This window comes from Alcaligenes faecalis (genome assembly GCF_041521385.1).
GTDB lineage: Bacteria > Pseudomonadota > Gammaproteobacteria > Burkholderiales > Burkholderiaceae_B > Alcaligenes > Alcaligenes faecalis_E.
In genome coordinates this window covers 3,703,011-3,818,353 of the sequence record NZ_CP168006.1, presented here as the reverse complement: position 1 = coordinate 3,818,353, position 115,343 = coordinate 3,703,011, and the positions used below count along the sequence as shown (strand labels likewise).

At 56.0% G+C, this 115,343-nt stretch carries 103 protein-coding genes, 1 pseudogene and 2 riboswitches (1 of these 106 only partly in view); of the genes and pseudogenes, 39 read left to right on the top strand and 65 right to left on the bottom strand.

Annotation, left to right across the window (positions count from 1 at the left end; genetic code table 11):
- The 5 genes from ACDI13_RS16550 to ACDI13_RS16530 form a co-directional block, all read left to right on the top strand.
- Positions 1 to 396 carry the 3' portion of a YkgJ family cysteine cluster protein gene (locus tag ACDI13_RS16550; protein WP_316991078.1) on the top strand. It extends 21 nt beyond the left edge of the window, so 396 of the gene's 417 nt are visible here — the last part of the coding sequence; its start codon lies beyond the left edge, outside the window; the stop codon is at positions 394 to 396.
- A 168-nt stretch (positions 397 to 564) separates the two neighbouring features.
- Positions 565 to 1,611 carry an NADP(H)-dependent aldo-keto reductase gene (locus tag ACDI13_RS16545; protein ID WP_316991055.1) on the top strand — a complete coding sequence of 349 codons (1,047 nt, stop codon included), beginning with the start codon at positions 565 to 567 and terminating at the stop codon, positions 1,609 to 1,611.
- 210 nt (positions 1,612 to 1,821) lie between these two features.
- Positions 1,822 to 2,955 (top strand): quinolinate synthase NadA, encoded by a 1,134-nt coding sequence (nadA, locus tag ACDI13_RS16540; RefSeq protein WP_316991054.1) that lies wholly within the window; start codon positions 1,822 to 1,824, stop codon positions 2,953 to 2,955.
- Positions 2,955 to 4,532 carry an L-aspartate oxidase gene (nadB, locus tag ACDI13_RS16535; RefSeq protein ID WP_316991053.1) on the top strand — a complete coding sequence of 526 codons (1,578 nt, stop codon included), beginning with the start codon at positions 2,955 to 2,957 and terminating at the stop codon, positions 4,530 to 4,532. The genes nadA and nadB overlap by 1 nt, the downstream gene beginning before the upstream one ends.
- Positions 4,533 to 4,573: 41 nt before the next feature.
- Positions 4,574 to 4,661, top strand: a riboswitch (glycine riboswitch).
- Positions 4,662 to 4,794: 133 nt separating this feature from the next.
- A complete protein-coding gene (locus ACDI13_RS16530) occupies positions 4,795 to 6,156 on the top strand; it encodes a D-amino acid dehydrogenase (RefSeq protein WP_316991052.1) in 1,362 nt (453 codons plus the stop codon).
- Here the strand turns inward: ACDI13_RS16530 and ACDI13_RS16525 are convergent.
- The 3 genes and pseudogenes from ACDI13_RS16525 to ACDI13_RS16515 form a co-directional block, all read right to left on the bottom strand.
- A pseudogene (locus ACDI13_RS16525) lies at positions 6,101 to 7,477 on the bottom strand (ATP-dependent DNA helicase); the annotation flags it as partial. The gene ACDI13_RS16530 and the pseudogene ACDI13_RS16525 sit on opposite strands and share 56 nt — an antisense overlap.
- A gap of 797 nt (positions 7,478 to 8,274) precedes the next feature.
- Positions 8,275 to 9,942 (bottom strand): VRR-NUC domain-containing protein, encoded by a 1,668-nt coding sequence (locus ACDI13_RS16520; protein ID WP_316991051.1) that lies wholly within the window; start codon positions 9,940 to 9,942, stop codon positions 8,275 to 8,277.
- Between the two features lie 39 nt (positions 9,943 to 9,981).
- Positions 9,982 to 10,491: a MarR family transcriptional regulator gene (locus ACDI13_RS16515; RefSeq protein WP_316991050.1), complete on the bottom strand. Its 510-nt coding sequence runs from the start codon at positions 10,489 to 10,491 to the stop codon at positions 9,982 to 9,984.
- Between the two features lie 85 nt (positions 10,492 to 10,576).
- Between ACDI13_RS16515 and ACDI13_RS16510 the strand changes: the two genes are divergently transcribed.
- Positions 10,577 to 11,446: a DMT family transporter gene (locus tag ACDI13_RS16510; RefSeq protein WP_316991049.1), complete on the top strand. Its 870-nt coding sequence runs from the start codon at positions 10,577 to 10,579 to the stop codon at positions 11,444 to 11,446.
- Positions 11,447 to 11,547: 101 nt separating this feature from the next.
- On the opposite strand, the gene ACDI13_RS16505 is transcribed toward ACDI13_RS16510, so the two are convergent.
- Positions 11,548 to 12,855, bottom strand: a complete 1,308-nt coding sequence (locus ACDI13_RS16505) for an aminotransferase class I/II-fold pyridoxal phosphate-dependent enzyme (RefSeq protein WP_316991048.1) — start codon at positions 12,853 to 12,855, stop codon at positions 11,548 to 11,550.
- A gap of 77 nt (positions 12,856 to 12,932) precedes the next feature.
- On the opposite strand from ACDI13_RS16505, the gene ACDI13_RS16500 reads away from it, so the two are divergent.
- A complete protein-coding gene (locus ACDI13_RS16500) occupies positions 12,933 to 13,736 on the top strand; it encodes a YggS family pyridoxal phosphate-dependent enzyme (protein WP_316991140.1) in 804 nt (267 codons plus the stop codon).
- Positions 13,733 to 14,002: a hypothetical protein gene (locus tag ACDI13_RS16495; protein ID WP_316991141.1), complete on the top strand. Its 270-nt coding sequence runs from the start codon at positions 13,733 to 13,735 to the stop codon at positions 14,000 to 14,002. The genes ACDI13_RS16500 and ACDI13_RS16495 overlap by 4 nt, the downstream gene beginning before the upstream one ends.
- 138 nt (positions 14,003 to 14,140) lie before the next feature.
- Here the strand turns inward: ACDI13_RS16495 and ACDI13_RS16490 are convergent, their stop codons facing one another.
- On the bottom strand, positions 14,141 to 15,457 hold the full coding sequence (locus ACDI13_RS16490) for an MFS transporter (protein ID WP_316991142.1): 1,317 nt from the start codon (positions 15,455 to 15,457) through the stop codon (positions 14,141 to 14,143).
- A gap of 272 nt (positions 15,458 to 15,729) precedes the next feature.
- A complete protein-coding gene (locus ACDI13_RS16485) occupies positions 15,730 to 16,869 on the bottom strand; it encodes an FAD-dependent monooxygenase (protein WP_009454531.1) in 1,140 nt (379 codons plus the stop codon).
- Between the two features lie 412 nt (positions 16,870 to 17,281).
- On the opposite strand from ACDI13_RS16485, the gene ACDI13_RS16480 reads away from it, so the two are divergent.
- From ACDI13_RS16480 to ACDI13_RS16450, 7 genes are all read left to right on the top strand, one after another.
- Positions 17,282 to 17,761: a MarR family transcriptional regulator gene (locus ACDI13_RS16480; RefSeq protein WP_316991143.1), complete on the top strand. Its 480-nt coding sequence runs from the start codon at positions 17,282 to 17,284 to the stop codon at positions 17,759 to 17,761.
- Between the two features lie 79 nt (positions 17,762 to 17,840).
- Complete coding sequence (locus ACDI13_RS16475; RefSeq protein ID WP_316991144.1) at positions 17,841 to 19,004, top strand: NnrS family protein; 1,164 nt, start codon at positions 17,841 to 17,843, stop codon at positions 19,002 to 19,004.
- A 196-nt stretch (positions 19,005 to 19,200) separates the two neighbouring features.
- Entirely contained in the window at positions 19,201 to 21,093 is a 1,893-nt protein-coding gene (locus ACDI13_RS16470) for a PIG-L family deacetylase (RefSeq protein WP_372372523.1), read from the top strand.
- 242 nt (positions 21,094 to 21,335) lie between these two features.
- Positions 21,336 to 22,766: a hypothetical protein gene (locus tag ACDI13_RS16465; RefSeq protein WP_316991146.1), complete on the top strand. Its 1,431-nt coding sequence runs from the start codon at positions 21,336 to 21,338 to the stop codon at positions 22,764 to 22,766.
- A gap of 302 nt (positions 22,767 to 23,068) precedes the next feature.
- The gene (locus tag ACDI13_RS16460; protein WP_316991147.1) at positions 23,069 to 23,548 is read left to right on the top strand and encodes a hypothetical protein; all 480 of its coding nucleotides are present in this window, start codon (positions 23,069 to 23,071) and stop codon (positions 23,546 to 23,548) included.
- A 54-nt stretch (positions 23,549 to 23,602) separates the two neighbouring features.
- Positions 23,603 to 24,214: a superoxide dismutase gene (locus ACDI13_RS16455; RefSeq protein WP_316991148.1), complete on the top strand. Its 612-nt coding sequence runs from the start codon at positions 23,603 to 23,605 to the stop codon at positions 24,212 to 24,214.
- A gap of 249 nt (positions 24,215 to 24,463) precedes the next feature.
- Positions 24,464 to 25,399: a LuxR C-terminal-related transcriptional regulator gene (locus ACDI13_RS16450; protein WP_316991149.1), complete on the top strand. Its 936-nt coding sequence runs from the start codon at positions 24,464 to 24,466 to the stop codon at positions 25,397 to 25,399.
- A gap of 42 nt (positions 25,400 to 25,441) precedes the next feature.
- Here the strand turns inward: ACDI13_RS16450 and ACDI13_RS16445 are convergent, their stop codons facing one another.
- From ACDI13_RS16445 to ACDI13_RS16390, 12 genes are all read right to left on the bottom strand, one after another.
- Positions 25,442 to 26,551 (bottom strand): class II histone deacetylase, encoded by a 1,110-nt coding sequence (locus ACDI13_RS16445; protein ID WP_316991150.1) that lies wholly within the window; start codon positions 26,549 to 26,551, stop codon positions 25,442 to 25,444.
- Between the two features lie 199 nt (positions 26,552 to 26,750).
- The gene (locus ACDI13_RS16440) at positions 26,751 to 27,365 is read right to left on the bottom strand and encodes an ATP-binding cassette domain-containing protein (RefSeq protein WP_316991151.1); all 615 of its coding nucleotides are present in this window, start codon (positions 27,363 to 27,365) and stop codon (positions 26,751 to 26,753) included.
- A gap of 119 nt (positions 27,366 to 27,484) precedes the next feature.
- Positions 27,485 to 28,327 (bottom strand): ZIP family metal transporter, encoded by an 843-nt coding sequence (locus ACDI13_RS16435; protein WP_316991159.1) that lies wholly within the window; start codon positions 28,325 to 28,327, stop codon positions 27,485 to 27,487.
- A 366-nt stretch (positions 28,328 to 28,693) separates the two neighbouring features.
- A complete protein-coding gene (locus tag ACDI13_RS16430) occupies positions 28,694 to 30,235 on the bottom strand; it encodes a GTPase (RefSeq protein ID WP_316991152.1) in 1,542 nt (513 codons plus the stop codon).
- Positions 30,235 to 31,497, bottom strand: coding sequence for a GTPase (locus tag ACDI13_RS16425; RefSeq protein WP_316991153.1), 1,263 nt, complete (start codon positions 31,495 to 31,497; stop codon positions 30,235 to 30,237). Before ACDI13_RS16425 ends, ACDI13_RS16430 begins: the two co-directional genes overlap by 1 nt.
- Positions 31,498 to 31,510: 13 nt before the next feature.
- Complete coding sequence (locus ACDI13_RS16420) at positions 31,511 to 32,674, bottom strand: benzoate/H(+) symporter BenE family transporter (protein WP_316991154.1); 1,164 nt, start codon at positions 32,672 to 32,674, stop codon at positions 31,511 to 31,513.
- Between the two features lie 97 nt (positions 32,675 to 32,771).
- Positions 32,772 to 33,047: a muconolactone Delta-isomerase gene (catC, locus tag ACDI13_RS16415; RefSeq protein WP_009454559.1), complete on the bottom strand. Its 276-nt coding sequence runs from the start codon at positions 33,045 to 33,047 to the stop codon at positions 32,772 to 32,774.
- 33 nt (positions 33,048 to 33,080) lie between these two features.
- Complete coding sequence (pcaD, locus tag ACDI13_RS16410; RefSeq protein WP_316991155.1) at positions 33,081 to 33,884, bottom strand: 3-oxoadipate enol-lactonase; 804 nt, start codon at positions 33,882 to 33,884, stop codon at positions 33,081 to 33,083.
- The gene (locus tag ACDI13_RS16405; RefSeq protein ID WP_316991156.1) at positions 33,881 to 34,549 is read right to left on the bottom strand and encodes a 3-oxoacid CoA-transferase subunit B; all 669 of its coding nucleotides are present in this window, start codon (positions 34,547 to 34,549) and stop codon (positions 33,881 to 33,883) included. Before ACDI13_RS16405 ends, pcaD begins: the two co-directional genes overlap by 4 nt.
- 26 nt (positions 34,550 to 34,575) lie before the next feature.
- A complete protein-coding gene (locus tag ACDI13_RS16400; RefSeq protein ID WP_009454565.1) occupies positions 34,576 to 35,271 on the bottom strand; it encodes a 3-oxoacid CoA-transferase subunit A in 696 nt (231 codons plus the stop codon).
- 125 nt (positions 35,272 to 35,396) lie between these two features.
- Positions 35,397 to 36,332: a catechol 1,2-dioxygenase gene (gene catA / locus ACDI13_RS16395; RefSeq protein ID WP_316991157.1), complete on the bottom strand. Its 936-nt coding sequence runs from the start codon at positions 36,330 to 36,332 to the stop codon at positions 35,397 to 35,399.
- Between the two features lie 68 nt (positions 36,333 to 36,400).
- The gene (locus tag ACDI13_RS16390; RefSeq protein WP_372372522.1) at positions 36,401 to 37,576 is read right to left on the bottom strand and encodes a muconate/chloromuconate family cycloisomerase; all 1,176 of its coding nucleotides are present in this window, start codon (positions 37,574 to 37,576) and stop codon (positions 36,401 to 36,403) included.
- 143 nt (positions 37,577 to 37,719) lie between these two features.
- Between ACDI13_RS16390 and ACDI13_RS16385 the strand changes: the two genes are divergently transcribed.
- The 3 genes from ACDI13_RS16385 to ACDI13_RS16375 all read left to right on the top strand — a co-directional run bounded on the left by ACDI13_RS16385 (position 37,720) and on the right by ACDI13_RS16375 (position 40,075).
- Complete coding sequence (locus tag ACDI13_RS16385; RefSeq protein WP_316989990.1) at positions 37,720 to 38,592, top strand: LysR family transcriptional regulator; 873 nt, start codon at positions 37,720 to 37,722, stop codon at positions 38,590 to 38,592.
- Positions 38,593 to 38,696: 104 nt separating this feature from the next.
- Positions 38,697 to 39,578 carry an alpha/beta fold hydrolase gene (locus ACDI13_RS16380; RefSeq protein WP_316989991.1) on the top strand — a complete coding sequence of 294 codons (882 nt, stop codon included), beginning with the start codon at positions 38,697 to 38,699 and terminating at the stop codon, positions 39,576 to 39,578.
- An 83-nt stretch (positions 39,579 to 39,661) separates the two neighbouring features.
- Positions 39,662 to 40,075 carry a MarR family winged helix-turn-helix transcriptional regulator gene (locus ACDI13_RS16375; protein ID WP_372372521.1) on the top strand — a complete coding sequence of 138 codons (414 nt, stop codon included), beginning with the start codon at positions 39,662 to 39,664 and terminating at the stop codon, positions 40,073 to 40,075.
- Positions 40,076 to 40,269: 194 nt separating this feature from the next.
- Here the strand turns inward: ACDI13_RS16375 and ACDI13_RS16370 are convergent, their stop codons facing one another.
- Positions 40,270 to 41,940, bottom strand: coding sequence for a 2-isopropylmalate synthase (locus tag ACDI13_RS16370; RefSeq protein WP_316989994.1), 1,671 nt, complete (start codon positions 41,938 to 41,940; stop codon positions 40,270 to 40,272).
- Between the two features lie 285 nt (positions 41,941 to 42,225).
- Between ACDI13_RS16370 and ACDI13_RS16365 the strand changes: the two genes are divergently transcribed.
- Positions 42,226 to 43,062 carry a helix-turn-helix transcriptional regulator gene (locus ACDI13_RS16365; RefSeq protein WP_316989993.1) on the top strand — a complete coding sequence of 279 codons (837 nt, stop codon included), beginning with the start codon at positions 42,226 to 42,228 and terminating at the stop codon, positions 43,060 to 43,062.
- 221 nt (positions 43,063 to 43,283) lie between these two features.
- Here the strand turns inward: ACDI13_RS16365 and ACDI13_RS16360 are convergent, their stop codons facing one another.
- The 4 genes from ACDI13_RS16360 to ACDI13_RS16345 form a co-directional block, all read right to left on the bottom strand.
- Positions 43,284 to 43,472, bottom strand: coding sequence for a hypothetical protein (locus ACDI13_RS16360; protein WP_009454580.1), 189 nt, complete (start codon positions 43,470 to 43,472; stop codon positions 43,284 to 43,286).
- Positions 43,465 to 44,013, bottom strand: a complete 549-nt coding sequence (locus tag ACDI13_RS16355) for a zeta toxin family protein (protein ID WP_009454582.1) — start codon at positions 44,011 to 44,013, stop codon at positions 43,465 to 43,467. The genes ACDI13_RS16360 and ACDI13_RS16355 overlap by 8 nt, the downstream gene beginning before the upstream one ends.
- A gap of 197 nt (positions 44,014 to 44,210) precedes the next feature.
- A complete protein-coding gene (locus tag ACDI13_RS16350) occupies positions 44,211 to 44,408 on the bottom strand; it encodes a DUF2892 domain-containing protein (RefSeq protein ID WP_316988112.1) in 198 nt (65 codons plus the stop codon).
- A gap of 99 nt (positions 44,409 to 44,507) precedes the next feature.
- On the bottom strand, positions 44,508 to 44,819 hold the full coding sequence (locus ACDI13_RS16345) for a metalloregulator ArsR/SmtB family transcription factor (RefSeq protein WP_316988113.1): 312 nt from the start codon (positions 44,817 to 44,819) through the stop codon (positions 44,508 to 44,510).
- A gap of 119 nt (positions 44,820 to 44,938) precedes the next feature.
- On the opposite strand from ACDI13_RS16345, the gene ACDI13_RS16340 reads away from it, so the two are divergent.
- Complete coding sequence (locus tag ACDI13_RS16340; RefSeq protein ID WP_316988114.1) at positions 44,939 to 45,283, top strand: carboxymuconolactone decarboxylase family protein; 345 nt, start codon at positions 44,939 to 44,941, stop codon at positions 45,281 to 45,283.
- 22 nt (positions 45,284 to 45,305) lie between these two features.
- Positions 45,306 to 45,680 (top strand): DsrE family protein, encoded by a 375-nt coding sequence (locus ACDI13_RS16335; protein ID WP_316988115.1) that lies wholly within the window; start codon positions 45,306 to 45,308, stop codon positions 45,678 to 45,680.
- A gap of 178 nt (positions 45,681 to 45,858) precedes the next feature.
- On the opposite strand, the gene ACDI13_RS16330 is transcribed toward ACDI13_RS16335, so the two are convergent.
- From ACDI13_RS16330 to ACDI13_RS16285, 10 genes are all read right to left on the bottom strand, one after another.
- A complete protein-coding gene (locus ACDI13_RS16330; RefSeq protein ID WP_316988116.1) occupies positions 45,859 to 46,899 on the bottom strand; it encodes a hypothetical protein in 1,041 nt (346 codons plus the stop codon).
- 4 nt (positions 46,900 to 46,903) lie between these two features.
- Positions 46,904 to 48,094, bottom strand: a complete 1,191-nt coding sequence (locus ACDI13_RS16325; protein WP_316988117.1) for an MFS transporter — start codon at positions 48,092 to 48,094, stop codon at positions 46,904 to 46,906.
- Complete coding sequence (locus ACDI13_RS16320) at positions 48,091 to 49,284, bottom strand: acyl-CoA dehydrogenase family protein (protein ID WP_316988118.1); 1,194 nt, start codon at positions 49,282 to 49,284, stop codon at positions 48,091 to 48,093. Before ACDI13_RS16320 ends, ACDI13_RS16325 begins: the two co-directional genes overlap by 4 nt.
- Positions 49,281 to 50,942 (bottom strand): class I adenylate-forming enzyme family protein, encoded by a 1,662-nt coding sequence (locus ACDI13_RS16315; protein ID WP_316988119.1) that lies wholly within the window; start codon positions 50,940 to 50,942, stop codon positions 49,281 to 49,283. Before ACDI13_RS16315 ends, ACDI13_RS16320 begins: the two co-directional genes overlap by 4 nt.
- Complete coding sequence (locus ACDI13_RS16310; RefSeq protein ID WP_316988120.1) at positions 50,939 to 52,750, bottom strand: CoA transferase; 1,812 nt, start codon at positions 52,748 to 52,750, stop codon at positions 50,939 to 50,941. The genes ACDI13_RS16315 and ACDI13_RS16310 overlap by 4 nt, the downstream gene beginning before the upstream one ends.
- An 83-nt stretch (positions 52,751 to 52,833) precedes the next feature.
- Positions 52,834 to 53,106: a MoaD/ThiS family protein gene (locus ACDI13_RS16305; protein WP_003801260.1), complete on the bottom strand. Its 273-nt coding sequence runs from the start codon at positions 53,104 to 53,106 to the stop codon at positions 52,834 to 52,836.
- 69 nt (positions 53,107 to 53,175) lie between these two features.
- Positions 53,176 to 53,583 (bottom strand): M67 family metallopeptidase, encoded by a 408-nt coding sequence (locus ACDI13_RS16300; RefSeq protein ID WP_316988121.1) that lies wholly within the window; start codon positions 53,581 to 53,583, stop codon positions 53,176 to 53,178.
- A gap of 19 nt (positions 53,584 to 53,602) precedes the next feature.
- Entirely contained in the window at positions 53,603 to 54,775 is a 1,173-nt protein-coding gene (gene moeB / locus ACDI13_RS16295; RefSeq protein WP_372373139.1) for a molybdopterin-synthase adenylyltransferase MoeB, read from the bottom strand.
- 160 nt (positions 54,776 to 54,935) lie between these two features.
- Positions 54,936 to 56,171, bottom strand: coding sequence for an MFS transporter (locus tag ACDI13_RS16290; RefSeq protein ID WP_316988123.1), 1,236 nt, complete (start codon positions 56,169 to 56,171; stop codon positions 54,936 to 54,938).
- A 5-nt stretch (positions 56,172 to 56,176) separates the two neighbouring features.
- Positions 56,177 to 57,241 carry a methyltransferase domain-containing protein gene (locus ACDI13_RS16285; protein ID WP_316988124.1) on the bottom strand — a complete coding sequence of 355 codons (1,065 nt, stop codon included), beginning with the start codon at positions 57,239 to 57,241 and terminating at the stop codon, positions 56,177 to 56,179.
- Between the two features lie 145 nt (positions 57,242 to 57,386).
- Here ACDI13_RS16285 and ACDI13_RS16280 point away from each other — a divergent pair, with 145 nt between their 5' ends.
- The 6 genes from ACDI13_RS16280 (at position 57,387) to ACDI13_RS16255 (ending at position 66,125) form a co-directional block, all read left to right on the top strand.
- Positions 57,387 to 58,364, top strand: coding sequence for an AraC family transcriptional regulator (locus ACDI13_RS16280; RefSeq protein WP_316988125.1), 978 nt, complete (start codon positions 57,387 to 57,389; stop codon positions 58,362 to 58,364).
- Positions 58,365 to 58,680: 316 nt separating this feature from the next.
- Positions 58,681 to 61,863: a TonB-dependent receptor domain-containing protein gene (locus tag ACDI13_RS16275; protein WP_316988126.1), complete on the top strand. Its 3,183-nt coding sequence runs from the start codon at positions 58,681 to 58,683 to the stop codon at positions 61,861 to 61,863.
- Between the two features lie 63 nt (positions 61,864 to 61,926).
- Positions 61,927 to 62,808, top strand: coding sequence for a Slam-dependent surface lipoprotein (locus tag ACDI13_RS16270; RefSeq protein ID WP_316988127.1), 882 nt, complete (start codon positions 61,927 to 61,929; stop codon positions 62,806 to 62,808).
- Positions 62,809 to 62,924: 116 nt separating this feature from the next.
- Complete coding sequence (locus ACDI13_RS16265; RefSeq protein ID WP_316988128.1) at positions 62,925 to 64,412, top strand: surface lipoprotein assembly modifier; 1,488 nt, start codon at positions 62,925 to 62,927, stop codon at positions 64,410 to 64,412.
- Between the two features lie 468 nt (positions 64,413 to 64,880).
- Positions 64,881 to 65,483, top strand: a complete 603-nt coding sequence (locus ACDI13_RS16260; protein ID WP_009454612.1) for an ATP-dependent Clp protease proteolytic subunit — start codon at positions 64,881 to 64,883, stop codon at positions 65,481 to 65,483.
- A 21-nt stretch (positions 65,484 to 65,504) separates the two neighbouring features.
- A complete protein-coding gene (locus ACDI13_RS16255; protein ID WP_316988599.1) occupies positions 65,505 to 66,125 on the top strand; it encodes a glutathione S-transferase in 621 nt (206 codons plus the stop codon).
- A 219-nt stretch (positions 66,126 to 66,344) separates the two neighbouring features.
- On the opposite strand, the gene ACDI13_RS16250 is transcribed toward ACDI13_RS16255, so the two are convergent.
- Genes ACDI13_RS16250 through ACDI13_RS16240 form a run of 3 tightly spaced genes read right to left on the bottom strand, consistent with a single transcriptional unit; the run spans position 66,345 to position 67,157 of the window.
- Complete coding sequence (locus ACDI13_RS16250; protein ID WP_316988600.1) at positions 66,345 to 66,746, bottom strand: hypothetical protein; 402 nt, start codon at positions 66,744 to 66,746, stop codon at positions 66,345 to 66,347.
- 16 nt (positions 66,747 to 66,762) lie between these two features.
- Entirely contained in the window at positions 66,763 to 66,906 is a 144-nt protein-coding gene (locus ACDI13_RS16245; protein ID WP_316988601.1) for a hypothetical protein, read from the bottom strand.
- A complete protein-coding gene (locus ACDI13_RS16240; RefSeq protein WP_316988602.1) occupies positions 66,903 to 67,157 on the bottom strand; it encodes a hypothetical protein in 255 nt (84 codons plus the stop codon). Before ACDI13_RS16240 ends, ACDI13_RS16245 begins: the two co-directional genes overlap by 4 nt.
- A gap of 93 nt (positions 67,158 to 67,250) precedes the next feature.
- Between ACDI13_RS16240 and ACDI13_RS16235 the strand changes: the two genes are divergently transcribed.
- Both ACDI13_RS16235 and ACDI13_RS16230 read left to right on the top strand, forming a co-directional pair.
- Positions 67,251 to 68,039, top strand: a complete 789-nt coding sequence (locus ACDI13_RS16235; protein WP_316988603.1) for a helix-turn-helix transcriptional regulator — start codon at positions 67,251 to 67,253, stop codon at positions 68,037 to 68,039.
- A gap of 45 nt (positions 68,040 to 68,084) precedes the next feature.
- Complete coding sequence (locus ACDI13_RS16230; protein WP_372372520.1) at positions 68,085 to 69,098, top strand: LysR substrate-binding domain-containing protein; 1,014 nt, start codon at positions 68,085 to 68,087, stop codon at positions 69,096 to 69,098.
- 4 nt (positions 69,099 to 69,102) lie between these two features.
- On the opposite strand, the gene ACDI13_RS16225 is transcribed toward ACDI13_RS16230, so the two are convergent.
- Entirely contained in the window at positions 69,103 to 70,035 is a 933-nt protein-coding gene (locus ACDI13_RS16225) for a nitronate monooxygenase family protein (protein ID WP_226348867.1), read from the bottom strand.
- A gap of 3 nt (positions 70,036 to 70,038) precedes the next feature.
- On the bottom strand, positions 70,039 to 70,584 hold the full coding sequence (locus ACDI13_RS16220) for a cytochrome b (protein ID WP_226348868.1): 546 nt from the start codon (positions 70,582 to 70,584) through the stop codon (positions 70,039 to 70,041).
- 590 nt (positions 70,585 to 71,174) lie between these two features.
- Between ACDI13_RS16220 and ACDI13_RS16215 the strand changes: the two genes are divergently transcribed.
- From ACDI13_RS16215 to ACDI13_RS16195, 5 genes are all read left to right on the top strand, one after another.
- Positions 71,175 to 71,552, top strand: coding sequence for a hypothetical protein (locus tag ACDI13_RS16215; protein WP_316990228.1), 378 nt, complete (start codon positions 71,175 to 71,177; stop codon positions 71,550 to 71,552).
- Between the two features lie 6 nt (positions 71,553 to 71,558).
- Positions 71,559 to 71,948: a tautomerase family protein gene (locus tag ACDI13_RS16210; protein WP_316990229.1), complete on the top strand. Its 390-nt coding sequence runs from the start codon at positions 71,559 to 71,561 to the stop codon at positions 71,946 to 71,948.
- A gap of 45 nt (positions 71,949 to 71,993) precedes the next feature.
- Positions 71,994 to 72,112: riboswitch (TPP riboswitch) on the top strand.
- Positions 72,113 to 72,156: 44 nt separating this feature from the next.
- Positions 72,157 to 72,630, top strand: a complete 474-nt coding sequence (locus ACDI13_RS16205) for an NUDIX hydrolase (RefSeq protein ID WP_316990230.1) — start codon at positions 72,157 to 72,159, stop codon at positions 72,628 to 72,630.
- On the top strand, positions 72,627 to 73,445 hold the full coding sequence (gene thiD / locus ACDI13_RS16200; protein ID WP_316990231.1) for a bifunctional hydroxymethylpyrimidine kinase/phosphomethylpyrimidine kinase: 819 nt from the start codon (positions 72,627 to 72,629) through the stop codon (positions 73,443 to 73,445). Before ACDI13_RS16205 ends, thiD begins: the two co-directional genes overlap by 4 nt.
- Before the next feature lie 282 nt (positions 73,446 to 73,727).
- Positions 73,728 to 74,960: an MFS transporter gene (locus ACDI13_RS16195; RefSeq protein WP_316990232.1), complete on the top strand. Its 1,233-nt coding sequence runs from the start codon at positions 73,728 to 73,730 to the stop codon at positions 74,958 to 74,960.
- On the opposite strand, the gene hisI is transcribed toward ACDI13_RS16195, so the two are convergent.
- The 10 genes from hisI to metE all read right to left on the bottom strand — a co-directional run bounded on the left by hisI (position 74,957) and on the right by metE (position 85,453).
- Positions 74,957 to 75,421, bottom strand: a complete 465-nt coding sequence (gene hisI / locus ACDI13_RS16190; RefSeq protein ID WP_316990233.1) for a phosphoribosyl-AMP cyclohydrolase — start codon at positions 75,419 to 75,421, stop codon at positions 74,957 to 74,959. The genes ACDI13_RS16195 and hisI overlap by 4 nt on opposite strands.
- Positions 75,422 to 75,461: 40 nt before the next feature.
- Positions 75,462 to 75,920 (bottom strand): ferric iron uptake transcriptional regulator, encoded by a 459-nt coding sequence (fur, locus tag ACDI13_RS16185; protein WP_316990234.1) that lies wholly within the window; start codon positions 75,918 to 75,920, stop codon positions 75,462 to 75,464.
- Between the two features lie 25 nt (positions 75,921 to 75,945).
- Positions 75,946 to 77,340 carry a dihydroorotase gene (locus ACDI13_RS16180; protein WP_316990235.1) on the bottom strand — a complete coding sequence of 465 codons (1,395 nt, stop codon included), beginning with the start codon at positions 77,338 to 77,340 and terminating at the stop codon, positions 75,946 to 75,948.
- Positions 77,337 to 77,798, bottom strand: coding sequence for a SufE family protein (locus ACDI13_RS16175; protein ID WP_316990236.1), 462 nt, complete (start codon positions 77,796 to 77,798; stop codon positions 77,337 to 77,339). The genes ACDI13_RS16180 and ACDI13_RS16175 overlap by 4 nt, the downstream gene beginning before the upstream one ends.
- Positions 77,791 to 78,066 (bottom strand): membrane protein insertion efficiency factor YidD, encoded by a 276-nt coding sequence (gene yidD / locus ACDI13_RS16170; RefSeq protein ID WP_316990237.1) that lies wholly within the window; start codon positions 78,064 to 78,066, stop codon positions 77,791 to 77,793. The genes ACDI13_RS16175 and yidD overlap by 8 nt, the downstream gene beginning before the upstream one ends.
- A gap of 121 nt (positions 78,067 to 78,187) precedes the next feature.
- Entirely contained in the window at positions 78,188 to 79,138 is a 951-nt protein-coding gene (folE2, locus tag ACDI13_RS16165; protein ID WP_316990238.1) for a GTP cyclohydrolase FolE2, read from the bottom strand.
- A 63-nt stretch (positions 79,139 to 79,201) separates the two neighbouring features.
- Complete coding sequence (gene zigA, locus ACDI13_RS16160) at positions 79,202 to 80,425, bottom strand: zinc metallochaperone GTPase ZigA (protein WP_316990239.1); 1,224 nt, start codon at positions 80,423 to 80,425, stop codon at positions 79,202 to 79,204.
- Positions 80,426 to 80,887: 462 nt separating this feature from the next.
- Entirely contained in the window at positions 80,888 to 81,916 is a 1,029-nt protein-coding gene (locus ACDI13_RS16155; protein WP_094198328.1) for a methionine synthase, read from the bottom strand.
- A 28-nt stretch (positions 81,917 to 81,944) separates the two neighbouring features.
- Complete coding sequence (locus ACDI13_RS16150; RefSeq protein WP_316990240.1) at positions 81,945 to 82,922, bottom strand: DUF1852 domain-containing protein; 978 nt, start codon at positions 82,920 to 82,922, stop codon at positions 81,945 to 81,947.
- A 239-nt stretch (positions 82,923 to 83,161) separates the two neighbouring features.
- Positions 83,162 to 85,453, bottom strand: a complete 2,292-nt coding sequence (gene metE / locus ACDI13_RS16145) for a 5-methyltetrahydropteroyltriglutamate--homocysteine S-methyltransferase (protein ID WP_316990241.1) — start codon at positions 85,451 to 85,453, stop codon at positions 83,162 to 83,164.
- 111 nt (positions 85,454 to 85,564) lie between these two features.
- Here metE and ACDI13_RS16140 point away from each other — a divergent pair, with 111 nt between their 5' ends.
- Positions 85,565 to 86,506: a LysR family transcriptional regulator gene (locus tag ACDI13_RS16140; RefSeq protein ID WP_316990242.1), complete on the top strand. Its 942-nt coding sequence runs from the start codon at positions 85,565 to 85,567 to the stop codon at positions 86,504 to 86,506.
- Positions 86,507 to 86,731: 225 nt separating this feature from the next.
- On the opposite strand, the gene ACDI13_RS16135 is transcribed toward ACDI13_RS16140, so the two are convergent.
- The 5 genes from ACDI13_RS16135 to guaA all read right to left on the bottom strand — a co-directional run bounded on the left by ACDI13_RS16135 (position 86,732) and on the right by guaA (position 93,229).
- Complete coding sequence (locus ACDI13_RS16135) at positions 86,732 to 87,694, bottom strand: dienelactone hydrolase (RefSeq protein ID WP_316990243.1); 963 nt, start codon at positions 87,692 to 87,694, stop codon at positions 86,732 to 86,734.
- A gap of 262 nt (positions 87,695 to 87,956) precedes the next feature.
- Entirely contained in the window at positions 87,957 to 88,922 is a 966-nt protein-coding gene (locus tag ACDI13_RS16130) for a hypothetical protein (protein ID WP_316990244.1), read from the bottom strand.
- A complete protein-coding gene (locus tag ACDI13_RS16125) occupies positions 88,922 to 91,081 on the bottom strand; it encodes a DNA methyltransferase (RefSeq protein WP_316990245.1) in 2,160 nt (719 codons plus the stop codon). The genes ACDI13_RS16130 and ACDI13_RS16125 overlap by 1 nt, the downstream gene beginning before the upstream one ends.
- The gene (locus ACDI13_RS16120) at positions 91,078 to 91,293 is read right to left on the bottom strand and encodes a helix-turn-helix domain-containing protein (protein ID WP_316990246.1); all 216 of its coding nucleotides are present in this window, start codon (positions 91,291 to 91,293) and stop codon (positions 91,078 to 91,080) included. The genes ACDI13_RS16125 and ACDI13_RS16120 overlap by 4 nt, the downstream gene beginning before the upstream one ends.
- A 349-nt stretch (positions 91,294 to 91,642) precedes the next feature.
- Positions 91,643 to 93,229 (bottom strand): glutamine-hydrolyzing GMP synthase, encoded by a 1,587-nt coding sequence (gene guaA / locus ACDI13_RS16115; protein ID WP_316990247.1) that lies wholly within the window; start codon positions 93,227 to 93,229, stop codon positions 91,643 to 91,645.
- A 161-nt stretch (positions 93,230 to 93,390) separates the two neighbouring features.
- On the opposite strand from guaA, the gene ACDI13_RS16110 reads away from it, so the two are divergent.
- Positions 93,391 to 94,281: an alpha/beta fold hydrolase gene (locus tag ACDI13_RS16110; RefSeq protein ID WP_316990248.1), complete on the top strand. Its 891-nt coding sequence runs from the start codon at positions 93,391 to 93,393 to the stop codon at positions 94,279 to 94,281.
- On the opposite strand, the gene ACDI13_RS16105 is transcribed toward ACDI13_RS16110, so the two are convergent.
- The 10 genes from ACDI13_RS16105 to ACDI13_RS16060 form a co-directional block, all read right to left on the bottom strand.
- Positions 94,278 to 94,424 (bottom strand): helix-turn-helix domain-containing protein, encoded by a 147-nt coding sequence (locus ACDI13_RS16105; protein ID WP_372372518.1) that lies wholly within the window; start codon positions 94,422 to 94,424, stop codon positions 94,278 to 94,280. The genes ACDI13_RS16110 and ACDI13_RS16105 overlap by 4 nt on opposite strands.
- A 398-nt stretch (positions 94,425 to 94,822) precedes the next feature.
- Positions 94,823 to 96,283 (bottom strand): IMP dehydrogenase, encoded by a 1,461-nt coding sequence (gene guaB / locus ACDI13_RS16100; protein WP_316990249.1) that lies wholly within the window; start codon positions 96,281 to 96,283, stop codon positions 94,823 to 94,825.
- Between the two features lie 43 nt (positions 96,284 to 96,326).
- Positions 96,327 to 100,388 (bottom strand): phosphoribosylformylglycinamidine synthase, encoded by a 4,062-nt coding sequence (purL, locus tag ACDI13_RS16095; protein WP_316990250.1) that lies wholly within the window; start codon positions 100,386 to 100,388, stop codon positions 96,327 to 96,329.
- Positions 100,389 to 100,620: 232 nt separating this feature from the next.
- Complete coding sequence (gene greB, locus ACDI13_RS16090; protein ID WP_316990251.1) at positions 100,621 to 101,214, bottom strand: transcription elongation factor GreB; 594 nt, start codon at positions 101,212 to 101,214, stop codon at positions 100,621 to 100,623.
- Between the two features lie 17 nt (positions 101,215 to 101,231).
- Positions 101,232 to 102,062 (bottom strand): 3',5'-nucleoside bisphosphate phosphatase, encoded by an 831-nt coding sequence (locus ACDI13_RS16085; RefSeq protein ID WP_372373138.1) that lies wholly within the window; start codon positions 102,060 to 102,062, stop codon positions 101,232 to 101,234.
- Positions 102,063 to 102,086: 24 nt separating this feature from the next.
- On the bottom strand, positions 102,087 to 102,983 hold the full coding sequence (locus tag ACDI13_RS16080) for an alpha/beta hydrolase (RefSeq protein ID WP_316990278.1): 897 nt from the start codon (positions 102,981 to 102,983) through the stop codon (positions 102,087 to 102,089).
- A 121-nt stretch (positions 102,984 to 103,104) separates the two neighbouring features.
- Positions 103,105 to 105,573 (bottom strand): DNA internalization-related competence protein ComEC/Rec2, encoded by a 2,469-nt coding sequence (locus tag ACDI13_RS16075; RefSeq protein WP_316990253.1) that lies wholly within the window; start codon positions 105,571 to 105,573, stop codon positions 103,105 to 103,107.
- Between the two features lie 373 nt (positions 105,574 to 105,946).
- Entirely contained in the window at positions 105,947 to 106,780 is an 834-nt protein-coding gene (locus ACDI13_RS16070) for a TatD family hydrolase (RefSeq protein WP_316990254.1), read from the bottom strand.
- Between the two features lie 73 nt (positions 106,781 to 106,853).
- A complete protein-coding gene (locus ACDI13_RS16065) occupies positions 106,854 to 107,567 on the bottom strand; it encodes an ATP-binding cassette domain-containing protein (RefSeq protein WP_316990255.1) in 714 nt (237 codons plus the stop codon).
- Positions 107,560 to 108,834 carry a lipoprotein-releasing ABC transporter permease subunit gene (locus ACDI13_RS16060; RefSeq protein ID WP_316990256.1) on the bottom strand — a complete coding sequence of 425 codons (1,275 nt, stop codon included), beginning with the start codon at positions 108,832 to 108,834 and terminating at the stop codon, positions 107,560 to 107,562. The genes ACDI13_RS16065 and ACDI13_RS16060 overlap by 8 nt, the downstream gene beginning before the upstream one ends.
- 42 nt (positions 108,835 to 108,876) lie before the next feature.
- Between ACDI13_RS16060 and ACDI13_RS16055 the strand changes: the two genes are divergently transcribed.
- Both ACDI13_RS16055 and recJ read left to right on the top strand, forming a co-directional pair.
- Positions 108,877 to 109,824, top strand: coding sequence for a hypothetical protein (locus ACDI13_RS16055; RefSeq protein WP_316990257.1), 948 nt, complete (start codon positions 108,877 to 108,879; stop codon positions 109,822 to 109,824).
- Positions 109,806 to 111,515, top strand: coding sequence for a single-stranded-DNA-specific exonuclease RecJ (recJ, locus tag ACDI13_RS16050; RefSeq protein ID WP_316990258.1), 1,710 nt, complete (start codon positions 109,806 to 109,808; stop codon positions 111,513 to 111,515). The genes ACDI13_RS16055 and recJ overlap by 19 nt, the downstream gene beginning before the upstream one ends.
- A 59-nt stretch (positions 111,516 to 111,574) precedes the next feature.
- On the opposite strand, the gene ACDI13_RS16045 is transcribed toward recJ, so the two are convergent.
- Positions 111,575 to 112,489 (bottom strand): DMT family transporter, encoded by a 915-nt coding sequence (locus tag ACDI13_RS16045; protein ID WP_316990259.1) that lies wholly within the window; start codon positions 112,487 to 112,489, stop codon positions 111,575 to 111,577.
- Between the two features lie 347 nt (positions 112,490 to 112,836).
- Here ACDI13_RS16045 and ACDI13_RS16040 point away from each other — a divergent pair, with 347 nt between their 5' ends.
- Positions 112,837 to 113,772: a bile acid:sodium symporter family protein gene (locus ACDI13_RS16040; protein ID WP_316990260.1), complete on the top strand. Its 936-nt coding sequence runs from the start codon at positions 112,837 to 112,839 to the stop codon at positions 113,770 to 113,772.
- Positions 113,773 to 113,885: 113 nt separating this feature from the next.
- On the opposite strand, the gene ACDI13_RS16035 is transcribed toward ACDI13_RS16040, so the two are convergent.
- Positions 113,886 to 114,797, bottom strand: a complete 912-nt coding sequence (locus ACDI13_RS16035; RefSeq protein ID WP_316990261.1) for a DMT family transporter — start codon at positions 114,795 to 114,797, stop codon at positions 113,886 to 113,888.
- Between the last annotated feature and the right edge of the window lie 546 nt (positions 114,798 to 115,343).

The window sequence follows — 115,343 nt, the reverse complement described above, 5'->3', positions numbered from 1 at the left end:
GACGAGATTTTTGATGAAAACCCCTGTTTAAGCTGCGGCGTGTGCTGTTCCCATTTTCGGGTCTCTTTTTACAGCGGTGAGCTAAGCGGCGAAACAGGCGGTACGGTGCCTGTCGAGTTGACCACTCAGGTTGGCCCATTACGCGCTTGTATGAAGGGGACAGAGCAAGGTGAAGGTCGCTGTATTGCTTTACGTGGCACCTTAGGCCAGCCTGGGATTCATTGTGCGATTTATCCAGATCGCCCCACCCCTTGTCGCGACTACCAAATCTGGGAACTGGATGGCAGCCCCAATGTGGATTGCCAGCGTTTGCGCAGCAAGCACGGTTTGCCTTTGCTGCCGAATCGTCCACTACCTGCACCCCCTGCCTTGCCGGAGCATGATGAGGCGGCCTGAAACAGCTCGGCACTACAGTCGTGCCTCAACGCAAAGCCATCGCAAATAACTTGCGATGTTTTTTTTATGAAGAATCTGTTCAATCGGCACAGCGGCAGGCTGGCTAAATACGCTACCATGCACGGTTTGTAGGGCCGCCCGGCCCTGCGTTTTCGGGAGTCGAAGTAAATGAAATACCGCAAGCTGGGCAATACAGACCTGGACGTCAGCCTGATTGGTTTGGGCACCATGACGTACGGGGAGCAAAACAGCGAGGCCGATGCGCACGCTCAGTTGGACCTTGCCCTGGAACTGGGTGTGAATCTGGTGGATACCGCCGAGATGTACCCTGTTCCCCCCATGGCGGCCACACAAGGTTTGACCGAGCACTATATCGGCACCTGGCTGGCTAAAACCGGCCGCCGCAAGGACATTGTTCTGGCCAGCAAAATCGCCGGTCCCCAACGTGACCCCAAGCGCCCTGGCCATATCCGCAATGGCGGCACCAGCCTGGATCGCAAGAATCTGGAACAAGCCCTGCATGACAGCCTGCGTCGGCTGCAAACAGACTATCTGGACCTGTATCAGTTGCACTGGCCAGATCGCAGTACAGTGACGTTCGGGCAACGTAGCTACCCCTGGAAAGAAGAAGACACCATCCCCATCGAAGAGACCCTCTCGGTACTGGACGAGTTTGTGCGTCAAGGCAAGGTGCGTCACATCGGTGTGTCCAATGAAACACCCTGGGGTGTCTCGCGCTTTCTGGAGTTGTCGCGCTCCCGCTCTCTGCCTTTGATTGCCACGATCCAGAACCCCTACAACCTGCTGAACCGCGTGTTTGAAGAGGGGCTATCCGAATTCTGCCGTTATGAGGGCCTGGGTCTGCTGGCGTATTCGCCGTTGGCGATGGGCGTGTTGACGGGTAAGTATGACCACGGTGCGCGTCCCGAAAAAGGACGTTTGACCTTGTACAAGCGCTTCACCCGCTACGATGCCCCTCGTGCCCGTGAGGCCGCGCTGGCCTACAACGAGCTGGCTTGCGAATACGGTTTGACGCCCACCCAACTGGCCTTGGCCTGGGTGAACCAACAAGCCTTTACCAGCAGCAATCTGATCGGTGCGACCACGCTGGAGCAACTACGTGAAAACATCGCCAGTGTGGATGTTCAATTAAGTGATGAGCTGATCACCAAGATCAACGCGATTCATCATCACACCCCGAACCCTGCGCCTTAAAGGGTTTTCTCCCCGCTTTGAGCCCAAGAGTCCAAAGCGGGGCACCCCTCTTTTTTCTTCCCCTCTCCCGTTCTTGTGCTTGCAGAACACCGATTTTTTATTTATGCTCAAAAAAAGCATAACAATAGAGACACTCTTCTTTTCGCTCAAAAAGTCATATTTCCCATTTTTTTAATCCACTTATGCTCAAAGTGAGCATCAAGGACGAACATGATTCAGCATTTCCCCATTGATGTCTGTCAGCCCGGCGCTAAAGACGCGTTGAGCCGTCAGATTGCCTGGCATGAGGTCCCTTCCAAACTCAACCTGCAAAGCGATAAGGCCACCTTGAAACAAACCTTGGCCAAGCAGTTAAAGGAACAAGACGCCGTACTGGTCGCCCACTACTACACAGATCCTGATATTCAAGATCTGGCCTTGGAAACCGGGGGCTGCGTGGGTGACTCTTTGGAAATGGCACGCTTTGGGCAGGAGCATGCGGCCAGCACGGTGTTGGTGGCCGGTGTGGGCTTTATGGCTGAATCTGCCAAAATCCTGAGCCCTGAAAAGCGCGTACTGGCTGTACATGACGAGGCAACGTGCTCGCTGGATCTCGGTTGCGCGCCCGAGGATTTCAAGCAATTCTGTGCTGCGCACCCAGACCGGGAAGTGGTGGTGTATGCCAATACCAGCGCAGCCGTCAAGGCTCAGGCGGACTGGGTGGTAACGTCCTCTATCGCCCTGGACATCGTGCGGCATTTACACGCACAAGGCAAAAAGATTCTGTGGGCACCAGATCGTCATTTGGGCTCTTATATTCAGAAGCAAACCGGCGCAGACATGCTGCTCTGGCAAGGTTCCTGCCTGGTCCATGACGAGTTCAAGGCCGATGGATTGAAGGCCTTGATGAGCGAGCACCCCGATGCCCAAGTACTGGTGCATCCCGAATCGCCCGCCTCTGTCGTGGCGCTGGCAAATGTGGTTGGCTCAACAACGCAACTGCTGCGCGCTGCCATCAACCATCCTGCCAGCATCTTTATCGTCGCCACTGATCAAGGGATTTTGCATGCCATGCGCCAGCAGGCGCCGGGTAAAACCTTTCTGGCTGCTCCCACAGCGGGCGAAAGCGCCACCTGCAAAAGCTGCGCCTTTTGCCCCTGGATGGCTTTGAACAGTCTGGAGGCGTTGCATCAACGCTTGAGTCAAGCAGGTCCTGGTATTCAAGTGGACCCTGACCTGCGTGAAGGCGCACGACGTTCCTTGCAACGCATGATGGATTTTGCTGCTGCACTGCAAAACAATCTGCGCGTAAGCACGGACTTGGCCGAACACAGCCAGCAATTCCAGCATGTAGGAGCCGCTTGATGCAAGCAGGCTCAACACAGACGGAGGTGCTAATCATCGGCGCGGGACTGGCGGGTACCAGTCTGGCCCTGTCCTTGCCCTCCTCGATGCAGGTAACGTTGCTCAGCAGTACCCCCACGCCTTGCGGGGCCAGCCCCATGGCCTTGGGCGGTCTGGCCGCCGCACTCAATGCCGAAGACAGTCTGGAACAACACATTGAAGACACACTGGAAGCCGGTGCGCAGCACTCGGATCAGGAAGCGGTACGCGGAATTCTGCAAGCCGCACCCGCTGCAGTGCATTGGTTACTGGAAAGGCAGGTTCCTCTGGACAGAACGGAAGATGGCCAATTGCATCTGACTCGCGAAGGTGGGCACAGTCAGCGACGCATCGTACACGCAGCCGATGCCAGCGGTTACGCCATCATGCACGCTCTGTTTCCCCAATTGGCTCAAGCCCCTCATGTCCAGCAGCGTACGGACTGCCTGGCGCTAGCCCTACGCCGCAACGAACAAGGCGCGGTGGCGGGCGTGGATATCTACGACAAACACAGCCGCCGCTACGAAACCATTGTGGCTGACCACGTGGTGTTGGCAACAGGTGGGTTGGGCAGTCTGTATGCGCACAGCACCAATCCTGACAGCGCCTTGGGCGAAGGGATTGCCTTGGCCTGGCGCGTGGGTGCTGCGATACGCGATCTGGAATTTGTGCAGTTTCATCCGACCTGCCTGCATGCTCAGGGCCCGACCTTTCTACTGACCGAAGCCTTGCGTGGTGAAGGAGGACATCTGCTGGACAAGCAAGGCCGCCGCTTCATGCCGGACTACGACGCTCGGGCCGAGCTGGCGCCGCGCGATATTGTGTCGCGTGCTATCGCAGCGCAGATGCGGCAAGAAGGAAGTAGCCATGTCTGGCTGGATGTACGCCATCTTGGTGCGGACACTTTGCAGCAGCATTTCCCGAAAGCCCTGGAAGAAGGCCTACGCCGGGGTTTGGATTTACGCCAGGACTGGGTGCCAGTTGCACCTGCTGCGCACTATAGCTGCGGAGGGATTCAAACGGATTTGTCTGGCCGCACGACCGTGCCCGGTTTGTATGCCGTGGGTGAAGTCGCTTGCACAGGTTTGCATGGGGCCAATCGCTTGGCCAGCAATTCCTTGCTGGAGTGTGTTGTCATGGGGCGGGCAGTTGCGCAAACCATTGCGGCAAGCAATAAGCTTCCGAGTTCGGCCTTGATCCCTGAGACAGCGACGGTAGCAGCGACTACAGCATCAACAGAGGCAAACATAAGCTCATCCTTAAGCAAGACTCCTTCTCTGCCCGCCTTGCGTAGCTTGATGCAAGAGCATGTCGGCTTGCTACGTAGTCACCAAGGCCTAGGCTATGCCCTACACACTCTTGGCGACTGGCGCGAGCAAATCAATGCGCTCCCCCGCAGCCTGGAGCAACACACCCTGAGCCTCCAACTGGATACGGCCTGGCTACTGACCCAGGCAGCCTTGGATCGGCCATACAGTCTGGGTGCGCATTACCGTTTGGACCAAGTCCGCAAAAAAGCAATCGCCAAGCAGTCGTACACAGCTCCCGGTTTACCCTGATTGCATACTTTGGCAAGCACAGCTACTGTAGTTGCGTCACTACAGGCGGTATGAAAGAGACCTGTTCAGTCAGGCGCCGACGGAGCAACCACCCCGGAATCTCTCAGGCAAAAGGATCGTACCAGCCCGACACTCTGGAGAGCGGCGTTTGACGCCCACCGAAGGAGCCCAACCAAACATGCAGGTTGGATAAACTCTCAGGTCACAGGACAGATGGGGTATTGCCACTATTCGGTGGTAATTCACCTGTCAGGAGCCTGTTATGTCGCATATTGCCGTCATTGGTGCCGGTATTTCCGGAATCACCACCGCCTACGCCCTCAGCCTGAAAGGCTATCAAGTTACCGTTATCGACCGCCTGCGCTACCCCGCGATGGAAACTTCCTTCGCCAACGGCGGGCAGTTGTCCGCGTGCAATGCCGAAGTCTGGAACAGCCGCAGCACCATACTCAAGGGCTTGAAGTGGATGATGCGCAAAGACGCCCCGCTGCTGTTCAACCCCAAGCCAAGCTGGCACAAATACAGTTGGATGGCGCAGTTTGTGGGCGCGATTTCCGGCTACGAGCGCAACACCGTGGACACCGTCAAGCTGGCTATTGCCGCCCGCGAGAATCTGTACCAATGGGCCAAGGACGAAAACATTGATTTCGACCTGGAACAGCGCGGCATTCTGCATATCTACCACACCCCTGGTGGCTTTGAGTCTGGCAAGAAAGTCAGCCAGTTGCTGCACAAAGGGGGCCTGGAGCGCCGCACGGTCACCAATGAAGAAATTCACCAGATTGAACCTGCCTTGCAAGGCACCTACTACGGCGGTTTCTTTACGCCTTCGGACGCCACGGGCGATATTCACAAATACACACGTGGTCTGGCCGATGCCTGCGCCAAACGCGGCGTGAAGTTCCTGCAAGATACAGAAGTCCTGGGTATTGATTGCGGCCCACCGCACCGCATCCAGTTGCGTACGGGTGAAGGCGCGCAAGCCCACACCCATACCCTGTCCGTCGATTCCTTGGTAGTTTGCGCTGGCGTAGGCAGCCGTCATCTGGCTCATATGCTGGGCGACTACATCAATATCTACCCCGTCAAAGGCTATTCAATCTCGGTGTACCTGGATACACCCGAAGCCCAACATGCCGCCCCGTGGGTCAGCCTGCTGGACGAAGAAGCCAAGATTGTGACCAGCCGCCTGGGCAAGGACCGCCTGCGTGTGGCCGGCACGGCGGAATACAACGGCGCCAACAAGGACATTCGCGCCGACCGTATCGCCCCGCTGACGAACTGGACCCGCCGCAACTTCCACGATGCCGCTACCGATCGTGTCGTACCGTGGGCAGGGCTGCGCCCCATGATGCCGGACATGATGCCGCGCGTAAAAGCAGGCAGCCGCCCTGGCGTGTACTACAACACCGGCCACGGTCACCTGGGCTGGACGCTGTCAGCCGCCACCGCGCAAATCATTACCGAGGTCATTGCCCAAAACGAGCGTCAGTCCGCACCTGCTCAATTTGCCACCAGTCCGGCAACAACTGCTGCACCCGCCGCTGCCCATAACGCTCATCCAGCAGATAGACAAAACCTTGATCCTGCTCATCACGAATCACACGACCCGCGGCCTGTGTAATCTTGCGTAGCCCCGGATACAGATAGGTATAGTCATAGGCCCGCCGCTCCCCAAAGAGCCGGGCCATGACATGCCGCACAGACTCGTTGGCCGGGTTCCATTGCGGCAAACCCAAGGTGGCAATAAAAGCACCGATCAAGCGTTTACCAGGTAAATCCACCCCTTCTGAAAACGCCCCACCCAGCACGGCCAAACCCACTCCCCTCCCGTCCAGCGTAAAGCGGTCCAGAAACTGCGTTCTTTGCAGATCATTCATACCCGGCTGCTGATGCCAAAGCGGCATATCCGGCCAGCGTTCCTGCAAGGCCTGGCTGACCTGCTCCAGATAATCAAAGCTGCTCAAGAACAAGAGATAGTTGCCCGGCTGCTCCTGATAGGCCTGCCCGACAATATCGCAGACCCTGCTCAGACTCTGAGCCCGGTCGGCATAGCGCGTAGACAGACCCTCATATTGGCGGACTCGCAACTGCTCGGCCCGATAAGGGGATGCCACGTTCACCTCTGCCGTGCTGGGCGGTAAACCCAAGACATCACGATAAAACGGTGAGGGGTTCATGGTCCCAGAAAACAACACGACGCCGTGCGCATCGCCATAACGTTCGGCCAGAAACGGGGCAGGCACGATATTGCGCAGGTTCAGAAGTACACCCTCGCGCTGCGCCAAAATATCAAACAAGGAATGCGAGCCGAACTGTCCGGCCAGGTCCACAAAGTACAGCAGCTCGAAATAAAACTGCAGCAAGGGACTGTCTTGCGGCATGGGGGTTTCAGCCACATAAGCCCCTAGGCGGGCGGCCAGATATTCACACTGCTCAAGCAAATCCTCCGGGATTTTTTCCAGCCCCCATTGGTCACCGCCCTCCTCGGGGATCAGACCCTCCATCAAACGAGTCAACGGCGCAAAATGACGCTTCAAGGCCGAAGGCGCGGCTTTACGCGCCATACGTAACTGCATTTGCGAGAAAGATACGGAGTACATGGAACGGGCTCGTTCGACCAAATTGTGAGCCTCGTCTACCAGCACAGCACTGCGCCACTGCTGAACCAAGGTCTGGCTATGCAACACTGCATACGTGTCGAAAAAATAGTTATAGTCGCCCACAATAGCGTCTGCCCACCGCAGCATTTCCTGACTCAAGTAATAGGGGCAGACCTGATGTTCACTGGCCACTTGCTGCAGGCGCGAGCTATTCAAGATGGGTTGCTCCAGAGCTTGCCGACGAGCCGCGGGAAGGCGGTCGTAAAAACCTTCGGCCAAGGGACAGGACTGGCCATGGCAGGCTTTATCCGGGTTGGGACACTGCTTGTCGCGGGCCACCATCTCCAGCACCCGCCATGCACCCTCGCCTTCCGGACTTAAACGCTGCAAGGCGTCCAGCGCCATTTGCCGACCCGAGTTTTTAGCCGTCAGATAAAACAGCTTGTCCAGCCCCGCCTCGGGCATGGCTTTCAGGCCGGGAAATATGACTGCCAAAGTTTTGCCGATACCCGTGGGGGCTTGCGCTAACAGGCACTGTGCATCGCGCTGCGCCCGAAATGCAGCCACCGCCAGTTGCCGCTGACCTGCACGAAACTGTTCAAAGGGGAATTGCAAAGCAGTACAAGCCTGATCGCGCGCGATCCTGTGCTGTTGCTCCTGCCGCCCCCACGCTACATACGCGCGACAGTGCTGCTCAAAGAAGGCCCACAGATCCGCGCGTTCCAGATACTCGGAAAGGCTGGTCTCTTTGTGCTTGTCCACGTGGTAATACACCACGCTGACTGTCATCCCCGGTAAGTCGCGCTCCTGGCACAACATGGCAGCATAGACCTTGGCTTGGGCCTGATGCAGGCGTCTATGGTGCTCGGGAATGGCATCAAAAGCACCACGATAGGTTTTCAGCTCTTCCAGGCAATTGCTGACAGGATCAAACCCATCGGCCCGGCCACGCACCAACAGCCCTTCCATCTCATATGACAGGGGAACTTCGGCTTCATAGTGTGCGGGACGACGCAGCTTTAACTGCTGGTGGCCCACGATACCTTCTTGCGCGGTAGCCGCAGGCGTGAAACGCAGGTCCAGATCGCCGCTGCGGGCGGTAAACTCACATAAGGCGCGTACACCAACCGTCCAGGCTTTCATGACGACTCAGGCCGGGTCACATAACAAACACGCGCAGCGATGGCATGCTGCTCGAAATAACTTAACCAACGTCGCTGGTTATCCTGCAAACGGTCTCCGGGGCCTTTTACTTCAATCAATTCATAGCGTTGCTGGGCAGGCATGAAACGCACCAAATCCGGCAAGCCGGAACGGTTGTCCCGCCAATCCTGCAAGATGCGCTTGAACACCAGCTGTAAATGCTGGGCGGGGATGCAATGCAAGGCCTGCTCGATCAAGGATTCATCCAAGGCGGGCCAGATCAGCAAGGGACACTGTATACCGCGCTTTTCCTGCCAGCGTCGCCAGATCACGGTTTTATAGTCTGCACCGTCCAACACACTTAAAGATTGATCAAACAAGTTTTGCCTGCGCAACACAAAATCCGGGTTACCCCAATCGGCCGGACAGGCTTGATAAGGGTGGAAAAATGCGCCGGGCAAGGGAGCGAAAATGGCATCCCAGCTCAACAAGCCCAATAAGGCCGGAAACAAGGCATTTTCTACGTAAAACACCGGAGCCGAAGGGCTGTCCCAATGGGCCAGCACCTGGGATTCGACCCGACTGCCGTCATCGAACAAAACCAGATCACTCCGTTGCGTGCGGCTTATGGGCTTAGTGAATGGCAAGCTGGGCGGCGCTTCTACTGCCAGTTTGCGACGCAGACGGGGCAGCATACGCAGTAGCTTCTGGGCTTCACTCTCATTTTCGGGCTGCGCCCACGCCTGACAAAACAAGGGCCAGGCTACTTGATGCTTGTCCTGACGCTCCAGCACCCGCAATTGGCGATAACGGGCTCCTGGCCAATGGGTCTGCAAATAGGCTTGCTCGGCCAAGGGCCACCAATGCTGGCGCTCGGCTTGCTGGCCTAGTTGAAACAGCGTTTTTGCTTTGCGTCGTTCAAGCCAATCACTGTCAGTCTCAATGGCCTGGACGGCGGCAAAGCGTTGGGCCCAGAGCTTTGGATCGGCCTCATCCTGTGCCTCACGCAACTCGGACAAGGTTTCATACAGACGCACGTCCTCAGTATGGCGAAACGCTCGACTGGCCTGATCCAGAACTACGGTTTCGTAGCGGTACAAGCCCAGATCACTGAGCACGAACTCCGACCAATCCTGGTAATGATTGCCAAAAAACAGCAGTTGCAAACGCTGTGCCCAATGCATGACCTGCGGTGAGAGGCGCAGCATGGGAGCCTGTAACGTAGGATCTGTACACCACTCCCGAAAGGGCCGTGCCTGTTCGCCGTGCAAATGAGCAATCCACTCCAGATAATCCGACTTGCGCCCGGTGGCTGGCAGATCACTGAACAAACGGCGCAGCTCAGGCACCGTATGGACAGCAAACAAGGTTTCCAGATCCAGTTCGGGACTGATTTCTATCAGTTCACTATCCGCCAGCTCTTGTACTGCTGCATCCAGATCGTCGATTTCGGCATAACGCAGCTTGTCGATACGAAACACCGGGCCTTTACGCATCAACAAGCGCACCAATAAAGCTTGCGCAGGCTGGGAGGCATACACAAATCGATGGCCGCATTGAACGTGCTCAGGCTCCAGCAGGTCGGCACTGGCGTGCTGAACCCATTGCAAAACCTGATGGAAATTATGCAGATAGTAAAAAGGAGGAAGCTCGGGCAGAGTCATAAGCAGGCTGTGTATATATCCAGCTACTTTAGCATTCCTTCAAGCCGGGCGCGACTCCAACAAACGCATCCAGTCGCGCAACAAGCTATCCAGGCTTTGCCGCTGCGTAGTATCCAACCCTTGCAGCAAACTTTCCTCGGCGGCCAAATGCTCCACCACGACGGCATCCACACAGGCCAAACCCGCAGGACTCAAGCGCACCAGCATACGGCGGGCATCTTCCGGGTCCGCAATGCGCTCGATCAAACCCTGCTTTTCCAGACCCTGCAAACGATGCGTCATGGTGCCGGAGCTGACCATCAAGGAAGAAAACAAGGCCGTGGGTGCCAAGGTATACGGCGGGCCGGAGCGGCGCAGGCTGGCCAGCACATCAAACTCGCCCAACTGCAGGCCATGTCGCCTGAAGTTGTCGCTCATCTGTTTTTGGACCAGTTGAAAGCAGCGCGTCATGCGGCCCAGCAAGGCCATGGCGTCCAGATTCTGCAAGTCTGGCCGTTGTTCGCGCCACTGATTGATGATCAGGTCTACCGCGTCGTGTTCTTCGCTCATGATTTCTCGATTTCAATATTTATCTTGATATTAAGATAAATCGCCCCTACACTGACATTTATCTCGACATCAAGATACTTTTACCATGAACCGACTGTCTCTTTGGCTGGTGACGACCTTGACCGCCCTGGGCCCCGCCATCTGGGGTTCCACTTACATTGTGACCACAGAAATTCTGCCGCCCGACCGCCCTTTTATCGCGGCCTTTTTACGTTGCTTTCCCGCTGGCGTGATGCTGCTCTTGTGGAGCCGACGCATGCCTGCCCGAGGTGACTGGGGCAAGACTCTGATTCTGGCAGCCTTGAATATTGGCGCATTTCAGGCACTGCTATTCGTAGCCGCCTACCGCCTGCCGGGTGGCCTGGCCGCTGTTGTGGGGGCCGCTCAGCCCTTGGTCGTGATTGCACTGGCCTGGGCTTTGGAAGGCAAGCGCCCGGTCACCCTGGCCTTGCTCGCTTGCGTGGTCGGCATTATCGGCATGGGCATTTTGCTGCTATCGCCAGAGAGCCAATGGGATACCTGGGGCATGATCGCGGCCATTGTCGGGGCTTTGTGCATGGCCATGGGCACGTACCTGTCGCATCGCTGGCGTAGTGGCATGCCGATTCTGGCCTTCACGGCCTGGCAATTGATGCTCGGTGGTTTGATGCTTGCCCCGCTAGCCTTGTGGCTGGATCCACCACTGGACAGCTCCTTGAGCAGCGTACAAATCGGCGGTTATCTCTACCTGTGTCTGATCGGTGCGCTACTGGCCTATACCCTGTGGTTCCGTGGTATTGCCGTTTTACCCTCTGTGGCCGTGTCCTCGTTGGGTCTGCTTAGCCCTTTGACTGCTGTCATTCTGGGTTGGCTGATTTTGGGTCAGGCCATGACAGGCTCCAGCCTGCTGGGCATTATTTTAGTCATGGGCAGTGTGCTGGCGGTGCAATGGATCAGCAATCGCCCGGCCAAATAACAGTCTTGCACCCATAAAAATAGCGCCCCTTTTAACGATCTGAATGGGCGCGTAAGAGAGGTCACTATCTTGCTACCTCATTAGAAGCAGCAAGGTAGTGACTAATAGCGTTCTTGCAGAACTTGAGCCAAGTCGGTTGCAAAACGTTGGGCGTCTTTGGTGTCCAGATTTGCAAAACTGACACGCAAGCCCTGAGCGGGATTGCTCACGCCAAAGACTTGTCCGGATCGAACCAACCAGCCACGTGCGGCCAATCCTGCCAATACCGGCTCGGCTTCCCGATCCAGCGGAATCCACAGATTGAAGCCTTCTTCGCTATCCCAAAAAGGAATGCTGTGCTTTTTCAAGGCATGTATCAAATCGGCGCGAGCCTGTACATAGGCGGCTTGCGCAATACGGGTCTGCGCCTTGATCTGGGCATCTGTCAAACCGTGCACGACCATTTGCTGCAAAAGGTGGCTGACCCATTGGGCACCGGAGGCCAAACGTTGCGACAAACGCTCGCTGGTTTGCAGATCCGACGCGACCAAAGCCACACGCAAATCCGGACCCAAACCTTTGGATACGGAACGGATCAGGGCCCAACGCAAGTGATCGGCAGGAATCACGTTGCGGTATGGACTGCTGGCCAGCATCCAGAAGTGGTCATCAATCATCAACAACAATTCGGGATACTGCTTCAGGATCTGTTCGATCTGCTTGGCGCGAGCACGGCTCAAGGAGCATCCTGTGGGATTGTGCGCACGCGGGGTCAAAATCAAGGCACGCAGGCCGTCCTCCAGCGCGGCTTCCAGCGAAGCCGGCACAATCCCTTCGCTATCAACGGCAATACCGACGGGCTTATAGCCCAGCGTATGCACAGAGTTGATGCTGTTCAAATAACCGGGGTCTTCAATCCCGACTTTATCGCCCGCCAGCAAAAAGGCTTGCAGCAAACGCTCGATCGCATCGACCGCACCATAGCTGACGTGATAATCAGATTCCGATGGCGTGTCCTTATGGAACACCTGTTGGCACACAGCACGCAACTCAGGCACCAGGGGATCGGCACCGTACAAAGCCTGGGCTTGACCCCGCACCCCGGCCGTTAACTGGGTGGGCGCAGGCAAATAACCCAACGCCGGATTGCCGCTGGCCAGATCCTGCAAGGCCGAACTGGCGCCATGTCCTTCGCGTGCCAGCTCCCGGATTGCCTCACGAATCCGTGTCCCTCGACGGCCTTGTGCATCGGCCACCCCGGCAGAGACCAGGCGTTTGTATGCCAGGGCAACCGTGTTCCGGTTCAATCCCAGTGTTTGAGCCAGTTCGCGTACCGGCGGCAGAATCTGGCCCGGAGCAATTCGCCCCAGTGCCACTTGCTGTCGGATATCATCGAAAAGTTCCTTCGCATTGCTTCCCTGGATATTCATTTTGACCTATGACATAATAGTTTATGCGCGACCCGCAGGGTCGAGTTTATCTTTTTTTTCTTCCTTACTGGTGCGCCATGTCCGAATCCGCCCCTGATCTACTTCACACCGAGCATTATCCCACCTCCACCAGTGTAGAGGCATTTCGGGAACGCATTGCCCTGGTACAACAAAGAATCGATGCCGCCTGCCTGCGCTACGGACGTGCTGCTGGCGACGTACGTTTACTGACTGTCAGCAAAACCTTCGGGATTGACCGCATCCGTCTGGCCTACCAAGCCGGCTGCCGCTTGCTGGGCGAGAACAAGGTGCAGGAAGCCGAAGGCAAGTACGAAGCCCTGCGCGAAGAGCTGCCAGATTTAGAATGGGCTGTTATTGGACACTTGCAAAGCAATAAAGCCAAGTCCGTTGCGCGCTTTGCCTCTGAATTTCATGCCTTGGACAAGCTCAAGACTGCGGAGGCACTAGATCGCCGCCTGCAAATTGAAGGCCGCAGCCTGGACGTCTTCGTGCAGGTAAACACCTCCAGCGAGGACAGCAAATTCGGTTTACCCCCCGAAGAAGTACACGCGTTCGTGCGCGAGCTTCCCCAGTTTTCTGCCTTGAAAGTCAAAGGCCTGATGACCTTGGCCTTGATGGATGCCGACCCGGAGCGGGTACGGCCTTGTTTTGCCCTGCTGCGCAATTTGCGCGATCAGTTACGCAACGATATTGCCCACGCCGAAAACATCCGTGAACTGTCCATGGGTATGTCGGGCGACTATGAAGTCGCTATTGCCGAAGGTTCTACCATTGTGCGTGTTGGACAAGCCATTTTTGGTGCACGCGCCACACCCAACAACTTTTACTGGCCCGTCTCCGATACGGCAACAACATCATGAATCCATTACGCCTGATCATTCGCCAAAACGGGAAAGAAGTCGGACACTTTGAGTCCAGCCCCTGCTGCCCGCCTGAACAACTGATTGCCGTAGCCCGCCACCTGATGACACTGCCTGACAGCGAACTGGAATTGCAACAAGCCAAAGGTGAGCACCGCATCCTGGACAGTGGTCCGCACGGCTTGCGCGTGCTGAGCGCACAGGTTCTATACGAAACGGCTGACTTGCAAGCCTGGTTGCAGCAAGATAGCCAAGTTTCTGCCTGAATCGGATCGGAGTCTGGCCACAAGCCCGCCGACCTGGTTCAGCAAGGCGGCGTACCCAACACGCCGTAACCAAAAAACATACCCGGCCATCAGCCGGGTATGTTTTTTGTGTTTCAGACAACAGGAACAAACAACAACTTAGCGGTTCACCTGTTTAGCTGGCAAGGCGTACGCCAACAAGCAGCTCACCATCAAGCTACCGGCAAACAGCCACAAGGCGGCGCTGCCCGAGCCTGTCAGGTCGGTTACCCAACCAATCAGGGAGTTACTGACCAAGCCAGCAATATTGGCCAAGGAACATGCCAGAGCAAAACCGGTTGCCGCAGCGGTACCTTTCAGGAACGTCGCTGGCAAGCTGAAGAACACAGGCACAGCCCCCATGATCACGGCCGAGGCAACCGTAAAGGCCAGCACAGTCAACCAGGCGTGATGGGCCACAAAGGTACTGACAACCAAGGCAATCGCACCGATGGTCAGCGGCACGATCAAGTGCCAACGACGCTCACGGCAACGGTCCGAACTGGCACCAATCATCAACATGCCCACGACACCGGCCAGCGATGGAATGGCCGTCATCAAACCAATCTGGAAAGGATCCTGCACACCCGCCGCACGGATAAAGGACGGCATCCAGAAACTGATGGAGTATGTGCCCAACAGAATAGAGAAGTCGATCCCACCCAGCATCCACACTTTCAGGTTGAAGAAACCATCTTTAAAGCTGTGCTTGACGCCCTTGCCTTCGGCATCATCAGCAGCCAGATCCGCAGCCAGACGAGACTTCTCTTCCTGACTAAGCCACTGCGCAGACTGATAACTGTTCGGCAAGGCCCAGAAAGTCAGAATACCGAGCAGCACGCTGGGAATCGCTTCCAAAAGAAACAGCCACTGCCAACCACGCCAGCCATTCATATGATCAAAGTGACCAATAATCCAGCCGGACAAAGGACCACCAATCACACTGGACAAAGGCAGACCGATCATGAACAAGGCAATGATCTTGCCGCGCCGGTAAGTGGGAAACCACAAGGTCAGGTAATACAACACACCTGGCAAGAAACCCGCTTCTGCCGCACCCAGCACAAAACGCAGAATGTAGAACTGCGTGGGTGTGGTGACAAACATGGTCAGGCCAGACAAGATGCCCCAGGTAATCATGATGCGGGCAATCCACAGCTTGGCGCCCACACGCTCCAGAATCAGGTTGCTGGGTACCTCGAACAGGATGTAGCCCAAAAAGAACAAGCCCGCACCCAGACCGTAGGCCGTTTCACTCCACTGCAGATGGTCGAGCATTTGCAGCTTGGCAAAGCCGACATTGATACGATCCAGATAAGCAGCCAAATAACAAAAACACAAAAATGGGATCAGACGCCAGATGATCTTCTTATAGAGATCTCCGTTTCCGTCCCGACCAGCAGGCACAGCCGTAGGACTTTGGATGGATGAATGCACCTTGTATATCTCCAGATAATTATTGGTATGCCTGGTGAACCAGAAAACTGCCTAAAAACAGCACCTGACAGAACACAGCAGGGCCCTGAACGCGTCCGCACTCCCCCCATTGGGCTGCTGACCGTTTACAGATAAAGAGTGATGTATCAACGGTGACTCCCGACTGAACCTGGCCGTCTCTCTCCATAGAGACAGGCCATGCACAGCGAGACCCGATCAGATTGATGCTGCACTGAGCCCAGATCGCTCCCAGAATCAGCGCAGCGCACGGCTTAGCTGGACTTCAGGTCCTGGCCATACAGGTCGTAGCCGTAAACCCAAGCCGGATCTTCTTGCGTGCGCAAGAACGTATTGGCGTTGGACACGGACTGAACACGAGTCGCGCGCTCTTTGCGGTTGAGCTCGTACAGATCAAAGGCCGTGCGGAAATCCGACAGGCCGGTCTCTTGCAGGCAGCGAGTCAACATGGCGGCATCTTCAATCGCCATGCAAGCACCTTGAGCCATATGTGGCTTCATGGGGTGACATGCATCGCCCAACATAACCAGCCGACCACGGCTCCACAAAGGCAGCGGATTGCGGTTGCGCAATGGCCACTTGGTAATGCTTTCCGTCGATTTGATCAGATTCTGAACCGTGGAATGATAGCCTTCAAATGCGGCCAGCATCTCTTCTTGCGAGCTATCGACGTACGCACCCTGGAAATCCCAGGCAGGATGTGGCACGCCAGTCACAAAGTAGTACTCATCACGCTTGCCGGTAGTGTAGTAAACCATCATGTGGCGGTCGTCTGTCCACCATTTCACACAGTCTTCAAATTCGTCCGCAAAACGGGCCAGGTTTTCACCACGAATCAGGGCACGGTGCGCCACCCAGCCACTGTAAATTGGGTCTTCTACACCCAGCAGGGTTTCACGGATCTTGGAGTGGATGCCATCGGCACCAATCACAATATCAGCCGTCACGCTGGTGCCGTCGGCAAATTCCAGCAAGACATCATCGCCACGGTCCACCAGATTTTGCAAACGCTTGCCAAAGTGCACGGTGCCTGGCTTGATGCTATCGATTTGTAAGGCGTGCATATCACCACGGTGCACCGTGATGTACGAAGCACCGTATTCTTTCTTGGCAAACTCACCCAGAGGGATACGGGACAAGTAATCGCCCGTTTCGCCATCGCGACTAAACCAGAAATCGGGATGCGACCCCATGTCATCCAACGCCTTCTCCAGACCCATGCGGCGGAAAATCTTCATCACGTTGGGACCCACGTGGATACCGGCACCCAAACGCGAGAATTCTGGCGCCTGTTCAAATACTTCTACCTCAAAGCCAGCTTGCTGCAACAGAGTCGCCGCAGCGGCTCCGCCAAGACCGGCCCCTACAATCGCAATCTTGACTGTTTTTTCCATCATTAGCTCCAAATCACGGCACTCATCAAAAGTGCTCACCACATGTTTTTAGTAGTGTACACACTAAGTTTAAGCATGAAAACAGGTGATTGAGCTAGGGTTTATACCTACCTGAAGCTATTTTAAATGACTAAAAAACCAGCTTTTAACTAGGTTTTAAATTATAAATATCAATAAGTTAAAAGAAAAAATCAAAACAAAACCAAGCCTTGAACATCCAGACATCAAATTTATTTAATTTTAAGATTTAACAGTGTGTAGACTCATTTATTGCGGTGTGCACTCTGAAATTGCAGATACTTTAAATCCGAAAGAACTGATCTGGATCAGGCGTGAACAGGCCCCTGGACAGGTATACTTGCCCAGTTGTTACGCAACTGGCCTGCCCATTCCACAACAAGACAGAAAGACTATGCAGCCTACCTCCCCCGTTCCTGAGCCTCAAACCTTGTCCTACGATGTCACCGAACAAATCGGCCACCTGCTGCGCAAGGCAGGTCAACGGCACACGGCCATCTTTCAGCATTACGTAGGCGACACTCAGCTAACTGCGATTCAGTTCGTGACGCTCTGCGCTCTGCGCGACCATGGACCCAGCTCGCAAACCGAGCTGGTCGAAGCCACGGCAGTCGACCAGGCCACCATACGGGGCATTATTCAGCGTCTGAAATCACGCAACCTGATTGAACTGGCACCGGACAAGGACGACAGACGCAAGGTCATTGTGGAGCTGACCCAGGAAGGGCTGGACCTGCTCGATCGTGTCATCCCGCGGGCCCATACCATCAGCGAACTGACCATGGGCAATCTGAACCCCGCAGAACGCGTGGCCATCGTGTATCTGCTGCGCAAAATGATAGACAGCACCCTGGATATGAGCGACAAGGAATAAGGCCAAACATCGCTTGAAGAGGCTATGTTTTATTCGGCCTTTAAGATATATTTAAAATACATCTTTTAACTGATCTGCCATGACTCCTTTCACTGCCTCCCCCGTCTCTACCCGCCCAGAATGGCGCGCATTCCTGGAACTGGGGTTTCGACCCCTCTATCTTTTAGCCACGCTTTGGGGTGCGGCCAGCATTGCACTCTGGCTCTATGCGCCCGGCTGGCTGGCCAATGCAGCCATCCCCTCCCTGTACTGGCATGCTCATGAAATGCTCTGGGCCTTTATCGGCACCATTGCCGTGGGGTTTTTACTAACGGCCAGCGCGACCTGGACGGGGCAAGCCACCTTGCGTGGCTCCTCGTTGGGGGCTTTGTGTTTAATCTGGATTCTGGCGCGTTTCAGCCTGCTGTTCCCCAACGGCTTGATCGCCGCCTTGCTGCTGGATGCCTTGTTCTTTGCGGTTGCCGCTGCTGAACTGGCCCGCGTTATTCTAATCGCGCGCAACAAGCGCAATTACGGCATCCCCCTGGCCATGCTGGCCTTGGGCCTGAGCCATGCCCTGTTCATGTACAGCCTGTTGCAAGGGCAAGATCCCATGCCCTACTTCTACAGCGGCTTCTGGACCATGGGTTTGATCACTTTGCTGATTGCTCGCCGCATCATCCCCTTCTTTGCCATGCGCGCCTTGCCGGGCTTGAGCTTGCCTGCTCAAACGCGTAGCGGTCATTGGCAAATGGGCTTGAGCGCCATCGCCATTGCCTTGGCACTTAGCCCCTGGCGCTGGGCTTTGGCAATGGTTCTGGCTGCCTTGGGCTTGATTGCCTGCTTTCAGTGGGTGCGCTGGAAACCCTGGGCTAGCCGCAACACGCCCCTGCTGTGGATTCTGTATCTGGGCTATGCCGGTCTGGCTATCGGCTTGCTCAGTGCTGCCGCCTATGAAGCAGGCTGGATTCTACGCGCTGCCTGGCCGGTGCATATTGTGGGTTTAGCAGGTTTTAGTGTCATGATTATCGGTATGCTGACCCGTACCGCTCTGGGTCATTTGGGTCGCCCCTTACGGGCCACACCCAAAGTCGTGCTGAGCTACGGTTTCCTGATTGCCGCCTGTGTCTTGCGCTTGCTGGCCCTGATCCCCAGCAGTTGGAGCCTGCCTTTGCTGCATGTCTCTGGCCTGTGCTGGATTCTGGCCATGCTCAATTACCTGCATCAGTTTGCTCCCATGTTGATTCGTCCCCGGCTGAACTGACCGCAGCATCGGCGCCACACTTTAAAAGCCAAGCCACCGGCGCCATTTATCTTTATTTGCTACCAGACAGTGCCTGCTTATACTAAGCAGGCACGTTGCTTGCCCCCTCTGCAAGCAACGCGGGACGGATCGTTCTGATCCTTGTTCATGCCGCGCACTCATTCCCATGTCTCTTGCCTATCTGGCTGGCCTCTTCTTGAAACGCATTCTGCTTGGCGGGCTGAGTGCTTTGCTCCTGCCGTTTTCTGCCCAGGCCACTGATGCCTGTCATGGCAGCCGTGATCTGGTTGTCGTTGGCCATATGGACGACGACCTGCTGTTCATGAACCCAGACCTGTCCCACTCTATCCAGGCCGGTGCCTGCATGCAGGTTCTGTATCTGACTGCCAGCGAACGCAAAGGCGGACTGGAATATATGTACAGCCGCGAACAAGGAGTACGTGCCGCCTATGCCTATATGGCTGGGCTGGTCAATGAATGGCAGCAAACTCGCGTCATGATCGGCAGTGCGTCGATCACACAATTCAGCCTGCAAGCCAGACCGGGCATTCAACTGAGCCATTTGCGCCTGCAAGACCCTTGGCTGGGCCCAGGCTGGGGAAGCCTGACTCCGTTAAGTCGCGCAGAATCAGTCCCAGGCCAAACAGTCCAAACACTGGATAGCCCGCAACAAACACTGAGCCGCGAGCAACTGGTTCAAACACTGGTCGCTTTGATACGGCTGTATCGGCCTACCAGCATTCGCTATCTGGATGACACCAATCCCGTGCCTTACACCCAACTGTGCTGGCGCTGTACCGGACACGGACATCCGGACCATATCGCCAGCGCCCGTCTGGTTCGGGAGGCCATGCTGGCTGCCCCCGGCAATTACGCGCAAATTGGCTATGTGGACTACCCCATTCAAGAACAGGCCCGTAATCTAACCTTGGATGAAATTCACACTAAAACCGAGATTTTCCGGCGCTACGCCTGGCACGATCAACATGCGTGCAAAGGCCCCGCCGTGTGTCAGGAACCCGCTGGCCCCGCCGCTGCATGGGTACAGCGCAGTTACTACACCAGCCGCGCGGACTACCCCGCCAGCCTCTTGAGTGACAGCGAAGGCAGGCTCAGCTTTTTCGCATCGGGCGAACAGAACGACGCCATCAATCAATGGGATGTGCAAGAGCAACGCTGGATGAGCTTGGGCGGACGCACCGCCGATATCTTGAGCGCCTTTCAATACACAGATGGAAGCCCCGGCCTGTTTGCCCGTGATGCCACCGGACAAGTCTGGTTCAGCCGCTCCCCCGATGGAGATGACTGGCTGGCCTGGCAGAGCATACCCGGCCCCCGTATATTGCACACGCCCGTGGTCAGCCGCCGTGACAGTCAGGCTGTGGCCATGGGAACCGATGGCCGCTTTTATTGGAGCGCCGCCCGCCCGCCTGACTACCGCTGGAGTACCTGGCAAGCACTGCCAGTATTGGCAGAGGCCACCTACCCCGCCACTCTGAACCTGGATAAGCAGGGACGCCTCCATATATTTGCCAGCACTCTGCAGGGCCAGCTCTTCCAGGCTTATCAGCAAAGCGACTTGACTTGGCAGGCCTGGCAACCGGTTCCCGTTCCTCCCATTAGTGGTGGACTGGCGTCTATCCTGAATGCCCAAGGGCATATTGAACTGTACATGCGCGACCGCCAAAGCCAGCAGTTGCAGCGCCTGGCACAAGACAGCAAGCAAGGCTGGGCAGGCCCCAACAACCTGGGCTTGCGCTATGTAGGGGCGCCTGCGCTTAGCCTGGATGAAAAAGACCGCGTCGTTGTGGCGGTTCAGAAGAGCTCTGGCGGCGCCATTGTGCTGCTTGATCAGGGACAGGAACTGGAAGTGGACACGCAGTCTGCCTCTCAACCAACGCTGTACAGACTGAACGGCACCTTGTTCCTTGCCAGTCGCCCAGTCGGTCCCGAGCAACGCTACCGACTACTGGAGCGCCGTCACGGCAAATGGGTGCAAGTCGCCCTGACTCAAGCCCCACCACCGCAAGGGGGACGGTCCTTTAGCGAGGCTCCCGTCTTTATCGCCCACCCGTATGTACAACCGTAAGGTTGAATCAAACTCCAAAAATGTAACAAAGTTCATGAACACAGCCCAGCTCCCCGGGACGAAGCCGAACCAACAAGCGAATCCAGTGATTGATCCATACCCCAGGAGCAAATTCGGAAACCGGGCCTTGGGTGTTGCATCTTGTTTCAATAGTATGTGCTGACTCTCTCAGCTCCAGTACAATCGCTCGCTGACAGTCGCCGGCTTATCGGCGCCTTACTTTTAGCTACCCTTCAGAGATCATGAAGCCAACTACCTTACTTGCCGCCCTGTTGGGCGTGGCCATCGGCGCCGGTGGCGCTATTTATTACGCCAAAAACGTACCTGTGCCGGCAAGCGGCCCAGTCAGCGCCCCCAGCACCCTCGGTGCTGCCCAACCCCTGGTATTAGGCCAATCCGTCTCTGGCGAACTAACCAGCAAAAGCTTTTTGAATCTGAGCGATGGCGTGCGCAGCAGCCTGTTTGATGTAAAAGCCGAAGCCGGTCAACTTATCAAGATCAGCGTCACCGGCCCCTTGCGCCCTCAAATCACCGTGCTGCGCAACGGCGAGCTGGTAACACGCACCCAGCGTTGTGAGGATTGCCCAGAGAGCGAAACCAAGGATCAAGCCACCACACTGGGCTTCAAGGCGGATTTCAACGACACCTACCAAGTGGTTGTCAGCGGTTTCAATACCAGCTCCTTTGGCCCGTTCCAGGTCGCTGTCAACACCCTGAAAGCCTACACAGGCGAGCCCTTGACCCCCGATCAGACCATTCATGACTGGGCCTTGGGTGGCCAAAAACGCTACCGCTTGAATATTGACAAGGACGGCTTGTACAGCTTGGCCATGAAGGCTGAGCAAAACAGCCTGGACGCCTATCTGACATTGATGGATCGTCGCGGCATGGAACTGGCTTCGGACGATGACAACGGTGGTGGCACCGATGCACGCCTACAGGTTTACCTGAAAGCCGGTGAATACATTGTGCAGACCAGCTCGGCCATGGGTTCACAAAACTTCCAGGGTGGCTTCTCGCTGCAGATCAAGCCGGAGGACATGACAGGTGAAGTCGATCTGAAAAATGGCGATACGCTGGTGCTGGACGGCGAAGGCAAAAGCGGTTTGTTTACCGGTGAGACCCAAACCTACAGCTTCACCTTGCCCGAGCCCAAGCTGGTCACAGTGCGAATGGACGCCCAAGGCTTCCAGGCCACCATGGAAGTGGATTCCACCAGTGCCAACCAATACGGGGATGAAGCCGGCCAGCAACGCGTCCGTGGCGTACTGGCGGCAGGAGAACACCAGGTGAAGATCTCTGGCTCTAATCAAGCCGGTTTATTTGCCCTGTCCGCCTCGGCAGATGAAGTCCCTGCCAATGCCGGCGGCGGTACCATCCGTGTGGGTGAGCCTCGCCAGGCTCTGATGCTGCAAGGCATCACCAGCGACAGCTACCAGTTGACCGTACGTCAGCCTGGCAGCTACGTCATTGACATGACCTCGCCTATCTTCGACACCTACCTGGTGCTGCGTAAAGACGGTCAAACTGTTGCCGAAGACGATGATAGCGGCGGCGACATGAACGCACGCCTGGAAGTCCAACTGGAAGCCGGCGAGTATGAAATCAAAGCCATGTCCTTGGGCAGCTACGAGCAGGATATGGACTATGAGTTGTCGGTAAAACGTCGTTAAGACGATTCCGACAAGCGAATATCCAGGCTGAAAGCTCCCGGGCTTTCAGCCTTTTTTCTTCTATGCAGCCAACTTGGGTTTGATCTGAAACAAGCATATTGACGCTACAGGGTATACACCTAAGTACGTCTACCAAGCCTGCAAAGCCGCATCACTACTGGTTTCAAAGGCCTTTTCCTGCCTCTTTCCGGCTGGCGTTTGATCTGCTTACGATTTGCTTTTTCGATTTTCTTGATAATATAAATGCAAATCATTATCATTAAATTCATTATTGATGCGCTACCTTTTATCAGGAGCAATGCATGCAGACACTCGCCCAACAGCCCCAACACGCTCTCACCCAACGCGACGAACTGGCCTCCTGGCGCAGTTTGATCACACAGGGAAACCAGGCCTTTCAATCCCACAATTACACCGATGCCATCGCGCACTACCAACAGGCGCGCGCGTATGTAAAACCGCTGCTGTTTGGCTCTTGTGAAGGGGCCGACGCCACCATTGCCGCCTGGGTCATTGCCCATTTGAATCTGGCCGATGCCTGCGAACAATTGGGGCAAAGCGACGAGCAGGGCCTGCACCTGTGTACCGCACATGAAACCTTGTGCTGCGCGGCAGCCAACACGCACCTGGCCGATGATTGGCGTATGGCCGCCTGGCAACATAGCCGACGCACCTATGTCGAGCTGGCGCGCTATGCACGCCGCTATCCCCATCATGTCCCTACCTGCTCTGCCCTGTTCTTAGGGGCAGTCAGCCCGCAGGAACGCTCTTTTTCTCATTAAGTTTCATTCTGTCCCCCAGGCGCAACCAGCCTGGGGTTTATCGAGGAGTGCGTGTTGTCTTACACCTTACCTGCCCTGCCTTATGCCTACCATGCTCTGGAACCTCATATCGACACCCAGACTATGGAGATCCACTACAGCAAACATCATCAGACCTATATCAACAATCTGAATGCGGCACTGGAAGCGGCCAACTTGCCCAGTCCGCCTATTGATGAGCTGGTTACCGGGCTGGACAAACTGCCCGAGTCCGTGCGCAATGTGGTGCGCAACAATGGCGGCGGTCATGCCAACCATAGCTTGTTCTGGACCGTCATGACGCCCGATGCCGATACCAGCGTGCCCAAGGATCTGGCCCATGCCATAGACCGGGATCTGGGCGGCTTCGAGAAATTCAAGGACGCCTTTACCAAAGCGGCGATTTCACGCTTTGGCAGTGGCTGGGCCTGGCTGAGTGTGACGCCAGAAAAGAAGCTGGTGGTAGAGAGCACCGGCAATCAGGACAGCCCACTGATGCACGGCAACACACCCATTCTGGGCCTGGACGTGTGGGAGCATGCCTACTACCTGAAGTATCAGAACCGTCGACCTGAATACATTGCGGCTTTCTTCAATGTAATCAATTGGCCCGAAGTGCTGAGACGATATCTGGAAGCCGTTAAATAAGGCAGTTTTACAGCATGTTGTTTGACAAGCTGCCTTAACCCTATCACCCTACTCGGAGATAGGTGGCGTCAGACGCTTTGGCCTGTCGCCCTTCCCAAGCAACCCTCCACGTTCGGAGGGTTTTTACTTTGGGAGCACATCCATACACCGTCCCGCATCCACGCCTGGGTTTGGCCCAATTGCGCTCTCCATCACCAAACGCTATGTTGATTGTTAGCGCCCTTACCACACTCGTCCTCAGGTCCCGCCATGTTGAGTCTCTGCGATCGTATTCAATCCTTGCGTTCCCTGTTTCACTTCGATGCGGTGCAGCTTTTGGGTTGTACACCGCAAAGCCGTACCCATCTGGAATTGCATTGTGAAGGCTATAACCTGAACTGCGCCTCTGCCTTGGGAACGGGTTTTCCGCAAATCTACGCACCAGGTTTTACGGCGCAAGCCTCTCCTCACGACTTACTCCCCCCCTCCATTTCCGAATGTTCGGACACCATGGATCCTCCTTTTCGCAGCACCGCCATCTATACCGATGCTCTGCTGCGTGGCGGGTTTCAGGATGGGATGACGGTAGAACTGCAGCGCGGGGATTCGTATCTGGGGATGATTCACTTCTCTTCCCAACAGGCAGGCTGCTTCAATCGCCACGTCCGCACGCTGGCGCTGGGCGCAAAAATCTTGCTGGAAGAGGCCATGCAGAACATGGTCTCGCAAAACGGTATCGTCTTGCATTTGGTGCCACAGGCAGGTGGCCTGATCATGCGTGAAGACATGCTCTCCGATGCATCCCAATTCAGCCCGGCCCTGGCTAAGGCCTTGTCCTTCATGGGCCAGGAAACATCAACTTTGCAGGCGTTCTGGCTGGAAGGCAAACACAGCTATCGACTACAGGCGCAACGTTTTCCCAAGGGCGATGTTCTGGTGCGACTGGTGCCCGCCCCCTTGCCCGCCGCGCTCAGTGCCAAGGAAATGCAGGTGCTGGGCTGGCTGGTGACGGGCTATACCGACCGGGAAATTGCAAGCTGCCTGTTTTTAAGCGAACGCACCGTACATTCGCATGTCACGTCCTTGCTGCGCAAGCTCGGCCTTACCAGACGGACAGAAGCCGCTGTTAAAGCGGCTTTGAATCATTGGTATGTGCCGGATGCGCATGGCGCGATCCTGGCGGCGGTGCCCGGACTGTACCACTAAGGGCAAGGTCCGGAACAACGCTCAAAACTGACACATCAGCCGTCAACGCAGGCCGCTCAACAGGGTTGCAGCTTCGTCCACGCAAGCACGTTCTGCGTCCAGCAGCGTATCGCCGCCCATTCCACCCAGGAATTCCGCGTAAGGATCAGCCAACGTGCGTACGCCAGTCAGCTCTTCAATCACGGCCTGACCGCAGAATGGCAAGTAATGCGGGCTATAACCCCCTTCCTGCACAAAGGCAATACGGCCTTCGCAAACTTCCTCGGCGCAGTCGATGATTTGACGCGCCATCTGACGGAAGCCGGACGCTGTCACCATCATGCGCGCCAGTGGGTCCATCATGCTGGCATCAAAGCCCGAGCCCACGATAATCAACTGCGGTTTATAGGCGTGCAGCGCGGGCAGCACCACTTTTTCCATGGCATAGAGGTAGGCGGCATTCCCACCGCCAGGAGGCAGTGGGACGTTCAGGTTGTAGCCCAGGCCTTCGCCCTCGCCACGCTCAGTCGTGAAACCGCTATTGGCCGGGAAGCACAGATGCTGGTGCAGAGAAATGGTCAGCACCGATGGATCATTCCACCAAATGTCCTGAGTTCCGTTGCCGTGGTGTACATCCCAATCCAGAATCGCGACACGATCCAAACCTAGCTCTTCGCGGGCATACGCCGCCGCTACTGAGGTGTTATTGAAAATGCAAAAACCCATCGCACCAGCACGGGGCGCATGGTGGCCGGGTGGATTCACCAGTGCGTAGCCATTGCTGACTTCACGGCTAACCACTTTCTTGACCATCTCAATGGCACCACCGGCAGAAAGCATGGCAATTTCAAGGCCGCCATTACCCATGGTGGTAATGCCGTCGCCCGTGTCGCCGCCGGTTGGCAAGGCACTGACGCGCTTCATGTTTTCCAGATGCTCTGCCGTATGCACACGCAAAATATCCTTGTCGCGCGCAGGCTTGGCCTGGATGCTGGTCAGATGATCAATTTGCCCGGAGGCGCAAACCAGCTCGTGAAAGCGGCGCTTGGTATCGGGGTGAGCCAAGTGGTGGCTGATCGGCTGTAAGCGGGCGCCCAGATTGGCCGAAGCAAGACTGCCTGTCCCCGTATCGACCCAGCCGTAAAGTGTGTTCCAAATATATCCTGTTGCCATGTCGTCTCCTTTCTTTTGGTTTGTCTGGCAGAACCATAGTAGGGATCTGAACGACTGAAAGAATCCGTAGGATTGCCGAATTTATGGACTGATCAGGACGCACTCACGACAAAAGAGGCAGAGGACGCTTGTTCTCCAAAGCGTTCTCTGCCTCTTTCTTCAGGCTGATTTACTTGTCGATGGCGGACACGCCCAAGGCCTAAATCAACTCGGCAACATTGATTACTTCTGCTCCGCAAGCTTCAAGCAACTCGGCATCGTAACTGGCGAACAGCACAACACGGTCTTGCGACCAGATCTCGAACTGCTCCGCCAAAGCGGCACGAGCCTGCGTGTCCAGGCCGTTGCTGGGGCCATCGGCAATAATCACAGCCGGGTCACCCAAAGCCGCCGCCGTCAGAAACACCTTGCGACGCGTGCCCGTCGACATTTGCTCAAAACGCTTGTCCAAATGTGGCTCCAAGCCTAATCGGGAGGCGAAATCCAGCGCATTACCATCCACGCGGGTATTCTTTTCTGCAGCGATTTGCTCTAGCAGCTCACGGCCCGTCTGGGACGGAAACAGCATGCAATTATCAGGTACATACGCCATACGGGAGCGGGCTTGTCGGGGAGCTTTCATCAACGAATGCCCGTCTATCCACACTTCCCCTGCATCCGGTTCGAGCAAGCCTGCAATGATATTCAGCAAAGTGGATTTGCCGGTGCTGTCTTCTTCACAGAGCGCCGCGCAGCCAGGCTGAAAGGTATGAGTCAGCCCCTTGAAAACAGGGTAGTCGCCATAGTTTTTACTGAGATTGTCTATGCGTAGCATGCTGGAAATCACTGCCAAAGAAGCGCCCGAACAGACACAAGATGCACTGACAGGCGGGACAAAAACAAGTACGGGAGCTAACCCGAACAGGGCCTTAGTATAGGTCTTTATGGCCTTGCTTATCCCAATGCCGTATCCAGCAGCATCATCAAGACAAAACCGATCATCAAGCCACCCGTCGCAAAGGTTTCATGTCCTTGCCGGTGCGATTCGGGAATGATCTCGTGGCTGATCACAAACAACATGGCACCCGCTGCAAAACCCAGGCCAAAAGGCAAAAGCACCAGCGAGCTGCTGACGGCCACTGCGCCCAGCACCGCTCCGACCGGCTCGACCAAGCCACTGGCCATGCCCAAAACGACCGAGAAAGCACGGCTGTAACCGGCAGCCAGCAAAGCCAACGCCACCACCAAACCTTCCGGCACGTCCTGAATGGCAATACCCGTGGCCAGCGCATTGGCGCGCACCCCTTCATTGCCCACATAGCCCACGCCAATGGCCAACCCTTCCGGAAAGTTATGCAGCATAATCGCGATCACAAACAGCCAGGTACGGCGCAGCTTGGTCGACGAGGCATTACCCGGCCCCTCACGCCCTTTAATGAAATGCTCGTGCGGCAGGATGCGATCGAGCAGCATCAAGGCTGCGGCCCCCAACAAGATGGAAAAGCCCACTGCTAAACCCGCAGCCCAGGCACCACCACCAAACACCTGCTGCTTTTCTGCCGCTTCCAGACCTGGCAAAACCAGCGAGAAGGCACAAGCGGCCAGCATCACCCCTGCCCCAAAGCCATACAGCGTATCTTGCGTACGCTGCGACATGGTTTGAGAAAACATGACAGGCACGGTGCCCAGTGCCGTGGCCAGTGCCGCGATGGAGCCGCCCACCAGGGCCTGCAAGACCGCCGGATGATCTTGTGCGTACAGCCAGAACTGATGACAGAGCGCCCAGACGCCCCCCATGGAGATGATCAGTCCAACCCACAGGCGCAGGTGTTGGCGCCAATTAGGCGAGGTTCCCTTATTGGGTAAAAAGTAGTGGCTTGTTTTCGGTTTCATCGCCATGCGCCCCCAGAAAATTACGCAATCCAGGTTTGCCTAGTACAGACACCAAGAGCCGTAAAACGGCTCTTGGCTAAGGCTTGGATGCTATACAAACCATCATAGCGACTTCATCTTCGATTTAAAATACAAATTTTGAAATGCTAACAATTCTCATTAGCATTTCAACAAATAAGCCACAATCCATGAAATCAGCGTGGGGCTTGACCGCCATTCAGCCAGTTTTCTGCGCTTTGCATGGCAATGCCAAACCGAATAAATACTCCTTCAAGCAGTATGCAATTGATGCTTGATCGCTTCCAAAGCCTTGGCCTGTTCAGCCACAGCATTTTCCAATTGAATCAGCTCTTGCTGGAGCTGTTCCAGGCTTTGTTCAGCCTGCTCGACCACCTGTTCCGCTAGTTCCTGGGCACTATTCATCACCGTATCATTCAAGCTCATGTACAGGCGGTTGTAGTCGATCAACGGCGCTTGCCCTTCCCCCTGCTCCTGGAACACGTCATAGCCAATATGGGCAGGCAGACTCAGTGTCGGCAAATCCGGCTGGGTCAGTTGAAAATTAGCCAGAACGGTCTGGCTTAGCTCTGCAAACGTCTTGCCTATATTCCGGCCAAGTTCAGTACGCACAGCAGCCACATCTTGCTTACCGGCATGCTTTTCCAGCACCTCGGGCAATTGGGGCACGACACGCCGCCAGGTGCCTTCGGTCAGAGCCTGTACGGCACCTTGCAAGACTACTGTTTGTTCTTCGATACGCTGACGCAATTGGGTAGCAGCCTGCTCCAGCGTTTGCATCAAGGGACTGAGGATTGCCTCTTCAATATGGTGCAATTTCAGCTCGGCAGGTTTGCGCTGCTTGTACGCCAAGGCAGGCTTTAGCAGGTTCTGCACCGCCAGATACAAACGCTCGAACCCCGCCTGTTCCAAACCCTGCTCTTCGTCCTGCCGACTGCGAGCCATATGCACGGACAGCGACAAGGCCGGTTTGAGCAAATCACGGCTCAGGCCCCAATGATTCAGGGCCTGCGCTGCCCGTGTCATCACATCCTCTTCTTGCAGTTGGCGGTTATCCGCTGTCTTGTTGCAAAGCACTTTGACGATCTCATCGTCGATCTCATCTTCCTCGATGCAATCGCTACGGGTAATCACCGGCAGCAAAGGCTTGTTGCGACGCAATTCCACCAACAAGTCACCCAGCTCCTGTACTTGGCCCGGTGCGCTGGAGCTGCTCAGCCACAAGAGCGCATCCGTGCTTTCCAGAAACTGCTGCGTCAAAGCGGCATTATGCGCATTGGCCGAGTGCAAACCGGGAGTATCCAGCAACACCAGCTTCTCGCCCAGACACACCCCTTGCAAGGCAACCGTAGTTTCTGTTGCCCCTTCCTGAAAGCCTTCAGGCATGGGCTGCATCTGCCCATCGGCAAGACGGAAGAAATCCACGCTATGACCCTGGCGACGAAAACGGTCCGCCAGGAAATTACACAAGGAGCTTTTACCGGCATTAAAGGAGCCGAACACCAGCAACATGATGCGATCACGGAAACGATCCGCCAACTCCTGCGCCGGTGCCAATGCAGACCAGGAGTCCGCCCAGGCCTCTTTTTGCTCCTGCAACTGCTGATTCAGTTGTCGAGTACTGTGCGCCAACGCCCCCTGCTCGGCCAAAGCCGTGCAGGACAAGGCTTGCGCCACGGTCGTCTGGCCTAAATCCGCCAGCCACTGCTCCATCTTGGCAATAGCGGGCTGCCTATCCTGACTGGCAGGATTGAGCTGCGCAACCGCCTTGATAAACGTGCTTTCCACCGACATTAGGCATGCTCCAATGAGGATAGACCGTCCAACGCCTGACGCGTTTGCTCAAGCTGATTTTCAGTCGCCTCGATCTGCTTTTCCAAAGCCACGCGGCCATCCGAAACCTCAAAATAATGGGTGAAGTCCTGAATCAGCTTGTCGCGCCCGGACTGCTCGCAGAAGATGCGGCGCAGATCGGCACGGTACTTCACCGATACACCCATCACCGCAATCATGACGGTATCCATACTGCGCACCGAGGTACGTTGCGCCGCTGGCAAGCCTACGGCACCGTATTCCACCAGGTGACCATTGATCGCAATGCACGCACGCGAATAGGCAATCTGCAAACGGGCACGCTCTTGCTTGCCTGCCGTCATCTTGAAGCCAAACTCGAAGGTATCCGGCACCAGAGAATGATCCACACCGGGGGCATTGACCACCGGCTCCAGATCCTTTGCGATGCCTTCCAGAATCTTGCGCAGACCATCAACAAAATCACTATGCTGCTGCTGTTGCGTCTGCTGCAGGCTGTGCAGGCTTTGCGCTTGCGTTTGCTGCAAGGCATTCAGTTCCTGCGTCAGTTCAGTCAGCAAGGCTTCACGCTCGAACTCGCGGGCTTGCGGCACACGCTTCAAGGCGGCTTCCAAAGAAGCCTGCAAAGCCGGGATTCCGCTTTTCTCCAGCATGCGCTGCTTGCCACCTTCACGACCCTGGCGATAGCGGGTGCTGGACACCGGATGCAACGTCACCCCGGCACACTGCTGCTGAATCGCGCCCAGCACTTTCTCTTGCTGCTCGTCATCAACCAACTGGTCAATCTGGCTGATGACCATCAGATTCTGACGCTGCGAACGCTGATAATCCGCAGCCAGCTCTTGCAGCAAATTGCTTTCCAAGGCGTCCAGCTCACCTTCTTTAGCTGCGTGAACAAACAGGCGAATATCCGCCTGAAGGCCCATGGCTTCACGTGCCAGGGCATCATCCTGCAAGGCCACGTCTGCATACAGACCCGGCGCATCCAGCCAACGCACGCCTTCATGCACGTGCTCGGCCAGCGCGACGGTTTCACGGCGGTCAGCCACATTGAAAACATCACTGCCCATCAATTCATTAAGCAGCCGACTTTTACCGTGATTGTATTTACCGACTACGGTCACCGTTGGCGGCACGCTCAACTGCAAGAGAACGCGCAAACGATCCAGATCCCAGCGGCGCTGTGGCAACACGACCAACACAGACTCCAATACGTGATCAAGGGATAGTGCCAACTGATTCATGTCTCTTCCTTTTTTACTGATGTCCGGACCCAAGCAAGCGATACGCCACCAAGCCAAACACCACGCCCCAAAATGCGGCGCCCAGTCCAAACAGGCTCATACCGGATGCGGTGGTTAAAAATGTGATGACAGACGGCTCGATATAGCCGCTTTCGCTGACCATGATCCGTACATTGGCCACAATGGCCCCTATCAAGGCCAGACCCGCCAGGGCCGCAATCAAGGAGGCGGGCAAAGCCGTAAACATATACACAATCGAGCCGGCAAAAGTGCCGCCCAAAAGATAAAACACGCCATTGGCCATACCGGCCACATAACGCTTGTCCGGATCAGGATGAGCATCCTTGCCTGTACACAAGGCAGCGGTAATAGACGACAGCACAATGGTGATGCCCCCAAAACAGGCCACCAACATCGAGGCCAAACCAGTGCCTGCCAGCACGGGACGCGATGGCGTGGGATAACCCGCCAACTGCAAGACCGCCATGCCGGGCAGATACTGCCCCGTCAAACTGACCAGCACCAAGGGCAAGGTCAGGCTCAATAAAGTAGTGATATTGAATTCCGGACTGACCCACACCGGACGGGCCAGCTCCAGCTTGAACGCTTCCAGATGCACTTGCCCGCTGGCCATGGCCATCACAAATCCGGACAAGGCCACCAGCACAATCGCGTAACGCGGCAAGAAACGCTTACCCAGCAAGTACACCGCCAACATCACCAGCACGATGGCTGGCATGTCGCTGCTGGACTTGAACGCCGCCATGCCGAACTGGAGCAAAATACCGGCCATCATGCCCCCGGCAATGCCTTTGGGGATGAAGGAAAGAATCTTTTCAAAACCGCCTGTCAGACCAATGACGACGATAATCAAGGCGGCGCTCAGATACGCGCCCACCACTTCAGGCATGGTGATGCCTGGAAACAAGGTCAGCAGCAAGGCTGTACCTGGCGCGGACCAGGCTGTAATGATGGGCAGCTTCAAATACGCACTCAGGAGCAAACCGCTCAAACCCGCGCCTATGGAAATCGCCCAGATCCAGGAGATCAGCTCCGCATCAGCAATTCGGCCTACTTGTGCAGCCTGAATAAAGATCAGCAACGGCCCGGCATAGGCAATCAACACCGACAAAAATCCGGCTACCCAGACCGACGCCGATCCACTTTTCAATCCCATCGTTTTGTCTCCCCAGTCTTGTTGTTTGAATTCTCAACTTTACTCGGTGCTCAGACTGCGCTGGGATCACAGCCTGAGTTTTTTACTACTGCCTAACTTAAATAGCCGAAGGGTGTGTCGCCAAGGGAGTCACGGAAATCTGCATGTAAGGGAACAAAGGCAAGGCGCTGAGCAAGTTGTGCAGCTCTTCATTGCTCTCGACATCGAACACGCTGTAGTTGGCGTACTGACCCACCACGCGCCAAATATGCGGCCACTTACCCGAGCGTTGCAGATCCTGCGAGTAAGCTTTTTCTTCAGCCTTGATACGGGCGGCCTCTTCGGCTGGCAAAGAGTCAGGGATATCAACAATCATGTGAACCAGATAAAGCATGGTGTTCCTTTCTAAAAACAAACGCTCGGGCACTTAGGCCTGGGCTAGAAAATTCAGTACGGCGCGCTCGAAGGCTTCGGGCGCTTCCAGATTGGACAGATGCGAGGCCGGCACGACCGCCACTTTGGAGCCAGGAATACTGGCTTGCATAGCCTGGGCATCGGCAACGGTCGTAACCGGGTCCCACTGGCCAGCGACCAACAGGGTCGGTGCCGCAATACGGCTGATCTGATCACGCAGATCCGACTCGGCCAAAGCATCGCAGCAGGCGGCGTAACCCAGTGGGTCCAGCTTGGCCAGACTGTCCTGCATGGCCTTTACCCGTTCGGGCGACTGCTGGATAAAGGCTTCACCAAACCAGCGCGAAGGCGCCGAGTCCGCCAAGGTACGCATCTGAGCAGCACCGCCTTGACGCAACGCGTCGGCCCGTTCCTGCCAGGCTTGGGCGGTGCCAATCTTGGCCGCGCTATTGCACACGATCAGCGCATTCAAACGCTCCGGGGCATTCACCCCCAACCACAAGCCGGTATGACCACCCATGGACAGGCCACAAAACGCAGCGCATTCAATATCCAGCGCATCCAGAATCGCCAGCACATCACGCCCCAAATCCTTGAAGTGGTATGGGCCAGGCGTGACCGGACTGCCGCCATGACCACGGGTGTCATAACGAATCAGACGGTAGGACTGCGCGAAACCTGCCACCTGCGGGTCCCACATCTCTTGTGTGGTGCCCAGGGAGTTGCTCAGAATCAGGGCCGGGGCCAGCGGATCACCCTCCACGCTGACACGGAACATGCCCCGTTCGGTATTCAAGGCGCTGGGGCTGACCGTCATTGGCCCTCTCCCTGCTTGGCCGCTGCAATGGGCAAACCAATCATTGCTTCCAGTGCTTCATGGGTCAAACCGGGCACCAGATCAATCAGTTGCAAACCGTCTGGTGTGCAAGCCAAGGTGGCCAAATCGGTATACACACGCTTGACGCAAGCCAGGCCAGTCAAGGGGTAGCTGCATTGTTCAACCAGTTTGCTGACGCCTTGCTTGGTCAGCACATCCATCATGACCCAGGTTTGCTTGGCACCAATGGCCAGATCCATGGCACCGCCTACGGCGGGAATCGCGCCGGGCTCGCCCGTGCTCCAATTGGCCAGATCCCCGGTTGCCGAGACCTGAAAAGCGCCCAGCACACAGATATCCAGATGGCCGCCACGCATCATGCCAAAGCTGTCGGCATGATGGAAAAACGCACCACCGGGCAGCAGCGTCACCGCCTGTTTGCCCGCATTGATCAAGTCATAATCTTCCTGCCCGGCGGCCGGTGCCGGGCCCATGCCCAGGATACCGTTCTCGCTGTGCAGTACCACTTCCACACCAGCGGGCAAGTGGTTGGCCACCAGGGTTGGCATGCCAATACCCAGATTTACGTAGGCGCCGTCATGGATGTCCTGGGCGACGCGCTGCGCCAATTCATCTTTACTGCGGCGCTGATAATTGAGCGTCATGCTGTCCCCCTTCATGCTCTGTCCGTTCATGCCTTGAACCCACCTGCTTCTGTGCGACTGCGTGGCACCACCACGACGCGGCGTACATGAATGCCAGGCGTCACAATGGTTTCAGGGTCCAGTTGACCCAGTTCCGCCAGTTCAAACACACTGGCAATGGTGGTGCGGGCCGCCGTCGCCATGACCGGACCAAAGTTGCGCGCCGCCATGCGGTAGGTCAAATTCCCCCAACGGTCCCCCCGCTCGGCCTTGATCAGGGCGACATCGCCATGAATGGGCTCTTCATAGACATGCCAGCGACCATTGATCAAGCGTGTTTCCTTGCCCTTGGCCAGTTCTGTGCCATAGCCTGTGGGGCAGAAAAAGCCACCGATACCCGCACCGGCGGCGCGCAATCGTTCGGCCAGATTGCCTTGCGGCACCAACTCCAGCTCGATCTTGCCGCTGCGATACAAGTCATCAAATACCCAGGAATCAGCCTGACGGGGGAAGCTGCAAATAATCTTGCGTACCCGGCCTGTTTTCAGCAAAGCCGCCAGCCCCACATCGCCATTACCCGCGTTGTTGTTGACGATAGTCAGGTCGCGAGCGCCTTGCTCGATCAGACCGTCGATCAACTCCGTGGGTATGCCAGCCGTCCCAAAACCACCGACCAGAATCGTGGCGCCGTCCTGCACATCATGCAAAGCCTGTGCAACACTGCTTACCTGTTTATCGATCACTCCGTTCTCCGTATAAAGCACTGACGCTACGGATGGGCTCAGCCCTTACGTCAGGCACAGCAAAAACAAGTCAGCCCAGGGCCTGGTTTGACAAAGCAAACACAGACGCTGGACTGAAGCAAGACTTAAGCAGCCAGACGTGGACGATTCACGATCTGGTTATCCTTGCCGTCGACCAGCGGGGTCAAGGCAATATCAAACACGATCTCTGCAAAGGGACCATCCAGGTTTTCAGCAGCGATGCGGGCAGGATCGGTGTGCTCGGTCAGCGGTGGCACCAGACCATCGCGAGTCGCGTAGGCGAAGTCGTCGTACACCAGCGGATCACCGTCGATATTGATCTGCGTGGTCAGCTTGCGGTGGCCAGGAGCCGTCACAAAGAAATGAATGTGCGCAGGACGGTTACCGTGACGGCCCAGCTCATTCAGCAGGCCTTGGGTAGGACCATCTGGAGGACAGCCGTAGCCCTTGGGCACAATGCTCTGAAACTTGTAGCGACCGTTTTCATCGGTAATGATGGTGCGGCGCATATTGAAGGGTTGTTGCTCGCCGGTGGGGTCAAAGTGCGAGTAAAAGCCTTTGGTATTGGCGTGCCAGACTTCAACCTGGGCACCCGCGATAGGCTTGCCGTCCGCACCAGCCACAACACCGTGCATGATCAGGGTTTCGCCAGCGGTATCGGAACCGTCATCCAGGCGAACAAAACCTTGTGCCACAGGAGCGCCCGACACGTACAACGGACCTTCAATGGTACGTGGAGTACCGTTATCCAGACCCAGTTCCTTGTCCATGGCGTCCATGCGCATGTCCAGGAAACGGTCAAAACCCAGGCCGGGAGAAAGCAAACCAGCTTCGCTGGCTGTACCCAGACGGTTCAGGTAAGCCACGGCTGCCCAGTACTCGTCGTTGGTGATGTCCAGATCTTCAATGGTCTTGAACAGATCGCTGATGATGCGGTACATGATCTGCTTGACGCGTGGATTGCCACCGGGCTGATCCAGGCCAGAGGCCAAACGCAGGAAGTCCTGTACATCGGGGGTGTCAAAAATTTTAACGCTCATTCTGTGTCTCCTAATATCCTGAAAAAAGTGTTCCAAGCAAAGCCGCGACGACGGGCTTCTTATTGCGCCTAGGCAGCCGAGCCGACACTGACCTGCGTCTTGTCACGGCGGAAATACTGAACACGATCCTCGTCCAGTACGATACCCAAACCCGGCCCTTGAGGTATCTGTAATTCAAAATTGCTGTAATTCAGGGGCTCTGCCAGGATTTCCTCGGTCAAGAGCAAAGGTCCGAACAACTCCGTGCCCCACTGCAACTGGTTCACGGTGGCAAACACATGGGCAGCGGCAATCGTACCGATCGCGCCTTCCAGCATGGTGCCACCATACAATTCAATACCCGCGGCTTCGGCAATCGCGGCGACTTGCAAGCCTGCACGCAAACCACCGGACTGTTCAATCTTGATAGCGAACACGTCGGCAGCACAGTCACGGGCCAGCGCAAAGGCAGAGGCCGGGCCAGTCAGGGATTCATCCGCCATCAAGGCAATCGGGAAGCGACCTTTCAGATCGGCCAGAGCATCAGCACGACGCACTGGCTGCTCCACCAGCGAGCACCCGGCATCGACCAGGCCAGCCATACCATACTGAGCCTGCAAGGGACTCCAGGCCATGTTCACATCCACGCGAACATCGGCGCGATCACCCATCGCTTTCTTGATAGCCGCTACGTGCGCCACATCGTCCTTTACCGGGCGGCGACCAATCTTGAGTTTGAAAATACGGTGACGAGCCTGCGCCAACATGCGCTCGGCTTCATCAATATCCTTGGCGGTGTCACCCGAGGCCAGTGTCCAGGCAACAGGCAGGCTGTCGCGCATACGGCCACCCAGCAAGTGCGAAACCGGCAGACCCGTGCGCTTGCCCAAGGCATCAAACAGGGCCGTTTCCACTGCACTTTTGGCAAATCGGTTTTCCTGAATCGCCGTATTCAAGCGGGCCATAATGGCCGGCACCGCATTGGCATTGGCACCCAGCAGCAAGGGGGTGAAGTAGGTGTCGATGGCCAGCTTCATGCCTTCGGGCGACTCGGCGCCATAGGCCAGACCGCCAATGGTCGTGCCCTCGCCGACGCCCACCGTACCGTCCGAACAGTACAAGCGCACCAGCATCAAAGTCTGGCCTTGCATGGTCGTCATCGCCAATTGATGAGGACGGATCGTAGGCAGATCCAGCAGCAAAGTCTCCACCCTTTCGATCAGGGCTGGAGCTGCTAAGAGTTGAGAAGATCGCGTGTGTTCCATGCCTTGATTGAACACGAAGCAAGCCAGCCATATCCAAGACTAAATAGGTCTAGTTCAATACCTTATAGGTATAGTTTCTGATATAAATATTAAAAATCAAGAAACTAAACCCCATCGATTCAGCCTAGGTATGGTTTTCCCTTATGGATCTACGTCAGCTCAAATATTTTGTGGCCGTTGCCGAAACCCGCAACTTCACACGGGCGTCCGAACGCCTGCATATGGCCCAGCCCCCGCTTAGCCGACAAATCCAATTGCTGGAAGAAGAGCTGGGCGTCACACTGCTGCTGCGCAATAACCGCCCCTTGCGGCTGACCGAAGCCGGACGGGTGTTTTATGAGCAGGCCTTGCAGATATTGAGCCGGGTGGATCAACTGGTGCATACAACACGGCAGATCGGGCTGCATCAACGACAAACCCTGTCGATAGGTTTTGTGGCATCGACCCTGTATGGTGGCCTGCCCGCCTTGATGCGCAAGCTGCGCCATCAGTATCCGGAAGTGGATATGCAGACGGTGGAGCTGACCTCCATGCAGCAGTTGGAGGCCTTGAAATCGGGGCGGATTGATGTGGGCTTTGGGCGGATACGACTGAATGATGCGTCCGTACAAAGAACGGTGTTGCGAGAAGAACAACTGGCCCTGGCCATTCCCCCCAGCTCGGATCTGGCCGATTCGGACACGCCTTTGAGCCTGAAAAAAGTGCAAGGCCAAAAGCTGATTGTGTATCCCAAAGAGCCCCGACCCAGCTTTGCAGACCACGTTCTGCATCTGCTGCACGATCAGGGTGTACGCCCGGCTGAGGTCTATGAAGCAGGAGAACTTCAAGCGGCCTTGGGCCTGGTGGCGGCCGATTCTGGATTGTGCCTGATCCCAACCTCGGCTCGTCTGCGCAACGATCTGCACTATCGCTTGATAGCAGAACCGCAGGCGACTTCACCGATTATTTTGACGCACAGGATGAATGATCAGGCTTGGTATATCGAGGCGATCAAGGGCTTGGCGGAAGAGATGTAAGGCGCGGCTGCGACCACGGCCCCCCTTCCCTGTTGAAACAGGATTGACTCACTTCTGAAGCCACTCTAATATCGTTAACACGTTAACTAAAATTAGAGACAAGCATGCAACAGGTGACGATTCAGCAGGCTGGCAAAGACCCGATCAGTGCAACCCTATGGCCAGCTGCTGATGCCAAAGCGAGCGTCATCATCCACCCTGCCACAGCCGTTCCACAGGATTTCTATCGTCCTTTTGCTGAGCATCTGAACAGCCTGGGTTTCATTGTTCTGAGCTACGACTACCGGGGCATAGGCCGATCTCGTCAGAAGGACATACGGCAATGCGATGTCTCCATGTCCGACTGGATGCTGGAGGATGCGGTGTACGTCACAGACTGGGTCACCCATCGTTTTAACGGTCTACCCATGTTGGCTGTTGGCCATAGCGTTGGTGGGCATGCGATTGCTATCTCTCCCGCGACACGTTCCGTGAAAGCAGCCGTCATGATTGCGTCTCATGCGGGGATCACCGCTTTGATCGAAAAGCCTATGGAACGCTTTCGGGTGGGCTTGATCATGCGGGTGCTCACTCCTGTACTGTGCGGCCTTTACGGCTATATGCCGACTCGGCGTTTGGGCTTTGGCGAGGACCTTCCACGGGGTGTCATGCAGCAATGGAGCCGCTGGACACAAAAGCCCCATTACTTTTATGACGATCCGCAGGTGGACGCCAAAAAACGCGCTAGCCAGGTCGATATTCCTTTGCTGGTTCTGGGTTTTGATGATGATCCCTGGGCCAATCCGCAAGCCATTTCCCGGCTGCTGGAACCACTAAGCAAGGCATCTATACAAAGGCTGCAACTGGAGCATAAAAAGCTGGGTTTGGCTCATATTGGTCACATGGGCTTCTTTCGTAAACGCAATGCCGAGGCACTTTGGCCTATAGTGGTTGACTGGCTGATTGCACAAAGCGAATCCGGCCCACCTCAAACCCGTAACGCCTAACCCATACCCCTTCAGCCGTCGCCAAAATGATCCAGAAATCACAGCCACGATTTGTCTTTTTGTTGAACCACGCCCACAAGGCTTTGCAGCGCTGGATTCAAAAGCAACCTTCGGCCTGGACAGATATCAGCGCGGCTCAGGTTGGCATGTTGTTCTTGATTCGCTCTCAAGGCTCGGTCACGGTGGGAGAAGCGGCCAGCGCCTTGCAAGTGGCTCCGGCTGCGATTACCGGGCTATCCAAACGCATGCAGGCAGCAGGCCTGATTCAACGCCTGACGGATGATGCAGATACGCGCAAGATTTGTTTGACGCTGACTCCGGCTGGGGAAGAAGCCAGCATCAAGGCCAAATCCACCTTGCAGGACTTGAACCGGCAACTATCCGACGGCTTCACGGAGGATGAACTGAAGGTGGTGGCACGCTGGTTAAGCCAGGTGGTAAATCTAGACCTGCCCACAGACAAGAATGTTAATCAAAAAGACGAACTGCCTGCTTGATCGCATTTACTTGAATATAAAGAGTATCCATTTTTCGTAAGCCAGGGACGTGAATGCAGTTTTATCCGCTCGCTATGTGAAGCATTCTTCAAGCAGAGTCGCCCCCTGACTCAGAGCCACATACCCGTCAAAGGTGGCCCGCGCCGTTGTATTCACACAGAAGCTAGCGCGGCCCACCGCAGCTTGATGGCTGCTTATGCCTCCACCTCCTCAAAGCGAGCCGCCGCGTTCATGACCGCCATCACACTGGCCGTAATGATATTCGCGTGCTTGCCCACGCCAAATTTCGATCCAGGCACACCCGGCATGACCGCTTCCACAATCGCCATTGCGCAGGCGTCTGCACCAGAACCCAGGCTACGTTCCTCGTAGCTGTCGATACGCAAAGGCAGATTCAAGGCTGCCACCGTCGCCGCAATCGGGCCATTGCCTGTTCCGGTATAGATTTCAGTCTGGCCATTGGCATTCACGCATTGCAGCTCTATGCCCTGCTGCCCTTGTTCCACATCGAACAGACGATGTGCGCGATACATCGCACTGCCTTGGCGTTCGTTGGCGTTCAGATAGGTATTCTCGAACAACGCCCAGATCTGCTGACTGTTCAATTCCGTTTCGCTGGAATCGGCTATCTGCTGGACAAGGGCGCTGAACTCCACTTGCATGCGGCGCGGCATCACAATGCCGTAGTCGCGTTGCAGCAGAAAAGCGATGCCGCCTTTGCCGGACTGGCTGTTGACACGCACGATGCTGTCGTAAGTACGGCCCAAATCCTTGGGGTCAACCGGCAGATAAGGCACACGCCATGGAGCATCTTCTTTCTGCACCGTGAAGCCCTTGGCAATCGCGTCCTGATGGGAACCGGAAAAAGCGGTAAAGACCAGATCGCCCACATAGGGATGACGCGGGTGGATAGGCAAGGAAGTCGCCTCTTCCGCAATACGAGCCACCGCCGAAATATCGGAGAAATCCAGGTTTGGAGAAATACCCTGGGTATACAGGTTCAGAGCCAAGGTCACCACATCCAGATTGCCGCTGCGCTCGCCATTGCCGAACAGGCAGCCCTCGACACGCTGCGCACCAGCCAGCATGGCTTGTTCGGCGCAAGCAACGCCTGTGCCACGGTCGTTATGCGGGTGTACCGACAGGACGATGTGTTCACGTTTATCCAGATGGCGATCCATCCATTCAATCTGATCGGCAAAGACGTTCGCGGTCGTCACTTCTACTGTGGTGGGCAGATTGATGATCATGGGTCGAGCTGGACCAGCATCCCAGGCATCGATAGCGGCATTGCAGACAGCCAGCGACACATCCAGTTCCGCCATGCAAAAGGTTTCAGGCGAGTACTGCAACACCCACTCCGTTTCCGGGTGCTGGGCGGTCAGGCGCTTGAACAGCTCCACATGGTGCCGCACCATGTCAATGATTTGCGGCACTTCCATACCAAAGACAATTTCACGAAACGCAGGTGCGATGGCATTGTAGAGATGCACAATCACACGACGCGCCCCCGCCACGCTGCGTACCGTGGTTTCAATCAGATCCTCTCGCAGTTGGGTGATCACCATAGGCGTGACGTCATTCGGGATCATGCCCTCGTCAATCAGTTGGCGGACAATATCAAAGTCTGTTTGTGAGGCAGACGGAAAACCCACCTCGATTTCCTTGAAACCAATGCGAACCAGCTCCTGAAACAGGCGCAATTTGCGGTCGCGATTCATGGGCTCGAACAGGGCCTGGTTGCCATCACGCAAATCGGTAGACAGCCACACGGGCGCTTGGCTCAGGGTGCGCTGCGGCCACTGGCGATCGGGCAAATTGACGACAGGAAAGGGACGGTATTTGTGGGAAGGATCAGTCAGCATGGGAACCTCGAATATAGGGAATGACATACCTGGCTTCCCTACTCCATGGAGCTAGCTACAGTCGGGGTCTGGGGAAACCAGGATAGGACCATTCGCACACACAGGCGTACGGACCCCGACCGGATGTCAGGGCTAGTAAGCCTAGCGATAGCAAGTGCAAATGAGTCACAGCTGGTTGACTCCCAAAATGCTTGATGAAGACGATAAAAGCACTTTAGACTGCAAGGCGCTTGGCCTTCTATCAAAAAATAGTCATTTGTTTTATCTTTTTGGACATTCCTGAACATGGGCTACGCATCCCCTGAGCGCGGTGGGCGGGCGCTGGACTTGTCGCACTCCGATACCTCGCCCTTGCTGGTCAGCGGGCTGATCGAACATTACCCCGCCGGGCATGAAGTGCCCCGCCATAGCCACCACCGTGGGCATCTTTTGTATGCCACTCAAGGCGTACTGCTGGTGCAGGCCGATACCGGTCAGTGGCTGGTGCCCCCTACTACGGCTGTCTGGTTGCGGCCCGGTGTGCCGCATCAGCTCAATGCCACCACCGCAGTGAATGTGCATGGTCTGTTTCTTGATGAAATTCTGGCCGCGCAATTGCCGGACCATGATTGCGTGATCCATGTCACGCCACTGGTACGTGAACTGATTGCCGCGCTGGTACAGGTGATTCCGCAAGAACCCCCCCCTTTACGAGACGCACTGCTGGGCCAGCTATTGATTGAAGAGCTGCGCGTGCTGCATCCCCTGCCTTTTCATTTGCCCTGGCCGGAAGATGAGTTGATGCGGCGGATTTGCGAAGATCTGGTGCGCTCGCCCGCCCAGCAAAAAACAATGGATGAGGTGGCGCAACACTACGCCTTGACGCCGAAAACCCTGCATCGGCGTTTTCTGAAAAGCACGGGGATGAATCTGGGGAAATGGCGGCAGCAGATGCGGCTGATGGCATCGATCCAGTTTCTGCTGCAAGGTAAGTCCATCACGCAGGCGGCGCTGGAAAGCGGTTATGAAAGCCTGAGCGCATATTCAGTGGCCTTTAAAAAGACCTTTGCCTATCCGCCTTCGGAGTTTTTGGCAACCTTGAGCCAGTACCCGGATACAGGGCAGGATGCCGGCATGGTCTGAGGCCGATCTGTATGGCAAGAGTGCCTGGCAGACTGCAGTAGCAACTCAGTCCACCAGCCTGCTTCCAGGCTAATTCAATGCGCTATATGGATATTCATGCGACCACCCCAGGTCGCTCTACAAGACCCATCGCCCCCTTGAGCACGTCAAGAAATCGGTCGCTCAGCAGAAATAAAAGTACCGTATGAGCAGACCAGAACAGCGATAGCAAGCCAGCGTCATCAACTCTTGCAGACTTCCTGCCGCAGTTGCTCTGCCGAGAGCTTGATCATCTTGCCGTTCTCTACCAACACCACCGAGGTATTGGTTTGCATGGCCACAAAACGTGCCGACTGCGCGGCACGCTCCAGAGCGGCCAGGGAGGCCCGCAAGTCCGGGTTCTTTGCTTTGGAAATATCTTCTTTATTCATCTTTCTCTCCCCACTCCAACAGGACTGGCACACTACCTGCGTTATCGTACAAAACCCAATCATCCACGGTATCCCGATAATGATGCAGGAAGTTCTTCATGCCAGCCGCAAAGCGGCGACGAATGACGGGTTCGGGGATGTTATGACCACCCTGACGTACCCGTTCTGCCACCCGCGCGATCGCCATATCCGCATCGGGTAGACTTAAAAAATACAAGCTGACTCGATAGCCCTGCGCCTGCCATTTTTCAATATGACGCACATAGCCCTGGCCAGACAAGGTCGTTTCCAGCGCGAAGCTCTCGCCCAGGCGAACCGCCTCTTTCAGCTCATCCAGCATCAAACGACCGGCCTTGATGGCCGCGCTTTCTGGCGCAAACGGAGACAGGCCCGCTGCGATCAGATCTGCATTGATAAAGCGCAGCACTTCCGCCTCGGCCGGGAGGAAAGAACGCGCAAACGTCGTCTTGCCTGCCCCGTTCGGGCCAGCAATGATCAGAATCTTTTTGCTCTTGCCCGTGTCAGCGTTGTTGCCAGACATAAATACACCTAAACAATGTCCACATTGAACAGATTTGTATCATACATTGGCGAAAAGGCCAGCCAAGCGCCTTGCTTTGGCCGCCACGCATCCGCTGGGCAAAGCCGATTTTCAGGCAATAAAAAGGCTCCTTGAGCCGAATGAACCTTCTCAAGGAGCAGGCGGGAATGGCCCGCTATTGGGCTATGGGGACTGATTTACTGACGCTTTTTCAGCGGGCAGGTGCTCAAGCCCAGTATGGGGTACAGCGGACAAAAACCAACCAGGCCCGTGATCAGGGGGATCAGGCCCAGCCAGCCCCACCAGCCAATAACGTTCGTGACTGCCAGCACAATCAGCACCACACCGACAAGGATACGGATAATACGATCTACACTACCGACGTTGCTTTTCATGGCTCATCCTCTCAACAAAAAAGTAAGAAAAAACGGGGCGGGTGAGGGTACCTACACGCAGGATAACGCTGCTGCCCTGCCCCTCTATCACCCGCCGCTTCAGGGACAAAATATATCCTTCAAGGTGCCAATCAACTTGGCGACATTCGGGTCTTCAATACGGTAGTACAGGGTTTGCGCCTCGCGCCGGTAGCTGACCAAACCTTCCTGGCGCATCCGTGCCAAATGCTGCGACAGGGCTGACGGGCTAAGCGTCACCATCTCGTTCAGGGCTCCCACACTCATCTCGCCTTGCTGTATCAACAGACACAAAATGACCAGACGCTTGGGATTGCCTACAGCCTGCAACAAGGCGGCCGCCTGATCAGCACTTTCTTGCAAAAGCTCGATGTCGGATTTGCGTTGAATCATGGTTTATCCAACTTTTTTACGCATTAATTTAGATAATTCTTAATTTAGCATATACTGAATTAACGCAGTCAATAATTTCTGCCTTTCTTTGCTTTTGTTAAGTACAAAGGACGTTACGCATGAGTGAAACCAGCTACAAGCAATTAACCCACGGTATTTCCAGCAATCTGGCACAGTTGCGCCAGACCCAGCCCGAGGTCATGAAGGGCTTTGGAGAAATAGGCAAGGCAGCCATGAGTGGCGGTGCTATTGATGCCAAGACCAAGGAACTGATCGCCTTGGCAATTGGCGTGGCCACGCGCTGCGAAGGCTGCATTGGCTTTCACAGCAAGGCACTGGCGCACATGAACGCCAGCCAGGAGGAAGTCCACGAAGCCTTGGGCGTTGCCATTTATATGGGTGGTGGCCCATCCGTCATGTACGCCGCCAATGCCGTTGCCGCTTTTAATGAGTTCAAGTCTTGAACCAGAAACAAGGAGAACTGTAATGCCTAAACCCGCTGCTTTCGTATCCACGCTCTTTCATGCACAGGGCAATCCCGACAAAGTCACTGTGGCCCTGACCATGGCTGTCAATGCGGTTCAGAAAGGACATAGCGCCTGCCTGATTCTAATGGCTGAAGGAGTCGCACTAGGTATACCCGGTGCCGCTGACCCGATCAATATTGGCGCACCTTTTGAGCCTGCAGCAGATCTGGTGAAGAAGTATCTGGAGCAAGGCGGACGCGTAGCCGTGTGCAAGTCCTGCATGCTGCATAACGGTCTAAGCGCCGAGCAGATGGACCCACGCTTTGAGATCATTACCGCGCCGGATGTCATCGACCTGCTGATGGGTGCAACAGGGTCTTTACAGATTTCCTGATCGGCTGCGTCGCCCAATGCCAAGCAGGCCAAAACAAACTCTGTGTTTTGGCCTGCTTGTTTCTTCGATACAAGATACGGGTATTGCGTGTGACCATCGCGCCGGGCATCCTGCTTTTCTGGGCCCGGTCTTACGTAAGGCAACGTACCCCATCGATAGCGCAGTCTATGGCCCCTTATCAAGCCGAGTGCGCCAGCAAGGCCTCCAGCAAGAAGAAGCTGGCGCATGCCGACTCCACCAGTTCAGTCTGCCCCGGCGCGACTTTATACAGATGCCCCACAAAACGCCCTGTTTCACTTAACTCAGGCGTCAACAAGGCATCCAGATACAGACGCGATTGCTCCTGCAGCCATTGTTGCTCCGGCAAAATCTGCCATAGTTCGACCATGGCCAAAGAAGCAATCGCCCAAGCCGAACGGTCTACCGGACTAAGTGGAGATTCCTGTCTCAAAAAACCATGTGCACACTTCCCCCAACGTTCGTGCCAATAACGACAAGCTTTCAAAGCAGCATGAGCATAGGACGCTCTGTCGTACAAACGCGTTGCGCTTACCATGCCCAACATGGCCCAGGCCTGCCCTCGTTGCCAGGTTTCAGCGCCCTGTTCGGCCAGCACATCATGCCCACGCAACAAAACCGTATCGCGCCAGGCCCCGCTGCGCTTTTGTAAATAGCGCAGGCACGCATCCACATGCCATTGTCCAAACTGACGCGCCACCGGCCCGCCCTGTGCGTTCAGCACCAAGAGCGTCGGCGCCAACGCGTCCACATTCAATATGTGATTACCTGCCTCCCCGCCCCCCATCCCAGTCCCCAAAGGCCAGAAGCCGCTGGAGGCATCAAAACTGTTCAGCAAGGCTTGGGCAGCCTGATCGACATTCGCTTCCGCCTGCCTATCCCCATGCCAGATACTGCCCAAACCAGAACCATACCAAAACACAAAACTGCGATTGATGCTGGGCTCTTCCAACCAGACTTGCAGCTTCTGGCTCCAGTGCAATGCCTGTTCCTTATCCTGCGCCTGACCGCTGATCAGGGCACGTCGCCACCACAAGCCCGCCCAAAATCCCCCCAACCAGGAGCCACGTCGCGACAAGGTCCATTGCTCGGACGAGGACTGTCTGAACAGGGGAAACTGCTCTCCACATTGCTCGGCAACCTGATCCATATTCGCAAAGATGGACGCTATGCTGGCTGATCCCAATACCTCTACAGACATTCCATCATTCCCCTTTCGCCATACGACGAACCTGGTACAAAATCAGGCACAACAAGCTGGCGCACACCAGAATACCCATCAGGAAAGGCCAGGCAGCGGCAAAGCCTTCGGGCGAGCGCAGCAGCACACCAAACAGGGGCGGGCCAAAGGCAAAGCCACCAAAGAACCCGACGGATAAAAGTCCGGCGCTACGAGCCGGCGCCCCAAAACGGGCATCTCGCAGCAACATGCTCATGGCAATGGCATTGGTGGCCACCAGAGTCAAACCAATGGCCAGAACCCCGGCTCCCAAAGGCCAGAGCCTGTCCGGCGCGGCCATCATCATCAGCAACAAGGCCACAATCGGGATGACAAACAGGATGCCCAGTAGCAAGGTTTCATCACCAAAGCGGGCGGCGATGGGCGTCAGCAGTACTCGGGACACAATCCCCATCACCCCAAAGCCGCTGACCAGCATCCCTATCCAGTACGGCGACACGCCCAACTGCTGTGCAAAAACGCCCAGAAAAGTAATGAAGGACGACAGTACCAGACCTGCGCACAACTGAATGGCCATCAATAGCCACAATTGTGGGCTGGGCCAGGGCAAGCGCCAGGACATGCTACTGGCAGCGGCATGGGCTCTGACGGGCAAAAGCTGCAAGGCTAAATAGGACAGGCACAGCATGGCCGGCACCCACACCACAAACGCCACCCGCCACCCCAGCTTGTAGGCCAGGGTCGGTAGGACCAGACCGGCCAGCAAGGCCGAAGCCTGCACGCCGGACTGCTTGATACCGACTAGCCCCGCCTTGCGCTCTGCCGGTACCAACTGGGCAATAGTCTGATTGGTCACCGGGTTCGCCAAGGATTGCGCCAAGCCGCACAAGAGCAAGGCCGTCAGCACACCCCAGAAACCCGGCAAGACCGCAATCAGACTAAAGGACATGGCTACCAGCAGGAACAACAAAAACAAACCTTGCCGATTGCCCATGCGCTGCACCAAAGCCCCCGCCCACGGCGAGAGCAAGGCAGCCAGACCAAAGGTGCTGGTAGTCAACCACCCCAGTTGCTCGCGCGAGATGCCCAAGTCCTGAATGATTTGCGGGCCCAGCACACCGATGGCGTAAAACACCATCATCGGCATACCCATCGCCAGCGTCATCAAACTGCCCAGCATCCAAGGTGAACGACTTACCCGTGTCGATAGCATCATGCCACTGCCTTGCTCATGTCTGCCGTCTCCTGAATGGCGTAGTGGGCTTGCAGCAAGTGCTTGCCAACCGTGCTGATCAAAGCATCATCCGCCCCATCCAGAATATGCGTGGTACGCGCTGCCCGGTAGATACCGGACAAGGGGCTCCAATCGGCCAAGCCTTCGGCCCCCATGATCTGGATGGCGGAGTCTGCCGCCTCGCTGACCGCATCCGACGCCGCCAGCTTGGCCACATTCACCTCCACCGCATTGGGTAAGCCCGCGTCGAACTTGACAGCCGCTTCACGCAGCAAGCAACGAGCCGAGGCAATGGCACGGTACACCTGATAAACCCGCGCCCGAACCAGTTGTTTGTCCGCCAGACGCGCCAGCTCTCCACGCTCCGAGTGAATGCGCTCGCACATGATGTCAAAGCTGCGTTGCGCCAAGCCCAGCCATTGCACGGATCGCAGAATACGGCCCAGGGCCAGGCGCTTTTGCATCAAAGCAATGCCCTGCCCGGCGCTGCCCAGAACATAGTCCTGCGGCACGGTCACATTGTTGAACAGCAGCTCGTTCTGCCCTTGATAACGCCCCAGCAAAGGCAAGGGACGCACGACTTTAAAGCCCGCCGCATCCGTGGGCACGATCACCATGGACAAGGACTCATGCACGGGGCCATCCGCGCTGCGCGCCACCACGGTCGCGAAGCTGGCCTGTTGCGCCCGGCAAATAAACCACTTGCGGCCATTCACATGCCATTGCCCGTCTATCAGGCGAGCCTGACATTGCATGGTGGCCGGAATCGAACCAATGCTGTCCGGCTCGGACATGGCGTAGCTGGACACTGCATCCCCCTTGAGCAAGGGCGTCAGAAAGCGCTGTTTGACGCTGGCCGAGCCATGATGGCTCAACATATACGCGTCCAACGTGGCGTCCGCCCCGAAAATGCCAGGGCCGTACTCGGAACGCCCTTCCTGTTCGGCGACGGGCAAGTATTCAAGCAAGCTGGCGATCCGACCACCCCGATGCATGGGGTAGAAACTGCCGAACAAACCCGCCTGTTGAGCGCGACGTGTCAGGTCCAGAGTCAGCTCGCGGGCCAGATTATCTCCCTGAGCCAGAATGCCCTCGTTGGGAATGATCTCGGTATCCACAAACTGCCGCAGCTTGCGGCTCAAGGCCGCGCTGGAAATAGCAAGGTGGCTCATGCTGCTATCCCCGCGTCGGTCTTGATCCCGGAACCCAATGCAGCCGCATCGGCAGCCAAGGCGCGCTTGTCGATCTTGCCCGCAGGCGTCAGCGGCAAGCTGCGGTAAAAGCGCAGATACTCGGGCAACTTGTTCACTTCCAGACCCTGCTCACGCAAGAAGTCGGTGATCTCTTTCAGGGAGAAACGCGGCACGCCGTCGCGCACCGTCACGCACAAGCAAATACGCTGCCCCAAGTCCGCATCGGGGACCGGCACGCACGCCACGGTAACCACATCCGGGTGAGCCATGACCAGGCCTTCAATTTGCACCGGGCTGATGTTCGCACCACCACGAATGATGATGTCTTTCTTGCGACCCGCCAGCACCAATTGCCCCTGGGCATTGATGTAACCCAGATCGCCCGTTTTCACCCAACCCTGCTCATCCCGATACTGGGCATCCAGTTCCGGGGCGTTCACATATTGCATGGGGCTCAAGGGGCCGCGTGCGGTGATTTCGCCTACTTCGCCGTGCGGCACTTCGACGCCCTCGTCATCAATCAGACGGATCTCGCACACCTGCGGATTGGGGGTCCCCACACTGCTCAAGACCACGTCGATGGGATCGTCCAGCGTGTTGTGGCAGTTCACCCCATCGGCCGAGCCGTACAGGCTGATGAAACCGCAATCAAACGCTTCCACACAACGGCGTACCGTAGCTTCGTCAATGACTGAACCGCCCACAATCAAGCCGCGCAAGCTGGCTTTATCGGCCTTCTCCAGCTCGGGTGCTGCCGCAATACGCTGGAACATGGTGGGCACGCCCAGAATGAAACTGGGCTTGAAGGCATTGATGGCGGCAATGGCACTAGGCACATCAAACTTGGGCAAGACCACCAAAGAACCGCCCAACCAGCACAGCACGCCGAAGGTGGCCGTAGAGCCAAATGAAGAACCCAGCGGCACCAGATACATGCCCCGGAACTCCACATCGTTGGGGGAAATGCGTTGCAGGAATCGCCCTCGTCCACCCACCAGCGCATTATGCGAATAGGCCACCAGCTTGGGTTCGGACTCGGTGCCCGAGGACACCAGCAAACGCACCGGCGAATTGGGGGACACCTCGGGCAATTCGGACACACCCAACGGCTCGCCTTCAAACAGAGAGTCCAGGCTCACCCAGCCCGGACGCGATGGGCCTTGCACAATCAGGACACGCAAGGACAGCAGTGTAGGCCGCAAGGACTCAATCACGTCGCACAAATCAATGCCTGCATACTCATGCGGCACAATCACCGCCCGTGCATCGCAACGACGCACCAGCGACTGTATATCCAGCTTGCCCCGTCCGGGTGGGAAAGGAGCCACAATCGCCCCCAACGCGGCGGCGGCCAGATCAATGGCGCAGCACACCCAATGGTTGCTGAGCTGATACGCCACCACGTCGCCCGCCATAATCCCTGCCCGACGCAAGCTGCCTGCCAGACGCAGAGCCGCGTCCATCAAGGCGCCATAGCTGATATTGCCTTCGGGCGAGAGCACCGCCAGCTTGTCCGGATGCACCTGGGCTTTTTCCGCGAACAGCGTAAAGACCGGCTTGTTCGGGTAGGTACCGTCCTCTATCCAGCGTTGGCGCAATGACGCAGGGACCAGATCGATGATGCCAGCGTGATTCATAAAAACCTCCAGGGAGAATGAACAGACGAATAGCCCTTGTCATGGAAATGGGACGCCAGGCGTGGATCAGCACGCAGTTGCGCCAGATTGCTATGGACACGGCGGGCCGGTATGCCCAGCACATCCAGTTGCGCTTCCAGGCTCAAGGCAGACTGGGACAGAAGACGGTCCGGCAAGACCGTCCAGACGGCATCGGGCGACACATTCAACCACCCGGCCAGGGCGTGCAGATGCGTTGGGTCCTGACAGTCGATGACGATGAAGCCCTCGCCCGTCTGGAACACCGCCGACACGCCGGTTTTACTGATGGGAGAAACAGCCTGGGCCAGATGATCGGCCGTGGCCAGCAAGGAGCTGTCGACCCGCAAGCCCGACCCGCTCAGGCCCCGGCGCAGCAAGGCGGCACTGATACCCAGCGCGGCCATCACCCCGCCCAACACATCCAGCACCGTAAACAAAGACCCACCCCGTGCGTCCGAGGTTTGAGAAATGGTGTGAGCAATACCCGACCAGGCTTGCACCGTGAAGTCCGTCCCCGGCGCGTCCACTTGCTCCTGGCCCCAACCGCCCGCATAGGCGTAGACCAGATCCGGGCGCACGGCGTGCAGGTCTTGGGCATCCAGTTTCAGCTCGGCCGCCTTGCCCGGTGCCCAGTTATGCAAAAACACATCGGACTGGCTCACCAGCTCGTAAATGGCCTGCCGGCCTTGAGCCGACTTAATGTCCACTTCCTGCACCGTCTTGAATTGATTAAGCGCATCAAAGCGCACCGAGCAGCCATCCACGCACGGGGGCATGGACCGCAAGGGATCACCACCGGGCGGTTCCAGACGAATCACCTCCGCCCCCAGCAGCGCCAGCAAATGACCGGCAATAGGCCCTTGAATCCGGCGGCAAGACTCCACCACCCGTAACCCGCGCAGGGGCAAATCAGCATCGGACCGCAAGGCACGCAATGAACTGGGCGCGGCATGAGTCTGGTGCTGCCACAAACCGGCCAAGGCCGCGTAATCACGATCGCTCTGGCGTTGAGCCGGTGTACGCACCGGCAAGATGGCCATGCCGGTCTGCAAGGCCAGTTCCTGCAAACGGGCAAAGCTCAGAGTTTGCAGACGGCTTAAACAAACCTCCGGCATGGGGCAGACCGCCTTGGCATAGCGCAGCAAAAACGCTTTCCAGGCTTGACCGGCCAGTTCTGCCGGTACACCCACCGCTTCCCAAAAGGCACGCCAAGGTCGGGGGTCGAGCGTCTCCAATTCAAAGGCCACACCATCTTGCGACATAAAAGGTGGCCGCAAGCCGGGATCGTAACTGCCTGCCAATAACTGCTCAGGATCTTGAGCCGCCGTTGCCCCGGCCAGATATTGACCGATGCTGAGCAAGCCACAACCCAAAGGTGAAACCAACACCTTGGAGAAACGCCCGCCACGCAACTGGCCCAAGGCGGCCGCCAAGGTCGCCTGCAAGCTCATGGCTGAACTAAGCACCGCAAGATAATCCAGGCCCAGCGTGCCCGAAAGCCCACTGGAGCGGCCATGCACGGACAAGATACCGCTGGCGGCCTGCATACTCAGCTCACTGATCGCAGCTTGCGTCATGCCCCCCGCCTCGGTTTCCAGACGCGTGCTAATCGTTTCAAAATCAGGCGAATGCAGGCGGAATGCTGCTTCGTCTTGATGGCCTGCGGCTTGCTCGGACAAACCCAGCAATCGGGCCTGACGGCTCAAGGCAGCGGGCAAGCCCGGCCAATGCGGGGGCTGTGAGCCCATCTGCCAACGTAATCCGCAGCCATGTAGTAATTCAGACATAGTTCCAAACCAGAGTGATGCGCACGCCAAGTGCTGATTGCAGAAACCAGCACTGGCACCATGAAAATCCAGACCAGACGGTCTTAACCCCCTGCTACGGCAGGCAGTACGGTCAGGCTGTCGCCAGCGCGGGTGGCGGTCTTCAGGCCATCGCTGAAACGGATGTCCTCTTCGTTCACGTAAATGTTCACGAAACGGTGCAGATCTTCACCGCTCATCAAACGTGCCTTGATGCCGGGAAACTGGCCTTCAAGATGCTCGATCACTTCGCCTACCGAAGCGCCCTGGGCCTGGACTTTCTTCTCGCCGTTCGTCAGTGGACGCAGCAAAGTCGGAATAGAGACTGAAATGGACATACGTAAAATCCTTTGAAATAGGGGTTCCAACAGCCGGGACGCACGCCCTTTCAGGGGCGATACGGTTCCCTAAACAATCACAATGGTTTCTTCGGTCACACCGCCGTCGATAATCCGAAAGGATCGAACCGGCACGGTGGCCTGATCCCAGGTGGACACGATCAGGTAATGCAGTTCGGGATGGCCCGCAAAATCGATGTCGTCCTTGCTGGGAAAAGCCTGGCTGGCGGTATGGGAGTGGTAGATCACGCAGCACTCCTGCTCGTCCTCATCCAGACGGCGGTAGACCTGAAATTGCTCACGCGAATCGAACTGATAAAACACCTCTGAGGCCGCCCGGTTTTGCATGGGCAGCACGCGTTCGGCCACCAGCGAACCCTCCTGGGCGGCAATCAGTCCGCATGCCTCGATGGGGTGATCCTGCTTGGCATGATTCAGAACTTGCTCCAGGGCAGAACGACGAATCTGCAAGGCCATGATGTGCTCCCTCCCGAACTTAGTAAGACGCCAATTCGGGAGCAACCTGCTCCACCCAAGCCAGCACGCCGCCTTCCAGATTGCGCACCTTGGAGGCATTCAACTTGATCAGCTCTTCGCACACCGTCTTGGAGCGCGCACCCGAGCGGCACGAGATCACCAGATCCGCATTCGGACCAAAGGCAGCCAGAATCTCGGCGGCGACGGTGGGCGATTTGGGCATCAGAATCGCGCCAGGAATATTCACGATTTCCCATTCATTGGGATCGCGCACGTCCACCAGGACAGGGGCCTGCTCTTGCTCCTGCAGTTCTTTTAGCTCCAGCACGGTCATGACAGGCACAGGGATGGCCATGGCGTCAGCAGGTGGATTCAGACCGCAGAAGGTTTGGTAATCGCCCAACTCCGTCACGGGCTTGCGATTGGGCAGGCGGCGGATAGGCAGTTCGCGGTAGCACATATCCAGTGCGTCGTAAGCAATCAGACGGCCAATCAAAGGATCGCCAATGCCGGTAATCAGCTTGATGGCTTCGGTGGACATGATGGAGGCAATCGAGGCGCACAAGACCCCAAACACACCGCCCTGCGCGCAAGAGGGAGCCAGCTCGGGTGGTGGGGGTTCGGGGTACAGGTCGCGGTAGTTCAAGCCTATGCCACCGGGTGCGTTTTCCCAGAACACCGAGACCTGACCTTCAAAGCGGAAGATCGAACCCCAAACATAGGGTTTATCGGCCAGCATGCACGCGTCATTGACCAGATAGCGGGTCGCAAAGTTGTCGGTGCCGTCCAGAATCAGGTCGTAGCGCGAGAACAGCTCGACCGCCATGTCCGGTTCCAAGCTGTCGGTATACGTTTCTACCTTGATGTGGGGGTTGAGCTTGTGAATTGCACGCTTGGCGCTTTCCACTTTCAGCTCGTCAATGCTGTCTACGGTGTGAATGATCTGGCGCTGCAGATTGGACTCATCCACCCGGTCAAAGTCGATGATACCCAGTGTGCCCACCCCGGCTGCGGCCAAGTACAGCAAGGTGGGCGAACCCAGGCCACCTGCCCCGATGACCAGCACTTTGGCATTTTTGATGCGGCGTTGGCCTTCCATGCCCACATTGGGAATCAAGAGGTGACGGCTATAACGGTTAACCTCGTCGCGGCTTAAGGGCTCACCGGGTTCAACTAAGGGGGGCAAGGTCATCATGACTCCTGGTTAAATACATATAAATACGAACAAGACTTATTCTCAAATATGACTGAAAATGACACAATAGCCTTTGGGCGCTGATTTCTATGCAGAACGGAGCAAAAACGATGAACGCCAATGCAGCCTATGTGCGCTGGCGTTTTCAGACTATGACTTACTGGCTACGCAGCAAAACTTCGGTGCTGGCACCAACGCTGTGACGCACGCGCCAGGCCAGCAAAAAGGCAAACAGAACGCCCAAGGTGAGCACGCCCAGCATGACAACCTGACCGAAACGGTCCAGGACGATGCCGGCGGCAATGGGGACGGCCATACGGGCCAAGGTGAAGATGGTCGACTGTAAACCGTAATCCGAGGCATTGCGCTGTCTACGGGTAAAGAACATGGTCAGCCCAAAAAGCAAGGCCGACACCGCCCCCATGCTGGCCGCAATCAACAGGGCACTGCTGATCAGCCACACCGGACCCAGCTTGGCCCAGACCGAAACCATCAACAGGATCAGGGACAACAAGGCCGCCAGCAGATAAATCGGAATGGCGCGTGCGGCACCCAGCAATGAGGCCAAACGACCACCAATCAGGCTAAACACGGCACCGGTAATGCCACCGGCAATCCCGACCGTCCAGGCCACCTCTTCCAAAGGCATGCCCTGGTCCAGCATCAAGGGTTTCAAGTAAAACCAGACGGCACCAATAAAGGGGAAGCTGGTCAGCAGCAAGCTGGTCCATTGCTTGGCCCCTTCCTGCCCGAAAAAGCTGACCCAATCGGCAACAAAGCCGGGCGGCGCCTGTTCGGCCTTTGCCACTTGCAAGCCCGCTTTGGAACGCAAAAAGACAAAGGGCAAACAACCAATCACCAGCCCCAGGCCCATCAAGGCAAACGGTGCCTGCCAACCCCAGCGGGCCTGCACCAGCACCATCACCCCCGCCCCAACAATCGCACCCAGAAACAAGGCGGCAGAACGAATACTGCCCGCACGCAACTGTTCCTCGCGCGGCAGGTATTGCACGGCCAAGGCATTCAAGGGGATGTCCATCCAGGTCGCCACAATGCTGATGGCAAAGGTCAGGACAAACAGCAGGGTTCGCTGATCAATCAGGTTTTCGCGGCCTATGCCTACATACAAAGCCAGCAACAAGACCGCCATCAACCAGAGCCAATGCACAAAATGCCCGCCACCCAGACGGACACGCTGCACCGGCATGGCCAGCACCAGCTTGAAAATGGCAGGCAAGGCCGCCAACTGGAACAAGCCTATCTCAGTGCCGGACCAGCCGTGCTGGCGCATCACCAGGGGCAAGCCAAGCATCAGATAAATACTGGGGACAGCCAACACCAGATTCATCCAGCCAAACAGCAACTGCGCCCCCCATGCTTTCCACGTCTTCATTCTCATCACCCTTTGCACGCCTTGCGCGCAATCAATGCAGTGACGGGCGCAACCGGAAAGCGCACCTCATCAAACTGCTGAACATCATCAAATCCGGCTTGTTCCAGCAACTGGGCCAACTGCCCTTCCGGCAACACATGGCGACCTTGCATGCGCATATGCAGGTAGTAATGCAAAATCCGTTTGGCCTTGCTGACTTCTTTATGCACCTCAGCATGACAGCACACCAGCACCCCACCGGGGCGCAAAGCGCGATACAGCCGGGTCAGCAAAGCAGGGATATCCGGCACAAAATGCAGCACAGAGGAGCACCAGATCAAGTCGTAATCCGACCCGAAATCGTCCACCAGCAGATCACCGGCCAAGGTGCTGACACGCGCTTCCAGACCGGCATCACGAATTTTTTGCTGGGCGACAGCCGCCGCTGCTGCGTACTCGAACACCACGGCATTCAAGTCCGGCTGCTCTTGTGCCAAGGCAATGGCCACCAGTCCTGGCCCACCGCCCAAATCCAGCAGACGTTGCGCCTGCCAGAACTCCGGCACGGCCTCAAAAATCTCACAGGCCACCTCGGCCGTCACCGCCGTTTGTTCCTGAGCAATTTGCGAACGCGCCGCCGCTGCCCACGCTTGCTGAGTCAATGCCGGATCCGCCGGAGGCGATTTGCCATTACGCAGCAGCTCTTCCAACTGATTGCCCACCTGGCGCACAACGCCATGCCGAAACAACAAGGCATCGCCACAATAGTGCGCCGAACCCGGATTCAGATAACGCGCCGTTTGCGGCAGGCTGCGATAGCGTCGCGGACAGGTCCACTGACACTCCAGCAGCTCCAGGCTCCACAACAACTCCAGCAGGTAGGCAGTGTTGTCGGCGTCCCACTTGAGCACAAGCGCAAGTTCCTGGGCAGCGATAAACTTATCCAGATGTGCAAACACGCCATACCCCAAAGCCAGGTTCAAGGCATCGGCACTTAAACCCGCCAATTGCGCGTCCCAACAGGCTTGCAGAGCATGCGACTCCAGCAATTGCTCCGACAAAACGATTTTTCCCAGCGATCGATCCAGCACAGTTTTTTACCTCCGTGAATTCCACAATGGCCTTTCCCCCTGCCATCACAGCTAGAAATGATATATATTTAATGAGAATTATTTGCATTAAGATCTATGCTGAACGGAGCAATTCATATGCGAGGCGCTTTTAGCAGGAGAAATGATGAGCACGCGCAAATTTGGCTATCGCTTAACCACGGATGAACCCAGGTCATGCCGCGCTCTGAGCGATGGCCGAGTCCGGCTGCAACTACCCGAAGAACTGGGCCACTGCTATTCCGAATGCGTGGAACTGGAACAAGGGTTTTTGTTGGGTCGTTTGCACTATCACCCCAGCCGATCACTGGTGGAAGAAAGCAACGGCCCCCATGCGGGCCGTGTCATTGTGGTGACCGTGGGTCTGCAAGGGCAGTCGGCCTATCAGGGTCGGGAGAGTTCAGACCTGTTGTTCAAGGCAGGCCATACCACGGTGACGGCTTTCCGATCCCTGCGGGGGGAACGCCACTATCAAGAGGACCAATCCGTATCGCAATTACGGCTGGTCATCAGCGAGGCGGCCTTGAACAAATACGTGGGCCCGGAACGCGCCACCCAGTTGATGGATTGCGTGGGACTGCATCGTCTGTCTTTTCATGCCAGCAGCCAGGCCACCATGGCCCATGCGGCGGCACTGGCACGCTATATGCAGCCGTGCACCCCGGAGCAACCCATTCATCATCACAGGCTGAACCTGCAAATCCATGCACTAAGCTTGCTGGCCGAGCAGTTCAACCGCCTGGCCCCACCCGACGCCCCCAACAGCGCCCCGCTGTCAGTGGATGATATTCAGCGAGTCGAGCGAGCACGCGATTTGCTCAGCTCGCAACTGGATCAACCTATCACGGTGGAGTATCTGGCCACGACAGTAGGCATTAACGAGCACAAGCTTAAAGAGGGTTTTCGCTATCTGTACGACAACACGCCTATCGGCCTGCTGCTGGAACTGCGTATGCGCAAAGCCTATACCTTGCTGGAATCCGGCCAACAAGTGGCCCAGGCTGCCTGGCAAGTCGGCTACAAATACCCCAATAATTTTTCCGTCGCCTTTACGCGCTACTTTGGCCGTTCTCCCAAATCCATTTTTGGCAACAAGCGCGCCTAATCCCTTGTATTTCCGCTGTTTTCGGCCTCTGCATTCATAGAGGCCCACCCTTCTTTTCGGGCCGCCCCCTGCGGCCCTCTCCCTGAAAAGTTCCCCCTCTGCTTTGACAAATTCCTGCCATTGCCGCGGATTTCCGGCCCTGCATAGGAATTGCTCCGTTCCGCATATCAATCTAAGTGATAATTATTCTCATTAAAAGGAATAATATCCCCGTGCCTTTCCTCGCCTTTTGAGACAAGGGGTGAGCCTGGCCAGCAAACGGGAGCCTTTCCCCACGACAGATTGTTATTTTTCACACGGAGCCCTGGTTCGTTCTATGTCCGCTACCCTTTCCCCCCTACACAAAAAACACGCGCTCAAGCCGCTGGTGTATGCCTTGATTCTGGCCTCCTGGGCCGGGCAGACACAGGCCCAAAGCGTGGGCAGCGCCCCGCCCTCCTCCCGTCAGGACGAGAGCCAGGAAGACACGGACAGAGCCACACGTCTGGACACTATTACCGTCGTGCGTGAAACCCGCGATGAGGCGGGTAAAACCGATGTATTCGAGAAAGACGTCTCCAATGTGTACGCCGGCAAGGAAGAGATCGAGCTGTACAAGGGCAGCTCCGTGGGGGATTTGTTCAAGGGCCTGAACGGTGTGTATGCGGGGGACTCGCGCAATAGCGGTGCACTGGACCCGAACATTCGCGGTATCCAGGGTGAAGGCCGCATTCCCCTGACGATTGATGGCACGGAACAGGCAACATCGGTCTGGCTGGGACCGGCCGGGGTCGCCAACCGCAACTATGTTGATCCCAATATGATCAGCAGCATTCTGGTGGAAAAAGGCGTGTCGGCCACATCGGGCGCCAGCGGGATTGGCGGATCAGTGCAGATTCGGACGCTGCAGGTGGACGATATTGTCAAACCGGGCGAGAGCTTCGGGATTGAGCTGAAAGCGGAGACAGCGACGAATTCGACCAAGCCGAATGAGCGTTCGTTCGGAGTGTTCGGTAAAGACTACCGGGACATCCCTGGCGCGGTATTTGATATAAGTGGCACCAACGGCGTCACTCTGCCTGAATCCATTTCGCCAGAGCGTATGCCTAAAGAAGGCAATGGCGGCAAGAAATTCAACTTCGAAGACCACTCCTACCGCTTGGCCATCGCGACCAAGCAAGAGAACTTTGACCTGCTGGCTGCATACAGCTACCGCAGTCGCGGCAACTATTACAGCGGTAAAAAGGGTAGCGAGAAGTACGAGCACGACTCGTGGCAGGAAGATGCCAAGAACGATAACAGGCCGGGCTTCTCATCCCCAAGCATCAGCTATATCGCCAAATATTTCCGCCCCGGTGAGGAGGTCCTGAACACGTCCAGCGAACTGGAAACCACCCTGCTCAAAGGAACGCTACGCTTACCTCACGATCAAGCCATTGATATGAGCTACATGCGCAGCAACCATACCTTTGGCGAGAGTGTGCCTTGGAACGTGGTCTGGGCCGTGCATGCGCTGGATGGTCAGGGCGAGAAAAAGATCCTGCAAAACGAGAACCCCTACAGCAAGGTCAAACAAGACACCTGGAATCTGAACTACTCCTGGAACCCCGAAGGCAACCGTTTCATCAACCTGAAAGCGGGTGCCTGGCTTACCCAAAGCGACAGTGCTCGCCACCAGAACGGTGACGTTATCTATGGCACCCAAGGCGACGGGTGGAATGGTCGGGATGACGCATGGGATGACTATACGGATTGCCACATCCTGGGCAGAGATCTGCCCGGGTGTGCACACGTTCCTACAACTCCACCCGATAAAGAATCCAATGCGGATGGTCGTTTCAACATCACGCCACGTGCCTTGCAAATTACCGATCACCGTCGCACAGGTTTGAACCTGAGCAATGAAATGACTTTGCACTCCACCCTGGACTTGAGCTTGCAAGCAGACTTTACGCGCGAAAAACTCAAACAGCATGACGCTTCGGAAAACCTCACGCACCTGACTGAACTGAACTGGGGCGTAAACCATATGGGGCCGCGTTCAGGCACCCGCCAACAATGGAACTTTGGTTTTAATTTTGATTGGCGTCCGGTCGACTGGTTGCAGGTGAATGCTGGCGCTCGTTACAGCGACTATTGGTCGTATGACGACAAGCTAGCCGAGATGCGTAGCCAGCAGCATAAGGATTGGGCTATTCAGCCTGCTCTCAAAGGCTACAACTATCACGTAAAACGCTTGATGACGAATCAGGAAGTCGCTGATTACGAGGGGAAAATCATTGAAACCAAGCTCCCCATTTACAAACAATATGAAGAAGACTGGCAATTCATCTCGGACCTCGACCCAAGCTTGTTAGAAGCTGTTTTTGGCCACACGACAAAACAATCATTTGAAGACTATCTCGGTAAAGCTTTCCATGAAGGCAAGGTGAACGGCTATCGCTACACAGACGAAACAGTTTTTGTACCGTCAGGCGACAGCCACAAAGATTTTGTGGCCAACAACCCGTTCACAAATGGCGAGATTAATGCAAGCGAACAAGTGGCTGATGCACAAGGTCAAAAGGGCACAGCTGATAAATATATTGCGTCGAATGCCGACCGAAAGCCTGTTTATCAAGATGAGTCTGAAATACCGAATAAATGGGAAGAGCCCAAAAAACAAAAAGATCATGCTTGGGTTCCCCATATCGGACTGACCGCCTTTATCACAGACGATATTCGTGTCTATGCACGGTATAACGAGTTTGTCCGCTTCCCAAGCCTATTTGAGTCCTCCATGGCAATGGCTGGCGCCAACAAACGCTCCACAGGTGCCGCAACCAGCCCAGAACATGCCTATAACTGGGAAATTGGTTATGCCCACAATCTAAGCCGCTATTTTCCCAGCCTGGACTACGCAGACATCAGGATCAATTATTTCAACAACCGCATCAAAGACTATATAGACCGAGACTGGGACTTCAATGTCGTCCAATTTGCCGAGAAAAAAATGTCCGGCATTGAACTGCAAGCTCGGGTGGATAGCGGCAAATATTTTGCCAACTTTGGTGGTACGTACCGCCTGAAACAACAACTGTGCGACCACGATTACGCGCGAACCTTCAGCCCTATCCCTGGCGCAGCAAGTGGCCGCGAGATTCCAGGCTGCATGGATGGTGGATTCCCAAGGACATTTGCAAGAACCAGCCTGCAACCCCAGTACTCACTGAATCTGGATGTAGGTGCTCGCCTCCTGGAAAAGAAACTACTGCTAGGCGCACGCGCTGTTTATCACAGTGCTGCCAAAAACAAAGATGAAGGTGCCTTTGGAACCTCCGGCTGGGCCTATAACCGCGCCAATTACTGGAACCCAATTTTGGTCTTCGATGCCTACGCCAGCTATCAGGTGCAGAAGAACCTGAATGTGGACGTAGCGATCAGCAATCTCACCAATCAGTACTACCTGGACCCCATGGCCCGTACCTCTATTCCGGCCCCTGGACGAACAGTGCGCGTCGGTATGACAGCACGTTTTTAAGTTAATCAGTTTTTTGGTCGTTTTCGTAAAAACGCCCTTTTTCTTCACTTAATGGAGTTCGTAATGAAAGCAAGTCTGAATGTACAAAAACTGGCTATTGTTTCGGCTTTCCTGCTGGCCTCCGCCAGCAGCTTTGCAGCCCCCGTCGCAGGCGGTGCTTCCAAAGGTTTTGTCGTTGCTGACCAACCCTCCACGATGATGGCTATCGGCGAAGCGGGCATCTCCATGCCCGGCAGCGATCCTTACACTGACAATCCCGCTGATCAGTCGGGTGTGGTCAGCTTCAAGAGCGGTCCCATTTGGCAAACCAACAAGGTCTTAAAAGATAAAGACGGCCATGGCTATATTCAAATGCCTGTAGGCACCAATATCTCCGAGACATGGCGCCACACTATTAGCAGCGGCGTAGGCGCAGGCACCCAAATCTACGCCTACCGTCAAATGAACAACCCTCTGCCTGACTACCCACACTTCGGTGGTGAAGTTGTCGCCAAAGTACCAGGTCAAGAAGTGTATTTTGGTGAATGGGCTCCTCGTGTCGCAAACCCCAGCCAAGGCAGCAGCACAGACCTGAACCTGAGCCATGCTGACCGCACGGTGTTCTACACTGGCGAAAACCCCACCACGGCCATGCCTAACCTGGTCAATGCCAAGTACGACGTTGTAGGTGTCAACCAATACAACCCCGGCACCCAGGCTGGCATCTCCAAAGGCACCCTGACCGCCAACTACGGTGGTGGTACAGGTACCCTGGCTGGTCTGGTTGGTACGGTAGTTTTCAATGGCACGACCATTAACTCCAATGGTACTTTCGCCAAGAACTTCACCGACTCGTCCAAAATTGAAGGTCAATTCTACGGCGCTGCTGCTGATGCGCTGGCTGGCATTTACTACAACACCCCTGGTGGCACTAAAGACATGGCCTTCGGCGGTGCCAAGCAGTAATCCGCCTCTGACAACACGCTAGTGTTGCCATAAGAAAAGGGGGATCGACAAGCTCGATCCCCCTTTCTCTCCGGACCCTGCGTCCATCTCCCCTTTTTCTTGCAAGGTTTTCATTCATGCATGGGCGAGCCCTTCCCCTTTTGTGCCTGTTGCTGGCCATGGCATCCAGCACGGTGCAAGCCAACGACGACGATACGCGCCGACTTCTGAATCAAATCGACCGCAATCTGAACGAACGCGAACGCTCCCATTTAGTGGAAGAAACCCCGCCCGATGTGGACCCGTCGGCCCTGATCACCATCAACGGCACAACCTATAGCGTCGATGCCACGCTGACCGATCTGGAACCGGCCATTTATGTCGCCATCAATCTGCAGCAGTGGGCCAAGGTGGATCAGTTTGTAGAAAAGTATCAGGAGCTGCCCGGCCACAACCCTGCTTTGGTACTGATGGCTCAAGGGATGGTGGCTCGTAGCAAGGACAATCACAGCCTGGCGATCAGCAAGCTGCGCCAGGCTCAGGAAAGCGATCCCACTATGATGCGCGCCAAGCTGGAGCTGGCCCGCGTACTGTTCGAGGACTATCAATCCAGCGAAGCCAAGGAGCTGTTCAGCCAGATTTCCTCTGCCGGTATTCCTGATGAAGTGCGGCCCGTGATCGAAGGCTTCCAGGGTGCCCTGCAAGACCGCAATGCCTGGCACGGCTCTACCTCGATTGGCCTGGGCTACAACAGCAATATCAATAAAGAAAACGGCCAGGAAGACACTTTCTTTACCTGCTATTTCTTTGGGTGCTTTCCGTCGGTGCGCAAGATGCCGGACCCGGTCAAATCCACGGCCATGGTCTACGACCTGACCTTGAACCGGCGTTTCCAGCTAAGCGGCAACCACAACCTACTACTGCGCGGCCTGAGCTACGGCAATCTGTACGACAAACATAAGGAAGCCGAGCCCAAGAATATTTATTACAGCGACAACACCAGCATTATTTATGCGGGCTACAACTATCAGGACGCTAAAAATGATCTATCGATTACGCCCTTGTTCGAGAACAATTACACCAACCGTCGTACCAGCTATCAGTCCTGGGGCGGGCGCGTGGACTGGAAGCACAATCTTAGCGACAGGCTGCAAGTAGGCGTGAATGCTCAGCACAAGAGCCTGTCCTATAAAGGCGATTTACGGCAGTACTTTGAAGGCGTCAAAGAGAACCAGATAGGCTTGTACGGCTCCTATCTGATTGACGCCAAAACCGTGGTCTACGGGGGCCTGAATTACACCCGTAATCTGCAGTCTCAGCAAACTGCACAAAGCCGCAGCTATATGGCAAACCTGGGGATTTACAGGGCCTTTGATGCGGGCTTCAACATCAACGCCACGGCACTGTACCGACAGACTCGTCACGATGCCGAAGACTTGTTCTTGGGCGGGCTGCGCAAGGACCGCCAGCAGATTTATATCCTGAACATGGGCATGCCACGCTTTGCGTTCAAAGGCATTACGCCCAATCTGTATGTGAAGCACACCTTCAACAACAGCAATATCGACTGGGCTTTCAAATACAAGCAAACCGAAGTCGCGCTGAAGCTGGAAAAACGTTTTTAAGCAAGGACTTCTCCGCCTTTGGCCGCTAAGCGGAGGCATTCCCCAGTTAGCATCAAGCGCCTGAATCGACAGGCGAGCTAACGGATATCTGTTTGAGTGACGGCAAGCATCGTGTTGCGGTTGAAAGAAACGTGCCAATGAACTGTCGGGGTTCTGTACAAGGTCTCAAGGCACAGCCACAGCTTGTGGCTCAGCACCTTCCTCTGATACTGAGCCAAGAAACAGGACTATAAGGTCTTGTTCCCCTAATCAAATACTGAACAAGCATGAGACTATGATGGCCTTGCAGGGCAAATCACCCTGCTGTTGATTGGTCTGCTTGCTCTGAACGCGGTTACACGCCCCAGGCCGGACAAAAAAAACCACAAAAATTGCCAAGTGAAAGCCCGGTTGACCATCAGCCGGGATATAGTCGAGCAATCGATTTTCCTTAGCAGACAGAATACTTATCCCTTGGAGTCTTTCCCCATGCTTGGCCAAGAAAAAGAAACTCGCTCTGATACCAGCCCTCAAGACAGCGCCTTTCTGGAAGAAAAGGCCTTCCGCGCCCGTACTGTGCTGGTCTTTGGCACCATCACGGACAAGCTCGCCTCGGAAACCGTGCGCAAGCTGCTGGCGCTGGATGCCGAATCCACCGCCCCCATCACCATGATCGTGTCCTCGCCCGGAGGTCACCTGGAATCGGGCGATGCCATCCATGATGTGGTGCGTTTTATTTCCTCGCCCGTCACCATGGTCGGTACCGGTTGGGTTGGCAGTGCAGCCACCCACCTGTTCCTGGGTGCGGCCCGCGAGCGCCGTGTGTGCCTGCCTCAAACCCGTTTTCTGATTCACCAGCCCAGCGGTGGCGCCGGTGGTCAAGCCAGCGATATGGCCATTCAAGCCCAGGAAATCATGAAAGCGCGTGAACGTATCGCTCAGGTGATTGCCCGTGAGACTGGCCAGCCTATCGAGCGTGTACGTGACGACATCGAGCGCGACAAATGGATGAGTGCCGAGGAAGCCATAGAATATGGCCTGATCTCGCGCATCATTGAACGCCGCGACGAGCTGCTGCCTGCCAGCAAATAATCCACGCCCGGAAGTCCCCTCATGCTGACTCTTCTTGGCAGAAAATCCTCCATCAATGTGCGCAAAGTCATGTGGACCTGCGCGGAGCTGAACCTGGAATTTGAGCGACAGGATTGGGGGATCGGTTTCAAGGACGTCAACACGGACGAATTCCTTGCGCTGAACCCCAACGCAAAAATCCCCGTCCTGCTGGATGGGGATCGCGTGCTGTGGGAGTCCCATACCATTGGGCGCTATCTGGCCAACCGCCAGGCACCCACGGTCTTGTATCCACAAAATGCCTGGCAACGGGCCAAGGTAGATCAATGGATAGACTGGCAGGCCTGCGAGCTGAACCCATCCTGGTCCTATGCGTTTATGAGCCTGGTACGGCAGTCACCCAAACACCAGGATGCCGCGCAGGTCCAGGCATCATTATCGGCCTGGACACAGATGATGTTCATTCTGAACCAACAGTTAGCCCAAACCCAGGCCTATATAGCCGGACCAGGGTTCAGCCTGGCCGATATTATTCTGGGCTTGTCTGTTCACCGCTGGCTACATACACCATTTGATCGCCCGAAACTGCAGGCAACCGAAGACTACTACCACCGCTTGGCCTCGCGGCCTGCATTTGTAGAACACTGTGCTGGTTTTCCTTAAGCTCTGCTTTACCTTGTCTGACCCGGACCACCCACTGTATTCGCGGCTTTTTCGTGCGTGACTGAACATCGATACGCTTGACGACCTTTTTACAAAAACGGCAACGGCAAAGCAACAGACCCCAAATCCAACTCTACGTTTAGTTTGACGCCAGATGGCTGACAAACACCTCATCTGTCAGCCACCTGTTTGGTAATATGCTTTTCCGCATGGCTTGCCTTACTCACCTGCCACTTGCACTCCTAACAGGCGCGTGGCCTGCCTACGTGCCTCGGCCTCATCCATCACAAAGGCAAACCGCAGCCCCAGCACCCGGCCCAAGGTCTGTTGAGCCAGACGAGCCGCGGCGGGTATGGCCCGTCCCTTGCTGATCACCACCATGCCAGCGCACAACTCCTTCAAACGCAGCTTGTTCTGCTTGAAGAACAGGGCACGTTGCTTGCGATCTTCATGGCTTTCTTCATGGACATGGTTTTCACTGCCCATTCTGTCAGTCAGCAAGACAAAGCGTTGGCCCCGATTCAACAAGGCCTCTAATTGATCCTGCGTCTGTTGCGCTGTTTGCTGCGGGCTGTGTTCTCTTAAAAACACAAATGGAAACTGCGTATCATCGACTTGCATGAACGGCTCCTTGCCATCAATAAAGACAGCCAATATCGAAGCGGCGCACACCCAGTTGCGGAACCGCTCCAAACGCATGCATCAAACCGCTAGGTAGATACAGCCAGGCGGCATCACGCAGCAAATACGGGCGCACCGTTGCGCCTTCACCTTTCATCACAGCCTGGACTCCACAAAATCGCGCAGTTGGGGATCGCGAATCTCCAAAGCATCAAACAGACCCAGTGCTTTCAGGGCGGGCAAGGCCGCCACAATATCGCTCAAGGCGCGCTGACGTTGCGCATCGCTGACATCAGGCTGACGCAAAGCCACTGCATTGGCCAAAAACGCGCCCACCGTGCCTTTGCGAATAGTAGTGCCATCAATCTGAACTTCACTGGCGTGATCGGGAAGAATGTCATGGGCTTGCATGTGTCGCTCCTGTATTCATCAAGGTGCTCAGTGTAAGCAGGAAAGCTTTGGCGGCTGTACACTGTATCGGTCAATGAATAACAAAATGACGCCATGCCTGAACGTAAAATGGGTCTGCATGATTTTCTGAACTTCCCCGAGCATCCTGTCCTGTTCGCCGTCACCGGTAATCACGACTCGGAGCTATCCTCTCGCCCCCATCAGCACGCTCGCGGGCAGTTGTTCGGCTCCCTGCGCGGCTTGCTTTCCGTTGGAGTGGAAGACGCCGTTTGGGTGGTGCCCGCCATCCATGCCGTCTGGCTGCCACCACATGTCCTGCACTCGGGCCAATCGCACGGCCCTTTTCATGGCTGGAGTGTCTATATAGACGAAGCGGCCTGCGCCGATCTACCTTCCCAGGCCTGCACCTTGCGCACCTCGGGCCTGCTGCGTGAAGCCGTGCTGCGTGCCTGCTCCTGGGAATTGATTGCCGCCGCTCCCCTGCCCCAAGCCCAGGCTCATATCGCCTCTGTCATCCTGGATGAAATCCGCAGTCTGCCCATCGAACCTTTTGGGTTGCCCCTCCCCCAAGACCCACGTTTGCAACGCATTGCCCGCGCTTTGATTGCCGACCCCAGCAACCATCAAAGCATGGAACAATGGGCCGACTGGGCGGCTGTCAGCCTGCGCACCTTAAGCCGCCGTTTCGTAACGGAAACCGGCTTTAACTTCACCACCTGGCGACAACGCGCCCGCCTGATGCGCTCCCTGGAAATGCTGGCTGCCGGTGCCCCTGTCGCCACCATTGCCTACGATCTGGGGTATTCCAGCCCCAGTACCTTTATCAGCCTGTTCCGACGCAGCTTTGGTCACACCCCGGCGAACTACCGCAATCAACTGTAAGCCCCTCAAACCGCTTTACGACTCATCAGGAATGCCATAAAGTGATTGAGTAATAATCCACGCATCACTTTCAGACATGGGATGGCCGAGATGGAAATGCGCCAATTACAGATTTTTTGTGCGGTTGCAGAGCATGGCAGCTTTACTGCCGCTGCCCAGAAGGTGCACACCGTGCAATCGAACGTCACCATGCGCATCAAAGAACTGGAGGCCGAACTGGAACAGCCATTGTTCATACGCCAGAAAAGTGGTGTGGTGCTGACTCCGGCTGGCCATACCTTTCTGGCCTACGCCCGCCGTATCTTGCAACTGACCGAAGAAAGCCGTGCCGCCCTGCAAGACACCGGCACTCCCAGCGGTCTGCTGCGTCTGGGCTCCATGGAGACCACGGCCGCCATCCGTCTGCCCCAGGTTTTGACCCAATACCGCGAACGCTATCCCCAGGTTCAGTTGTCCTTGCAAACCGGGACCACGGCCGAGCTGATCAAGGCCATTGAGACCCACCAGTTGGACGGTGCGTTTGTCGGGGGCTTTCATCAAAATGCGGCTCTGACTCAGGAAGAAGTATTTGAAGAAGAGCTGGTACTGGTCAGCAGCAAGGCAGTCGAATCTCTGCCTGCCCTGATCGAAAAAATCCCCCAACAAACCGTTCTGGTCTTTAGAACTGGGTGCTTTTACCGTTCCACACTGGAACACTGGTTTTATCAGGCCGGTCTGGTGCCCAACCAGATCATGGAAATGGGCACACTGGACGGCATTCTGTCCTGCGTGGCCTCGGGCATGGGTATTACCTTGCTACCCAAAGCCATCGCCCAGAACGGCAGCTTGCGCCTGCCCGTGCAATGTCACGAACTGCCGCCTGAGGTTGCGCGTGTCAAAACCGTGTTTATCCGTCGTGCTGATGCCAATCCTGGCTCGGCTCTACGCAGCTTTGTGGCCCTGGCTCAAGCGCAGTTCGCCCAATTGCCCAAGCTGGATCAGGGCGAGGTCGAACAGCCTGCTCTGACGGGCCAGCCTGTGGGTCTGTCCAGCAGCGCCGCACAGGCTTTGCCGCAGTAAGGCATCAGGACAGGCCCAGGGCCAGTTCCGCGACCCGTTCTGCCGCTGGCACAATGCTGTGGATCTTGCCGACGCCCTGACCGGCATACAAAGACAGTTTCCTGGCCATTCTGTCCTTATCAATCGCCCGTGCCCCGCCTCCAACCAAACGCAGCACATTCCACTTGTCGCGGTTGGGAATCACCCGATGCGGCGTGCCGTATGTCCAGCCAAAGGAATAGCCAGTGCGATATTCCGTATCGTCCGTGCTGGCTTCCAGAATCTTTTGCTTGTAGAGCGGGTGCGCGTTGGACTCCTCACTGGCCAGAAAGGCCGTGCCCACCAGCACGCCTGAAGCGCCCAGACTCATGGCCGCCCTGACATCCTGCCGGGTCGTAATCCCGCCCGCCGCCAGTACGGGACGACCTTGTGCGCAGTCCAGAATGGCGGGTAGCAAAGACATCAGGCCAATCGTGCCGCGATTCAGGTGCCCGCCACCCTCACTGCCTTGAGCCACGATAATATCGGCCCCATGTGCAATCGCTTTGCGAGCCAGAGCCGCCGTGCCGGTTTGCACCATCACAATCATGCCGGCGTCCTTGGCGCGGGGAATCATGTCGGCGGAATAGTCCTCGGCATAGAACAGCGACAAGATGCGGGGCCGCTCCTGCAGGATCACCTGGAATTGGGCCTCGAACACTTCCGGGCCACCAAACTGCGGCACTACATTCACCCCGAAAGGCTGGTCTGTCAGCGCCCTGGTTTCGCGCAGCCATTTACGCAGCATCAAAGGTGCCAGGCGCAAGCCGCCCAACACGCCCATCCCGCCCGCATTCGCTACCGCCGCCACCAGTTGCGGCCCGGAAATAGCGGCCATGCCTGCCAGAAAAATCGGGTACTGCACTCCGCACATCTGCGTGATGACATTGCCCGCAAAGTCTCGATTTGCTTCGCTCATGATTTACAACTCCACCTGTTTGCCCAGCATGCGCCGCAGGGCCAGATTCTTCAGTACGAAATGGTTTTTGAATGCCCCGAAAAGGTGCAAGGCCAGCCCCGCCAGGAAAGCGGTGGCGCCAATATTGAACAGCACATCGACCACCGCCTTGACCTGCTCATTCGGTCTGATCAAGGTCGGCAAGGCCAGGCCACCGGGCAGCTCCACCGCTACGCCAGCCGCCGCACGGGATAGCCAGACGGCGACAGGCAGCAGCACCATCGCCAAAGCCAGGGCTGTCGCCACGGAACGGGCCACTATTACCTCCACCGGGTTGGGCGAACCCACCGGCAAGGGGTGAAAAGACGTCACCCGCGCCCAGAAGCGGTAGATGGAAATCAGGAACAACAGCGTCCCCAGCAGATTTTGCAGCTGTACCAATCGCGCATCGCCGGGGCTTTGGGCCATGGCCACCCCCAAGCCCAGAATGGAAAACAGCAAGGCCGCAACAAGCCAGTGCAGCACAATAGTGATGGGCGAGAACCTGAGTCCGTTGTCTCGCAATTGCATGATTAGCTCCTTGAAAAGCTCACCGGGGGCAAGTCCTCTACAGTGCAATACCGAGAGTGATACGTCGTGAGCCACCTGCCCAACAGGTACAAGCGGCCAGTTTCGGCAGTCAGCTTGTCGCCTGCAGGCCTGGGCCTGTGTCACAGTGGCCTCAGAGCCTTGGCTGTGCCAAGAACCGTCGTTTAGAAGCCCTGACGATAGGCGCAGCAACTGATCAAGTAAAATGATGAATACTGATTAATAAAATCTTTTTTAGTGATTTATCAACAGGAAATTCTTCTCAGAACGCCACGCCGCAGGCGTGCATCCTTCATCATCAAGCCGTCCAAGGGCAACGAGTAACACCCGCTGTAGTTCGCAAGAAACCGCAGGCTCGTCCAGGCCTCGCCTACATGAATCTCTTTCTTATCATTATTAGTGATTCATAGAATCATTATTCATCATTTTACTTGATTCATTCAGTCTTCTATCTTCCCTATCGATAGCCCTGCTATCCCGCCCTCAAACCTGGAGACTGAAACCATGACTCGCCCAGCTGCCTATCTTGAACACTGTAAAAAAAGCCACGTCTTGCCCGGCTTTTGAATCTTATGGTGACGGACGCTCAACGCGACATCATCAAGACCGCTGCCCCGCTGCTGGCAAGCGGCGACAAAGCCCTGACCACCTATTTTTATGAATTGATACTGCGCGACTCCCCACCGATAAGCCCCTTGGTCAGCCAGATCGCCAACAATCACCTCGCTCTACAGGCCCAGCCCGAGCATGACCCAATGATGGGCACTTGCCAGCTGCAAGCCATACGCGAAGAGCTGATCGCAAGGATGACAGGCAACGAGCTCATAGATAGATGGGTCGCCGCCTATCAACAGTTGTCGAATTTGCTAATCGAAGCCGAACGTCTGATTTACGACGATATGGCTATCACTTCCGGCGGCCTTGCAGACCGCAGTCTCAATCAAGAATGAACCATCATGCCATTACTGAAATTTGATCTGATCCAAGGCCGCAACGACGAAGAACTGCGCCTGCTGCTGGACACCGCGCATCAAGCCATGGTGCAAGCCTTTGATGTTCCCGCCAGCGACCGCTACCAGTGCGTGACCCAGCATCGTCCCGGCGAGCTGATACAGGAAGACACCGGCCTGGGCTATCCGCGTAGCGACAAGGTGGTACTGCTGCACATCGTGTCCCGCCCGCGCAGCGAGAATCAAAAAGTTCAGTTCTACCGTTTGCTGGCAGAGCGGCTGGAGCAGAACTGTGGCGTCTCGCCCAATGATCTGATCATTGCTCTGGTCGAGAACAGCGATGCAGACTGGTCCTTCGGGCGTGGGCGGGCGCAGTTTTTGACGGGGGAGTTATAGGCTAAAGACAGGTATACTCGCCCAGACCGTTTTAACAAGAGCGGTCTTTTCACCGAGGGGAGCCTGGCGAGCAGGCTGAGAAACTGCCCGAGCAGATTGCACCGCAGTGACCCGTTGAACCTGATCCGGGTCATGCCGGCGAAGGGACGGGTCTGTACCTGCTCGCCGCTTGCTGCCGGATGGCTGTCCTTGACTAGGAGTTGCTATCTTGTCTTCCGACCACTCTCCCCCCCCTGTCGGCCCTATTACTGCCACCCTGGCTGCCGTCATCCATCAAGACCGGATTTTGCTGATACGCCGCGCCAATCGGCCCGATGCTGGACGCTGGGCCTTTCCGGGCGGCAAGATTCGCGCGGGCGAAACCATCATGGCGGCGGCTCATCGGGAACTGGCCGAAGAAACCGGCGTAAAAGGCCAGGCCTTGCAGGTCTTTGATGCGCTGGATGTATTTGACCGCGAGCCCAGCACCACACCTTTGGCCTATTCGCATTTCATCCTGATTGCCGTGCTGTTCCGCTGGCAGCAAGGCGAACCGCAAGCGGGGGATGATGCCCTGGATGCACGCTGGTTTAGCCATGACGAGCTGGACAGCCTGGATGTGGCACAAAGCTTTGATGTGGTCCGGGTTGCCCGTCAGGCACTGGCGCTGGCTGCCAACCAAGAACAGGCAGGCCGCGCATGATTCCGAATGTCTTGAGTATTGCAGGCACGGACCCAACCAGCGGTGCCGGTATTCAGGCTGATCTGAAAGCCATGTACGCCTTGGGCGCCTACGGCATGAGCGTGATTACGGCCGTGGTCGCACAAAACACCCAGGGCGTGCGGCGTTTTGTGGCGCTGGAGCCAGACTTTGTGGCCGACCAGTTGGATGCAGTGTTTGATGATGTGCGCGTGGATGCCATCAAAATCGGCATGATTGCCAATGCAGGGATTGCGGAAGCGATTGCAGACCGCCTGCGCCATCATGGCCTGGATTGCCCGATTGTGCTGGACCCGGTCATGGTGGCCAAAAGCGGGGATCGTTTGCTCAGCCCCGAAGCCGTGTCCATCGTGCGCGACAGGCTACTACCCATGTGTACCCTGCTCACCCCCAACTTGCCCGAAGCGGGCGATCTGCTACAAAAACCCGAACCCGCCTCGCTGCAAGCGATGCAAAGTACCTTAAGCGAGCTATGCTTGTTAGGCCCTGAATGGGTACTGCTCAAGGGCGGCCATCTAGATGGCCCAGACAGTGTGGATTTGCTGCAAGGCCAGGGGCAAAGCCATGTATTTCAGTCGCCACGCATCCCGACACGCAACACGCATGGCACGGGCTGCTCACTGTCCTCCGCCATTGCGGCCCTGCTACCGGGCCGCAGCGTACCGGTTGCAGTGGGCTTGGCCAAGGAATACCTGAATGGCGCTTTGGCCGCAGCCGACCAATTGCAGATCGGCCTGGGGCAAGGTCCAGTCCATCACTTCCATGCCTTATGGCCACAGAACCAGCCTTCATCATGAAATAAAAGCGGTTCTGCCAAGCAAACAACTCAATATCAGCAAGGCCATACGCCGCACACCGCTCCCCACAAGGCAGACTGACGCAATCGCCCGAGCCTGGGCCACCCTGGGCATGGCGATCTGATCCACGTACAAACAATGTTGAGGCCAGCATCCAAAAAACTTTTTTTGTCACTCTGCTAGCGTAATCCTGACATTTAGGTAATGATATTGAGTCTCAATATCAAAATATCTTAATCCCGGATTCTTTCCTTTCATGGCGCTTTAGCGATCACGATTCTTATGACTCAGGACACGCCCCTCACCGCCCCCACAGATGTGGCTCCTTCACTAGGCAACGCGCCCCCCTTTCACCTCAAGCCATTGATGCTGGCCTACATGAGCTGCACCATGGCCATGATGGCCTTTGTGGCCCTGATCGGACCTATTGCCCGCTCCCTGCAACTCCCGCCGTGGCAAGCGGGCGCTGTCGTCACGGTAGGCGGCGTCTTGTGGATGCTGTTGTCACGGCACTGGGGCTCCCTGAGCGATAGCCGTGGACGCAGGCCTGTTTTACTGGCCGGAGTGGGCGGCTTCATGCTGGTCTACTGGGCCATGTGCGCCGTTCTCATTCTATCTCTGCACTTCCAGGCTCCTGCCTGGGTAGTATTTGTTGGACTCCTGATTACACGCGGAGCAGTCGGCGGATTCTTCGCGGCCATTCCCACCACCAGCCAAGCCTTGATTGCCGACCACATCCCCCCGGAACGGCGGGCAAGCGTCATGGCTTCGCTGGGTGCCGCCAACGGAATTGGCCTGGTAGCGGGCCCGGCCATGGCGGCCATGCTGGCACAATACGGTCTGGATCTTCCGCTGTATCTGACAGCCCTGCTACCCCTGCTGGCGCTGGGTATCCTCTGGTACCGCTTGCCACGCAGCACGGTCGTAAACAACCAGAAACCCACCAGCCTACGGTTGAACGACCCACGACTGCGACAAGCCATGCTCGTTGCTTTTGCAGCCATGTTCAGCGTGGCGATCGGACAAATCGCTGTCGGTTTCTTTGCCATTGACCGTCTGGGGCTGGGTCCAGAAGCCGCAGCCCAAGCAGCCGGTTTTGCTTTGACCTTGGTCGGTGTAGGCTTGATTGCCTCGCAATTGATCGTGCGCAAACTATCCTGGTCACCACAACGTCTAATTCAGGTGGGTGGATTGATCAGTGCCGCAGGTTTTGGGGCGGTAGCCCTGGCCGACAGCCAATGGATGCTCATGGTCTGCTACTTCTTTGCCGCAGGCGGTATGGGCTGGATTTTCCCCGCTTTCTCCGCCTTAGCGGCCAATGCCGTCGAACCTCATGAACAAGGTTCCGCAGCGGGCTCTATCGGGGCAGCCCAAGGCTTGGGCATCGTCCTTGGGCCACTGGCCGGAAGCCTGCTGTACGAAGTTTCCCCCGGCGTTCCCTATATGCTGGTCTGCGCACTCCTGGTGCTGGTTGCCTTGCTTACCCGCAGTACGACCAGAAACAAAATCAATTAAAGCACGGTAGGATTAGGCACATCGCCATACACAGCTTTCGGATCAAAGGTCTTGGTGGACTCCACGAAGACCAGATCCTGACCCTTGCTGCGCTTGGCGCCCATCGGCACCTGCCGGTAGAAACAGGAGTAATAGCCCACGTGGCAACTGGCCCTGGAACCGGCTACCCGCACACGTAACCACACAGCATCCTGGTCGTCGTCGATACGCATTTCCTCTACCGTCTGCACCAGTCCGCTGCTGGCACCTTTATGCCAGAGCGTTTGACGCGAGCGGCTCCAGTAATGGGCTTGCCCTGTCTGTATGGTTTTTTCCAGGGCCTCCCGGTTCATGTAACCCAGCATCAAGACCTCGCCATTATTAGCGTCTGTCGTGATGCAGGCAATCAGGCCATGCTCGTCAAACTTGGGGGCCAGCTCATAGCCCTCTTCCACTTGCTCTACCGAAATTCGGCGGCTCATGTGTACTGCCGTATTTTCAGCAGACCTTGTGTCTTGTCCTTCAGTCTTCACGTTTCTTCCTTGTCATCATGGGTTCCGGGCGATATTCGCAATCCGGTGTCAGGCAACGGCCATACAGCACATGGCTATGCTCCAGAATCTGAAAACCTCGTTCTTGAGCAATCGCTTTTTGTCGCTGCTCGATGGCCTTGTCATGAAATTCCTGCACACGCCCGCAGTCCGTGCAGATCAGGTGATCATGGTGCTCGCCATCATCCAGCTCATAGAGCGCCCGGCCGGATTCAAAATAAACCTGCTTTAACAAACCTGCCTGCTGCAACTGAGTCAGCACGCGGTAGACGGTCGCCAGGCCAATCTCGCTGCCTTGTCGTATCAATTGGCGATACACATCGTCCGCCGTCAAATGACGAATGCCGGGGGCCTGAAAAATCTCAAGAATCTGAATACGGGCGGTGGTCACCTTCAGGCCACGCTCTTTAAGCTCTTTTGAATCCGTCATGGCGCACTCCTTGCTGAATAGGCGGCTAAGGGACTTCCAGAAAACGCAGCGGCCTGCCTTGTGCTTGCCCTGCCAAGGCTTCATCACGAACCACACAGTGACCGCGCACAATGGTGTGAATCGGCCAGCCCACCACCGGCGTGCCGTCATAGGGAGACCAACCGCTAACACTGGCAATCCAGTCATTGCGGATACGGCGCCGCGCCTTCACATCCACAATGCTGAAATCCGCATCACAGCCCACAGCAATGCGTCCCTTGCCTTCCAGACCAAAAATCCGGGCAGGCCCGGCACTGGTCAAATCCACTAGCCGTTGCAGGCTTAAACGGCCTGCATGGACATGGTTCAACATCACGGGCAGCAAGGTTTGCACGCCAGTCATACCGCTGGGTGAAGCGGGATAGGCCTGGGATTTTTCCAGCAAGGTATGGGGCGCGTGATCGCTGCCGATGACATCCACTACACCCGATCGAATCGCTTGCCATAGCGCATCCTGATGGGCTTGCTCGCGCACCGGGGGATTCATTTGCGCCAGACTGCCCAGACACTCATAGCATTCCGGGGCTTGCAGGCTTAAATGATGCGGGGTCACTTCTACTGTCACGCGGTGTTTGTGTGCAGCCAGAAACTGCATTTCCTCTGCGGTAGACACGTGGAGCACATGCAAACGGCGATTCACCTCTGCCGCCAGATGCACAATGCGTTGGGTGGCCTTCAAGGCACTTTCCACATCGCGCCAAACCGGATGTTGGCGCACATCGCCGCTATCCAGGGCGATATGTTTGCGTTCACGCAGCCTGGCTTCATCCTCCGCGTGCACCGCCAGCCGTCTGCGGCCATGACGCAGGATGCGACGCAGGACGTCGTCCTCATCCGCTAATAAGTCTCCAAAAGAGCTGCCCATAAAGACCTTGATACCTGCACAGCCTGGGAGCTGCTCCAATTCCTGCAAGGACTCGGCATTCAAGGCAGAACCACCGATATAAAAGGCATGATCACACCAGCTACGGCCTTGAGCGGCATCCAGCTTGGCTTGCAAATCAGCAGCTCCCAAGGTCAAGGGATGCGTGTTGGGCATCTCGAAAACCGCCGTCACCCCGCCCAGGACCGCGCCCCGTGTACCCGCTTCCAGATTCTCTTTGTGCTCCAGCCCCGGCTCTCGGAAATGCACCTGACTGTCTATCACCCCTGGCAATACGTGCAACCCCGTAAGGTCCAGCACACCGTCTGCGCTCCAACTGGGCCGCAAATCGCCCAGAGCCATAATCCGGCCTTGCACACAGGCAATATCGATATGTTCGGCTCCGTTAGGGGTCATTACCGTGCCGCCACAGAGCAGCAAATCGGCATGACGCAAATTTTGCTGCCTGGCGGTTTCTGCAGTCTGGGAGGTAGGGGCCTTCGGAGTTTCTGGCGTCATGGTTTTGCCTTGGCAGCTTCTACATCCAGAGCGTCTTGTGCCATCAAACGAATCCGCTCCATCATGTGAAACAGGCCATTGGCGCGATTCGGTGACAAGTGCTGCTCCAGTTCAATTGCCCGTAAAAAGTCGGGCGGATGGGAAAGGATTTCTTCAGGCAGACGCCCCGAATACACCTTCATCAATAAAGCCAACAAGCCCGTAACAATGGCGGAATCACTACGAGCCTGAAAAAACAGCCTGTGATCACGCAATTCAGACACCATCCACACTTGTGCCTGACAGCCGTGCAAGCGATTCGCCTCCGTACGCCATGTTTCGGGAAAGTCCGGCAAGGAGCACCCCAGATCAATCAGATACTCATAACGCAGCATCCAGTCACCCAGGCACTGAAAGCTGTCCACAATGGCTTGCTGGGCTTGGGCTATGGACTCTTCTGGCGCTGCTTCCTTATCCACGGCCTTCTCCTGTTTGCCTGGGCGATTGCCTGCCCTGCTCACCAAGAGCCGGAACCGGGTCGTACCCACCCGGATGCCAGGGGTGGCAACGGACAATACGCCGTGCGGCCAGCCAGGTTCCTTTGAAGGGGCCATGCGTTCGCAAAGCCTGAATCGCATACTGAGAACAAGTCGGATGAAAACGGCAACGTGGCCCCAGCAATGGGCTGATAAGAAGCTGATAGCCGCGAACCAGCAGGACCAGGGCAGAGACAAGAACGGTTTTCATCGCAGCTCCAACACACGGGAGCGAAGCATCAGGTCGGACGGGCTGACCGTGAGCTTGCCTGCCTGCCCCAGCAGCAAGCAAGTTTGATGTTGCCACTGTGTGTGGCAAGGACTAGCAAGGGCTAAAACACGCATGGCGCCACGCCCTCCTTCAGCCCTGAAAGAGACATCCCTGCCGACAAAGGAGTCTTGAACGCCACCGCATCATGGGGATGCAGGCTCTCCAGATGGCGGACCTGAACACCAGGGTTCTGATAGCCCACCAAGGCCGCTTCTATACAACGCGCGGCGTCCTCCACAAACATCAGGTTCTGGCCATTCAAGGCGGCAAAAGCTTGCTCGTCAGCTCGTTTGACGGCGGTTTGCAAGGGGGTTGCCAGTGCCTTTTCAACACGATCAATCAAGGTTAAAAGCCCGAAATCCTCGCTATCTTCCGCTACCTGCACTTGAACCAGAGCCTGACTGCGCTGGCTATGAGGCGTAGCCAGACTGGCGTTTTGACGCAACCAGACAGCTACCTCTTCAGCACGCAGCACAGGCTGCTTTCCAAAGGCTTGCATAAAGCCCTGTTCAATCAATTGCCGAGCCAGCGCCGCCGAACAAGGACAGGTCGACGAATAGCCAATCTGAACCTGCACCTTGCACACAAAGATACCATCCAAAAGTCTGGCTTCCAGCACGACGGGATAGGACTTCCAGCCGGCCAGATCCTGCGTCACCAAGGCAGGCCGTCGCAGCAATAAATCAAAGCTAAAACCCAGTCGCGCACTACGTGTGCCACAGTCGTCCTGGCTATCCACCATGCTTTGCAAAAGACGCCGCAGCCCCAAGGGCGACAGGGCTTGCTCTGGTGACACGTCATTGAGCAAGCGATACAGCCTGGACATGTGTATCCCTTTCACATGCGCCAGCGGCAAATCCACCTGGGCATCCACACGCGCATGCAGTTGGCGCCTATAGCCCGGTTCGAGCACGGTAATAGGTAAATCAATACCCTCCATCCCCACCCAGGACAACGGAGTCAGGCCATGGGTGGGATCGTTTAGCGCCGGGTCGGGCAATACAACAGTCATACTCAACATCCAATCAAAAGGCCTTGTTCCAGTCCGCATGGATTTGGCAAGACCTCCATTCCATCAAGGCCAGTCTGAAAACGGATTCGCCCATGTTGTCCAGGTGCTGGGACCACTGGCCATTTCTTCATCATTGAGCAGGCAGGCATCAAAACGGGCGCGCAATGCCGCTTCGTCCATCTCCATGCCAATCAAAACCAGCTCCTGACGCGCGTCCCCGACTCGCTCATCCCATTTTTCCTTGATCAGGGCTACCGCTTCAGGGTCTTCCGGCCAACGCTCGGGCGGCATGGAAGCCCACCAATAACCCGCCACGTGATAGCGAGCCACTGCTCCCGCCTGTGACCAGGACCCCGCCAGAGTCGGGAAGTTCGCCAACCAGAAAAAGCCTTTGGAACGCACCACACCAGGCCATTCGCTTTCGACCAATTCCAGAAAACGCTGTGGGTGGAATGGACGGCGTGCGCGGTACACAAAGTTGCCTATGCCGTACTCCTCCGTTTCCGGGGTGTGCGTGCCGCGCAATTCCTGCAACCAGCCGGGGGCTCTGGAGGCTTCTTCAAAATCAAACAAGCCGGTGTTGAGTACACGCTCCAAGGGCACCTTGCCGAACTCGGCCGTCTCAATACGAGCGCGGGGATTCAGACTGTTCAGAATCGCCATCAGACGTTCACGCTCTGGTTCACTGATCAAATCAATCTTGTTCAGAACCAGCACATCACAGAACTCGATCTGCTCAATCAACAGGTCCACAACCGTACGCGCGTCTTCTTCACCCAGGGATTCGCCACGGGACTGAATGCTGTCTTGCGAGCTATAGTCGCGCAGGAAGTTAAAGGCATCCACCACCGTAACCATGGTGTCCAAGCGAGCGACTTCACCTAGGCAACGACCATCCTCGCCTTCAAAGGTGAAGGTTTCAGCCACGGGCAGCGGCTCTGAGATGCCAGTGGATTCAATCACCAACTGATCAAACCGCCCTTCCTTGGCCAGACGGTCGACCTCCAGCAGCAAGTCCTCGCGCAAGGTGCAGCAAATACAGCCGTTGCTCATTTCCACCAGCTTTTCATCCGTGCGCGATAGCTCGGCACCGCCATCACGAACCAGAGCGGCATCAATATTGACCTCACTCATATCGTTCACGATGACAGCGACGCGGCGGCCTTCGCGATTGTTCAGAATGTGGTTCAACAAAGTCGTCTTGCCTGCCCCCAGAAAACCAGACAAAACCGTTACGGGAATGCGGGCCGCGGGATCGACCGGTGTGTTATCGAGGTTCATCGTCATTTCTCTTCATCCTTGAGCATCAATGGGCAGCTCCTTACACAGGATTTTTACCATTTTTGAGATGTTATAACATAACAATAGTTGACCAAGAAAAAACCCTCTCGCAAGGAGGGCTTGACAGTGTCAGACACACAACTGAATTCTGTTTCTATTGCCCGCCACGTTTTACAGGCGGTGACCTATTAACCTGGCTGTCTGCCAAACGCCAGCGCAGTACTCACCATAAGACAGTCAGTGCTAGCAGTTCCAAAAGCGTTGCACGATGTGCTGTGACTCAAGACCAAAATTAGCCACTGTCACAGCAAACCTGTGACACCAATCACAAAATCCAGACGCGTCAGAGGCATGTACGACAAAATCAGCAGCCCCAATAAAACGGCCCCCAGCAACAGCGATGGCTTAGCCATCCATACTGTTTGCTGGGGGCCGTCTGAACTCGCTAGCGTGCAGGCACCAAGCCTCTCAGGCCGACAGTTCCTTACGAACGATTTCAGCACCGGCGCTCAGGGCGTGCAGCTTGCCGCGAGCCACGGCGCGTGGCAAAGGTGCCATACCGCAGTTGGTGCAAGGATACAGCTTGTCCGCATCTACAAACTTCAGCGCCTTACGCAAGGTGTTGGCCACCTCGTCAGCGGTTTCAATGACGTTGGTCGCCACGTCAATGGCGCCAACCATCACTTTCTTGCCACGGATCAGTTCGATCAAATCCATAGGAACGTGGGAGTTCTGGCATTCCAGGGAGATGATGTCGATCTTGGATTGCTGCAGCTTCGGGAAGGACTCTTCGTACTGACGCCACTCCGAACCCAGGGTCTTTTTCCAGTCGGTGTTGGCCTTGATGCCGTAGCCGTAGCAAATGTGCACGGCGGTTTCGCACTTCAGCCCTTCGATGGCACGTTCCAGAGTCGCAATACCCCAATCGTTCACTTCGTCAAAGAACACGTTGAAAGCGGGCTCGTCAAACTGGATGATATCCACGCCGGCGGCTTCCAGCTCTTTGGCTTCCTGGTTCAGGATCTTGGCAAATTCCCAAGCCAGTTTTTCACGGCTCTTGTAGTGGTTGTCGTACAGCGTATCGATCATGGTCATGGGGCCTGGCAGCGCCCATTTGATCGGCTGTGAAGTTTGTTGGCGCAAGAATTTGGCATCATCCACAAACACGGATTTGGGACGAGTCACGGCCCCCACAACGGTTGGCACGCTGGCGTCGTAACGGTCACGAATACGCACGGTCTCGCGCTTTTCAAAGTCCACACCTTCCAGATGCTCAATGAAGGTAGTGACAAAGTGCTGGCGGGTTTGCTCGCCATCGCTAATCAGGTCAATACCGGCGTGCAATTGTTCTTGCAGAGACAGACGCAGTGCATCTTTCTTGCCTTCGACCAGGTCCTCACCTTCCAGTCTCCAGGGCGACCACAGTTTCTCGGGTTCAGCAAGCCAGGAGGGTTTAGGCAAACTGCCAGCGGTGGAGGTGGGTAGCAATTTTTTCATAATAAATAACCTTGTTGTTTTTGATGAATCAAAGCGCGTAACTGGCTGCCCATTGATCAAGAATCACTTTGTATGGCTTGATAAAACTTTCTTCGGTAAACCGGCCCTGCTCAACCGCCAGACGGCTACGTTCTTCACGATCGTAGACAATTTGCGTGACCGAGTGATCCGCATTTTTCAGGCTGGGCTGATAGCGCATTCCTGCTGCCGAATTGGCATTGTAAATCTCGGGACGGTAGATTTTCTGGAATGTCTCCATCGTGCTGATGGTACTGATCAATTCCAGATTCGTGTAGTCACTGAGCAAATCGCCACGGAAGTAAAAGGCCAACGGCGCCACGCTATTTGGGGGCATGAAATAACGAACCTGCAGACCCATTTTTGCAAAATACTCGTCAGTCGGCGAAAACTCGTTTTGCTGGTATTCAAGGCCCAATACGGGATGCTGATTACCTGTACGGTGGTAGACCTTGCTGCTGGATACGCTCAGGCAAATCACGGGGGATTTGTTGAAGTTGTCCTGGTACAGGGTAGAGTTTACAAAAGCCTTGAACAGTTTGCCGTGCAAATCACCAAAGCCTTCCGGGGCGCTGAAACCATTTTTGTTCTTGTTGTGCTCCTGCAGAACCACGCTGAAATCGTAGTCACGCACATACGAAGAGAAGTTGTTGCCGACAATTCCGTCAATACGCTTGTTTTCTTTGTGATCGACAATATTGGTTTTCAGGATTTCGATGGTAGGGAATGTAGAGCCATTGCCTTCAACATCAATATCAACAGAGACAATATCCAGTTCAACCGAGTAACGATCTCCATTCGGGTTGTCCCAATGCGCCAGATTGTTGAAGCGATTGTTAATCATCGCCAGAGTATTGCGCAAGTTTTGCTGACGGCTTTCACCACGGGCCAGGTTGGCAAAGTTAGTGGTAATACGTGTGTTATCGGATGGACGATAGTTTTCATCAAAACGGATGCTTTTGATGCTGAACGCGAATTCTTTATTCATTTTTTATGTATGCCCTGATTGCTGATTTCAATCTCGAATTTATTTTCAGCCAAGTCACTGATCTTGAAAAATAAATTCATCTTATTTATGTATATGTCACGCTGTTTGTCGGATCTGCTTTGGGGGCTGTGCCGCTTGCTCTCTTCTTCCTGGTGAAGCCAGAAAACCATGTTGAATCGCCCTCAAAAAAAGTCCCGGCATTTGGCCGGGACCTTCCGCCAAACTCACTCCTGATCGGATCAGGCACTTGCCCGCAATGCTTTCGCTGCGGCCACCATATTCGTTAAAGCGGGAATCACCTCGGCCCATTGACGTGTCTTCAAACCGCAGTCAGGGTTCACCCACAGACGTTCTGCTGGCACGCGCTCGGCGGCTTTCTTCATCAAATTCACAATGTGCTGCTCGGTCGGAATGTTAGGCGAATGAATGTCGTACACGCCAGGGCCAATCTCGTTGGGGTACTGGAAGTTCTCGAAGGCTTCCAACAACTCCATGTCCGAGCGGCTGGTTTCAATGGTGATCACGTCCGCATCCATATCGGCGATGGAGGAAATGATGTCGTTGAATTCCGAGTAGCACATGTGTGTGTGGATTTGCGTCTCGTCACCCACGCCGTTGGCGGCGATGCGAAAGCTCTCCACGGCCCAGTCCAGATAGCTCTGCCATTGCGATTTACGCAGTGGCAAACCTTCACGCAAGGCAGCTTCGTCGATCTGAATCACATGCACACCGGCCTTTTCCAGATCCAGCACTTCTTCACGAATGGCCAGCGCCAGTTGCAGGCAAGAAGCCGAACGAGGCTGATCATCACGCACAAAGGACCAGTTCAAAATCGTCACAGGGCCGGTCAACATGCCCTTCATGGGTTTTTGAGTCAGCGACTGGGCGTAGGTGATCCATTCCACCGTCATGGCTTGAGGACGGCTGATGTCACCAAACAGGATGGGCGGTTTCACGCAGCGCGAACCGTAAGACTGCACCCAAGCAAACTGAGTGAATGCGTAACCGTCCAGTTGCTCACCAAAGTATTCGACCATGTCGTTGCGCTCGGCTTCGCCATGTACCAACACGTCCAGCCCCAGTTTTTCCTGCTCACGCACGCTGCGCTCAATCTCGGCACGCATGGCGGCCTGATAGCTGTTTTCGTCCAGACGACCTGCCTTGAACTCGCTACGAGCACGGCGGATTTCTACCGTTTGCGGGAAAGAACCAATCGTCGTGGTGGGGAATGCGGGCAACTTCAGGAATTCAGCTTGCTTGGACGCACGCTGTGCGTAGACGCTCTTGCGCTTGCCCAGCTCGGCCGAAATACGAGCTACCGCTGCTTTCACCGCAGGATTGTTCACACGGGGCGAGGTGCGACGAGCCGTCAACGCGGCCAGATTCTCGGCCAGTTCTGCCTTGACGGCATCACGACCTTGGTTCAAGGCTTTGCCCAATACCCGCAGTTCATCCAGCTTTTGCAAGGCAAAGGCCAACCAGGACTTCACATCGGCATCCAGCTTTTGTTCGCTATCCAGATCAACTGGCACGTGCAGCAGCGAGCAGGAAGGAGCAATCCACAGACGGTCGCCCAATTGCTTGGCGATAGGCTCAACCCAGTCCAGCACGGCGGTCAAATCTGTTTTCCAGATATTGCGACCATTGATCACGCCCAGGGACAAGACCTTGTCGTCACCCAAAAGCTTGAGCAGTGCATCCACACCATCACGATCATTGATGGCATCCACATGCAAACCGGCGACAGGCAAGCTGGCGGCCAACGCAGCATTTTCCAGCAACTGACCAAAGTACGTCGCTACCAGCAACTTCACGCCCGTAGCTTTCAGTTGCTGATAAGCGGTCTTGAACGCTTGCTGCCAATCGGCATCCAGCTCCGTAACCAGAATAGGCTCGTCAATCTGCACCCACTCCACGCCGGCTTTGGCCAGCGTATCCAGCAATTGGACATACACGGGCAGCAAGCGATCCAGCAGGGCCAGCTTGTTGGATTCATCCTTGGCCTTGCCCAGTGCCAGATAAGTCACGGGACCAATAATCACAGGCTTGGCTTTCACGCCTTGAGCCTTGGCTTGCGCCAGTTGCTCCAGCAAACGCGAGGCGTCCAGCTTGAACTGGGTGTCAGCCGTAAATTCGGGGACGATGTAGTGATAGTTGGTATCGAACCATTTGGTCATTTCACCGGCAGCCACACCGCCGCAGCAGGCGCTATGATCTTCCAGACCTTTGGCCGAACGACCGCGCGCTACGCGGAAGTAGTTATCCAGCTCATCACCCTGAAAGCCCTGCACACGCTCGGGCAAGTTACCCAGCAAAAAGCTGGCATCCAGCACCTGATCGTAAAAAGAGAAATCTCCAACGGGCACCAGATCCAGACCCGCCTGGTTTTCCCAATGACGCTGACGCAGCTGAGCACCCAGAGCCTTGAGTTCGTCACGCGAAGACTCACCCTTCCAGTAGGACTCCAAGGCGAACTTCAGTTCCCGTTTGGCGCCAATGCGCGGAAAGCCAAGATTATGAATCGTCGTCATGTGCTGCTCTCAATAGGCCAGTGGATTAAAGAATGACTTGCATTGTAGGAAGCCGAATCAATGAAGTAAAATGGTCTTATCTCACCAAACCATGAATATTATTCACGTATCATGTTAGAGCGCATCCATCTGGCCGTCGTCCAGCAAGTTGACAAGCAAGGGTCCCTGACCGCCGCTGCTGCCGTGCTGCACGTTACTCAATCCGCCCTTAGCCACACCATGCGAAAACTGGAGCAGCAACTGGGCACAGAAATCTGGCGTCGCGAAGGCCGCAACCTGCAATTGACGCAAGCTGGGCAGTATCTGCTGGCCGTTGCCAACCGCGTCCTGCCCCAGTTGGATCTGGCCGAAGAACGCCTGGGCCAATTCGCCCAAGGCGAGCGAGGATCACTGCGTATCGGCATGGAATGCCACCCCTGCTATCAATGGCTGCTGAAAATCGTCTCGCCGTATCTCAGTGCCTGGCCAGACGTGGATGTGGATGTGAAGCAGAAATTCCAGTTTGGCGGCATTGGCGCGCTGTTTGGCTATGAAATTGATCTGCTGGTCACCCCAGACCCGCTCTATAAACCCGGTTTGAAATTTGAGCCCGTGTTCGACTACGAGCAAGTACTGGTGGTCAATAAAGCTCATGCACTGGCCAAGGTGGACTATGCCAAGCCTAAAGACCTGGACCGGGAAGTGCTGATCTCCTATCCGGTGGACATAGACAGGCTGGATATCTACAACCAGTTTCTGCTGCCCGCCGGCATCGCCCCCCGACGCCACAAGGCAATTGAGACGACAGACATCATGATGCAGATGGTGGCCAGTGGACGTGGGGTCGCCGCCCTACCCCGATGGCTGGTGGAGGAGTATGCGGAGAAGCTGGATGTGGTGCCGGTAAGACTAGGCAAGCATGGCATTGCCAAGCAGATCTTCCTGGGGATGAGGGAGACAGAAACCGTGATTGATTATCTGCAGGCGTTTATGGATCTGGCGCGGGGGTCTGGGCCGAGTGGTGTGCCAAGCAGTCCTAACGCCTACGCTCAGGCAGTCAACACTAAGACATAAGATGGGCTGCCAATGAGCGGGGTGGCCTCGTTACAAGCCCTCGGCAGGATAATCCGATTTTCAGCGCCCATGATCTTAGGTTTCGTTTGGCAAGATTGAAGGCCTGGACTTGCCAAAGAACAATAGCGATCTGTCAGCTTTAAAGGATGAGGCATTTCGTGTCCTGCACACCCATCAACATGAAACCATCACTGTCGTTTTCAACGATCCTATACACCAATGAAATCAGGGGACTGGCTTTTCATCGTTAGCGAGATTCTTGCGAAAGAAAGCAAGTACTGTGCTATTGAATTCCTTATGGAAGGCCTGACGCTCAAACCCAGGGGAGTCTAAACAAATCTCGGGGGCCCACTTCGCCATTTCGGCTGAGCACGGAGCCAAGAAAGCAAAATGTTGAGCGGCTGGCACAGTATGAAACTCGACTACCTCCGACAACTCGCGGGCGATGGCAGCAATGCTTTCCGGCGTTACGCCATCACCACCCTGCTCAGAGCGCCAAAGTTGCACGGGCACCCTCACATTTCTGAAGCTCTCAACCGTGAAAAAGTCGCTGAGCGGATCAGCGACCACGACAGCCTTGATTCGTGGATCATAGGTCAGTGTCAGCAATTCCCCCTTATGCGCCTGCTTACAGGCTGGATTATCTCTGTTCTCGCATAATGCGCCAACGGGCTGGGCACCGACGGTAACAAGCCCAGTGTAGCCTCCACGTGAGAACCCAAAAAAGCCGACACGCTGGGCATCCAGCTTGGAAGCATCGGGCCAGGAATCAAGCATGAAATCAATCAAACGCTTGATATCAACTGGTCTTTCAATCAAGACAGACAGGTCTCCGTGACGCCTTGAATTCATTGCGTTGTCACCATGGTTAATGGCAGCAACGACAAAACCAGCATTCGCCAAGGTCTCGGCGATGCCCCGATGGCCAAGGAATGTGCCACTCCAGCCGTGCGAGATCACCACGAGCGGAAGATGGCGGCCTGCGACTGGGCAGTCCTTGGCAACGGACATGACATGCGGCCCCATCCTTAGCTCCTCCAAGGGCTGCGGACAGGGATACCAGACCGCACCTTTGAGTGCTGGACTATCCGGTTCAGCCGGAATGTCAATAAGGTGGAAACCAGCCGCATGGGCAACGATCGTCGTGAAACTAACAGCGGCGGCAAGAACGAGTTTTACAGGATGCATTTATCCATTTTATTCTGAATATGAATCACCCTTAGCGCAGAGCTGGACTTCGATTTCTATCTATGTGCTCATGGCGCAAGCTGCTCACAGGCAGTGAAATAACTCCACTCCGTCTGAATGCAGCTCCCCCTGTGGTCATATATGCCCATACCGGGCCTATCGAGTGACGCCAAATGCTTGGCACGGATCATCGATATCAGTCTCTCGCGCCCTATCAGCCTTTAAATTAGTCAACACCATTGACACATCCAGCAGTCGCTTTTTAAGCAAGCGCCGTCAGGAGCAGTTGAGCTCGATGCTCATCACTTACCGCTTCCCATGTAGCCACCAGCAGATTATGTGCTTCCTTGCTGATGTCTATACCGACCGCAAGCCCATCATCGTCCTCTGGAGCCTGCTCAATACTGCCAACTCGCTCAACAGTATGGAGGATGGCTGTGCTCACAGTAGCCGAGTCAAGCGAGCCAAGCTTAATCTTGATTGCACTGGCCGTCGCAGCCGAAATCCATAGGCGAACGGTTGTTGCATTGATCGGTTCGCTTTGAACTCGAAAATAATAGAGATTCTCGTCTGAGGGCAGCGGTACATCAAAATAAGGTTGGATCTTGATACCCGCGCTGGTGGTGACGGAGTAGCGTTTTTGTCTAGTGTCTTTATCGTAGATCCAAAGGCTCTTGCTAGCCTTGCGAGCGCCCCTGGCGGGGGTGATATTCCATTCAGCAGTAAATTGTTCAGGATTGGGTGCAAGCATCCGCTCCTCAAAGTACAGAAACTCCGTTAGATTATCTTCCCAAAGCAGCCAGCCTGTGCGCATGTCTGGGGTTTTGTGAGGTGCGGCCTCTTTGACGCGATTGGTGCGCTCTTGAATCAACTCCGCATACTGTTTGAACACATCTTGCATGACATCAGTGGCGTTGCGCGAGGTGTCGTCAATGCGGATGGATCTCGTCGCTGCAGGGTGCATCAGCGTCGTACCGCAAACCGACTTGATTGGTCTATCCCGAAGGCCCGCGATACGCAGCAACTTCATCTCAAGTCCCAGTCCCTGATAATTGACATCGATATGCAGATTGCTCCACCCTCCATCAGGGATGTTTTTGGCAAGGCAGTAAACGCGACTCCAGTCCCCTTCCTCAAGTTTTCTCCCCATCATCGAGGCGACTTGTGTGGCAAGCCTCTTCTTGGCTAACTCCTGCTCTGTATCTGTAAACGCTTCCAAGTAAAACATTAAGCCCTACCCTTTTTCTGTTCGAGAATATCCATTGCCTGGGACCGGAACGTACTGAAGTCAAGCATCCTACCGTGTTGCAAGAGACTATCAGCCAGATATTCACTGTACAGTGTTCGATAATCGATATCGGCGTCCCGCCTGACATGCAAGTAAGGCAAAACCGGGACAATTCCACTACGATTATCGAAAAAATCCTTCACGGACATTACGTTAGCCACGTTGTTGGTCGTCGCTGAAGGGCTCGTGTACTTGGATTTACGACAATGGAGCATAAGGTCAGCACCCGCTGTGTTGTCGCTAACGAACTGCTTAAAAGTACCGTGTTGTTTGTCAAAGATATCGACCCGTTCAATTGTAAAACCAGCGTCCAATACAGCGCGACGGATACGATTCCAAATGTCTTCAGAAGAATTCATGAAAACAAGCACCAGCCAGTGACCTGGCCGCAAAACGCGGTAGCATTCTTGGAGGCTTTGCGTCATCAAGTCCTGATATTTGCCAGCGTCTTTTTTCTGGACGCGATTGACGATCGCCTCATTCGTAGAATCCGTATAGACCTTGAGCCACGACTCCCACAGCATATTCATCTCGCTGTAGTTGATATTGGCTCCGAATGGCGGATCAGTGAAGATCAAGTCAACACTGTTGTCTGGCAGACACGAGAGATTAGTCGCAGACCCCGTATTAACGACACAACGACCTGTATAGGCCTGTGCCGTTGTCTCAAGGTGGTCAATGATCGAACGCGCCTTGCGCTCGAAGGTTACAAAGATATTGGCTTCATTGAAAATATAGGGAACATTGAAGTTCGCGGTATTCCCACTGCCACCCCAAAATCGGTACTCGGATAGTTTTGTTACGCGTTGGTAGAGCGAGGTAAAAACAAAGCCGAGGAACGCTGCAAGATTCGTGTCCTCAATCCTGTGGATCGCCTGCCAAAGCTGACTCATCGCCGCAAGATTCCTCGCAGTGTAGAAATTCTTGATGTTGGTAAGACCATGACGTTTGGGTTGCGCAAGGTTCACGCCATCGGGTAACTCGAAATCAGGGACGAAATCCACTGCAGTAAAGTTATTTGCCTCAATCGAAGCAATCAGCTTCAGATCGGCCTCGTTAGGCGGAACCTCGGACTGCACTTTCCCACAGCACTTGTAGCCAACAAGAACAGGCACCGGAGTCGTGCGAGCAAGGCGCGACTTCTTCACCTGTTGCTTGCAGTGAGGGCAAGGAAACTCACGAAGAAATTTGTGCTCCCGAACGGTTTTGCCATAGCTACGACATTCGTCCCAAAGGACAAACTCATTACTGCATTCGCTGCAAGTAACCTTATATGACCAGACGGTAAACAGTAGCTCGGTTTCCTTAGCGCACGTTCGACACTGAGTGGTGTATATTTTTTTCCGCAGTCCGGCAAGACTCTGCATAACTGTCTTGACAGCCGCCCTCAGCGCCGCTGGATCACACTGTGATGTGAAACGGTCAGCTATAAATCCAGCGGCGGGGGAAAGCTCGTTCAGGATGACATCGTGACCTGTCGTGAGGGCAGCCACGCCTGTCATGCCACTTCCGGCGAAGGGATCTAGTACCACTCCTCCAGACGGCAGATACTTCTGCAAGACTTGGGCGATACCTTGTGGCGGCACCTTGGTATGGTATGTGTGAGCATCGTAGGTATAGGTGTTCTTTCCAGCGGAAACCCCTTCCGCCACGGCCTGGTCGACCGTCTCTGCCGCGTCGCTGTGGGAAGACAGAATTTCTGCAAGACGCTGCTTCCCATTACCCCAAAGCGATCCATTCTTAAGCCGGGAAAGTAAATACGGGCCAGGCTCATCACGCATTGCGACTGTGCCTTCATAGTCGTTAGCAATGGTTTTTTTTCGGATACCACGTGATGCGAATATACGATTCACATTCAAACTCGCCAGATCAATAGTATGACCCGCATTCACACGCTCAAGTAAACCGTGCAATTGTTTAATGACATCCTCGCTAGGCTCGATGTCTCCACGTGTCCATCGGACGACTGAAAAATAAGACGTTCCAAGGTATTGGGCCAAGCCCTGTTGGTCGAGACCACTCGCGTCAAAGACTTCTCGTAACAGTGATTGATTCGATTTTGCGCGGTTCATTTCTTCCTGAGTAGGAGTAGTAGTCACTCTGTTGCCCCGACTTCGTTTCCAACATTCGCCTTGCCGATGCGGTTCGCAATCCACCGATCCAGCTCGCCACGGCGAAAGCGCCAGGTTCCGCCCAGCTTGAACCCCGGTATCTCCCCTTGCTGGGCAAGTCGGTAGACTGTCTTCTTCCCTGCCTTGAGATAGATCGCCACTTCGTCCAGAGTGAGAATTTCACTATCAGATTGATTCATATAAGGCGGCTCGCTTGGTAGTACACGGCGAAGTTTTCCAAAGTTTGGCCAAGTTTACCATTTCCCCACCCCAATGCCCCCAAGGCTCCCTGTACGCAAAGCCGCAGATTCGGCCCGCGCCCGTGTCCTGCAACAGCCCTGCGGCTCTGGCTCGATAGCAACTCCCTGTACTTCGGCCGGAAAGGTCGTAGATGAATTACGCTAAAAAGAGAACCCGATGTTCAAACAGTGCTTGGCGCTTCCCTTTGTGGCCAGAGCATGCCAGACAAAAAAAACAAAAAAGCCCGCAATGACGCGGGCTTAGCGGCTTTTTTATGCCTTCAGGTGCCAGTCTGTGCCGGACGCGGGATCACTCCCACTCGATCGTCGCTGGCGGCTTGCTGCTTACGTCGTAGGTCACACGATTAATGCCGCGCACTTCGTTGATGATACGGCCAGAGGTTCGCTTGAGCAGCGAGTATGGCAGTTCAGCCCAGTCAGCCGTCATGAAGTCGGTTGTCTGTACGGCACGCATGGCAACCACGTACTCATAGGTACGGGCGTCGCCCATCACGCCTACGCTTTTCACGGGTAGGAAAACAGTGAAGGCCTGAGAAGTCAGGTCGTACCAGTTCTTGCCGGTTTCTTGGTCGACGGTGTTGCGCAACTCTTCGATGAAGATAGCATCGGCCTGACGCAACAGGTCGGCATATTCGCGCTTGATTTCACCCAGAATACGGACACCCAAGCCTGGGCCTGGGAAGGGGTGACGGTAGACCATTGCGGGTGGCAGGCCCAGGGCTACGCCCAGTTTGCGCACCTCGTCTTTGAACAGTTCGCGCAGGGGCTCCAGCAGCTTCAGGTTCAATGTTTCCGGCAGGCCGCCCACGTTGTGGTGGGATTTAATGCCGGTGGCTTTACCGGATTTGGCTGCAGCGGATTCGATTACGTCCGGGTAGATTGTGCCTTGGGCCAACCAGCGGGCGTTGCTAAGCTTGGCGGCTTCCTCCTGGAAGATTTCCACAAATTCGCGGCCAATGATCTTGCGCTTGGCCTCTGGATCAGTGACACCAGCCAATTTGCCCAGGAAGCGGTCGGATGCATCGATATGGATAATCTTCAAACCCATATTGTCGGCGAAGGTACTCATGACTTGCTGGGCTTCGTTCAGACGCAGCAGGCCGTGGTCCACGAATACGCAAGTCAGCTTGTCACCGATAGCTTGATGGATCAGAGCGGCAGCAACGGAGGAATCGACACCACCGGACAGGGCCAGGATCACTTCTTCGTCGCCGACTTGTTCACGAATATTGGCGATGGCCTCCTGCACGTAGTCCGGCATGTTCCAATCCCCCACGCAACCGCAAATATCGCGCACAAAACGTTGGAACAAGGCTGCACCTTGGACGGTATGGGTGACTTCAGGGTGGAACTGAACCGCGTAGAACCCGCGATCTTCATCAGCCATACCGGCGATGGGGCAGGTGGGCGTGGAAGCCATCAACTTGAAGCCGGGGGGCAAGGCGGTTACTTTATCGCCATGGCTCATCCAGACTTTGAGCATGCCGTGGCCTTCTGCCGTGGCGAAATCCTGGATACCGTCCAGCAATTTGGTGTGGCCGTGTGCACGGACTTCGGCGTAACCGAATTCACGCTTATCCGAGCCTTCGGTAACACCACCCAGTTGGCGGGCCATGGCTTGCATACCGTAGCAAATGCCCAGCACGGGCACACCAGCGTCAAAGGCTGCAGCGGGTACTTGCAGAGCGTCGTCGGCATAGACCGAGGCGTGACTGCCTGACAAAATAATCCCTTTCAGGCCTTCTTGGGAACGGATGAATTCATCGCTGACATCACCGGGGTGAATTTCACAGTAAGCACCGGCTTCGCGTACACGACGCGCAATAAGCTGGGTAACCTGGGAGCCGTAATCAAGAATCAGAATTCGCTGGTGCATGAAAGTATCGAGCCAATAATAAAGCGGTAAAGGATCTATTTTACGCTGTGTAGCGCCGCTTAGGGAGCCGCAGAAATACTCCAGGCTGAAATTGTCCTGCATCACTGGCATTCATGCAGCAAGGCAGCTACAGTACATGCAGCCATTTTGGGAGTTTCAGCATGTCTTCGAGTCGTACCCCTCATCCAAACGAGCTCAATGAACACCATGAATCCCGACCTGCACAGGCCGGCCCACAACAAAGCGGTGGCAGCTATATCCCCGCTCCCGGTCCCGCCGGCGATCGCTCGCACAGCTTTGCCTACGAATGTCAGGAAGATACCGACGAGGTGTCCGACAGCCTGACGTTTGTGCTGGTTCACGGTGCCTGGCATGGTGGTTGGTGTTGGTCCCGGCTGGCCGCACGGCTGCAGGCCAAAGGCCATAAAGTCTATACCCCCACGCTGACCGGCCTGGGCGAACGCAGCCACTTGCTCAACCCAGACATCACCCTGAATACCTTTGTGGACGATGTCGCTAATTTGATACGCTGGGAGGAGCTGTCCAACGTCATTGTGGTGGGCCACAGCTTTGGTGGGCTAGTGATTAGTGGTGTGGCTGATGTCATGCCCCGTTGCATACGCCATCTGATTTATCTGGATGCGTTTATCCTACCTAATGGTACGAGCACGTTTGATACCCTGCCTGAAAAAATGGTGGAAAGTATGATCGCCTCGGCTGGCCAAAACGCAATCCCCGCGGTCCCCCCTCCTCCCCTTAGCGCGTTGGGGCTGCATGCTACAGAGGATTTGCACTTTGTTGGAAACCGCCTGACTCCACAGCCACTTAGCGTTTACGGCTCTTCCCTGCGTTTACAGAACCCCGTCATTGGAAATGGCCGTCCTTGCTCCTATATCTCCTGCACACAGCCCACTTTCAGAGGGGTTGATACCTCACGCGAATGGGCTCGTCAGCAGAAGGATTGGGAGTTTCATGAACTGGAATGCGGACACAGCGCGGCGATTACTCACCCCGACATGCTGGCCCGACTGCTACTGGAGCTGGCGGACTAATCTGCCTCGTCCACGCTGTCTTTAGAGCGATAAAACTCTCTGGGAGTGACCCCGAAATGCCGCCGGAACACAGCGGCATAGGCGCTTTGACTGGCATAACCACGTTGCAAAGCCACTTGCACAACAGGTTCACCGGTGGCCAAGCCCTCCAAAGACCTCAACAAACGAGCAAATTGACGCCATTATCCAAAGCTGATGCCAGTATGGCGACGAAACAGGCGTTGGAAAGTTTTGACACTCATGGCCAGTTGCTTGGCCCAGACATTTGCACCTCTATCATCATCGGGGCTAGCCTCCAGATGACGACACACCCAAAGCAAGCGCAGCTCTTCGAGCCAAGGCAGATGAAACGGCAATACAGGCAGTTCAGATGCTGCCAAGGGCACCGGTGTGCAGCACCGGCAAGCGGTCCGCCCCGCGCCCCCGCCCAGCCCGCAAGAGACGTCCACCCTAAGACCTAGCCCCCCGCCACAACACAAGCAACAAAAAAACCGCCAACCCAAAGGCTGGCGGTTTCTGGCATGCAAGAGACTGGTTAAGATCAGTCAGCGCGGTAATTAGGCGCTTCCTTGGTGATCTGCACATCATGCACGTGAGACTCACGTACACCCGCAGCCGTAATTTCTACGAACTCAGCCTTGGTGTGCAATTCCTCGATGGATTTGCAACCGCAGTAGCCCATGGAAGCCCGGATGCCGCCAATCAGTTGGTAAATAATGGCAATCACACTGCCCTTGTAAGGCACACGGCCTTCAATACCTTCTGGAACCAGCTTGTCAGCATTGTTCGAAGGATCCTGGAAATAACGATCCGCCGAACCATCGACCATAGCGCCCAAACTACCCATACCGCGGTAGGATTTGTAGGAACGGCCCTGGAACAGCACCACTTCGCCGGGGGACTCTTCAGTACCGGCAAACATACCGCCCATCATGCAAGCGGAAGCACCTGCGGCCAAGGCCTTGGACACGTCACCGGAGAAGCGAATACCACCGTCAGCGATCAGGGGTACACCCGTACCTTCCAATGCCTTGGCAACGTCAGCAATCGCGGTAATTTGAGGGACACCCACGCCGGCCACAATACGAGTCGTACAAATAGAGCCAGGGCCAATACCGACCTTGACGCAATCTGCACCGGCCTCGACCAAAGCACGAGCGGCATCAGCAGTAGCAATATTGCCGCCAATAACCTGAATACGAGGGAAATTCTTCTTGACCCAGCGAACGCGCTCGATAACACCACGGGAATGACCGTGGGCAGTGTCCACCACCACCACGTCCACACCGGCTGCGGCCAGTTTCTCGACACGCTCTTCCGTGCCGTCACCCACACCAACCGCAGCGCCGACGCGCAACTGACCATGGCTGTCTTTGCTGGCCATAGGGTGCTCGGTGTTTTTGACAATATCCTTAACCGTTGCCAGACCACGCAACTGGAACTGATCATTAACGATCAGCACACGCTCCAGGCGATGGCGGTGCATCAGGGCCTGCGCTTCGTCCAGCGTGGCGCCTTCGTGCATGGTGATCAGACGCTCTTGAGGCGTCATGACATCACGCAACGGCAGATCCAGGCGGTCTTCAAAGCGCAGATCGCGGTTGGTAACAATACCCACCAGCTTGCCGGCCTCAACCACAGGCAAACCGGAAATACCGTGCTGACGCTGCAGGTTGATGGCATCGCGCACCTTCATGGTGGGCGTAACCGTAACCGGATCAATCACGATACCGAACTCGTGACGCTTCACACGTGCAACTTCACGTGCTTGAGCATCCGCCGTCAGGTTCTTGTGGATGATCCCGATACCGCCTTCCTGTGCCATGGCAATAGCCAGACGCGCTTCGGTGACCGTGTCCATGGCAGCCGAAACCAGCGGGATATTCAGGGTGATGTCCCGCGTAAAGCGGGTGAGCAAGGATGTATCGCGAGGCAGAACCTCGGAGTAAGCGGGAACCAACAACACATCGTCGAAGGTTAGTGCTTTCTTGATGAGACGCATGCTTTTATAACTCCGTCCAAAAATCGATTATACGCGTAAGCAATTACGCAATCCAGACCCGAGCGTTGCGAAACATCCGCATCCAGGGAGTAAATCCACCATTTGCCATCTGATCAGCACCCTGATCGGCGGCGCCCCACTGCTCTGGCGTCCAGGACATCATGACGTTGCGCGTTACGCGTTCCGGGTGAGGCATCATGATGGTGAAGCGGCCATCTGCCGTGGTGACACCGGTCAAACCGTAAGGGCTGCCGTTGGGGTTCAGGGGGTATTGCTCGGTGCGCTGACCACGATGATCCACAAAGTGAACCGCAGCAGCGACCTTGGACGCATCGCCCTGACGCTGGAAGTTGGCAAAGCCTTCACCGTGAGCCACAGCTACTGGCAAGCGCGTCCCTTCCATGCCCTTGAAGAACAAGGATGGCGAAGCAGCAATTTCCACACTGGAGAAACGAGCCTCGTATTTTTCTGACTGGTTACGGGTAAAGCGTGGCCAGAATTCTGCACCTGGAATCATGGGAGCCAGGGCGGCCATCATCTGGCAACCATTACAAATACCCAGACCGAAGGTGTCGCTGCGACCGAAGAAGGCCGCAAACTGATCGGACAACTGATTATTGAAACGAATAGTCTTGGCCCAGCCTTCACCAGCGCCCAAAACGTCGCCGTAGCTGAAACCGCCCACGGCCACCATACCCTGCATGCCTTCCAGCGATGCGCGGCCCGACAGCAAGTCGGTCATGTGTACGTCTACAGCCTCGAAGCCAGCCGTATCAAAGGCCCAGGCCATTTCGACCTGGCTGTTGCAACCCTGTTCGCGCAAGATGGCAACACGCGGGCGCTTGCCGGTCGCGATGAAAGGAGCGGCAATATCTTCCTGCGGGTTGAACATGACGCGCGGCGTGATACCGGGATCCTGTACGTCCTCCCAGCGATCGAACTCAGCCTGAGCGCAAGCAGGGTTATCGCGGCGCTCCATGATGCGGCGGCTAACTTCGCTCCACTGTTGCGCCAGTTCCACACGTGGGGCCTGGTAAATGCAAGCACCATCGCGGTAGAACTCAACCTGATCGGTCTTGTTCAAACCACCAATCACATGGGAGTAGGCCGACAAACCTGCTTCACGCAGGATTTGCATGACCTGGTCACGCTGAGCCAAAGGCACCTGGATAACCGCACCGGCCTCTTCGTTGAACAAGGCGCGCAAAGTAAGTTCATCACGTTGCACGGACACCTGTTCGGCGCGAATCTTGTAATCGCCCCAATCGGCGGCATGCGGATCGATGGTCAGCATGTCCAGGTTCACGGACACGCCGGTGTGACCGGCAAAGGCCATTTCGGCCACGGTCGCAGCCAGACCACCGTCGGAACGATCGTGGTAGGCCAGGATCAGATCCTGGTCGGCCAATTGGCGAATGACCTTCACAAAAGCCAGCATGGCTTCGGCGTCCTGCATATCGGGTACGGACTGACCAACCTGATTGAAGGCGTGAGCCAATACAGAAGCACCCATACGCTGTTTGCCCTGCCCCAGGTCGATCAAGACCAGAGCGGTGTCGCCCACATGGGTTTGCAGTTGGGGGGTCAGCGTGCGACGCACATCGGCCACTTGAGCAAAAGCGGTCACCACCAGGGAAACCGGCGAAATCACCTGACGGGACTCACCGTCCTGCTCCCAACTGGTGCGCATGGACAGGGAGTCCTTGCCCACCGGAATGGACAGGCCAAGGCTCTGGCACCACTGACTAACAGCCTGAACCGTGTCGAACAAGGCGGCGTCCTGGCCGTCTACGCCGCAAGCGGCCATCCAGTTGGCGGACAGCTTGACGTCTTTCAGGTCGCGCACATCGCTGGCGACCAGGTTAGTCAGAGATTCAGCCACAGCCATGCGGCCCGAGGCAGCAGCGTCGATCATGGCGCTAGGGCTACGCTCGCCCATGGACATGGCTTCGCCACGCACACCTTCAAAGTCAGCCAGGGTCACGGCGCAGTCGGCCACAGGCACTTGCCATGGGCCAACCATCTGGTCACGACTGCACAGGCCACCCACGCTGCGGTCGCCAATGCTGATCAGGAAAGTCTTGTTGGCCACGGTAGGGTGACGCAGCACCCGATGCATGGCTTCAGTCAAAGGAATAACGGTCAGGTCCAACTGTTCGGCCACACCGTCCAGACGCTTGACGTCGCGTTCCATGCGTGGGGCTTTACCCAGAATCACATCCATAGGCACGTCAACAGGACGCTCCTCGATGCTCTTGGGGGTGTGTACTTCGTCCACGCCAGGCAGACCTTCACCGAAAGTCACGCGCAATTGGCGCTCTTCGGTAGCCACACCTACGACGGCAAAGGGGCAACGCTCGCGCTGAGCAATACGTTCGAAACGCGGCAAGTCCTTGGGCAGAATGGCCAGGACGTAACGCTCCTGGGATTCGTTGGACCAGATTTCCGCAGGCGACAGACCGGACTCTTCCAGAGGAACACGAGTCAGTTCAAAAATAGCGCCACGTTCAGCATCGTTCACCAGTTCCGGGAAGGCGTTGGACAGACCACCCGCCCCCACGTCGTGGATGGCAATAATGGGGTTGTTCTGGCCTTGCTGCCAGCAACGGTCGATCACTTCCTGGGCACGGCGTTCCATTTCCGGGTTGCCACGCTGCACGGAGTCAAAGTCCAGTTCAGCACGGTTGGCACCCACGCCCATACTGGACGCGGCACCGCCACCCATACCAATACGCATACCGGGGCCACCCAACTGAATCAGCAAGGCGCCCACGGGCAGTGGGTCTTTATGAGTCAGGCGATCGTCAATCGAGCCCAGACCACCGGCAATCATGATGGGCTTGTGGTAGCCCCAACGCTGATCGCCAGCCGTTTGTTCAAAGGTACGGAAGTAACCCAGCAGGTTGGGACGACCAAATTCGTTATTGAAGGCGGCACCACCAATCGGGCCTTCAATCATGATGTCCAGCGGGCTGGCGATACGGTCAGGAATACCGTGGGAGTCTTTTTCCCAAGGTTCCATTTGTTCAGGGAAGCACAGATTGGACACGGTAAAGCCGGTCAAACCCGCCTTGGGCTTGGAGCCACGGCCTGTTGCGCCTTCGTCACGAATCTCGCCACCAGCACCCGTCGATGCGCCGGGAAATGGTGCAATCGCCGTGGGGTGATTGTGGGTTTCCACCTTCATCAAGGTGTGAACCAACGCTTCGTGACGCTGATACACAGGCTCGTTGGCCTGATCGTTGATACCGGCGTGGAACAGAGTGGCTGGGCCACCCGTCATGATGGCGGCGTTATCCGCATAAGCCACCACGGTATTGTCAGGTTGAGCCGCGTGGGTTTCGCGAATCATGCCAAACAAGGTCTTGCCCTGATTTTGGCCATCAATTACCCACTGTGCGTTAAAAATCTTGTGACGGCAGTGTTCGCTATTGGCTTGCGCGAACATCATCAGCTCCACATCGTGCGGGTTACGACCCAAACGTGTGAAGGCCTCCATCAGGTATTCAATTTCATCCTCGGACAGCGCCAGGCCCATTTCCTCGTTGGCCTGCTTCAAGGTCGCCACGCCACCGCCCAGAATATCGACAGTCTGGATAGGTTTGCCTTCCAACTGCGTGAACAGGTCCTGTCCGTCAAACTCCAGACCAACAACAGTTTCAGTCATGCGGTCGTGCAGCAAGGCAGCCAACTGTTCCAACTGAGCCTGATCCAGTTCCTTGGCACCCAGCAAGCCACGTTTGGGCGTGATGATATAGCGCACACCACGCTCGATACGGCGTACCGCTTGCAAGCCACAGTTATGGGCGATGTCAGTCGCTTTACTGGCCCAGGGCGACACGGTACCCAAACGAGGGATGACTCGCAGAACCAAGGCGCCTTTGGGCGGCTCGGGGTCCAGCGCAGGCAGACCATCGTCCAGCAGGTCGCTGAGGTGCTGACGCGCACTGGCATCCAGGCCGGACTCTTCAGTCCAGACATAGTATTCGTGCAAGGCAAGAATGTCGGCAACAGGCAGTTGACGCTGCTCGACACGCTCTAGCAAACGCTCACGACGAAATGCAGAGAGCACGGACGAACCGGGGAAGTACAGGATTTGGCTCACGATACGGGAGGGGCAAAAAAGGTGGGAGAAATAGAAAACACGCCATTTTAACCGGAAGCGACACAAGAGGTCACATCGGCAAATGGCGTGCACAAAAAGGGAAAATTCAGTTCACACAAAAGGGCCGCAAGCTGGGCTGGAGACACAGCAAACCCGGCAAGCTCGACAAGACGTCTTGAGGGGCCGGAGCGATTGGCGCCCCGTAATCTCCAATACGGACCCGGTACGGCGTTCAAATCGGGCTGTCTCCATCCAGATCAGGAGCGGGCGCTGGCTCGGGATAGGACACGTCCAGAATATCCAGCTCCTCCTTGCCGGCCGGGGTGCGCAGCACCACGGTGTCGCCTTCACGCGCCTTGATCAAGGCCCGGGCCACCGGCGAAATCCAGCTGATACGGCCTTGCAAGGGTTCGGCCTCGTCCACGCCCACTATGGTGATGGTGAATTCTTCACCCTGGCTGTCGCTATAAACAACGGTTGCACCAAAAAACACCTGATCGGGGTTGGGCTGCAAGCCGGGATCGACCACTTCGGCAATTTCCAAACGCTTGGTCAGGAAGCGGATACGGCGGTCAATTTCCCGCAGGCGCTTTTTACCGTACAGATAATCACCGTTCTCGGAGCGGTCACCATTGGAGGCGGCCCACGAGACGATCTGCACGACCTCGGGACGTTCCTTGTTCATTAAATGGGTCAGCTCGCCACGCAAACGGCGATAACCCAGAACCGTCATGTAATTCTTGGTGCCACTGGGTAGCGCACTGGCCGGTGCGTCCAGATCCTCATCGTCGTCCTGATCGGACTCTTTCACAAAAGCTTTATTCATCGTTTTCAAGGCTCCTGCTAAAGCCACTCCTGCCAAACGGGTTTCAATCCCGAGGGCAAAGGTGGCAGACCGCCTAAATCCACACGCCCTTCGCTGGGACCATGAAAATCCGAACCGCAGGACACCTCAAAACCATAGCTGCGCGCTACCTGGGTATACACGCTGTATTCCTGCGGAGTGTGACTGCCCGTCAGCACCTCAATCCCCACACCACCCAATTCCAGAAACTGGGTATACAAGGCATGGCTGCGAGTGCCGTCCAATTCATAACGTCCGGGGTGGGCAATAATGGCCTTGCCGCCGGATTCACGTATCCAGCTCACCGCTTCTTCCAGACTGGCCCAGACGGTTTCCACGGCGGCGGGCTTGCCATCCGCCAGATAGCGGCGAAAGGCCTCATTCATATCGGCGCAATACCCTTGCTGCACCAGAAAACGGGCAAAGTGCGTGCGGCTGATCAGTTCCGGATTGGCGGCAAATGGGACGGCCCCTTCATAGGCATTGGGAAAGCCCAGTTTTTCCAAGCGTTCGCCCATTTGACGGGCACGCTGCTCACGGCCAGCACGCACATCATGCAGGGCCTGCTGCAAGGTTGAATGATCCGGGTCCACCCCCAAACCCACAATATGAATGGTCTTGTTCGCCCAAGTGACGGAGATTTCCACCCCGTCCACAAAGCGCATGCCCAACTCCTCGGCATAGTGGCGGGCCAGTTTCAAGCCACCGATTTCATCATGATCCGTCAGGGCCCACAGCTTCACACCGTTAGCGTATGCACGCGCAGCTAGCTCCGCTGGGCTGAGCACACCATCTGAATAAATGGAATGGCAATGCAAATCAACGGGCAAGCGGGCCTGAACACTCATAAGGGGCTATCCAGCTAGAAAGTAGTCGATGTGGTCGATTTGCTCGGCATTGCGCAGCATGGGCGCATGGCCCACATTGGGAATAGTCACCAATTGCGAATTGGGATTGCGTTGCAACATTTCCTGAACGACCTCTGCCGTCAAGAGATCCGACTCCTGCCCGCGCACAATCAGAACCTTGTCCGGCAAGCCTTCATAGGCCCCCCACAACAAAGCCTGTGCAGCCTCCAGATCCACATCAGCCTGCTGAGCAAAGGCTTGCGACAGGCGCAAATCATAATGGCGACGCCATTTACCTTCATGTTCCACAAAGACGTGGCGGGACATATCGGCCCATTCTTCAGCGGAATGCTCGCCGAAGGAAGCCGAGACGGAACGTACATACTCCACCGCCTGTTCGAAGGTATCAAACAGCACGGACTGACCAACATATTCGCTGATGCGCTGCAGACCTGTCATATCCAGCGCCGGGCCTACATCGTTCAGAACGACTCGTCCCAAGGGCAGTTGCAAGGGTTCGGCACCCAGTCCTGGGCCGGGGCGAGCCGGACGCAGCAAGGCTGACATCGTTTGTGCTCCGTGTAACCCCAGCGCAATCAAACCACCCATGGACGTGCCGACCCAATCCAGTCGCGCTGGCTGCAAGCGGGCAATCAGCACCAACATATCAGCGACGTATTGAGGAATGGCGTAAGCGGCCGGATCAATCAGCCAATCCGAGCGACCTCGCCCGACAATATCGGGGGCCACCACACGGTAGCGCTTGGACAGGCGCTGGGCCAATTGATCAAAATCCCGGCCTGTACGCGTCAAACCATGCACACACATCAAGACATGGTCGTTACTTGGATCGCCCCACTCCCAGTACGCCATGCGGTGCGTACCGGAGGCACTGGCACACATAAGCCAATTAAGGCGCGGCTCCTGAAGATCAGTTGTCATGAACGCTCAGACCAGAATTTGACAGATAAAGAACTATTGTAGCCCAGCACGAAGGCTTTACTGTGCCGTTTCTATCCTGCTGTCAGGGTGGTGCAGGCGATTGCCAATAACGAGCATAGCGGTCACGCTCACCAAAGTAATACAACGCCGAGGGGCGCGACTCCACCGTCAAGGCCCCCCATTGATCAGTGCGCAAGAATAAAGCACCGGCGCGTTCCCAACGCGCTTGCACCAGTGGGTGCGGATGACTGAAACGGTTCCACCAGCCCAATTGAGCGATAGCCAAGCCTGCCTGCATCTGCTTTACGAAATACGCCCCAGACGAAGTCCGGGAGCCGTGATGCCCGACCACCACCACATCAATAGACCTCAGGCCAGCAGCCACCATGGCCTGCTCCTGCGCCACGCCTGCGTCGCCCAACAATAAGGCGCTGTGTCTGGGGCCTTGAACCTCCAGCACACAGCTAATGGCGTTCTTGTCTTCCTCGCGACCAAAGACGGCCTTGAAGCTGGCCTTGTCAGCAGGCGGCCACCAGAACCGGAAACGTACGCCGTCCACCTCCCAGCTCACATCCTGCTCACAACGCAAAGCCTGCTCCGGACGGGCAGTAGAACCCGTTGACACACCCAGCAAACGCTCCTCCCGACTCAAATGAGCGTCCAGATCAAAGCTGCTATAGGCGCGCCCAACCGGCACCGCCTGCAATACGCTACGTGTCCCACCCACATGGTCCATATCGGCATGAGACAGCACCAAGGTATCTATCCGCCCTATTCCCTTGGCTTTCAACCAAGGCACAATGCTGCGCTTGCCCTCATCAGAATCAGGGCCATAGCGGTTTCCCACATCAAATACGAGCACCTGACTGCGAGTACGCAACACCACGGCACTGCCTTGGCCGACATCCAGGGCGAACAAGTCCCAATCCCCTTCCTGCAACAAGGAGGGTCGTAGAGCCAATGCAGGCAGCAACAGAGACAAGCCACTCAAACGGGACACAAACCCTTTGGGCAAGAGCAACAGCAAGACGCCTAACAAGGCCAGAACCGTCCACGCCCAATGCTGGGCAGGCACGGGCACACTGGCCAGACTGTGCTCGGCCAACCAGACTGTAGGTTGCATCGTGAAGTCCAACACCCTATGCGCCAAATAGGAGACGGATTCGCACCAGACCGGCGGGGCCTGCAGTGCCGCCAAAATCAACAAGAGCAGCACCAAAGGCGTCACAAGCGAACCGATCAAGGTGATGGCATACGCGTTCGCAGGCAAGGAGGCCAAGGAGATCTCATGAAACAAGGGCGCCAATGCTGGCAATAAGGCTACAGTGATCAGCACCTGCAACTGCGTCGCACACCAGATTCGCCGCCCCCAGCGCCGTACCCCAGATCCCGGCTGTGGCACTTGCCCCATCAGATAACCGAACGCCAACAAGACCGAAACAGCGGCGAAAGAAAGATAAAAACCTGTGGTCAGCCCCGCCCACGGGTCGTGCAAAACCACACACAGAGCGGCAATCAGCAAAGTCCGGCTGGCGCCCAAGTGCAATCCCCAAAGACGGCAGACACCCAGTACCAGCAACATCAAAAAAGTACGCTGGGCAGGAACACCCCAGCCTGCGATCACGCAGTACGCGCCCGCCCCGGCAATACCTACCCAGGTCGCGGCGACCTGAGCGGGGATCTGCTCGGCCAGTACCCAGCGCCCCCAACAAACACGTCGCCAGCACCAGGACACTAAGGCTGCCAACAATACAGCCAGGAAAGTAACGTGCGTGCCGCTGATGGACACCAAGTGCGTCAAGCCAGTGCGGTTGAAGACCAGCCAGTCCGAGGGGGAAATACTGGCCTGATCACCCAAAGACAAGGCCAGCATCACCCCGCCCCAGCGTTGTTCTTGTACGTAGGGCATCAAGACGCTGCGCAAATGATGACGTAAACGCTGCATCCAGGTGGACCAGGACTGCGCCGGATCGAAGCCCAAAAGTTCAGGCTGGCCTCGCACACTGCCCACCGCCCGCCAGCCTTGAATCATGGCATGACGTTCTGCATCAAACCCATGGGGATTGCGTGCCCCCTGAGGTGGGCGTACGACTAAAGACATACGCCAGCGTTGGCCGGGCATCAATTCCGGAAAACGCTGCTCAGACGGCTCACGATACAAGGAACGATGGCCTTGAGCCGCCGTCCAGCGAACCAGGATCTGCTCAGGCAAACCGGGGGGCTGGGCGCGCAAGACCTTGGCCCGAAACTGCCTGTAGTTCGGCCCTGCTTGTATCAATGACTGAATTTCCAGCTCTACCCGGCTGACTTTATTAGTGTCCGCTGCCAGGACAAATTGAGCAAGCCGGCCCTGTATATGCCAAACGCTGTAACCCGCTCCCAAGCAGGCAAAGACCAGGACATAGGCAAAAGAAAAACGCTGGGCCAGAAAAAAGCTCAAAACAGCGCCACCTAGCCACAGCCAAACAGGCAGAGTCAGATAAGGCGGTTTCAGGAAATGGATAAAGGTTGCTGCAACCACAAAGGCGGCTAAACATGCACGCCCTATCATGGGTACTGCCCTGTCATCGCGAACTCCATGCAAATCTATAGCGTAGAGTTCAAGACTGCTTCAGATAACAGACAAAAGGATACGTTGCTCACATCGGCTTATACCCATAGACAAGAAGACCCTCTTAACTAAAAGATGGACTACGAGCAAAGACACAGACAAAAGCAGCAAGAAGAAGAGGAGCAGAGTTAATGCCAGCGGCGTGCCCTAAATAGAGGCAGAGATAGGGCCGGGGAAAATGATGGGGCTGAGGAAAAGGTAAGAAACGAGAAAACCAGATGGCTTGAGATGAAGCGATTGGGCTCGCAAGGCAAAGTCAGCCTCAAACTGCAGAAAAACAGCCCCAACAACATCGAAAAAACCTGAATCCAGCCTAAAGCCCTTGGCTAGCTAAAAACGTATCCAGCCTTGGCAAGACTCGTCGCGCCGTGGCACCGGTCTGGCTAATGACATCAGCCACGTCCATCCCCCGAAGCTCCGCCAGACTTTTCGCAACGCCCTTCACTTCGGCCGGTTCATTACGAACCGAGGCCAGCGGCGTTCCCGGCTCCACCAGCCAGGACGGGGCCAAATCCGGCGCATCGGTCTCCAGCACCATATCGGCAAGACTCATGTCCTGTGCCAGACGGCGAATCTGCTTGGCCCGAGCAAAAGTCATCGCCCCACCAAAACCCAAGGCACAGCCCTGACGCACAAACATCTGTGCCTGCTGCTCGCTACCGTTAAACGCATGGGCGATTCCGCCTACACCCGGAAACTGCCGCAGATACTTCAGCACCCGATCTTGAGAACGACGCACATGCAGGAGTACAGGCAAGCCATAACGGTGCGCCATGGTCAATTGAGCTTCATACAGCCATTCCTGATGACGGCTGGCCTGGTCGGTTTTCAGCTCTGGCACAAAGTAATCCAGACCGATTTCACCCAGAGCAACAAAACGCGGATCATCCAGACGCAACTGGATTTCCTGCTCCAGGGCATCCAGATCTGCTGCCCCCGCCTCAGGCGTAAACAAGGGATGAATACCCAATGCATACACGCCGCCGGGTGCAGCCATGGCGGTCTGGCGGGCAGCCTGAAAATCAAACACACCGACGGACGGCACCACAATCGAACGTACGCCCGCCGCGCGGGCACGCTCAACCACCCGCTCTCGGTCAGGATCAAATTCGGGAGCATCCAGATGACAGTGCGTATCGATAAGCATAGCGAGACTCCCCACAAGCAGCAGCCCATCAAGGGAAAGGACGCGGTATGACAGCCCTCGCCCCTGCCGAGTCTTAGGCCCCGCGCTCGGTCCTGATTTCCTGGGTCAGATAGCCTTTGTCCATGACCAACTGACGATGGGCCAGGGAAGCCAGGGCCTGGTCATGGGTCACAATGACAAACGCCGTGCCGAATTCTTCATTGACCCGGCTTAATAGTTCAAACATGCCTTCAGCGGTATAGCGATCCAGATTACCTGTAGGCTCGTCCGCCAGCACGCAAGCAGGTCGTGTCACCAAAGCGCGCGCCAAGGCCACCCGCTGACGTTCGCCCCCCGACAACTGCCCCGGATAGTGATGCACACGCTGCGACAAACCCACTTGTTCCAGAACCTGCTGAGCCTGCTCGCGTGCGTCTGCACGCTTCATGCGGCGCACGATCAAGGGCATGGCCACATTGTCCAGCGCATCAAACTCAGGCAGCAAATGGTGGAACTGGTACACAAAGCCCAGCACCTTATTGCGTAGCTGGCTGCGCTCGCTTTCATTCAGGCTTTCCGTCTGGGTGCCGTTGACCTCAATGCTGCCCGTGTTAGGTTTGTCCAGCAGGCCCAAAGCATGCAGCAAGGTACTTTTACCCGAACCGGAAGCACCAATAATAGCCACCATCTCGCCACGACGCACTTCCAGATTCACCCCGGAAAGCACTTGGATGCGGTTGCCACCTTCCTCGTAATGAACGCTGACATCGCGCGCGCGCAGCACGGTTGGAGCGATAAGATCAGTCATGACGCAGCACCTGTGCAGGTTGAAGCTTGGAGGCACGCCAGCTTGGGTACAGCGTGGCCAGGAAAGACAGAACCAGCGAAACGATGGCAATCAACACAATGTCGTAAACCTGCGGATTGGAAGGCAGTTCGCTAATGAAGTAAATCTGCTGAGGCAGGAATTTACGGCCCATCAGGTTCTCAATAAAGGGCACGATCACGTCGATATTGTAGGCAATCAGGGTACCCAAACCGACACCCAACAAGGTCCCCACGACGCCGATCAAGGCCCCTTGCACCAGGAAAATACGGGCAATCTCGCTAGGGGTGGCCCCAATCGTGCGCAAAATCGCAATGTCCGACTGTTTGTCTTTTACCGCCATCACCAGAGAGGACAGCAGGTTGAACGCGGCCACTGCCACAATCAAGGCCAGGATCAGGAACATCATGCGTTTTTCGGTTTGCACAGCAGCAAACCAGGTGCGGTTATTAGCCGTCCAGTCCGACACCAATACATTACGCGGCATTTTGCTGGCCAACTCCTGTGCCACCATGGGCGCCTGCTGCATATCCTTAATGCGTAGACGCACACCACTATTGCCACTGTCGCGGAAAATCTTGGAAGCATCCTCCACGTTTACAAAAGCCAGACTGGCATCGTATTCGTAATAGCCGGAGGAAAACACGCCCGTTACCGTGAACTGGCGCATGCGCGGTGAAAAACCGGCTGGCGAGATCGAGCCTTGCGGTGCCATCAGCATGACCGTATCGCCCGTGCTGACCCGCAATTGATTAGCCAACTGCTCTCCCAGCACAATCCCAAAAGTGCCCGGTTGCAGATTCTCCAGTCGCCCCAAAACCATTTGCTGGGCCAGTTCGGACACCTTGCTTTCCTGGTCAGGCTCAATGCCGCGGACCTGCACACCCATCAATTGATTACTGCGCACCAACATGCCCTGCCCGGCCACATAGGGGGCCGAGCCCACCACCGCCGGATTGGTCTGGGCGTTTTGGGCCAGCGATTTCCACTCATTCAACACTTGCTGATGATCGGCATGGCGCACAATCAGCTCAATATGCGGCAAGACCGACAGCATGCGATCACGCACCTGGGTCTGAAAACCGTTCATGACCGACAGCACCACAATCAGCGCGGCGACTCCAAGGGCAATCCCCGCCATCGAGCTGCCTGCAATAAAGGAGACGAAACGGTCTTTTCGCCCCCCACGCCGTTTGCGGCCTTTGGCCAGGCCGGCATACCGCGCTCCAATCCAAAATTCATATCCCATGCGAGCTGCTATCGCCTCAAAGAAAACACTACAATCGCTGTCATGCAGATCGTAATCAACGGTGCGCTGCCGGAACCGGCCATCGCGCGCGAACTCATTAAACACTTGCCCCAAACGGCCCCGTCACTGGTTCAGTTACTGACTCAGGGCAAAGGCACGCTGTCGGTACGTGATCCGTCCGAGGACCTGTGCACGCCAGCGCAATCCTGGCTTTTGCACGCCCACGGCTTTACGGCGCACCAAGCTCAGCATCTTAGCGCAGGTCTGGCCCCTTTGCGGCTACGCCAGTTGAAACAAATCCACTCGGTGGCACCGGACCAGGCGGTCTGGCTGGCCGAGCTGGTTCACATCGCCCCCTCTCGTGAGGGCGCCATGCTGATACCGGCTGAACAACTGGCCTTGTCCGAGTCCTACAGCCGTGCCTTGCTGGAGGCCGTTCGCCCTTATCTGGACGACACCGGCTTTCAGTTCGAGTACCTCAGCCCGGAGCTGTGGCGTGTCACGCCACCCGCTGATTTTACGGTGCAAGCGGCCTCCACAGAACTGGTCAGCCAAAGCAATTTGAATAATTGGTGGACACAGGATGTGCAAACCCGCCCCTGGCGTCGCCTGATCAATGAATTTCAGATGCTGGCCTTTGCCCTGCCGGATAACCAGGAGCGTGAACAGGCTGGCCTGCCCAATGTGAACAGCTTGTGGCTGTTTGGCGGGGCTTCCACCCAGCAATTAGGCCCTGAGCCAGCCGAGCTGCGCATTATTGATGATTTGCAAGACAGCCTGATACGACAAGACTGGGGGCTTTGGCTGCAACAACTGGCCGAGCTGGATCGCACTGTGCTCGCCCCCCTGGCCGCAGGGCCCATGCCAGAACTGGTGCTGACCGGACTGGACCGCTACGCTCACGTCGGTCCCGCCTCGCGCCGTATCTGGCCCCTGTCCCTGTTCAAACAAACCCCTAACTGGAGTCAGTGGTGGTCACCCCTATCCTGAAAAACCGTCCCGCTCAAGAAGCGGCCAGCCACGCCCTGAAACAGGCCGGAGTTCATGACTTAATGGCCCGTTTGCTGGCCTCTCGGGGTGTAACTGATGCCGCCCAGATCGATCCGGCCTGGCGCAACATGATTCCGCCCAATATGCTGACTCAGGCGCGTGAAGCCGCCGTCTTGCTGGCCGATGCCATTGCCCGCCGGGATCGCATGCTGATCATTGCCGACTACGACTGCGACGGCGCTACCGCCTGTGCAGTCGGCCTGCGCGCGCTGCGCAGCATGGGGGCTGTCGTGGACTTTCTGGTTCCAAACCGTTTTGAAACCGGCTATGGCCTGTCACCCGCCGTGGTCGAACTGGCAGAACAACACCCTTCGGGCAAGCCGGATTTGCTGATTACCGTGGATAACGGCATTGCCAGTATTGATGGCGTGGAAGCCGCCCATATGGCGGGCATGAAGGTTCTGGTCACAGACCACCACTTGCCCGGCGATGAGTTGCCCGATGCCCTGGCGATTGTGAACCCCAATCAACCCGGCTGTGAGTTCCCCTCCAAGAACCTGGCTGGTGTAGGCGTTATTTTTTACCTGATGCTGGCTTTGCGTGCCGAACTGCGTCAGCGCGGGGTGTATGAGGCCAATGCCGGCCCACGCCTGAACGAGCTGGCCGATCTGGTGGCCCTGGGCACCGTGGCCGACGTGGTCAGCCTGGATGCCAACAACCGCCTGATCGTCACCCAAGGCCTGGAGCGCATGCGCAAGGGCCAGATGCAAGCCGGACTGCGCGCCCTGTTCTTGGTTGCAGGCCGCGATCCCCGTCAGGCCAGTGCCTTTGATCTGGGTTTTGCCTTGGGTCCACGCATCAACGCCGCCGGTCGACTGGCCGATATGGCCTTGGGGATACGCTGCCTGATCACGGATGATGAAGACGAAGCCGCGAATCTGGCCCGCGAACTGGAGGACATGAACCAGGATCGCCGCTCGATTGAGCAGTCCATGCGCGAAGAGGCCCTGCGCGCGGCCGAACTGGCTGAGCCGGACACCAGCGCCACCGTGTGCGTGTTTCACCCGGAATGGCACCAAGGCATCGTCGGACTGGTCGCCTCACGTCTGAAAGAAAAGTACTGGCGCCCTACCCTGGCCTTTGCCCAAGGTGACGAAGGCGAGATCAAAGGGTCGGGCCGTTCTATTCCCGACGTGCACCTGCGCGATGCGCTGGACCTGGTCTCCAAACGCTATCCCGGCCTGATTCTGAAATTTGGTGGTCACGCCATGGCGGCCGGTCTGACGATCGAAGAAGACAATTACGATGTGTTCGTACAAGCTTTTGAGGAAGCCGTGCAGGAACTGACGGGCCGCTATCAGTTTGACCCCATCATCGAAACCGACGGTTCATTGGAGCCTGAGCACATCAATATTACGGTGGCCGGGCTGCTGCAAAAACAAGTCTGGGGCGCCGGCTTCCCAGCTCCTGTTTTCCGCGACAACTTCTTCGTGCGCCAACAACGTCTGCTGAAAAACAAGCATTTGAAACTGAGCCTGGAGCGTAACGGCGAATACTTCGATGCCATCTGGTTCAACCGCGATACCTTGTTGCCAGAGAATATCGAAGCCGCTTATCGTCTGGACCAGAACGAATGGAATGGGAACGTCAGCGTGCAGTTCATTATTGAATATGCACAGGGGCAGAATTAAGCATTATCGCTGTTGCCCCACGTTCCTTGCCCTGAACCGCTGCTTGCGCAGCGGTTTTTTTACGACTTTGCACGAGTGGGCAAAGTCGCCAGCACCAAGCCCGCCAAAGCCAGAATGAAGGCGTAAACATGCACGGTGGTAAAGCTCTCGCCCAGCACCAGCACACCCACGGCTGCAGTGCCTAAAGGCATCAGCACCATAAACACCGCAGCTTGCGAAGCGGGTACGGAACGCACGCCCGTCATCCACAGCCAGACCGTCCAGACGCTGGCCGCCAAGGAATAAAACACCAATAAAGGCCAGATCCAGCCTGCCGGTGCCGTAAAGTCAAAATCCCAAGCGGCGTACAAACCTAATGGCGTAATCAGGGCCAGACTGCACAGATTGATAATGGCGCTGATACGTTTAGGGCTAAGCACGGCGGTCAAACGCTTGCCAATGACGGCATAGGCTGATTCGCACAAGACGGCACCAAAGATCAGCGCATTGCCCAGCCACATTTTCCCGGGGTCCAGTTGATCCACACCGTGGTCTTCAGCCTGCACTAAAGCCAGCAAGGCAATACCGCCCATGCCCAAGGCCAAAGACGCCCAGGTACGTGGGCCTATGCTTTCTTTCAGGAAATACCAACTGAACAAAGCCACCATGCCGGGAATGGCAGACAAAATGACGCCTGCAGAAACCGCGCTGGTCATGCTGATGCCCGTCACCATGCACAGGGTGAACAAGAAGTTGCCCAGGAAGGATTCCAGAAAAATCAGGCCACGGGTGCGCAGGTCCAACGTGGGTTCATTGGCAGGTTTACGTAGCCAGCGCAGCATGGCTAGCCCACCAATACCAAAACGCAGCCAGGCCAGCAAGAACACCGGCAGTGCCGTTACTAAAGGCCGTGTCAGGGCGATATAACTGCCCACCAAAGACATGGACAAGGCCAAACAGGCGTAGGCCGCCAAACGTGATCCCGCTCTATTCACCCACCCTCTCCCAATACACACACTTGCAAGCAAGCTAATCAAAATACCATGACGGCCAGGGTCTACAATACGCCCGAGCCCGGCCTTCCAGGATAAAAAGCATGCTCTGCCATGCTGCCCGTTTCGCTCACTACCGCCTGTACAACTGACCTTACCCAGATCTGCCCGTACAGCCCTGTGCTGCCAGTGCTTTATCCCACCCTACCGGAAAGTCGTATCGCCAGTCCTTAAGCAGGTCTGCGATGGACGGCCCTACACCTGGCCCGCCCCATGCTGCTCCCCATAACAGACTAATCCGCACCACGCCGGCCTACCGGCCAGCCGTGCTCCTTGAAGGATATTTCATCATGCAGGCTATCGCCCGCCTGAGCCGTTTTGTTGGCAACACCTTTGCCATCTGGGTTCTACTGTTTGCCATTTTGGCCTTTTACTTTCCCGACCACTACCGCTGGTTAGGCGCTTATATTGTTCCACTTCTGGGCATCATCATGTTCGGTATGGGGCTGACTTTGTCGCGCCAGGACTTTGCCGAAGTGTTCGTACGCCCGGGCCGAGTGGCTATCGGCGTTCTGGGGCAATTCCTTATCATGCCCGTCCTGGCTTGGTTCCTGACCTATGCGTTCTCCTTACCGCCCGAATTGGCCATTGGCGTCATTCTGGTCGGTTGCTGCCCTGGCGGGACCTCGTCCAACGTAATGACTTTTCTGGCTCGTGGTGACCTGGCCCTGTCGGTTGCCATTACCTCGGTCTCCACCTTGTTGGCACCTATCGTCACCCCGGCCCTGATTTATTTTCTGGCCAGCCAATGGCTGGAGGTCAGTGCCTGGGCCATGTTCTGGTCCATTGTGCAGGTCGTGATTCTGCCCATTGCACTCGGAGTGATCGTGCAATCTCTACTGGGCGAGAAAATTAAAGCGGGGGTGGCCGCGCTGCCCCTGGTATCGGTCGTGGCGATTGTGGCTATCGTGGCCGCTGTTGTCGCCGGCAACCAGGCCAAGATTGCGAGCAGCGGCTTGTTGGTGTTCTCGGTCGTGGTCGTGCACAACACCTTGGGCTACCTCTTGGGCTACGTACTGGCACGTTTAAGCGGCATGCCTTTGGCACAACGCAAAACCCTGGCCATTGAAGTAGGTATGCAAAACTCCGGTCTGGGCGTGGCTCTGGCCAGCGCCCACTTCTCGCCTCTGGCTGCCGTGCCCAGCGCCATTTTCAGTGTCTGGCACAATATTTCCGGCCCTTTGGTCGCGACAATCTTCCGCCGCATGGGTGATGGCAAACAATAATCAATGACCACGCCCAGGGACTTGAATCCGAGTCCAAAAAATAAAAAAGGACGCTCTACCGGGCGTCCCTTTTTGTATCTGGAACAGGGTCAAATACCCAGCACGCTCAAGCCTCAACACTTACGCGAAGACACATAAATCCCACCCACAATCAGCAAAAAAGCCGCGCCGTGATAGAGCTTGGGGCTATCACCCAGAATAAACACGGACATCAAGGCTGCAAATACAGGCATCAGGTTCACAAAGAAACCCGCAGTTGCAGCACCTACTCGCTGGACTGCCACACCCCAGCAGCGCAAGGCAATCAAGGCGGGGCCAGTACCCACATACAAAATCGCCAGCAGCAAGCCCCAGGACCAGTCAATATGCCAGTCTGTAAACGTCCACTCCATCGCGGCAAATGCGCCGGACCAGATCAAGCCAAAAAACACCTGTGCCATCACAACGGTGGCCCAGGTTTCTGCGATAACGCCCTCATGGCGACGCGTACTGAGCATCCAGCTATAAATCGCCCAGGCAATGGTGGCAATCACCATATAGACATCGCCCGGCACAAAACGAAAAGCCATCAGCTCTTGCCAATCGGCACGTGTCAATACCAGCACCACACCGAGCAAGGACATCAGTCCCCCGATCAGTTGGCGCCCATTGACGGTGGACTTGAAGAACAAGCGACCAATGACCAGCATCCAGAACGGCAAACTGGCATTAACCAGTGTCACATTAATGGGGGAAGAACTTTGCAGTGCCAGGTACTGCAACGCGTTATAGATCCCTATGCCCAGCAAACCCAAAATAGAGTAACGCTTCCAGTTAGCCCACAAATTACTGCCGCGCCGCAGAACTTGTCGCCCCACAAAAAGCAAGATGGTGAAAGCCACCAGCCAACGGAAAAAGTTAAGGGTAATGGGAGGAACCTGATCATGAATCAGGCGCCCCACAATGGCATTACTTGCCCACAAGATCGTGGGTAAAACCAGTAAAGCCGTCGTGCCAGGGGTCAATTTCTGAGTGTTCACAAGCATGTCCTAAAAAACGGCAACGGCGCGTGTGATCCCTCCTCAGGTCAACACGGCGCCGTTACGATGGGCCTAGTATATAGGCAAGCATGCTCAGCCCTCTATGCCTTTCCCCGTCTGCTTGTCACGCTGCGAGCTGGTCAATCTTTGACCAATCCATAAATATTATTTATAATCATGGAATTGTCACGTCATGGTGCTGATTGAGTTTTATTGGCCCATCCCATCCACGCTCGTCTGGCTTTAGCAACATCAGATGCAGCTACCCAGGGTAAATCGACCTTGAAACACCCCCACTTTTGGGAATAAAGCTTGACCCAATCAAGCACCCCAAGTGCATTACTTGGCACCACAACCAGTACTCTTAACCGCAAGGGATTATCCCGCGCGTCGTTATGCAGGTCTACGTTCCTGGCAAGTATTCGTGTTTTTGCCCGTTTCTCAGGTAGACAGACCTTGTCTGCCCTGGCCGGTTCTTCCCACGAACGGCAGGCGTGTTTTCAATTTGATCAACCCGGCCCTGTCTGGCCTCCAACAGTCCTGACAGATACC

What these genes read in the sequence shown, in the direction of transcription:
- ACDI13_RS16545 (WP_316991055.1), top strand. Translation starts at nt 565, where the DNA reads ATGAAATACCGCAAGCTGGGCAATACAGACCTGGACGTCAGCCTGATT.
- nadA (WP_316991054.1), top strand. Translation starts at nt 1,822, where the DNA reads ATGATTCAGCATTTCCCCATTGATGTCTGTCAGCCCGGCGCTAAAGAC.
- nadB (WP_316991053.1), top strand. Translation starts at nt 2,955, where the DNA reads ATGCAAGCAGGCTCAACACAGACGGAGGTGCTAATCATCGGCGCGGGA.
- ACDI13_RS16530 (WP_316991052.1), top strand. Translation starts at nt 4,795, where the DNA reads ATGTCGCATATTGCCGTCATTGGTGCCGGTATTTCCGGAATCACCACC.
- ACDI13_RS16520 (WP_316991051.1), bottom strand. Translation starts at nt 9,942, where the DNA reads ATGACTCTGCCCGAGCTTCCTCCTTTTTACTATCTGCATAATTTCCAT.
- ACDI13_RS16515 (WP_316991050.1), bottom strand. Translation starts at nt 10,491, where the DNA reads ATGAGCGAAGAACACGACGCGGTAGACCTGATCATCAATCAGTGGCGC.
- ACDI13_RS16510 (WP_316991049.1), top strand. Translation starts at nt 10,577, where the DNA reads ATGAACCGACTGTCTCTTTGGCTGGTGACGACCTTGACCGCCCTGGGC.
- ACDI13_RS16505 (WP_316991048.1), bottom strand. Translation starts at nt 12,855, where the DNA reads ATGAATATCCAGGGAAGCAATGCGAAGGAACTTTTCGATGATATCCGA.
- ACDI13_RS16500 (WP_316991140.1), top strand. Translation starts at nt 12,933, where the DNA reads ATGTCCGAATCCGCCCCTGATCTACTTCACACCGAGCATTATCCCACC.
- ACDI13_RS16495 (WP_316991141.1), top strand. Translation starts at nt 13,733, where the DNA reads ATGAATCCATTACGCCTGATCATTCGCCAAAACGGGAAAGAAGTCGGA.
- ACDI13_RS16485 (WP_009454531.1), bottom strand. Translation starts at nt 16,869, where the DNA reads ATGGAAAAAACAGTCAAGATTGCGATTGTAGGGGCCGGTCTTGGCGGA.
- ACDI13_RS16480 (WP_316991143.1), top strand. Translation starts at nt 17,282, where the DNA reads ATGCAGCCTACCTCCCCCGTTCCTGAGCCTCAAACCTTGTCCTACGAT.
- ACDI13_RS16475 (WP_316991144.1), top strand. Translation starts at nt 17,841, where the DNA reads ATGACTCCTTTCACTGCCTCCCCCGTCTCTACCCGCCCAGAATGGCGC.
- ACDI13_RS16465 (WP_316991146.1), top strand. Translation starts at nt 21,336, where the DNA reads ATGAAGCCAACTACCTTACTTGCCGCCCTGTTGGGCGTGGCCATCGGC.
- ACDI13_RS16460 (WP_316991147.1), top strand. Translation starts at nt 23,069, where the DNA reads ATGCAGACACTCGCCCAACAGCCCCAACACGCTCTCACCCAACGCGAC.
- ACDI13_RS16450 (WP_316991149.1), top strand. Translation starts at nt 24,464, where the DNA reads ATGTTGAGTCTCTGCGATCGTATTCAATCCTTGCGTTCCCTGTTTCAC.
- ACDI13_RS16445 (WP_316991150.1), bottom strand. Translation starts at nt 26,551, where the DNA reads ATGGCAACAGGATATATTTGGAACACACTTTACGGCTGGGTCGATACG.
- ACDI13_RS16440 (WP_316991151.1), bottom strand. Translation starts at nt 27,365, where the DNA reads ATGCTACGCATAGACAATCTCAGTAAAAACTATGGCGACTACCCTGTT.
- ACDI13_RS16435 (WP_316991159.1), bottom strand. Translation starts at nt 28,327, where the DNA reads ATGGGGGGCGTCTGGGCGCTCTGTCATCAGTTCTGGCTGTACGCACAA.
- ACDI13_RS16430 (WP_316991152.1), bottom strand. Translation starts at nt 30,235, where the DNA reads ATGTCGGTGGAAAGCACGTTTATCAAGGCGGTTGCGCAGCTCAATCCT.
- ACDI13_RS16425 (WP_316991153.1), bottom strand. Translation starts at nt 31,497, where the DNA reads ATGAATCAGTTGGCACTATCCCTTGATCACGTATTGGAGTCTGTGTTG.
- ACDI13_RS16420 (WP_316991154.1), bottom strand. Translation starts at nt 32,674, where the DNA reads ATGGGATTGAAAAGTGGATCGGCGTCGGTCTGGGTAGCCGGATTTTTG.
- catC (WP_009454559.1), bottom strand. Translation starts at nt 33,047, where the DNA reads ATGCTTTATCTGGTTCACATGATTGTTGATATCCCTGACTCTTTGCCA.
- pcaD (WP_316991155.1), bottom strand. Translation starts at nt 33,884, where the DNA reads ATGACGGTCAGCCCCAGCGCCTTGAATACCGAACGGGGCATGTTCCGT.
- ACDI13_RS16405 (WP_316991156.1), bottom strand. Translation starts at nt 34,549, where the DNA reads ATGACGCTCAATTATCAGCGCCGCAGTAAAGATGAATTGGCGCAGCGC.
- catA (WP_316991157.1), bottom strand. Translation starts at nt 36,332, where the DNA reads ATGAGCGTTAAAATTTTTGACACCCCCGATGTACAGGACTTCCTGCGT.
- ACDI13_RS16390 (WP_372372522.1), bottom strand. Translation starts at nt 37,576, where the DNA reads ATGGAACACACGCGATCTTCTCAACTCTTAGCAGCTCCAGCCCTGATC.
- ACDI13_RS16385 (WP_316989990.1), top strand. Translation starts at nt 37,720, where the DNA reads ATGGATCTACGTCAGCTCAAATATTTTGTGGCCGTTGCCGAAACCCGC.
- ACDI13_RS16380 (WP_316989991.1), top strand. Translation starts at nt 38,697, where the DNA reads ATGCAACAGGTGACGATTCAGCAGGCTGGCAAAGACCCGATCAGTGCA.
- ACDI13_RS16370 (WP_316989994.1), bottom strand. Translation starts at nt 41,940, where the DNA reads ATGCTGACTGATCCTTCCCACAAATACCGTCCCTTTCCTGTCGTCAAT.
- ACDI13_RS16365 (WP_316989993.1), top strand. Translation starts at nt 42,226, where the DNA reads ATGGGCTACGCATCCCCTGAGCGCGGTGGGCGGGCGCTGGACTTGTCG.
- ACDI13_RS16360 (WP_009454580.1), bottom strand. Translation starts at nt 43,472, where the DNA reads ATGAATAAAGAAGATATTTCCAAAGCAAAGAACCCGGACTTGCGGGCC.
- ACDI13_RS16355 (WP_009454582.1), bottom strand. Translation starts at nt 44,013, where the DNA reads ATGTCTGGCAACAACGCTGACACGGGCAAGAGCAAAAAGATTCTGATC.
- ACDI13_RS16350 (WP_316988112.1), bottom strand. Translation starts at nt 44,408, where the DNA reads ATGAAAAGCAACGTCGGTAGTGTAGATCGTATTATCCGTATCCTTGTC.
- ACDI13_RS16345 (WP_316988113.1), bottom strand. Translation starts at nt 44,819, where the DNA reads ATGATTCAACGCAAATCCGACATCGAGCTTTTGCAAGAAAGTGCTGAT.
- ACDI13_RS16340 (WP_316988114.1), top strand. Translation starts at nt 44,939, where the DNA reads ATGAGTGAAACCAGCTACAAGCAATTAACCCACGGTATTTCCAGCAAT.
- ACDI13_RS16335 (WP_316988115.1), top strand. Translation starts at nt 45,306, where the DNA reads ATGCCTAAACCCGCTGCTTTCGTATCCACGCTCTTTCATGCACAGGGC.
- ACDI13_RS16330 (WP_316988116.1), bottom strand. Translation starts at nt 46,899, where the DNA reads ATGTCTGTAGAGGTATTGGGATCAGCCAGCATAGCGTCCATCTTTGCG.
- ACDI13_RS16325 (WP_316988117.1), bottom strand. Translation starts at nt 48,094, where the DNA reads ATGATGCTATCGACACGGGTAAGTCGTTCACCTTGGATGCTGGGCAGT.
- ACDI13_RS16320 (WP_316988118.1), bottom strand. Translation starts at nt 49,284, where the DNA reads ATGAGCCACCTTGCTATTTCCAGCGCGGCCTTGAGCCGCAAGCTGCGG.
- ACDI13_RS16315 (WP_316988119.1), bottom strand. Translation starts at nt 50,942, where the DNA reads ATGAATCACGCTGGCATCATCGATCTGGTCCCTGCGTCATTGCGCCAA.
- ACDI13_RS16310 (WP_316988120.1), bottom strand. Translation starts at nt 52,750, where the DNA reads ATGTCTGAATTACTACATGGCTGCGGATTACGTTGGCAGATGGGCTCA.
- ACDI13_RS16305 (WP_003801260.1), bottom strand. Translation starts at nt 53,106, where the DNA reads ATGTCCATTTCAGTCTCTATTCCGACTTTGCTGCGTCCACTGACGAAC.
- ACDI13_RS16300 (WP_316988121.1), bottom strand. Translation starts at nt 53,583, where the DNA reads ATGGCCTTGCAGATTCGTCGTTCTGCCCTGGAGCAAGTTCTGAATCAT.
- moeB (WP_372373139.1), bottom strand. Translation starts at nt 54,775, where the DNA reads ATGACCTTGCCCCCCTTAGTTGAACCCGGTGAGCCCTTAAGCCGCGAC.
- ACDI13_RS16290 (WP_316988123.1), bottom strand. Translation starts at nt 56,171, where the DNA reads ATGAAGACGTGGAAAGCATGGGGGGCGCAGTTGCTGTTTGGCTGGATG.
- ACDI13_RS16280 (WP_316988125.1), top strand. Translation starts at nt 57,387, where the DNA reads ATGAGCACGCGCAAATTTGGCTATCGCTTAACCACGGATGAACCCAGG.
- ACDI13_RS16275 (WP_316988126.1), top strand. Translation starts at nt 58,681, where the DNA reads ATGTCCGCTACCCTTTCCCCCCTACACAAAAAACACGCGCTCAAGCCG.
- ACDI13_RS16270 (WP_316988127.1), top strand. Translation starts at nt 61,927, where the DNA reads ATGAAAGCAAGTCTGAATGTACAAAAACTGGCTATTGTTTCGGCTTTC.
- ACDI13_RS16265 (WP_316988128.1), top strand. Translation starts at nt 62,925, where the DNA reads ATGCATGGGCGAGCCCTTCCCCTTTTGTGCCTGTTGCTGGCCATGGCA.
- ACDI13_RS16260 (WP_009454612.1), top strand. Translation starts at nt 64,881, where the DNA reads ATGCTTGGCCAAGAAAAAGAAACTCGCTCTGATACCAGCCCTCAAGAC.
- ACDI13_RS16255 (WP_316988599.1), top strand. Translation starts at nt 65,505, where the DNA reads ATGCTGACTCTTCTTGGCAGAAAATCCTCCATCAATGTGCGCAAAGTC.
- ACDI13_RS16250 (WP_316988600.1), bottom strand. Translation starts at nt 66,746, where the DNA reads ATGCAAGTCGATGATACGCAGTTTCCATTTGTGTTTTTAAGAGAACAC.
- ACDI13_RS16240 (WP_316988602.1), bottom strand. Translation starts at nt 67,157, where the DNA reads ATGCAAGCCCATGACATTCTTCCCGATCACGCCAGTGAAGTTCAGATT.
- ACDI13_RS16235 (WP_316988603.1), top strand. Translation starts at nt 67,251, where the DNA reads ATGCCTGAACGTAAAATGGGTCTGCATGATTTTCTGAACTTCCCCGAG.
- ACDI13_RS16225 (WP_226348867.1), bottom strand. Translation starts at nt 70,035, where the DNA reads ATGAGCGAAGCAAATCGAGACTTTGCGGGCAATGTCATCACGCAGATG.
- ACDI13_RS16220 (WP_226348868.1), bottom strand. Translation starts at nt 70,584, where the DNA reads ATGCAATTGCGAGACAACGGACTCAGGTTCTCGCCCATCACTATTGTG.
- ACDI13_RS16215 (WP_316990228.1), top strand. Translation starts at nt 71,175, where the DNA reads ATGGTGACGGACGCTCAACGCGACATCATCAAGACCGCTGCCCCGCTG.
- ACDI13_RS16210 (WP_316990229.1), top strand. Translation starts at nt 71,559, where the DNA reads ATGCCATTACTGAAATTTGATCTGATCCAAGGCCGCAACGACGAAGAA.
- thiD (WP_316990231.1), top strand. Translation starts at nt 72,627, where the DNA reads ATGATTCCGAATGTCTTGAGTATTGCAGGCACGGACCCAACCAGCGGT.
- ACDI13_RS16195 (WP_316990232.1), top strand. Translation starts at nt 73,728, where the DNA reads ATGACTCAGGACACGCCCCTCACCGCCCCCACAGATGTGGCTCCTTCA.
- hisI (WP_316990233.1), bottom strand. Translation starts at nt 75,421, where the DNA reads ATGAGCCGCCGAATTTCGGTAGAGCAAGTGGAAGAGGGCTATGAGCTG.
- fur (WP_316990234.1), bottom strand. Translation starts at nt 75,920, where the DNA reads ATGACGGATTCAAAAGAGCTTAAAGAGCGTGGCCTGAAGGTGACCACC.
- ACDI13_RS16180 (WP_316990235.1), bottom strand. Translation starts at nt 77,340, where the DNA reads ATGACGCCAGAAACTCCGAAGGCCCCTACCTCCCAGACTGCAGAAACC.
- yidD (WP_316990237.1), bottom strand. Translation starts at nt 78,066, where the DNA reads ATGAAAACCGTTCTTGTCTCTGCCCTGGTCCTGCTGGTTCGCGGCTAT.
- folE2 (WP_316990238.1), bottom strand. Translation starts at nt 79,138, where the DNA reads ATGACTGTTGTATTGCCCGACCCGGCGCTAAACGATCCCACCCATGGC.
- zigA (WP_316990239.1), bottom strand. Translation starts at nt 80,425, where the DNA reads ATGACGATGAACCTCGATAACACACCGGTCGATCCCGCGGCCCGCATT.
- ACDI13_RS16155 (WP_094198328.1), bottom strand. Translation starts at nt 81,916, where the DNA reads ATGAAAAAATTGCTACCCACCTCCACCGCTGGCAGTTTGCCTAAACCC.
- ACDI13_RS16150 (WP_316990240.1), bottom strand. Translation starts at nt 82,922, where the DNA reads ATGAATAAAGAATTCGCGTTCAGCATCAAAAGCATCCGTTTTGATGAA.
- metE (WP_316990241.1), bottom strand. Translation starts at nt 85,453, where the DNA reads ATGACGACGATTCATAATCTTGGCTTTCCGCGCATTGGCGCCAAACGG.
- ACDI13_RS16140 (WP_316990242.1), top strand. Translation starts at nt 85,565, where the DNA reads ATGTTAGAGCGCATCCATCTGGCCGTCGTCCAGCAAGTTGACAAGCAA.
- ACDI13_RS16135 (WP_316990243.1), bottom strand. Translation starts at nt 87,694, where the DNA reads ATGCATCCTGTAAAACTCGTTCTTGCCGCCGCTGTTAGTTTCACGACG.
- ACDI13_RS16130 (WP_316990244.1), bottom strand. Translation starts at nt 88,922, where the DNA reads ATGTTTTACTTGGAAGCGTTTACAGATACAGAGCAGGAGTTAGCCAAG.
- ACDI13_RS16120 (WP_316990246.1), bottom strand. Translation starts at nt 91,293, where the DNA reads ATGAATCAATCTGATAGTGAAATTCTCACTCTGGACGAAGTGGCGATC.
- guaA (WP_316990247.1), bottom strand. Translation starts at nt 93,229, where the DNA reads ATGCACCAGCGAATTCTGATTCTTGATTACGGCTCCCAGGTTACCCAG.
- ACDI13_RS16110 (WP_316990248.1), top strand. Translation starts at nt 93,391, where the DNA reads ATGTCTTCGAGTCGTACCCCTCATCCAAACGAGCTCAATGAACACCAT.
- guaB (WP_316990249.1), bottom strand. Translation starts at nt 96,283, where the DNA reads ATGCGTCTCATCAAGAAAGCACTAACCTTCGACGATGTGTTGTTGGTT.
- greB (WP_316990251.1), bottom strand. Translation starts at nt 101,214, where the DNA reads ATGAATAAAGCTTTTGTGAAAGAGTCCGATCAGGACGACGATGAGGAT.
- ACDI13_RS16080 (WP_316990278.1), bottom strand. Translation starts at nt 102,983, where the DNA reads ATGTGTGCCAGTGCCTCCGGTACGCACCGCATGGCGTACTGGGAGTGG.
- ACDI13_RS16075 (WP_316990253.1), bottom strand. Translation starts at nt 105,573, where the DNA reads ATGATAGGGCGTGCATGTTTAGCCGCCTTTGTGGTTGCAGCAACCTTT.
- ACDI13_RS16070 (WP_316990254.1), bottom strand. Translation starts at nt 106,780, where the DNA reads ATGCTTATCGATACGCACTGTCATCTGGATGCTCCCGAATTTGATCCT.
- ACDI13_RS16065 (WP_316990255.1), bottom strand. Translation starts at nt 107,567, where the DNA reads ATGACTGATCTTATCGCTCCAACCGTGCTGCGCGCGCGCGATGTCAGC.
- ACDI13_RS16060 (WP_316990256.1), bottom strand. Translation starts at nt 108,834, where the DNA reads ATGGGATATGAATTTTGGATTGGAGCGCGGTATGCCGGCCTGGCCAAA.
- ACDI13_RS16055 (WP_316990257.1), top strand. Translation starts at nt 108,877, where the DNA reads ATGCAGATCGTAATCAACGGTGCGCTGCCGGAACCGGCCATCGCGCGC.
- ACDI13_RS16040 (WP_316990260.1), top strand. Translation starts at nt 112,837, where the DNA reads ATGCAGGCTATCGCCCGCCTGAGCCGTTTTGTTGGCAACACCTTTGCC.
- ACDI13_RS16035 (WP_316990261.1), bottom strand. Translation starts at nt 114,797, where the DNA reads ATGCTTGTGAACACTCAGAAATTGACCCCTGGCACGACGGCTTTACTG.